At 51.8% G+C, this 115,343-nt stretch carries 108 protein-coding genes (2 of these 108 cut by a window edge); 51 read left to right on the forward strand and 57 right to left on the reverse strand.

The window, feature by feature from the left end; genetic code table 11:
* Positions 1–2, forward strand: a 2-nt sliver of a protein-coding gene (locus tag LZ463_RS12990) for a trans-sulfuration enzyme family protein (RefSeq protein ID WP_241456174.1). Its footprint begins 1,192 nt before the window's first position; only 2 of the gene's 1,194 nt are visible here; the start codon falls outside the window, past its left edge; its stop codon straddles the left edge of the window (only 2 of its three bases are visible, at positions 1–2).
* 47 nt (positions 3–49) lie between these two features.
* On the opposite strand, the gene LZ463_RS12995 is transcribed toward LZ463_RS12990, so the two are convergent.
* The 4 genes from LZ463_RS12995 to LZ463_RS13010 all read right to left on the reverse strand — a co-directional run bounded on the left by LZ463_RS12995 (position 50) and on the right by LZ463_RS13010 (position 6,209).
* Positions 50–943: a hypothetical protein gene (locus LZ463_RS12995; RefSeq protein ID WP_241456176.1), complete on the reverse strand. Its 894-nt coding sequence runs from the start codon at positions 941–943 to the stop codon at positions 50–52.
* A 130-nt stretch (positions 944–1,073) separates the two neighbouring features.
* A complete protein-coding gene (locus tag LZ463_RS13000; protein WP_241456177.1) occupies positions 1,074–2,204 on the reverse strand; it encodes a tryptophan 7-halogenase in 1,131 nt (376 codons plus the stop codon).
* 19 nt (positions 2,205–2,223) lie between these two features.
* Complete coding sequence (locus LZ463_RS13005; RefSeq protein WP_241456179.1) at positions 2,224–5,187, reverse strand: LodA/GoxA family CTQ-dependent oxidase; 2,964 nt, start codon at positions 5,185–5,187, stop codon at positions 2,224–2,226.
* Between the two features lie 275 nt (positions 5,188–5,462).
* Complete coding sequence (locus tag LZ463_RS13010; RefSeq protein ID WP_241456180.1) at positions 5,463–6,209, reverse strand: NUDIX hydrolase; 747 nt, start codon at positions 6,207–6,209, stop codon at positions 5,463–5,465.
* 163 nt (positions 6,210–6,372) lie between these two features.
* Between LZ463_RS13010 and LZ463_RS13015 the strand changes: the two genes are divergently transcribed.
* Complete coding sequence (locus tag LZ463_RS13015) at positions 6,373–6,924, forward strand: 2OG-Fe(II) oxygenase (RefSeq protein WP_241456181.1); 552 nt, start codon at positions 6,373–6,375, stop codon at positions 6,922–6,924.
* 36 nt (positions 6,925–6,960) lie between these two features.
* Here the strand turns inward: LZ463_RS13015 and LZ463_RS13020 are convergent, their stop codons facing one another.
* From LZ463_RS13020 to LZ463_RS13030, 3 genes are all read right to left on the reverse strand, one after another.
* The gene (locus LZ463_RS13020; protein WP_241456182.1) at positions 6,961–7,878 is read right to left on the reverse strand and encodes a hypothetical protein; all 918 of its coding nucleotides are present in this window, start codon (positions 7,876–7,878) and stop codon (positions 6,961–6,963) included.
* 316 nt (positions 7,879–8,194) lie between these two features.
* Positions 8,195–9,019, reverse strand: coding sequence for a sugar phosphate isomerase/epimerase family protein (locus tag LZ463_RS13025; RefSeq protein WP_241456183.1), 825 nt, complete (start codon positions 9,017–9,019; stop codon positions 8,195–8,197).
* Between the two features lie 10 nt (positions 9,020–9,029).
* A complete protein-coding gene (locus tag LZ463_RS13030) occupies positions 9,030–9,869 on the reverse strand; it encodes a phytanoyl-CoA dioxygenase family protein (protein WP_241456184.1) in 840 nt (279 codons plus the stop codon).
* 139 nt (positions 9,870–10,008) lie between these two features.
* Here LZ463_RS13030 and LZ463_RS13035 point away from each other — a divergent pair, with 139 nt between their 5' ends.
* A complete protein-coding gene (locus LZ463_RS13035; protein ID WP_241456185.1) occupies positions 10,009–10,944 on the forward strand; it encodes a LysR family transcriptional regulator in 936 nt (311 codons plus the stop codon).
* On the opposite strand, the gene LZ463_RS13040 is transcribed toward LZ463_RS13035, so the two are convergent.
* Positions 10,941–12,380, reverse strand: coding sequence for an aminotransferase-like domain-containing protein (locus LZ463_RS13040; RefSeq protein WP_241456186.1), 1,440 nt, complete (start codon positions 12,378–12,380; stop codon positions 10,941–10,943). The two genes, LZ463_RS13035 and LZ463_RS13040, sit on opposite strands and share 4 nt — an antisense overlap.
* A gap of 88 nt (positions 12,381–12,468) precedes the next feature.
* On the opposite strand from LZ463_RS13040, the gene LZ463_RS13045 reads away from it, so the two are divergent.
* Positions 12,469–13,725, forward strand: coding sequence for a benzoate/H(+) symporter BenE family transporter (locus tag LZ463_RS13045; protein WP_241456187.1), 1,257 nt, complete (start codon positions 12,469–12,471; stop codon positions 13,723–13,725).
* A 5-nt stretch (positions 13,726–13,730) separates the two neighbouring features.
* Here the strand turns inward: LZ463_RS13045 and LZ463_RS13050 are convergent, their stop codons facing one another.
* The 3 genes from LZ463_RS13050 to LZ463_RS13060 form a co-directional block, all read right to left on the reverse strand.
* Positions 13,731–15,998: a CHASE2 domain-containing protein gene (locus LZ463_RS13050; protein ID WP_347176266.1), complete on the reverse strand. Its 2,268-nt coding sequence runs from the start codon at positions 15,996–15,998 to the stop codon at positions 13,731–13,733.
* 99 nt (positions 15,999–16,097) lie between these two features.
* The gene (locus LZ463_RS13055; protein ID WP_241456188.1) at positions 16,098–17,738 is read right to left on the reverse strand and encodes a GAF and HD-GYP domain-containing protein; all 1,641 of its coding nucleotides are present in this window, start codon (positions 17,736–17,738) and stop codon (positions 16,098–16,100) included.
* A gap of 119 nt (positions 17,739–17,857) precedes the next feature.
* Positions 17,858–18,622 (reverse strand): 3',5'-cyclic-nucleotide phosphodiesterase, encoded by a 765-nt coding sequence (locus LZ463_RS13060; protein ID WP_241456189.1) that lies wholly within the window; start codon positions 18,620–18,622, stop codon positions 17,858–17,860.
* Positions 18,623–19,022: 400 nt separating this feature from the next.
* Between LZ463_RS13060 and LZ463_RS13065 the strand changes: the two genes are divergently transcribed.
* The gene (locus LZ463_RS13065) at positions 19,023–21,395 is read left to right on the forward strand and encodes a GspE/PulE family protein (RefSeq protein ID WP_241456190.1); all 2,373 of its coding nucleotides are present in this window, start codon (positions 19,023–19,025) and stop codon (positions 21,393–21,395) included.
* 206 nt (positions 21,396–21,601) lie between these two features.
* Positions 21,602–22,021, forward strand: a complete 420-nt coding sequence (locus LZ463_RS13070) for a VOC family protein (RefSeq protein ID WP_241456191.1) — start codon at positions 21,602–21,604, stop codon at positions 22,019–22,021.
* 501 nt (positions 22,022–22,522) lie between these two features.
* Here LZ463_RS13070 and pgi read toward each other — a convergent pair.
* Positions 22,523–24,169 carry a glucose-6-phosphate isomerase gene (gene pgi, locus LZ463_RS13075; protein ID WP_241456192.1) on the reverse strand — a complete coding sequence of 549 codons (1,647 nt, stop codon included), beginning with the start codon at positions 24,167–24,169 and terminating at the stop codon, positions 22,523–22,525.
* 364 nt (positions 24,170–24,533) lie between these two features.
* Between pgi and LZ463_RS13080 the strand changes: the two genes are divergently transcribed.
* Positions 24,534–24,971 carry a response regulator gene (locus LZ463_RS13080; RefSeq protein ID WP_241456194.1) on the forward strand — a complete coding sequence of 146 codons (438 nt, stop codon included), beginning with the start codon at positions 24,534–24,536 and terminating at the stop codon, positions 24,969–24,971.
* A gap of 50 nt (positions 24,972–25,021) precedes the next feature.
* Here LZ463_RS13080 and rsmA read toward each other — a convergent pair whose 3' ends face one another.
* From rsmA to LZ463_RS13100, 4 genes are all read right to left on the reverse strand, one after another.
* The gene (gene rsmA / locus LZ463_RS13085) at positions 25,022–25,804 is read right to left on the reverse strand and encodes a 16S rRNA (adenine(1518)-N(6)/adenine(1519)-N(6))-dimethyltransferase RsmA (RefSeq protein ID WP_241456195.1); all 783 of its coding nucleotides are present in this window, start codon (positions 25,802–25,804) and stop codon (positions 25,022–25,024) included.
* Between the two features lie 54 nt (positions 25,805–25,858).
* Positions 25,859–26,896, reverse strand: a complete 1,038-nt coding sequence (pdxA, locus tag LZ463_RS13090; RefSeq protein WP_241456197.1) for a 4-hydroxythreonine-4-phosphate dehydrogenase PdxA — start codon at positions 26,894–26,896, stop codon at positions 25,859–25,861.
* A gap of 1 nt (position 26,897) precedes the next feature.
* Positions 26,898–28,256 carry a peptidylprolyl isomerase gene (locus tag LZ463_RS13095; protein ID WP_241456198.1) on the reverse strand — a complete coding sequence of 453 codons (1,359 nt, stop codon included), beginning with the start codon at positions 28,254–28,256 and terminating at the stop codon, positions 26,898–26,900.
* Between the two features lie 178 nt (positions 28,257–28,434).
* The gene (locus LZ463_RS13100; RefSeq protein ID WP_241456199.1) at positions 28,435–30,705 is read right to left on the reverse strand and encodes an LPS-assembly protein LptD; all 2,271 of its coding nucleotides are present in this window, start codon (positions 30,703–30,705) and stop codon (positions 28,435–28,437) included.
* A gap of 148 nt (positions 30,706–30,853) precedes the next feature.
* Between LZ463_RS13100 and LZ463_RS13105 the strand changes: the two genes are divergently transcribed.
* From LZ463_RS13105 to LZ463_RS13145, 9 genes are all read left to right on the forward strand, one after another.
* Positions 30,854–31,918 (forward strand): aminoglycoside phosphotransferase family protein, encoded by a 1,065-nt coding sequence (locus LZ463_RS13105; protein WP_241456200.1) that lies wholly within the window; start codon positions 30,854–30,856, stop codon positions 31,916–31,918.
* 9 nt (positions 31,919–31,927) lie between these two features.
* On the forward strand, positions 31,928–32,647 hold the full coding sequence (murU, locus tag LZ463_RS13110) for an N-acetylmuramate alpha-1-phosphate uridylyltransferase MurU (protein ID WP_241456201.1): 720 nt from the start codon (positions 31,928–31,930) through the stop codon (positions 32,645–32,647).
* Positions 32,644–34,011 carry an aminopeptidase P N-terminal domain-containing protein gene (locus LZ463_RS13115; protein ID WP_241456203.1) on the forward strand — a complete coding sequence of 456 codons (1,368 nt, stop codon included), beginning with the start codon at positions 32,644–32,646 and terminating at the stop codon, positions 34,009–34,011. Before murU ends, LZ463_RS13115 begins: the two co-directional genes overlap by 4 nt.
* A 6-nt stretch (positions 34,012–34,017) precedes the next feature.
* Positions 34,018–35,181, forward strand: coding sequence for an FAD-dependent monooxygenase (locus tag LZ463_RS13120; protein WP_241456205.1), 1,164 nt, complete (start codon positions 34,018–34,020; stop codon positions 35,179–35,181).
* A 95-nt stretch (positions 35,182–35,276) separates the two neighbouring features.
* On the forward strand, positions 35,277–35,489 hold the full coding sequence (locus tag LZ463_RS13125) for a hypothetical protein (protein ID WP_241456206.1): 213 nt from the start codon (positions 35,277–35,279) through the stop codon (positions 35,487–35,489).
* A gap of 497 nt (positions 35,490–35,986) precedes the next feature.
* Positions 35,987–37,462, forward strand: a complete 1,476-nt coding sequence (locus LZ463_RS13130) for a CehA/McbA family metallohydrolase domain-containing protein (RefSeq protein WP_241456207.1) — start codon at positions 35,987–35,989, stop codon at positions 37,460–37,462.
* A gap of 225 nt (positions 37,463–37,687) precedes the next feature.
* Complete coding sequence (locus LZ463_RS13135; protein ID WP_241456208.1) at positions 37,688–38,305, forward strand: LysE family translocator; 618 nt, start codon at positions 37,688–37,690, stop codon at positions 38,303–38,305.
* Between the two features lie 190 nt (positions 38,306–38,495).
* The gene (locus LZ463_RS13140; RefSeq protein WP_241456209.1) at positions 38,496–39,635 is read left to right on the forward strand and encodes an HD-GYP domain-containing protein; all 1,140 of its coding nucleotides are present in this window, start codon (positions 38,496–38,498) and stop codon (positions 39,633–39,635) included.
* 27 nt (positions 39,636–39,662) lie between these two features.
* Positions 39,663–40,526: a response regulator gene (locus LZ463_RS13145; RefSeq protein ID WP_241456210.1), complete on the forward strand. Its 864-nt coding sequence runs from the start codon at positions 39,663–39,665 to the stop codon at positions 40,524–40,526.
* A gap of 22 nt (positions 40,527–40,548) precedes the next feature.
* Here LZ463_RS13145 and LZ463_RS13150 read toward each other — a convergent pair whose 3' ends face one another.
* On the reverse strand, positions 40,549–41,004 hold the full coding sequence (locus LZ463_RS13150) for an Lrp/AsnC family transcriptional regulator (RefSeq protein WP_241456211.1): 456 nt from the start codon (positions 41,002–41,004) through the stop codon (positions 40,549–40,551).
* A gap of 353 nt (positions 41,005–41,357) precedes the next feature.
* Here LZ463_RS13150 and ocd point away from each other — a divergent pair, with 353 nt between their 5' ends.
* Both ocd and rocF read left to right on the forward strand, forming a co-directional pair.
* Positions 41,358–42,437, forward strand: coding sequence for an ornithine cyclodeaminase (gene ocd / locus LZ463_RS13155; RefSeq protein WP_277624052.1), 1,080 nt, complete (start codon positions 41,358–41,360; stop codon positions 42,435–42,437).
* A gap of 32 nt (positions 42,438–42,469) precedes the next feature.
* Positions 42,470–43,381 carry an arginase gene (gene rocF / locus LZ463_RS13160; protein ID WP_241456212.1) on the forward strand — a complete coding sequence of 304 codons (912 nt, stop codon included), beginning with the start codon at positions 42,470–42,472 and terminating at the stop codon, positions 43,379–43,381.
* Between the two features lie 125 nt (positions 43,382–43,506).
* On the opposite strand, the gene LZ463_RS13165 is transcribed toward rocF, so the two are convergent.
* From LZ463_RS13165 to LZ463_RS13185, 5 genes are all read right to left on the reverse strand, one after another.
* A complete protein-coding gene (locus tag LZ463_RS13165) occupies positions 43,507–44,304 on the reverse strand; it encodes a tetratricopeptide repeat protein (RefSeq protein ID WP_241456213.1) in 798 nt (265 codons plus the stop codon).
* A gap of 155 nt (positions 44,305–44,459) precedes the next feature.
* Positions 44,460–45,893: an NAD(P)(+) transhydrogenase (Re/Si-specific) subunit beta gene (locus LZ463_RS13170; RefSeq protein WP_241456214.1), complete on the reverse strand. Its 1,434-nt coding sequence runs from the start codon at positions 45,891–45,893 to the stop codon at positions 44,460–44,462.
* Positions 45,893–46,216, reverse strand: coding sequence for an NAD(P) transhydrogenase subunit alpha part 2 (locus LZ463_RS13175; RefSeq protein WP_241456215.1), 324 nt, complete (start codon positions 46,214–46,216; stop codon positions 45,893–45,895). The genes LZ463_RS13170 and LZ463_RS13175 overlap by 1 nt, the downstream gene beginning before the upstream one ends.
* Before the next feature lie 83 nt (positions 46,217–46,299).
* Complete coding sequence (gene panD / locus LZ463_RS13180; RefSeq protein WP_241456216.1) at positions 46,300–46,665, reverse strand: aspartate 1-decarboxylase; 366 nt, start codon at positions 46,663–46,665, stop codon at positions 46,300–46,302.
* A 42-nt stretch (positions 46,666–46,707) separates the two neighbouring features.
* Positions 46,708–47,823 (reverse strand): Re/Si-specific NAD(P)(+) transhydrogenase subunit alpha, encoded by a 1,116-nt coding sequence (locus LZ463_RS13185; protein ID WP_241456217.1) that lies wholly within the window; start codon positions 47,821–47,823, stop codon positions 46,708–46,710.
* 473 nt (positions 47,824–48,296) lie between these two features.
* Here LZ463_RS13185 and LZ463_RS13190 point away from each other — a divergent pair, with 473 nt between their 5' ends.
* The 6 genes from LZ463_RS13190 to LZ463_RS13215 all read left to right on the forward strand — a co-directional run bounded on the left by LZ463_RS13190 (position 48,297) and on the right by LZ463_RS13215 (position 53,423).
* Complete coding sequence (locus LZ463_RS13190; protein ID WP_241456218.1) at positions 48,297–48,785, forward strand: NUDIX hydrolase; 489 nt, start codon at positions 48,297–48,299, stop codon at positions 48,783–48,785.
* Positions 48,785–49,882 (forward strand): tRNA 2-thiouridine(34) synthase MnmA, encoded by a 1,098-nt coding sequence (gene mnmA, locus LZ463_RS13195; protein WP_241456219.1) that lies wholly within the window; start codon positions 48,785–48,787, stop codon positions 49,880–49,882. Before LZ463_RS13190 ends, mnmA begins: the two co-directional genes overlap by 1 nt.
* 324 nt (positions 49,883–50,206) lie before the next feature.
* Entirely contained in the window at positions 50,207–51,154 is a 948-nt protein-coding gene (locus tag LZ463_RS13200) for a MurR/RpiR family transcriptional regulator (RefSeq protein ID WP_241456220.1), read from the forward strand.
* Positions 51,155–51,168: 14 nt separating this feature from the next.
* Positions 51,169–52,173, forward strand: coding sequence for an isoaspartyl peptidase/L-asparaginase family protein (locus LZ463_RS13205; protein WP_241456221.1), 1,005 nt, complete (start codon positions 51,169–51,171; stop codon positions 52,171–52,173).
* 80 nt (positions 52,174–52,253) lie between these two features.
* Positions 52,254–53,042, forward strand: a complete 789-nt coding sequence (locus tag LZ463_RS13210; protein WP_241456223.1) for a prohibitin family protein — start codon at positions 52,254–52,256, stop codon at positions 53,040–53,042.
* Between the two features lie 33 nt (positions 53,043–53,075).
* Positions 53,076–53,423 carry a hypothetical protein gene (locus LZ463_RS13215; protein WP_241456224.1) on the forward strand — a complete coding sequence of 116 codons (348 nt, stop codon included), beginning with the start codon at positions 53,076–53,078 and terminating at the stop codon, positions 53,421–53,423.
* 167 nt (positions 53,424–53,590) lie between these two features.
* Here LZ463_RS13215 and LZ463_RS13220 read toward each other — a convergent pair whose 3' ends face one another.
* The 4 genes from LZ463_RS13220 to LZ463_RS13235 form a co-directional block, all read right to left on the reverse strand.
* Complete coding sequence (locus tag LZ463_RS13220; RefSeq protein WP_241456226.1) at positions 53,591–54,109, reverse strand: carboxymuconolactone decarboxylase family protein; 519 nt, start codon at positions 54,107–54,109, stop codon at positions 53,591–53,593.
* Between the two features lie 73 nt (positions 54,110–54,182).
* Positions 54,183–54,731, reverse strand: coding sequence for a peroxiredoxin (locus LZ463_RS13225; protein WP_241456227.1), 549 nt, complete (start codon positions 54,729–54,731; stop codon positions 54,183–54,185).
* A 176-nt stretch (positions 54,732–54,907) separates the two neighbouring features.
* On the reverse strand, positions 54,908–56,827 hold the full coding sequence (locus LZ463_RS13230; protein ID WP_241456228.1) for a PAS domain-containing sensor histidine kinase: 1,920 nt from the start codon (positions 56,825–56,827) through the stop codon (positions 54,908–54,910).
* The gene (locus LZ463_RS13235; RefSeq protein ID WP_277624045.1) at positions 56,824–58,149 is read right to left on the reverse strand and encodes a cyclic di-GMP phosphodiesterase; all 1,326 of its coding nucleotides are present in this window, start codon (positions 58,147–58,149) and stop codon (positions 56,824–56,826) included. Before LZ463_RS13235 ends, LZ463_RS13230 begins: the two co-directional genes overlap by 4 nt.
* Positions 58,150–58,322: 173 nt before the next feature.
* On the opposite strand from LZ463_RS13235, the gene asd reads away from it, so the two are divergent.
* The 6 genes from asd to bfr all read left to right on the forward strand — a co-directional run bounded on the left by asd (position 58,323) and on the right by bfr (position 61,936).
* Positions 58,323–59,171, forward strand: coding sequence for an archaetidylserine decarboxylase (gene asd / locus LZ463_RS13240; RefSeq protein ID WP_241456230.1), 849 nt, complete (start codon positions 58,323–58,325; stop codon positions 59,169–59,171).
* Between the two features lie 322 nt (positions 59,172–59,493).
* Entirely contained in the window at positions 59,494–59,685 is a 192-nt protein-coding gene (gene hemP, locus LZ463_RS13245; RefSeq protein WP_489686113.1) for a hemin uptake protein HemP, read from the forward strand.
* 43 nt (positions 59,686–59,728) lie between these two features.
* The gene (locus LZ463_RS13250; protein ID WP_241456231.1) at positions 59,729–60,064 is read left to right on the forward strand and encodes a hypothetical protein; all 336 of its coding nucleotides are present in this window, start codon (positions 59,729–59,731) and stop codon (positions 60,062–60,064) included.
* A 48-nt stretch (positions 60,065–60,112) separates the two neighbouring features.
* Positions 60,113–60,352: a (2Fe-2S)-binding protein gene (locus LZ463_RS13255; RefSeq protein ID WP_241456232.1), complete on the forward strand. Its 240-nt coding sequence runs from the start codon at positions 60,113–60,115 to the stop codon at positions 60,350–60,352.
* Positions 60,353–60,360: 8 nt separating this feature from the next.
* Positions 60,361–61,050: an energy transducer TonB gene (locus LZ463_RS13260; protein ID WP_241456233.1), complete on the forward strand. Its 690-nt coding sequence runs from the start codon at positions 60,361–60,363 to the stop codon at positions 61,048–61,050.
* A 409-nt stretch (positions 61,051–61,459) separates the two neighbouring features.
* Positions 61,460–61,936 (forward strand): bacterioferritin, encoded by a 477-nt coding sequence (gene bfr, locus LZ463_RS13265; protein ID WP_241456235.1) that lies wholly within the window; start codon positions 61,460–61,462, stop codon positions 61,934–61,936.
* A 33-nt stretch (positions 61,937–61,969) separates the two neighbouring features.
* On the opposite strand, the gene LZ463_RS13270 is transcribed toward bfr, so the two are convergent.
* Positions 61,970–62,932 carry a DMT family transporter gene (locus tag LZ463_RS13270; protein ID WP_241456236.1) on the reverse strand — a complete coding sequence of 321 codons (963 nt, stop codon included), beginning with the start codon at positions 62,930–62,932 and terminating at the stop codon, positions 61,970–61,972.
* Positions 62,933–63,059: 127 nt separating this feature from the next.
* Here LZ463_RS13270 and LZ463_RS13275 point away from each other — a divergent pair, with 127 nt between their 5' ends.
* Positions 63,060–64,019: a LysR family transcriptional regulator gene (locus LZ463_RS13275; RefSeq protein ID WP_241456239.1), complete on the forward strand. Its 960-nt coding sequence runs from the start codon at positions 63,060–63,062 to the stop codon at positions 64,017–64,019.
* 59 nt (positions 64,020–64,078) lie between these two features.
* Here the strand turns inward: LZ463_RS13275 and LZ463_RS13280 are convergent, their stop codons facing one another.
* On the reverse strand, positions 64,079–64,687 hold the full coding sequence (locus LZ463_RS13280) for a glutathione S-transferase C-terminal domain-containing protein (protein WP_241456241.1): 609 nt from the start codon (positions 64,685–64,687) through the stop codon (positions 64,079–64,081).
* Positions 64,688–64,949: 262 nt separating this feature from the next.
* On the opposite strand from LZ463_RS13280, the gene purB reads away from it, so the two are divergent.
* Entirely contained in the window at positions 64,950–66,317 is a 1,368-nt protein-coding gene (gene purB, locus LZ463_RS13285; protein ID WP_241456242.1) for an adenylosuccinate lyase, read from the forward strand.
* A 219-nt stretch (positions 66,318–66,536) separates the two neighbouring features.
* On the opposite strand, the gene LZ463_RS13290 is transcribed toward purB, so the two are convergent.
* Complete coding sequence (locus LZ463_RS13290) at positions 66,537–67,742, reverse strand: sterol desaturase family protein (RefSeq protein ID WP_241456243.1); 1,206 nt, start codon at positions 67,740–67,742, stop codon at positions 66,537–66,539.
* A gap of 251 nt (positions 67,743–67,993) precedes the next feature.
* Between LZ463_RS13290 and LZ463_RS13295 the strand changes: the two genes are divergently transcribed.
* The 4 genes from LZ463_RS13295 (at position 67,994) to LZ463_RS13310 (ending at position 70,522) form a co-directional block, all read left to right on the forward strand.
* Positions 67,994–68,530 (forward strand): cytochrome b, encoded by a 537-nt coding sequence (locus LZ463_RS13295; RefSeq protein WP_241456244.1) that lies wholly within the window; start codon positions 67,994–67,996, stop codon positions 68,528–68,530.
* 49 nt (positions 68,531–68,579) lie between these two features.
* Positions 68,580–69,131 carry a YceI family protein gene (locus tag LZ463_RS13300; RefSeq protein ID WP_489686116.1) on the forward strand — a complete coding sequence of 184 codons (552 nt, stop codon included), beginning with the start codon at positions 68,580–68,582 and terminating at the stop codon, positions 69,129–69,131.
* Between the two features lie 75 nt (positions 69,132–69,206).
* Entirely contained in the window at positions 69,207–69,773 is a 567-nt protein-coding gene (locus LZ463_RS13305; RefSeq protein WP_241456246.1) for a YceI family protein, read from the forward strand.
* A gap of 356 nt (positions 69,774–70,129) precedes the next feature.
* Complete coding sequence (locus LZ463_RS13310; protein WP_241456247.1) at positions 70,130–70,522, forward strand: MarR family winged helix-turn-helix transcriptional regulator; 393 nt, start codon at positions 70,130–70,132, stop codon at positions 70,520–70,522.
* Between the two features lie 81 nt (positions 70,523–70,603).
* Here the strand turns inward: LZ463_RS13310 and LZ463_RS13315 are convergent, their stop codons facing one another.
* The 9 genes from LZ463_RS13315 to queA form a co-directional block, all read right to left on the reverse strand.
* Complete coding sequence (locus tag LZ463_RS13315; protein WP_241456249.1) at positions 70,604–73,690, reverse strand: efflux RND transporter permease subunit; 3,087 nt, start codon at positions 73,688–73,690, stop codon at positions 70,604–70,606.
* Entirely contained in the window at positions 73,687–74,988 is a 1,302-nt protein-coding gene (locus LZ463_RS13320) for an efflux RND transporter periplasmic adaptor subunit (protein WP_241456250.1), read from the reverse strand. Before LZ463_RS13320 ends, LZ463_RS13315 begins: the two co-directional genes overlap by 4 nt.
* 231 nt (positions 74,989–75,219) lie before the next feature.
* Positions 75,220–76,239: a protein translocase subunit SecF gene (secF, locus tag LZ463_RS13325; RefSeq protein ID WP_241456252.1), complete on the reverse strand. Its 1,020-nt coding sequence runs from the start codon at positions 76,237–76,239 to the stop codon at positions 75,220–75,222.
* A 33-nt stretch (positions 76,240–76,272) separates the two neighbouring features.
* Positions 76,273–78,162, reverse strand: coding sequence for a protein translocase subunit SecD (gene secD / locus LZ463_RS13330; RefSeq protein ID WP_241456253.1), 1,890 nt, complete (start codon positions 78,160–78,162; stop codon positions 76,273–76,275).
* A gap of 78 nt (positions 78,163–78,240) precedes the next feature.
* Complete coding sequence (gene yajC, locus LZ463_RS13335; protein WP_241456255.1) at positions 78,241–78,564, reverse strand: preprotein translocase subunit YajC; 324 nt, start codon at positions 78,562–78,564, stop codon at positions 78,241–78,243.
* Positions 78,565–78,886: 322 nt separating this feature from the next.
* On the reverse strand, positions 78,887–80,353 hold the full coding sequence (locus LZ463_RS13340; protein WP_241456256.1) for a YdgA family protein: 1,467 nt from the start codon (positions 80,351–80,353) through the stop codon (positions 78,887–78,889).
* Between the two features lie 254 nt (positions 80,354–80,607).
* Positions 80,608–82,131, reverse strand: a complete 1,524-nt coding sequence (locus LZ463_RS13345) for a flavin monoamine oxidase family protein (protein ID WP_241456257.1) — start codon at positions 82,129–82,131, stop codon at positions 80,608–80,610.
* Positions 82,132–82,255: 124 nt separating this feature from the next.
* Complete coding sequence (gene tgt / locus LZ463_RS13350) at positions 82,256–83,389, reverse strand: tRNA guanosine(34) transglycosylase Tgt (protein WP_241456259.1); 1,134 nt, start codon at positions 83,387–83,389, stop codon at positions 82,256–82,258.
* Positions 83,382–84,431 carry a tRNA preQ1(34) S-adenosylmethionine ribosyltransferase-isomerase QueA gene (gene queA / locus LZ463_RS13355; protein ID WP_241456261.1) on the reverse strand — a complete coding sequence of 350 codons (1,050 nt, stop codon included), beginning with the start codon at positions 84,429–84,431 and terminating at the stop codon, positions 83,382–83,384. Before queA ends, tgt begins: the two co-directional genes overlap by 8 nt.
* Positions 84,432–84,685: 254 nt before the next feature.
* Between queA and recG the strand changes: the two genes are divergently transcribed.
* From recG to LZ463_RS13385, 6 genes are all read left to right on the forward strand, one after another.
* Complete coding sequence (gene recG / locus LZ463_RS13360) at positions 84,686–86,782, forward strand: ATP-dependent DNA helicase RecG (protein WP_489686117.1); 2,097 nt, start codon at positions 84,686–84,688, stop codon at positions 86,780–86,782.
* 6 nt (positions 86,783–86,788) lie between these two features.
* Positions 86,789–87,283, forward strand: a complete 495-nt coding sequence (locus LZ463_RS13365) for a GNAT family N-acetyltransferase (protein WP_241456263.1) — start codon at positions 86,789–86,791, stop codon at positions 87,281–87,283.
* 114 nt (positions 87,284–87,397) lie between these two features.
* A complete protein-coding gene (locus tag LZ463_RS13370; protein ID WP_241456266.1) occupies positions 87,398–88,309 on the forward strand; it encodes an SDR family NAD(P)-dependent oxidoreductase in 912 nt (303 codons plus the stop codon).
* Positions 88,310–88,540: 231 nt separating this feature from the next.
* Positions 88,541–89,485, forward strand: a complete 945-nt coding sequence (locus LZ463_RS13375) for a hydrogen peroxide-inducible genes activator (RefSeq protein WP_241456267.1) — start codon at positions 88,541–88,543, stop codon at positions 89,483–89,485.
* Between the two features lie 13 nt (positions 89,486–89,498).
* On the forward strand, positions 89,499–90,047 hold the full coding sequence (gene rimJ, locus LZ463_RS13380) for a ribosomal protein S5-alanine N-acetyltransferase (protein WP_277624046.1): 549 nt from the start codon (positions 89,499–89,501) through the stop codon (positions 90,045–90,047).
* Between the two features lie 153 nt (positions 90,048–90,200).
* Positions 90,201–92,474 carry a patatin-like phospholipase family protein gene (locus tag LZ463_RS13385; protein ID WP_241456271.1) on the forward strand — a complete coding sequence of 758 codons (2,274 nt, stop codon included), beginning with the start codon at positions 90,201–90,203 and terminating at the stop codon, positions 92,472–92,474.
* Here LZ463_RS13385 and LZ463_RS13390 read toward each other — a convergent pair.
* The gene (locus LZ463_RS13390) at positions 92,447–93,235 is read right to left on the reverse strand and encodes a helix-turn-helix domain-containing protein (protein WP_241456277.1); all 789 of its coding nucleotides are present in this window, start codon (positions 93,233–93,235) and stop codon (positions 92,447–92,449) included. The genes LZ463_RS13385 and LZ463_RS13390 overlap by 28 nt on opposite strands.
* A gap of 229 nt (positions 93,236–93,464) precedes the next feature.
* On the opposite strand from LZ463_RS13390, the gene LZ463_RS13395 reads away from it, so the two are divergent.
* Positions 93,465–93,695 carry a hypothetical protein gene (locus LZ463_RS13395; protein ID WP_241456278.1) on the forward strand — a complete coding sequence of 77 codons (231 nt, stop codon included), beginning with the start codon at positions 93,465–93,467 and terminating at the stop codon, positions 93,693–93,695.
* A 62-nt stretch (positions 93,696–93,757) separates the two neighbouring features.
* Here the strand turns inward: LZ463_RS13395 and LZ463_RS13400 are convergent, their stop codons facing one another.
* The 4 genes from LZ463_RS13400 to ugpB all read right to left on the reverse strand — a co-directional run bounded on the left by LZ463_RS13400 (position 93,758) and on the right by ugpB (position 98,334).
* Positions 93,758–94,834 (reverse strand): sn-glycerol-3-phosphate import ATP-binding protein UgpC, encoded by a 1,077-nt coding sequence (locus LZ463_RS13400; RefSeq protein ID WP_241456279.1) that lies wholly within the window; start codon positions 94,832–94,834, stop codon positions 93,758–93,760.
* A 199-nt stretch (positions 94,835–95,033) separates the two neighbouring features.
* Positions 95,034–95,885 (reverse strand): sn-glycerol-3-phosphate ABC transporter permease UgpE, encoded by an 852-nt coding sequence (gene ugpE / locus LZ463_RS13405; protein WP_241456281.1) that lies wholly within the window; start codon positions 95,883–95,885, stop codon positions 95,034–95,036.
* 1 nt (position 95,886) lies between these two features.
* Positions 95,887–96,768, reverse strand: a complete 882-nt coding sequence (gene ugpA / locus LZ463_RS13410) for a sn-glycerol-3-phosphate ABC transporter permease UgpA (protein WP_241456282.1) — start codon at positions 96,766–96,768, stop codon at positions 95,887–95,889.
* Between the two features lie 252 nt (positions 96,769–97,020).
* The gene (ugpB, locus tag LZ463_RS13415) at positions 97,021–98,334 is read right to left on the reverse strand and encodes a sn-glycerol-3-phosphate ABC transporter substrate-binding protein UgpB (RefSeq protein WP_241456283.1); all 1,314 of its coding nucleotides are present in this window, start codon (positions 98,332–98,334) and stop codon (positions 97,021–97,023) included.
* A gap of 128 nt (positions 98,335–98,462) precedes the next feature.
* Here ugpB and ubiA point away from each other — a divergent pair, with 128 nt between their 5' ends.
* From ubiA to LZ463_RS13435, 4 genes are all read left to right on the forward strand, one after another.
* Positions 98,463–99,329, forward strand: a complete 867-nt coding sequence (gene ubiA / locus LZ463_RS13420) for a 4-hydroxybenzoate octaprenyltransferase (RefSeq protein WP_241456285.1) — start codon at positions 98,463–98,465, stop codon at positions 99,327–99,329.
* Between the two features lie 119 nt (positions 99,330–99,448).
* Positions 99,449–99,760: an ElaB/YgaM/YqjD family protein gene (locus tag LZ463_RS13425; RefSeq protein WP_241456286.1), complete on the forward strand. Its 312-nt coding sequence runs from the start codon at positions 99,449–99,451 to the stop codon at positions 99,758–99,760.
* 16 nt (positions 99,761–99,776) lie between these two features.
* Positions 99,777–100,157, forward strand: coding sequence for a phage holin family protein (locus LZ463_RS13430; RefSeq protein ID WP_241456287.1), 381 nt, complete (start codon positions 99,777–99,779; stop codon positions 100,155–100,157).
* 15 nt (positions 100,158–100,172) lie between these two features.
* Positions 100,173–100,496: a YqjK-like family protein gene (locus LZ463_RS13435; RefSeq protein WP_241456289.1), complete on the forward strand. Its 324-nt coding sequence runs from the start codon at positions 100,173–100,175 to the stop codon at positions 100,494–100,496.
* A 59-nt stretch (positions 100,497–100,555) separates the two neighbouring features.
* Here the strand turns inward: LZ463_RS13435 and proC are convergent, their stop codons facing one another.
* Both proC and LZ463_RS13445 read right to left on the reverse strand, forming a co-directional pair.
* Positions 100,556–101,383, reverse strand: coding sequence for a pyrroline-5-carboxylate reductase (gene proC, locus LZ463_RS13440; RefSeq protein ID WP_241456291.1), 828 nt, complete (start codon positions 101,381–101,383; stop codon positions 100,556–100,558).
* Positions 101,367–102,077, reverse strand: a complete 711-nt coding sequence (locus tag LZ463_RS13445) for a YggS family pyridoxal phosphate-dependent enzyme (RefSeq protein WP_241456292.1) — start codon at positions 102,075–102,077, stop codon at positions 101,367–101,369. Before LZ463_RS13445 ends, proC begins: the two co-directional genes overlap by 17 nt.
* 187 nt (positions 102,078–102,264) lie before the next feature.
* On the opposite strand from LZ463_RS13445, the gene LZ463_RS13450 reads away from it, so the two are divergent.
* The 3 genes from LZ463_RS13450 to LZ463_RS13460 are packed head-to-tail and all read left to right on the forward strand — an operon-like array spanning position 102,265 to position 104,943.
* Positions 102,265–103,308 (forward strand): type IV pilus twitching motility protein PilT, encoded by a 1,044-nt coding sequence (locus LZ463_RS13450; protein ID WP_241456293.1) that lies wholly within the window; start codon positions 102,265–102,267, stop codon positions 103,306–103,308.
* 19 nt (positions 103,309–103,327) lie between these two features.
* On the forward strand, positions 103,328–104,464 hold the full coding sequence (locus tag LZ463_RS13455) for a PilT/PilU family type 4a pilus ATPase (RefSeq protein ID WP_241456294.1): 1,137 nt from the start codon (positions 103,328–103,330) through the stop codon (positions 104,462–104,464).
* The gene (locus LZ463_RS13460) at positions 104,461–104,943 is read left to right on the forward strand and encodes a glutathione peroxidase (RefSeq protein ID WP_241456295.1); all 483 of its coding nucleotides are present in this window, start codon (positions 104,461–104,463) and stop codon (positions 104,941–104,943) included. Before LZ463_RS13455 ends, LZ463_RS13460 begins: the two co-directional genes overlap by 4 nt.
* Before the next feature lie 34 nt (positions 104,944–104,977).
* On the opposite strand, the gene LZ463_RS13465 is transcribed toward LZ463_RS13460, so the two are convergent.
* From LZ463_RS13465 to rplM, 11 genes are all read right to left on the reverse strand, one after another.
* A complete protein-coding gene (locus LZ463_RS13465) occupies positions 104,978–105,508 on the reverse strand; it encodes a DUF2867 domain-containing protein (protein WP_241456296.1) in 531 nt (176 codons plus the stop codon).
* A gap of 37 nt (positions 105,509–105,545) precedes the next feature.
* Complete coding sequence (gene glcF / locus LZ463_RS13470) at positions 105,546–106,826, reverse strand: glycolate oxidase subunit GlcF (RefSeq protein ID WP_241456297.1); 1,281 nt, start codon at positions 106,824–106,826, stop codon at positions 105,546–105,548.
* Between the two features lie 26 nt (positions 106,827–106,852).
* On the reverse strand, positions 106,853–107,905 hold the full coding sequence (gene glcE / locus LZ463_RS13475; protein WP_241456298.1) for a glycolate oxidase subunit GlcE: 1,053 nt from the start codon (positions 107,903–107,905) through the stop codon (positions 106,853–106,855).
* Positions 107,906–107,950: 45 nt separating this feature from the next.
* Entirely contained in the window at positions 107,951–109,432 is a 1,482-nt protein-coding gene (locus LZ463_RS13480; protein ID WP_241456299.1) for an FAD-linked oxidase C-terminal domain-containing protein, read from the reverse strand.
* A gap of 108 nt (positions 109,433–109,540) precedes the next feature.
* Positions 109,541–110,020 carry an ankyrin repeat domain-containing protein gene (locus tag LZ463_RS13485; protein WP_241456300.1) on the reverse strand — a complete coding sequence of 160 codons (480 nt, stop codon included), beginning with the start codon at positions 110,018–110,020 and terminating at the stop codon, positions 109,541–109,543.
* 131 nt (positions 110,021–110,151) lie between these two features.
* Positions 110,152–110,502: an iron-sulfur cluster insertion protein ErpA gene (erpA, locus tag LZ463_RS13490; RefSeq protein WP_241456301.1), complete on the reverse strand. Its 351-nt coding sequence runs from the start codon at positions 110,500–110,502 to the stop codon at positions 110,152–110,154.
* Between the two features lie 49 nt (positions 110,503–110,551).
* Positions 110,552–110,941, reverse strand: a complete 390-nt coding sequence (locus LZ463_RS13495) for a bactofilin family protein (RefSeq protein ID WP_241456302.1) — start codon at positions 110,939–110,941, stop codon at positions 110,552–110,554.
* Positions 110,942–111,048: 107 nt separating this feature from the next.
* Entirely contained in the window at positions 111,049–111,774 is a 726-nt protein-coding gene (locus tag LZ463_RS13500; RefSeq protein WP_241456303.1) for a DUF6776 family protein, read from the reverse strand.
* An 8-nt stretch (positions 111,775–111,782) separates the two neighbouring features.
* Positions 111,783–112,820 carry an N-acetyl-gamma-glutamyl-phosphate reductase gene (gene argC / locus LZ463_RS13505; protein ID WP_241456304.1) on the reverse strand — a complete coding sequence of 346 codons (1,038 nt, stop codon included), beginning with the start codon at positions 112,818–112,820 and terminating at the stop codon, positions 111,783–111,785.
* Positions 112,821–112,967: 147 nt separating this feature from the next.
* Positions 112,968–113,360 (reverse strand): 30S ribosomal protein S9, encoded by a 393-nt coding sequence (gene rpsI, locus LZ463_RS13510; protein ID WP_162039944.1) that lies wholly within the window; start codon positions 113,358–113,360, stop codon positions 112,968–112,970.
* A 9-nt stretch (positions 113,361–113,369) separates the two neighbouring features.
* The gene (gene rplM / locus LZ463_RS13515) at positions 113,370–113,798 is read right to left on the reverse strand and encodes a 50S ribosomal protein L13 (protein WP_241456307.1); all 429 of its coding nucleotides are present in this window, start codon (positions 113,796–113,798) and stop codon (positions 113,370–113,372) included.
* 436 nt (positions 113,799–114,234) lie between these two features.
* Between rplM and LZ463_RS13520 the strand changes: the two genes are divergently transcribed.
* On the forward strand, positions 114,235–114,690 hold the full coding sequence (locus LZ463_RS13520) for an OsmC family protein (protein ID WP_241456308.1): 456 nt from the start codon (positions 114,235–114,237) through the stop codon (positions 114,688–114,690).
* Here LZ463_RS13520 and LZ463_RS13525 read toward each other — a convergent pair.
* Positions 114,675–115,343, reverse strand: partial view of a BPSS1780 family membrane protein gene (locus LZ463_RS13525; protein ID WP_241456310.1) — the 3' portion only. The gene runs 111 nt beyond the window's last position; the window shows 669 of its 780 coding nt (coding positions 112–780); its start codon lies off the right edge, out of view; its stop codon occupies positions 114,675–114,677. The two genes, LZ463_RS13520 and LZ463_RS13525, sit on opposite strands and share 16 nt — an antisense overlap.

Below are 115,343 nucleotides of genomic sequence, written 5' to 3' on the forward strand. Positions count from 1 at the left end.
GATCACAAGCAGTCTGTCAACCCGGTTTTGGAACCGGGTTGACGCAGTCCTATTCACGGTACCAGTCAGGCAAAAAGGTTTTACTACCGCTGATCAATTGATATTTGGCTTTCGCCTCATCATAACGAAAAACCATGCCCGCCTGCTTTGTACCAGGAATGATGTCGTAGATGGTTGAGGTGTCACCACCTTCGTTACTGGCAGCGTCCTCCCCGGCTATCTCATGGTACTCCACCATCCTGGCGCTTGAACTCAATACTATATCGCCTGGCAATGTCTTGCCTGGTTTGATCTGCAGTTTGACTTTAATATCCAGGCAGTTACCGAACTTGCCATCCCTGTCATTCAGACGCAGATGCTCTGGCTTACCCAACCCTTTTTTCATGCGCGCCAGGCAGTCTGCATTATTGAACGCATTTATACTGGATAGAAAATCCTGGTTTTCAGCGAGCATGCTGGTGAGCTGGTGTTGCCCCAGTTTGTACAGCCTCGTCCAATTGCTTTTTTCCTGATGTTCATAACCGCCATATTCCAGCAATAAACCCTGCGTAGTCGTCGCCAGGTCCACAAGTTTTATCTGTTTGATTTCATGTTTGGAAAGCAGGGTATCAATCTCATCCTGCCTGGCTTCGAGCGACCATTTTTTGTCATCACGCTTGAACCAGTAGGCTGCCAGTACATCACGGCTGACCTGATCCACGCTGGTCGGTGTCGCCCTGACCAGCATAATAGCCATGTTTTCGGCGAGTTTGAAGACCTTGAGCGGCGCCAGTTCCATCCCTTTCCCTGAAATGTCTCCATCCCGGATTTTCAGCACAGGCGGCTTGACAATGGAATGTTGTCCCTCCTTCTGCCAGCCTTTGAAAACCAGTTTCATCAGCGCATCAGGTTCCAGAGTATCGGCATATTCTGTTTTGGAGCAGGCAGTGAGCAACAAGAGCATGGACAGCAATACGCATCGCAGGAAATAAGACACCGAGATCATCCCAAGCAAAGAAAGCGACAATTCTAGCCCAGGGGTTTTAATGCCCACAGACGCTTCACGTCTGCTTACAATTTTGCGTCAGAGAAATTCATGCAGTCATTAAGGAAGCGTTACGGCGTTGCCAGAATGGTTGCTCAGCCCAGCGTTGTTCCTGCTGGTACCAGACCTTCAGGTGTTGCAGGTAGGCAGCCTGTATGGATGCCAGCTCGGCTGCATAATCTGCCTGTGCAGCCGCATCATAATGCGACACGGCCTCTGCCGCAGCCAGGCCGGTGTACAGGGCGTTGAATATGCCTTGCGAAGACAGGGGATCAAAACTCAGTGCCGCATCACCGACAGCCAGCCAGTTGGTGCCGGCAACGCTATCAGGCATGGCGCTGTGCGCAGCACAAAAACCATGGTGATTTCCGGGTACAAACCCTTGCTCTTGCAGATAGACCGTCAACGCGATGTTGCTGTTCAGTCGCTGCAATAAGCCAGTCTGATGGCTGCATTGCCCGGCTTGCGGCAAGTCAGCATCGGTATAAAATCCTACGATACGTCCACGCCCTGGCAGTGAGGAGGTATACCACCAGCCGCCCTCTTCCGCACAAATATGGCTGACACCGGCGCTATCACTGTCATCACGATCACAGTCCACCCCTGCAACCCAGCTGCACACCAGTTTGTCCAGCACCTTGCGGGCTATGCCCTGCTGCCTGGTCAGCAGAGACTTTCTGCCGCTGGCATCGATCAGCATTTTTGTTTCAATATGCACGTTTTTTCCCTGCACCTCAAGCAGGACATCCCACCATTCCGGATTTTCTCTTGCAGCTTGAAATGACGCCAGCCTGGCTTGCCTGAGCAGAGCTGCTCCACGGCCTTGCGCCACCTCCTGCAGCCAGGCATCAAAACGCAGGCGGTCAAGATACCAGCCATGACCGTCGAGATTGCGCATGGAGTCCTGTTCGACGGTATTCTCGCCGCCCCAGTTGCTGGTATTGAGTCGTGCAGGCAGATGGCCTTGCTGTACAAATTCTTCGTACAAACCCATGTCAGCCAGGAGTTTCCCTGCTGCCGCAGGCAGCGATTCACCTATGCGAAAACCTGCCCCGGCAAGATGACTGCCTGGCGCCACATCCACCATCAGCACTTTTTGAAATGGTGCCAGGTTCAAGGCAAAAGCAGAGCCCGCCGGCCCTGCCCCCAACACCAGTGCATCAATTTGCAGCTTGCTCATTGCTTGTTCGTTATTTCTTCTAGCGATGCAGGCCACGCGGGAAGCGCCTGACTTTTTCTATCGTCATCAGATCGACAGAATCACCGCTGACCACCATGGCTGCCCCTACCTGCACGTGCTGGCCGTCATGATGCTGAGTCGCATGTGCATCCGGTGCCGGCATATTCGGTATCGGTATGTGCTGGTCTTCGACTTCTACCTCTGCCGGGAAATTTTCATGATCGGCCGGACCAGGATGTACCTCCACCACACCCAGATGATCAAAATGATGAATCATGTTATTGATCTGGTCGGTATAACTGGTGGTGCCCAGCGGGTTGATCCAGGCAGCACGGTTGGCAAAGGCGGCCAGTCTTTCACCCAGGGGCTTTTTACTGTCCATGACCACTTCATAGTTTTGTTTGGTCAGCACCTGGTTAGGTACACGGGCAGGCCAGAAGCTAGGCACATACGGGTCATAGGACTTGTCGTAACCTGAGCGACAGCTTGCCGTATCCGTCTGCCAGGGCACGGCCATCCAGCGCGTGATACCACCTGCCTGTTGACCATACAGGGGGCCATTGGGTATGGTGACGCCATCGCTGGTCAATACCTCACCCAAACCCGGTGCTATCCAGCCATCGAGCGCATGGGCAAAGCGGAACGGCGCCATATACATGGTGCTGGAGCGCACCGGCCAGGTCATTTCACAACCGGGGTGAAAGGCGTCAGCCAGACAGAAATCCAGTGCTGCCTGGGTTAGTGTATCGCCCTGCTGCTCCAGCGGCACTTCGTCTATGCTGCTTGCATGTTGGCGATCCGGATCATAGTCTTCAATAAAATTACCTTCTGCCCACTCCATCAACATGGCCAGTTGTGTTGCTGTCAGCGAAGCATTTTGCCTTGGAGTGTGCGCAGCCGGTATCGCCATGGCATCGCCATACAACCACGGCCAAGGCTTGGGTGACCAGGAATCGACCTCATAATTACGGAACTGGTTGGCGATGGTGCGACGCAATTCCACATAGGCGGTATTGGTACTCGCCAGGTGCGACAAAGCCTGTGCACTGGTCAGATCAACCATACCTTTCCAGCCAAATCCTGCATTGAAGCCAGCATTCACCCATTGCAAGCCGTTGAGACGTTCAAACAGAGGCAGGATATCGAAAGTAAAGCTGGGCCGCGTCGGTTTGGGCAAAGTACCTGCGCTGATGGCGACATCACGCATCAAATCCCACATGGTGCGCACCGACTTTCTTTGCGGTGCATAATTGGGTGGTGCAACGACGACCCAGGCAGGTTCCACCATCAGTTCCAGACCTTCATACACGACCTTGGCATTGATGGGACCGTCGGAGGTGTCATCATGCCAGCCCTCATTATTGGCAAAGGTAATGGCCCGGCTGTTGTCATACGAGGCTGACACACCATGCCCACCGAGCACGATCAGGTGACCTTGTTCATCGGTGAATGCTTCTCCCAGATAAACAGGCTTGTCCATGAATTTGCCATCATCAAAGCGTTGCGGCTTGGACTTTTTGCCGCTGACCTTTCTTGCCTTGGGCGTAATCGCCAACATGGTGCGGTCAGGCACGGCGGCATTGCGCAAGGTCGTTGGCGGTGCGGAAGCCGCCTCCGGAATATCAAGTGCAAGCTGGAAGCCATACCAGGCTGACTTGGTATTGGCCAGTTGTACCTGCCACTCTATCTTGGCATTATCAGCGTTAAGTTCCCTGACGATCTCACCCATGGCATTGACGCCATAGACACGGAAGCGCGCGCCCTGGCGCTTGAGTTTCTTTTGCTTGTCGCGGTAATAGCCGGGCGCTTCCGGTTTGGGATAAGGCACTTCCGGCCCCAGAAACCATTCTTTCTCGCTGGTACCCACACGGGCCACACCAATGGATGGATAGATAACCGCCTTGACGATGCATTGATCTTTTGTTTTTGTCTCCGTTGTCGCCGCAGACTTTGCCGCATTCACCGCATGAAAGGGACAGCCCGATGGCCGTGGTTCAGACGGATCCTGCAAACCCTGGCCATTGGCTTCATGCCGTGCACGGGCGCCCGCGGCATACACCACCTTGCGCGCCTCGGCAATCGAGCCGGCAGGTTTTTGCTCATTCGGTACACGCCAGATATTGAAAGCCAGACCCTGACCATATTCAGACTGACCACGCACACTGACGTCCTGCTGCGGCAGGATCAGGGTGGCGACATGGACGAAGGGGCTTTCTGACTCTGGCCATTCCACCGTTGCTTCATCCAGCGGCATGGTCTTGGGATTGGTGCGCAGTTGCACCATGAAGCGGAACTGGTATTCACGTTTGGCCAGGCGATTGCACATGTCCACGGCCAGGTAGTCATTTTCATCGTTTGGCACATTCTCTGGCGGTGTCACCGGTTCCAGACAGTATTTGACGTAGTTCTTTTCACCGGCATGAAAAGGCAATATGGCCCAGTAGGTCGTCGTCAGCACACTGCCTTCGACCTTTTCCATCTCATCGAGTATTTTTGCCGTTTTCGGATGTTTTTTCAGGTAACCGGGATAATCCTGGGCCACCACACCGGCATAGGTAAATTCCACCATCTCCTGCGCATTATCGACAAAAAAGATGGGGAAATTCTGCATGATGAAGTCAGCCGTATCACCATCGTCGCCAAGCGCCTTGGGGCCAGGCACGCCAAACAGCTTGATACCGACACCCAGAGTTGAATACAGGTCAGGTGACGTCGGCGTAGTATCGCTGGAAAAACGCACCCAGGCATCCAGACTCTCATGCTTGAAGACACCGACCTTGAGCTTGGCCGGGATATTCTTTTCCATCACCAGCTTCGCACTCGCTACACCATGCAATTTGCGAAATACCGCCCGTTCAGCGGGCCTTTGACCTAGTTTGATACGCTTCTCTTGTGCGATGCCGACAAACATTTCCGTCAGCCGCTCAGGCGCCTGGCTGGCCTGGTCAAAACATGGTGGAATGGGGGTTTTATCCTTGCTCATACTCTGTCTCCCTTATCGGTGCCTGATGGTATTGGATGCTGCTGATGGTCCGGGTCTTGTTCTGGAATGGCTGCTTGAAGCCATGCACTACCGGATGATTATTTGATAATATTAAATTTTAGTCAAGATAACAATCTTCACAGATTGTGTCATTTTTTCTACATGGAAAGATAAGAAAAACGCCGGTAGCTGCAAAGCGTGCCGGCGCTTGTAGAGGTATCGGGGAAATACCTCAGGAGTACCTGATACCACTGAAGGGTTATTGACCGATCAATTCAGGCATCATTGCCCGTCATCACCCGGTTAAAATACACAGTGCCCTGCCCTTTACGCAAACCATATAATTGTGCCGGACGGTTGCTGCCCAGACGCCATTTACCCGGCAATTCTTCGAGAAAGTCCCCCTCCCTGATCCGCTTGCGAAAGGCGCTTTTATCCACCAGCCGCCCCAGCAAAATCTGGTAGACCTTCTGCAATTCAGACAGGGTGAATTCTTCCGGCAGCAGATGGGCTGGCAGAGACGTGTATTCCACCTTGTTACGCAGGCGCTGTACGGCCACATCCAGTATCCGTCCATGGTCAAAAGCCAGTTTGGGCAGACTGTCAGCCTCATCAACCGGGCACCAGCGTACCGCATCGGCATTGCCACCATGACTGAGCGTGACCTGGTCAGAAGAGATCAGGGAAAAGTAGGCGAAGGTCGTAGACCAGCCACGCGGGTCACGGTCACGGCTGCCAAAGCCCTGCAACTGCTCCAGATAGGGCGCCTCTACCCCGGTTTTTTCCTTGAGCTTGCGCAGTGCCGCACCGTCAAGATCAATATCATTGTGGATATCGATGAAACCACCGGGCAACGACCATTGTCCTTTACAGGGATGATCGCCGCGCTTGACCAGCAAAACCTGCAATTGCTGATCCCTGATCGTGAAAATAACCAGGTCAACACTGGTCAGCGGCACATCATAGTCATGGATATTGTAGTTGCGCAGAAATTCTTTTTCGCTTTGCTTGGCTGTAGCCATGTCTTTCCCCTCACAGATCAACACTTCAATAACGTCATTGTAAGCGATTGCCACATTTAGTACAAATCCGTCACTAACTTAGTAAATATCATCAACAAACTTAGTTGAAGTTTACAACAAAGTGCTATACATTACCGTTAGAGAATCAAGAAACGAGATCAACATGGAACTCAATAACTACGGTGCAGGTGTATTTGCCATCAAGAATTTCATCACTGAAGAAGAATGCGAGCGCATGATTTTTACCAGTGAACAGATGGGCTATGAAGAAGCCATGATACAAACCAGCACAGGCATGCGCATGTACAAGGATGTCCGTAATAATGACCGCGTCATCTTTGATGACAAAATCCTGGCTACCGCCATCTTTGAAAGGGCTAAACTATTCCTGCCGGCAGAATTGAAGGAGTGGACTTTACTTGGCCTGAATGAACGCTTCCGCTTTTACCGTTATGAAGCTGGTCAGTACTTCAAATGGCACAAGGACGGCAATTATGTCCGCAATGAAGATGAAGTCAGCTTTCTGACACTGCTCATGTATCTCAATGATGACTATACCGGCGGTAGCACATCCTTTCGCTGGGAAACCATACAACCGGAAAAAGGCATGGCATTGGTCTTTCCGCACATGATGCTGCATCAGGGTGCACCAGTGGAAAGTGGCGTCAAATATGTTTTGCGCACAGATGTGATGTACAAAAAACTACAGAGTTGATTTTCCAGCTTTGCATGCAGAATGACCAACGGTCATTCAGTGCTTCTGCATAAACTCATGAATTGTCTGCGTCTGTTCTGTGAGATTGAATTGAAATTTGCCAAACAATCCTTGCCGCACCTTGACCCTGATCACATCCTCTGCCTTTATGCTGCACCAATAGTCCCTGGTCTTGCTGGTATATTCAACTATCGGTAGATTCTTCTCCACGGGGATCAGTTTTTCACAGCTATCATCGCGATGGTATTCAGCAGAAACCAGAGGGCCGCCTGCAAGTTGGTTAAGCCGGATACCAGCAACATAACTCGTGGCAAGAAATGAAAAACCGGCAATCACCACCATCGTCAGACTGATATTCATGGGCAAGCTCCCATCCTTGCCCGCTTTCAATACAACCCAGAACAGCACGACTGTCGCCAGGGAGGCGATAACAAGATGGGGCATCAGATAGTCTTTATTAAAAAATGCCCAGCCCTCATGCTGTATCAAAGTATCAGCGAAGCAATAGACAAGGAGTGCACCGACTCCCATTAATATTTTTCTTGTCAAAGGATGCTTCATCAAATCAAATTCCAGAGCCAGCAGGCGGACATCCTTGGAAGCTGTCTCGAAAATACCCTGCTGGCGCAAGACGTTGAGCAGGTCCATTTCCGCAAATTTTACTGCATCATGCGAAAATTCAACGTTCGATATTGTCCAGTCCTTGAGTCGTATTACCCACGAGCTTGAGTTTGTTTTCGAGCGCAGTTGCAAAACATTAAAGCTGGGCAGATGGGTGGCATTTTGCAGGTCTGCCCATACTATCTTTTTTTGGAGGAACTTTAATCTCGCAAACACTGAATCTGCGGACCATTCCAGGAACATTCCCTTGCTATCAACAACAAGTTTTGCCGAGCGATAGGCCCATTGCATTCCTCCCTGACCAAAAACCAGTACGGCAAAAGGCAGGAGCATGGGTAATATGCGCTGCCAGATATTGGTTGAGCCCAGTACTTTTTTCAGGTCTTCAGGTTTGAGCAATTCCCAGTAAGTCATCCAGAATAGGACTGCCAGAAAAAACAGGCCCAGGACAAGCAGGATCAACTTCTCCCGTTTGGACATCCCGCTCTTGCCATGTATAAAAACATATCTTTGCTGATCCTGCATGCATAGCCTCCTGGTTGGACTTTAGCCGCAGTATAAACAAAGAGCGAATATCTTGTGATAAAAAATTAACTCAAGATCACTCGCCCAATTCAGTCAGCTCTTCAAAGCCAGTAACAAGGTTTCATTAGCTTGCATAGCGTTCACGCAGCAACTGCATCATCGCCACATTCAACTCCCAGGTATCAGCGACGGCCTGATTGGTATATGGCAAAGTCTGGGTATAAGGTGCAGGGCCAAACTCCGGCGTCAGCGTAATCAGCTTTGCACCAGAAGCACGCTGTCTGGCAACTATCGCATCCCACCATGACAGGTGCTGCTGCAAGGCGGCTGCATGCTCAGGCGCACGGAAGTCATTGACCTGTGGCCCCTGGCTATGGCCAACACGGGCATGGATATGGCGCACATGTGGAAAAACCTTTTCCAGCACATGAGCCTGGTCCTCCAACAACGATTCACAGGCGCAGCACCAGTGTGACAGGTCGGCATTGAGTTGCAATTGCGGGCGCTGCTCCAGGTAGGGTAAAAGCAGCATGGGATGGCCGCTGAAACGGCTGCGGTGGATTTCATGGACAATGGCCACGCCGGTTTCTGCACTGATGACATCGGCCAGATCGAGCAGTTCATTGTTTTGCGCCTGGTTGTAAAAATCCTTGCCGGTGTGGGTGTTCACAAACAGCGGCTTGGCGGCGCAGGCATTGCGCAGCAAATCACCCAGTGCTTGCTTGTGTGCGGCAAAGTCGCTGTGAAAAACGGTTTCCCATTGCTGTGCGATGAGTTGCAAGCCTGCATTTGCTATCGCTGTTGTCCATGCATCACGTTCAGATGCATCCATGGGCAGGGACATTTCTATGCCATCAAAACCAGCCTCTTCGACACGGGTGATGAATGCGTCACGGCTCAGGTGGGCACTGCCCCAGTGCGGGGCGAAGATCAATACTTGTGCTGTCATGCCTGCCCTTTCAGAGAAACCCGCGTACAGGGAAACCGGCGTCGCGCTGTATCCAGTTCTGTGGCGAATAACTGGTTGCACCATCGGTTACATGCAGGGTATAGGCGTGGCGTGAGATGGGTGAGCGGTTCGGGGCACTGTAGTGCGGCAGCAGTCCATGGAAGCAGACCAGGCTGCCTGCCTTGACTTCCAGCGGCACGGCTGTGCTGTCATCGGGCCATGGCATGTTGTCGAGTTTTTCCACTCTGACCTGATCGCCTTCACGCACGAAACGTTCACGCATGGGAGTACGATGGCCCCCCGGTTCTGCCCACAGACAACCGTTTTCCAATGTCGCGTCTTCGAGCGCAAACCAGAAGGTCGTGACGCTGACCGGGTCGGTTTCAAAATAAGTCGCATCCTGATGCCAGCGCACTTCACCACCTATGCCAGGCTGCTTGAAGATGTACATGGACTGGTAAATCTGTGGCTGTTGCAAACCCAGCTGCTCTGCCACCCTGGCCAGGGCCGGGCCGCGTGAAAACTCATTGAATACAGGGTCAAGATCGTGCACTGCGTGACCTATCTTGTTGATGGACAGGGCCTTGGCCTGACGCAGATTACCGTGTTCATCAAAAGCTTCTTCTTCAAAGAAACAACTGATGTTGTTGGCAGAATTGAGGAAGTAGTAATCGACTTTCTTTTCCTGTTCTTTGGTAGTGAAGATGCTCCTGGAAGTAGCCGGGTCAAATTCATCAACGATCTTGGCTGCTCGCTCGCGCAGGGTGGCAATCTCGGCGGCTGATTTGAAGTTGGGGATAACAATATAGCCATCCTGTTGAAATTGATTGATCTGTTCCTGGTTCAGCATGAAAACTCCCCGTCATTAAATGTTGACCTGCCCGGCAGGGAAGGCGGCTTGATATGCATCAAGTGTAGCCAAACCAGCTTGTCGCCCACAATACCAGCAATGGTTGACAGATTGTCGTCAATTTGAAGACAATGTCTCCATGGATCAACTAAAAGCAATGGAAATTTTCGTCGAAGTCGCACGTCTGCGCGGCTTCAGTGCTGCCGGGCGTCAGCTTGGTATCAGCCGTGCGCTGGTCAGCAAGCACATCATGCAACTGGAAGCGGAACTGGGTGCACGCCTGCTGCACAGGTCTACCCGTGAAGTCAGCCTGACCGAACTGGGCCAGGCTTACCTTGAGCCCTGCACTGCCAGCGTGGAACAGGCACGCCTGGCCAGACAGATAGTCAGCCAGACAGGCGATGAACTGGTGGGAGGCTTGCGCATACAGGCGCCCAGCAGTTTTGGCAGTGAGTGGCTGGCCGACGCCCTGGCACGCTTTGCCTTGCTGCACCCCCGGCTGCAACCGACCCTGCATGTCGATGACAATTTGCTCGATCCGGTCAAACATGGCTTTGACCTCAGTATACGGGTAGGCGGCATACCTGACAGCCCCGGCCTGCACATGCGCAGGCTGGCCCCTTGTCGGGGCATACTCTGCGCCAGCCCGGCCTATCTGGATGCGCACGGCATGCCCGATCACCCCGAACAGCTAAGACAACACCGCTGTCTGCATTTCAGTCATCTGACACAAGGCAGCACCTGGCACTTTGAACGTGAAAGCCGGCAACTGGCTGTCGATATCACTCCCGCCTTTTCTTCCAACAATGGCAAGGCTCTGCATCAGGCCGCCCTGCGCGGGCTGGGCATCGTCTATGACACGACATTTCTGGCCTGGCGTGATTTGCTGGAAGGGCGGCTCCTGGCCGTGCTTGATGGCTGGTCATTGCCTCTGAATGACTTTACCGCTCTGTACCCGGCGACACACAAGGTGCCGCCCAAGGTCAGGGCGATGATTGATTTTCTGGTGGAAGAATATCAGTCGATACCTGAATGGGATAAGGCACTGGCTGATGCAGGGCTGATCCCAGGCTAGCCGGAAAATTCCCGTGCCAGCTTGCCCAAAACCTTGATGCCCTGTTCCATTTCTCGCCCCCAGGGTCTGCCTATATTCATGCGCAGGTAATTCGCATATTTGCCGGAGCCGGAGAACAGGCTGCCTGGCGTAAAGGCGATGCCTTGCCCTACTGCCCGACGCAGCAATACCAGACTATCCACCTGCTCTGGCAGTTCCAGCCACAGCCACCAGCCGCCGGCCGGGCTGACCACTTGTGTGCCCAGCGGGAAATAGCGTTCTATTGCCGCCTTTGCCAAGGGGATATTGGCTGCCAGCCGTTCGCGCAACTTGCGTATATGTGAAGGCAAGGCGCCGGATTGCATGAACTCTGCCAGCACAGCCTGTTCAAATAGCGGCGTGATCAGCGACGAGGTTAGCTTCAGTGAAGTAATACGTGCCTGATAACGCCCCCCGGCAATCCAGCCTATGCGAAACCCCGGCGCCAGGCTTTTGCTGCATGAGCCACAATAGATGACCCTGCCCTGTCTGTCCCAGGCTTTGACTGGCTGTGGCCTTTCTTGCTGATGGGACAGATCGCCAAAGACATCGTCTTCTATCAGTGCAAGATCATGCTGCTCCACCAATTTCAACAGGCGCCGCTTGTTTTTTTCCGGCATGGCACAACCCAGAGGGTTCTGAAAATTGGGCATGGCAACCACTGCGCGCACACCGCTTTGATGTTCCAGCGCATACTCCAGCGCTTCCAGGCTGATACCTGCACCAGGCACACAGGGTATTTCTATGGCTTTGAGGCCCAGGTTTTCTATAGTTTGCAGCAAGCCAAAATACACAGGGGATTCAACAATAACGGCTTCTCCCGGCTGTGCCACGGCACGCAAGGCAACACTCAGGGCTTCGGTGCTGCCATTGGTGACCAGCAGGTCAGCAGGCGCCAGGTCGACACCGCAAGTCGCCAGCCACTGCACCAGGCTGGTCTTCAATGCCGGCAAGCCTGTGCCCGTCGGGTATTCACCAATCTGTAATGGCTGTTGCCTCAGTTGGCGCTGGGCTATTTTTGACAATGCTTCGCAGGGGTACCATTCGGGTGCAGCGCTGGCCAGGTGCAAGCCCCATTGCAAGGGCTGGGCGGTCAGCGAATACAGTTCCGTCATTCTGTGCTGCAGGGACATCAATTTGTCGTATTCAACGACCGGCGGGTGGTTTTTGGTTTTACTGCCATGATCGGGCTGCTTTGTTCTGCTTTTCCAGTCGGCGACATAGATACCTGACTTGTTGCGGGCCTCTACCAGGCCAAGACTTTCAAGATAGCGATAACAACGTATGGCCGTTGATACACTGACTTGCTGCGCCCCGGCAAATACCCGTACCGAAGGCAGGCGCTCACCTACCTGATAGCTTCCGGCCCTGATTTCTCGTTCCAGCAAATCTGCCTGCTGCCTATAACTGTGCTGCATTACAGATACTCCTTTATATGATCTGTACAGCATAAACGAGCATGGCACTGTATGCAAACACCACCGCAGTCTGTCATAGACTGAGTGCATGAATACACCACACTCTCCCTCTCTCTCCGCGCCGGCCAGCTCCATCAAACCGGTTTTTTCTCATACTGCCAGCGACTTGTTTCCGGCTGTACTGGCTGGCCTGATTGCTGTGTTGATCTCTTATGCCGGGCCCATGCTGATCGTTTTACAGGCAGCACAGTCAGCCAAACTTAGTACAGCACAGACCAGCTCCTGGATATGGGCCATCTCCATAGGCGCTGGCCTGGTGGGTGTCTTCATGAGCTGGCGACACAAGCTGCCGGTGATCTGCGCCTGGAATACGCCAGGCGCCGCCCTGCTGGTGACCGGCCTGGCAACTGTGCCCTACCAGCAGGCCATAGGCGCCTACCTGATCGCTGCAGCTGCGATGACGCTGATCGGCGTCACCGGCATCTTTGAAAAACTGATGGCGAAGATACCGAAAAGTCTGTGTGCGGCCATGCTGGCAGGCATCCTGTTCCGCTTCGGGGTCGATGTCTTTGCCAATGCCCGCAGCGATGTTGCCGGTGCGCCGTGGCTGGTGGCGGCGATGTTTACCGGATACCTGCTCTACAAGCGCCGTACTGCCCGCTATGCCATTGTCCTGACTTTGCTGACTGGTGTTTTGCTGTGGGCAGTATTTGGCTGGGGTGACAGCCATCAGGGTAATGCCCTGGCCCTGCAACTGGGTTTGACTACCCCTGTCTGGACTACACCTGAATTTTCTGTCAGCGCCATCATCAGCCTGGGCTTGCCGCTAGCCCTGCTCTGCCTGACCGGACAACAAGTGCCCGGTGTGGCCGTCATGCGTGCCGCCGGTTACGAAAAGGCACCCACCAGTCAGTTGGTGACGGGTACCGGTTTCATCAGTCTTTTGATGGCTCCGTTTGGTTCACACGGCGTCAACCTGGCGGCAATTACGGCAGCCATCTGTACCGGGCCTGAAGCACACCAGCAGCCGGAAAAGCGCTGGGTAGCCGGTATTGCCTGCGGTGGTTTTTATCTGTTGATAGGCAGTTTTGCCGGTTCCCTGACGGCGCTTTTCCTGCATCTGCCACACGCACTGGTCACCACAGTCGCCGGCCTGGCTCTGCTGGGGGCGATACAGACCGGTCTGGTGAACGCGATGAATGAGGCAACAGAACGTGAGGCAGCCCTGATCACCTTCATCGTCACGGCATCCAATATCAGCCTGCTGGGCCTGGGGTCAGCCTGCTGGGGTATTGTGCTGGGTGTGATCAGTTACTACCTGCTGCGGGTGAAAACAAAAGCTTAAAAAAGTTAATCACTGAACTTGCTGGCAAACGTCGTCACCCCGTCCCATTCCGGTGGCGGCGGTTCTTGCCGGTAATGAGCAATACGCTCCAGAAAGACCTGGCTGGCCAGGTCTTCTTCCCGCACTTGCAGATAAGAGCGAAAGGATTTTTCAGCGGCATCCCATTGTTGCGCGCGAAAATCTTCCAGCGCCTGATGCCAGAGTTCAAGCAAGGCGGATTGCGCATCATCCAGGGCAGATGTGATGTCTATGGGTTCAAAGATGGAAATGGGCTGGGTCTTGCCCTTGACCCTGACCCTGTCCAGTTCCCGGTAGGCAAATTCTGGTGCAGCCTGCATGGTGGCTTCACCGACGATGACGCCCACGCCATAGAGTTTGGTGGTGCCTTCCAGGCGCGAAGACAGGTTGACAGCATCGCCCATGACGGTATACGCCAGCCTGATCTTGGACCCCATGTCACCAACGCGGACTTCACCAGTATTCAAACCCACACCTATCTTCAGCGCAGGCCAGCCGCGCTTGACAAAGTCCTGGCTCAAGCCCCGTGCGAGGGCCTGCATTTTCAGGGCGCTGGCAACTGCCAGTCTGGCATGATCTTCGAGACGCACCGGCGCGCCCCAGAAAGCCATGACGCAATCACCGATGTATTTGTCCAGCGTGCCGCGATTACCGCGTATTTCTTCCGACATCGCGGTCAGGTAGATGTTGATGTATTCACGCAAGTCTGCTGCGCTCAGGGTTTCTGAAATGCTCGTGAAACCGCGCACGTCTGAAAACATCACCGTCAGTTCCCGAATTTCACCTTCCATGGTGTAGCTGTCCGGTTCTTCTGCCATCACGGCAACCAGCTCCGGGGCCACATACTCGCCAAAACGCCTGACCACGCCACGCAGCTTTCTGGATTCAACCAGATAACCCCAGGTGATATTGAATACAAACAGGGCAGAAATCAATAACAATACCGTTGCCAGGGGCTGGACCAGGTTGAAGGACTGGTACATCCAGTAATTGAAGGCAATCACCAGAACCACCATCACCGATGTACATAGCACGGCTGCCAGTGCCTTGAAACGTGCCAGGGCAAAACTCAGCAGCAAGCCAACCAGAGCAACCTGTATAACTTCAAAGCCGCGTGTGCTGTCAGAACGCTGCTTGACATCACCATCCAGTATCGAGGCAATCACATTGGCATGCATTTCCACACCGGGATAATCCAGCCCCAAGGGTGCCGTACGCAAGTCCTTGAGCCCCGCTGCCGTCGTGCCTATCAATATGATTTTCTCTTTCAGCTTATCAACGGTGAGCCGTTTTTTCAGCACGTCCGAAGCTGATACATAGGCAAAGCCACCACCATTTGGCCCGCCCTTGCTTTTGTAGTGGATCAGGGCAGTCAGCAATGGCTCCACCGGGATGCGCTTGTTAGGCGTGGAATTGAGCTTGATCGCTTCTATGGAGCCATAATTATTCAAAAAGCTTTGAGAATTGATGCCATCGGCCTGCAAGAAGACTGGCCTGATCTTGCTGGCATTGAGGGCGACGCGCGCCGTTGCCAGTGACAATGCCTCATAATAACCGCTACCAAATTTTGCCAACAAGGGAATACCACGTATCACACCATCTGCATCTGGCGAGGGATTAAAAAACCCACCTGCTATTGCCGCTTTTTGCAGCTCAGGCAGATTGGCTGTGTACTTGGTGTAAATGGCAGACTCAAAACTGCGCTCTCCCAGGTCAGCGTCAACAAAAGCCGGGGTCGGCAGCAAGCCTTTGGAATGATCATTGGGCGTGTTCGAAAATACATATCCCAAAACGACAGGTCTGCCAGCCAACGTCCTGGCCAGCTTGTCATCAAAATCGAGTTCTTTTCTCAAGGCTGGCATTTGCGCGACAAAACCCGGGTCATCCCTTAGCTCTTTTTGCGCCAGACCTTCCAGTACCTGTATGCCCGTGCTGCTATCCGGCTCAGAAAACACGATGTCCAGGCCGACTGCCCTGACGTGATAATCGTCAGTGAGCTTTTCTATCAGCTCGGCTACAACACCCCGGTTCCATGGCCACTGCCCTATCTCTTGCAGGCTTTTTTCATCGATATTGACGATGACAATGTCTGGATTGAAGGTCGTGGGTTCCCATCGCATGCGCAGGTCATAGATGAAGTAATCGACTTTTTCTATGAGCGTAGTCGGCAAATTGCCATTGGCTTGCAGGGCAGCCATCAGTATCAGCAACACACAGATCGTCCAGCGTGCCAGTTTATTGATATTCTTCCGCAAGCCGCCCTCCGCAAACACAGTTTTACGTATTGCTTACTCTGGAAATTTTTCCTGCCACTTTCTACGTCTTCATGCATGGCAGGATATTCAGGTGAGAAATTAAATGTGGTAACCAGGTATCTGGCCAAGATCCACTTCATCGATCTGCGCCTTGTCCATAAAACGTTCTGCATAGGTCAGATAGACTTTTTTACGCACGAAAATATCAAACAGGTCAGGATCGATATGTCCGTTCAATGAAAAATTACCCAATATACGCAAGGATTCGGTCAGGGTTTTACCATCCTTGTAGGGTCTGTCCTTGGCAGTCAGTGCTTCAAAGATATCTGCAATCGCCATGATCTTGGCTTGCACCGACATTTGCTCACCACGCAAACCACGCGGATAACCTTTGCCATCCATGCGCTCATGATGCCCGCCGGCATATTCGGGTACGTTTTGCAGGTGCTTGGGCCAGGGCAAGGCTTCCAGCATTTTGATGGTGGTTGAGATGTGATTGTTGATAATCGTACGCTCTTCTGCATTGAGAGTGCCGGCACGCACCGACAGGTTTTCAACTTCATCGGCATTCAGGAATGGACGAACCTCGCCATCAACATCAGTCCAATGCCAGGCCGCGATCTCTGTCACTCTTTGCAGGTCTTCGGGACTGGTGCGTTCCGCGCCTATATTCAGTTTTCGCAAGAAGTTTTTGGCATCGTCGATTTTTTCCAGGTCCTTCTTCAAGTCCTGCTCCAGTTCGGCGATCAGGTCTTCATTGTAGACGCTGGAAGAATACAATGCGCACTTGCTTTTCAGGAACTTGATTTCGGCATCGCGCTTCAAGACCTCAAAGCGGGTATCAAGCAGATGTATGCGGTCAAAGATGGTTTCCAGCTTGGTGGATTTTTCGACGACATGGACAGGTGTTGATATCTTGCCGCAATCATGGAGGATACCTGCCATCCATAATTCTTTGCGGTCCTTGTCTGTCATGGAAAAATCTGCCAGCGGCCCCTGATCAGTCTCATGCACGGCATTGGCCAGCAACATGGTCAGTTCCGGCACATGCTGGCAATGCCTGCCGGTATGCGGGGACTTTTCATCGATACCGATATTGATCAAATGCACCAGTGAAACGAACAGGTTTTCCAGTTGCGAGATCAGTTGCTGATTGGTCAGTGCAATGGCGGCCTGCGAAGCCAGGGCTTCGATAAAACGCTGGTCAGTTTCTGAAAATGCACGGTGCTCGCCAGTTTCAGGATCGGTGGCATTGATGAGTTGCAGTACACCGATCAATTCACCTTCGTGATCGTGCATGGGCACGGTCAGCAAAGATTTGGTCTTGTAGTGAAACTGCTGGTCGAAATTGCGGGTACCTGAGAAGTTGAACACCCCGACTGTATAGACGTCCTGGATATTCACCGACAGCTTGTAGTTGGCCGCATAAGCAGCTACAGCATTGAGATTTTTATTGCCATAGCTATCCGTCAATGGGATATTGGGAATATCAACGGTTTGCCCTTTGACGCCGCCCTGGTACATATTAAGCGTGTCATTGAGCGAGATATTGAAGCACAGGCTCTGCTTGTCCTTGCTGGTACGGTATAAGGTGCCGCCATCGGCATAGGTGATGCTTTTTGCCGAACGCAGTATATTTTCCAGCAACAAGGGGGTGTCGTGATTATTGCTCAACTCCAGGCTCAGTTCGGTCAGCTTTTCCAGGCGTTGTGCAATCTCACTACTGCTTAGGCCAGTCATAATCACTTCTCCAGATCAAATCCGTTGTCTTCACCGAGTTGTTCACTTCTTCAGAATAACAGTCAAGCATAAAACATTTTATTTTCACCGGCATAGCTCCCCATGCCATCACTGCCAGCTCAAAGCGTGAAGCAATCACCCGCCTTCAATGGCTTGAAGATACGGTCTTTGTTTTGCTCCAGTTCGGCCATGATCTGTGCCTCTTGTCCGGGCTTGAGATGATAAATAAGAAATTCTACCGTGGCTGGCACGTCCTGTATGTCCTCTATCAATGAAGCCGGACAAAAATGCCTGGAAACAAGAGCCAGCCCGGCCTCAGCATCCGGGAAGGAACAGTCAACGATGACCATGCGTAAATCTGTCTGCAATCCAACTGCCTGCCATAGCTCGGGGGTACTCGCCATATCACCAGTGAACATAAAGCTCGCCTGGTTTGCCCTGACAAAATAGGCGACAGAGCCTGGAACATGATTGACGCTGTGCGGGGTAATGGTTCTGCCGCCTAATTTCAAAGTAGCGCCGGCAGATATTTCCTGGTATTGCATCACCGGGCTTTCTGCACTCGGCAAACCGCTGAAGTCTGGCCAGATCACCCAGTTGAACACATGGGTTTTGAGAGCGTGCAGGACTTCAGCCGTGGCATACACCGTAAGCGGCTTGCTGCGCTTGCCAAATACAGCATCTATCAGCAAAGCCAGTCCGGCAATATGATCAAGATGGGGGTGGCTGATAAACACATGGTCTATCGCCACCAGTTCTTCTATGCTCAGTTGAGACACGCCTGTGCCTGCATCGAGCAGGATATCGTCATCAATCAATAAACTGGTTGTGTACGGCCCCGTACCACCAATACCACCTGCACAGCCGAGAATTTGTACGTTCATAAATACAGAAGTAATGGGACAGAAGTAATGAACTGCTGTTCAGGTACATGAAACCAGAGCAAGTAAGACAAAACTGACTGCAATTACATTTATTGCGATTATCATAATAATATACTTGTCGTGCAGACCATCCTTGCCCGGCACTCTGTTCCTAGCTTAACACTTTCTTCAAGAGCAATATAATCAGTCTGGGATTTCTTCTTCTGAAGATAGGCTAATTTGCATTATTGCGCCACAAACTTTGGTCTTGTATTCAAGGAATGCGCTTCCATGATACATTTTTGTAAAAATTGACTATAGATAATAACAATTTGCACTATCTTGCATTCAAAATCATATTTTGGCTGATAATAAGTGCGTGTTGAACACTAGTGTGATGCGCGCACATCAAGGAAAAACAATGGTGGTAACTGAAAACCTTGCCAATACTCCGAAGGAGGGACTTGACCATCGCCTGCAATTTTTCAAGAAATTACAGACGCTGACCAATAAAATCCATGGCGCGGAAGCATTAGACCAGATCATGCTCGACGTGTCGCCGGACATCTGCAATCTGTTCGAATGTGATCGCCTGACGATTTACGTCGTGGCGCAAGACAAGCTTACCCTGATTTCCAAGATCAAGACTGGTCTGAATTCGTTCAAGGACTTGCGTCTGTCCATTTCAGATCAAAGCATAGCTGGCCATGTAGCGCTGACCAAGACCAAACTCAGCCTGCGCGATGTGTATGACGACAATGAATTGCGTTCGCATTCACCTACCCTGAAATTCCAGCGCGCCGTCGACCAGAAGACTGGCTATCGCACCAAACAGATGCTGGTCGCACCCATCGTTGAAGCAGAAACCAATGAATTGCTCGGTGTCGTACAGTTCATCAACCACAAGTTTGGTGATGCCTTTTCCGCCATTGCATCTGAGGGTGTGCAAGCCCTGTGCGAAACCCTGGCGGTAGCCTTTACCCAGAAAAGCAAGGTCAGGCCAACCAATACGCCGAGAACCAAATTTGATTTCCTGGTATCGGAAGCCATTTTGTCAGCGCAAGAAATGGAGCTGGCCGTCAGGGCAGCCAGGCGCAATCTGCAGGACCTCGAAGAAGTGCTGGCTAATGATTTCAAAATTCCTATTGCCAGCCTGGGACAGGCACTGTCCAAATATTTTCATGTCGTTTATGAACCCTACAAGGCTGATCGCATCATCCCTGTCGATCTTGTCAAAAAGCTCAAACGTCAATATGTGGAACAGAATTCCTGGCTACCCATCATGGAAGACCAGAATGGCCTGACTGTCATGGCGATAGACCCGGAGCACACCAATACCACGCATGTCGTCAACCATGTCTTTGCCACGTCAAAAATCAATTACCGGGTTACAACCAAGAAAGAATTCCGCCTGACCGTCGACCAGTTTTTTGGCACGGTTGCTGATGGCAGTTCAGTTGATGAACTGTTATCCGGCATGGAAGAGGATGACGAAGAAAACGTCGGTCAGGCTGTTGTGGAGGTGTCAGCCGCAGTCGAGAATGAACTGGTCAAGCTGATCAATAAAATCATCGTCGATGCTTACCAGCAAGGTGCATCCGACATCCACATAGAGCCACGTCCGGGCAAGGAAAAAACCCTGATACGCTTTCGCAAGGATGGTTCGCTGTCGCCATATATCGAGATACCGGCCAGCTACCGCAGTGCCTTGCTGGCCCGCATCAAGATCATGTGTGACCTGGATATTTCCGAGCGCCGCAAACCCCAGGATGGCAAGATCAAGTTCAAAAAATATGGCCCCTATGACATAGAGCTGCGGGTAGCAACCATCCCGTCTTCCGGCGGCATGGAAGACGTGGTGATGCGTATCCTGGCGGCGGGCGAACCCATCCCTATCGATAAGCTCGGTGTCCTGCCCTACAATCTTGAACGCCTGAAACAGGTCGTCAGCAAACCCTATGGACTGTTCTTTGTCTGCGGCCCGACCGGCTCAGGCAAGACGACAACACTGCACTCAGTACTGAGCTACCTGAACACGCCGGAAACCAAGATCTGGACTGCCGAAGATCCGGTAGAAATCACCCAGAAAGGCTTGCGTCAGGTCCAGGTCAACCGCAAGGCGGGCATGGACTTTGCGACTGTCATGCGCGCCTTCTTGCGTGCCGACCCTGACATCATCATGGTCGGCGAAATGCGTGACAAAGAGACTGTCTCCATCGGCCTGGAAGCATCGCTGACCGGCCATCTGGTGTTTGCCACTCTGCACACCAACAGCGCGCCCGAATCCATCGTACGCTTGCTTGACATGGGCATGGATCCCTTCAATTTTGCCGATGCCCTGCTGGGCATACTGGCTCAGCGTCTGACCAAGCGCCTGTGCAGCAAATGCAAGATCGCTTACAGTCCTGACATTGAAGAGATCAAAGAGTTGCTTGACGAGTATTGCCAGGAATTGCTCAATACTGAAAGCTTCGTCAAGAACCCTGTGGAGTCCAAGAAAAAAGTACTCATGAACTGGCAAAGCCAGTATGCGGACAAGCAAGGCAAATTTACGCTTTACAAGGCAGTGGGCTGTGATAGCTGTTCCAATGGCTATAAAGGCCGGGTTGGCTTGCATGAACTGATGGTGGCCAATGACATCGTCAAGAAACTGATACAAGACCATGCGCGCGTCTCTGAACTGCTGACGGCGGCTTTAGCCGACGGTATGCTGACACTGAAGATGGATGGTATAGAAAAAGTCTTGTCAGGCCTCACCGACATGAAACAGGTCAGAATAGTCTGTATCAAATGATTCATTTAGGACTTACGCAAAATTGTCCCAGCAAGGCGCTGCGACGAAGACAGTACTTTAGTACGGCTAGGAGCCGCAACGCAGCTGGGGCGATTTTGCGTAAGACCTATTATTGAGAATCGGCTACAATTTCCAGCTTGCTGCTGGCTGATGGCACAAACAAAAAACCGTCAGCCCCATAGCCATCCTTCATACAGAAAGTCATCATGAAATACCTGCACACCATGGTTCGCGTCACCGACCTTGACGCCTCTTTACGTTTTTACCGCGATGCACTGGGCCTGGACCTGGTACATCAAAAAGAGTATCCCAAGGGTCGTTTCACCCTGGTCTATCTGGCAGCACCTGGCGACCATGACGCCCAGGTCGAGCTGACGTATAACTGGGACCCAGAGGTGTACACTGGCGGCCGCAACTTCGGCCACCTTGCCTATCGCGTGGACGACATCTATGCACTCTGCCAGAAGCTGATGGACATGGGTATCGTCATCAACCGCCCGCCACGTGACGGTCACATGGCATTTGTGCGTTCACCCGATAATATTTCCATAGAATTGCTGCAGGCTGGTGAACCGCTGCCACCAGCCGAGCCCTGGGTGTCAATGCAAAACACTGGCAGCTGGTAAGCTTGCCGGGAACCTGATGTACAAATCAATATGCATAAAAAAACGCAGATGTTGATCTGCGTTTTTTATTTACTGATGATAATCAGGACGGCGACTTTCTTTGTTCATGACACGTATTAATACGATAACGGCAAGGAAAACAAGGATACCAATAGCACTGCATATACCTGTCCACATAGAAAGTCCAAGCTTGAATTAAGAGTATTTCTTTATATCAAGTCTAAATATATCAAGTCAATATGACAGCCGTGTTTGTGACGATCTTTATCAATTATTGGTTTTTAGCTTTTTGTGCGAACTGTACATGCAGAGCTAGTGGACTTTAACAGTGAAAAGCGAAGTGCCTGCCATGTGCGCGACGACCAGGGCGGCGTTGCAAATACGCGCGACAGTCCGCTATCGCTGTGCTTATTTGTCAAAACCTTGCCTTGCCCTGATTCGCCGGGCACATGTCCTTCACTTCCGCTTTCACTGTTACAGTCCACTAGTTCCATCACTTCCTCATACGTGTCCATGACGTCTGAAGTAGGCAATCAGGCCACTGGTTGAGGTATCGAGGTGGGAATCATAATCCTGGTTACCAAGAATGGCCGGCAGCAGACGATTCGCCAGCTGCTTGCCCAATTCCACCCCCCATTGATCAAAGGAATTAATCCCCCAGATCACGCCCTGCACAAAAACCTTGTGCTCATACAGCGCCAGCAACATACCTAACTGGAAGGGGTCAAGACTGGGCATCAGGATGGTGGTGGAAGGCTGATTGCCGGCAAATACCTTATGTGGCAAGAGCCTGGCGATCTGCTCGTCGCTCAAACCCGCCTGCGACAGTTCTTCCCTTGCCTGTGCCTCTGTCTTGCCAAAGGCGAGTGCAGCACTTTGCGCCAGGCAATTGGCCAGCAGCGGAGCCTGGTGACCCGGCAAGGGATAATCGCTTGATGCCGCCACCACGAAGTCACAAGGTATCAGCCAGCCCCCCTGATGCAACAACTGGAAGAATGCATGCTGACCATTTACCCCGATTTCACCCCAGACAATGGGGTTGGCGCGACATGTCAGTGCTTCCCCATCACGGCTGACGGTCTTGCCATTCGACTCCATTTCCAGCTGCTGCAAAAACGCCGGTAAATGTCGTATCGATTCGTTATACGGCAAAATGGCTGTGGTTTCCGCACCGAGAAAATTGGTATTCCAGATCGAAATCAGGGCCAGCAGTACCGGCAGGTTTTTTTCCAGCGGGGCCTGGCAAAAATGCTTGTCCATGGTCTCGGCACCTGCCAGCAAACGCTCAAAACCATTCATGCCTATCGCCAGGGCAACGGACAGACCAACTGCCGACCATAGGGAATAACGACCACCCACCCAATCCCATATCTGCACGATGTTGCTGTCCGGGATGCCAAATTCATGCGCCTTTCCAGGGCTGGAAGTAACGGCGATAAAATGCTTGCCGACGGCCCACTCTTCCATCGCTGCAGCCATCAGCCAGGTCCTGGCGGTTTGGGCATTGATGCTGGTTTCTTGCGTGGTAAAAGTCTTGGAAGCGACGATGAACAAGGTCGTGCGCGGATCAAGTTTTTCCAGCAAGGGTGCCAGATGGGCGCTATCCAGATTGGATACATAATAGAAAGTCAGGCCAGGATGCTGGAATGCCGACAGGGCACGTGTTGCCAGCTTGGGGCCCAGGTCAGAGCCACCTATGCCGATATTGACGATGGTTTGTATTGCATCGCCCTTGAAGCCACGCCACAGGCCGCTGCGTACCCGCTCGACAATATCACGCATCTGTTTGCGCACCGCCCGCACTTGCGGCATGACATCTTCAGCCGCGTTCGGGAAAGGCGTAAAGTCACTGTGGCGCAAAGCAGTATGCAAGACTGCGCGGTCTTCACTGATATTGATTTTTTCGCCGGCAAACATGCGGTCACGCCAGCTTTCGACCTTGGACAAGCGGGCCAGCGCCATCAGGCCGTCGAGTGCTGGCTGATCTATGCGCTGTTTGGAATAATCAACGAGCAAGCCATCCAGCTCTACTGAAAAGTGATTGAAGCGCTCAGTATCGCTGTCAAATAATTCGCGCAAGTGTTGCTTTTCCAGCCTTTGTTGATGTGCCAGCAAAGTCTGCCATTCGGGTGTCAGCGTAATATTCATAATAATCCCAGCAATGAATGCCAAAGCAAGTCGTGATTAGAGTTGTGCATAGCTTGTGCAATTATGCATGCATCATCGTCGTTTATTGTTAAAATAAACATTGATTAACGTATTTGTTATTTTCATAAGTCAATGACGGTCTTTGAATGACCACCGCTTAGAACCTGATCACGATCTGTAGCGAGCGGGTGTCAGCGGGGTAAGGGTAACAAATACGCAGCGCAAAAAGCGGAATGTACTTGAGTACATGAGCATGTTGAGCAGCACATGAGCCCCGCTTAAATTCCTATTGCGCCCGCGCAGTAAGATCGTGCACAGGTTCTTACAGAACAGACGTCGATTAGCCTGACAGAAAAGGATGATCATGCTGAACAAACAAGACATAGGCATCTTGATTGTGGATGACAACGACATCAGCCGTTCTATGTTGCGTCATATCCTTACTACAGAGGCATACAATGTTGCTGGTGAAGTATCAAGCGGCGTCGCTGCGCTGGACTGGATAGAAAGAACCATACCCGAGGTGGTTTGCCTTGATGTCATGATGCCTGATATCAGCGGGCTGGAGATACTGGAGCATATCAAGAAAGTGTCCCCAGACACCATTGTGCTGATGGTCACAGGCAGTAACAACAAGGAAACCGTGGTCAAGGCCATCAGGGCCGGGGCGAATGGTTTCATCGTCAAACCCTTCAATCCGGCAACTCTGCTGCAATCGGTCGATTACTCGGTCAACAAATACTACAGACAATTGAAGGTCATGATAGACCGCCGCAAAGCCTGGAAGCAGCGTGGTCTGTAATCTGATCGACTCTGCCGGCCCTGATTTGCCAGAGCCTGATTTATCTGTACTTAAGCCTGGCGGCTACTGAGCAGATTCGCCATGGCGACATAGGCTTCCAGTGAAATCGATTCTGGCCGCAATTGCGGGTCAACACCACAGGCAAGCAGGTCAGCCTCAGTCAATAAACCGGCGACACAATTGCGCACAACCTTGCGTCTCTGTGAAAAAGCCTTGGTGACGACTTCTTCGAGTTTCTTGATATCACAGGGCAAAGCACCTGGTTTGGGTATCATGCGCACGATGGCAGACTCCACCTTGGGTGGCGGGTCAAACGCTTCTGGCGGGACGATGAACATCAATTCCATGTAATAGCGCACCTGCAGCATGACAGACAGACGACCATAAACCTTGCTACCCGGTTCAGCCACCATGCGCTCAACCACTTCTTTTTGCAGCATGAAATGCTGGTCTTCCACCAATGGCGCAATCTCTGCCAGATGAAACAGCAACGGGCTGGAAATGTTGTACGGCAGATTTCCAACCACCCGCAGCTTTTGTCCAGCAGGTACCGGGATGCTGGCGAAATCAAATTGCAGGGCATCTCCCTCATGAATGATGAGTTTGTCTGCCGGGAAATTTTTCTTCAGTCGCGTCACCAGGTCGCGATCAAGTTCGACCACATGCAATTGTGTGAGGCCGTCCAGTAAGAGGCGTGTCATGGCGGCCAGTCCGGGACCGATTTCCACCATGGTTTGTCCCGCCTGTGGATTGATGGAACGGATAATCTGGCTTAATACCATTTCGTCGGTCAGGAAGTTCTGGCCGAATCGTTTACGAGGAATATGTTTCATATAATTTATTGCGCGTTAATTTGACGCATTAATTTGACGCATTAATATGATGCGCTAATAGGATGCGTTAACCATGTCGGCAGCAACCCGGATGGCGACCAGCATACTGCCGACGTCGGCATGACCAAGACCTTGTGCAGCCAGGTCAAGCGCCGTACCATGATCAACAGAGGTACGTATCAGGGGCAAACCCAGGGTGATATTCACACCGAGTCCAAAACTTGCGTGCTTTAATACAGGCAAACCCTGGTCGTGGTACATGGCCAGCACGCAGTCTGCCTGTGCCAGGTATTTTTGCTGGAACAAGGTATCTGCCGGATAGGGCCCCGTCACCTGCATGCCGAGTTCACAAGCCTTGTTGATGACCGGCGTGATCACGTCGATTTCTTCATTGCCAAGGTAACCGTTTTCACCTGCATGCGGGTTCAGACCAGCCACCAGGATGCGCGGCCTGGTGATGCCAAACTTGCTGCGCAAATCAGCATCAATGATGGTCAGTGTCTGCAACAAATCATCAAACCGTATGGCGGCGGCGACCTTGCTCAAAGGCAGGTGGGTGGTTGCCAGCGCAACCCGTAGCGGCTGGGGCAATTGCGCATTGGCTTCACTGGCCAGCATCATGACCACACGGCCAGTCTGCGTTTTTTCAGCAAAGTATTCCGTATGACCGCTGAAAGCGACGCCGGCATCATTGATGGTACTTTTTTGCAAGGGCGCCGTGACGATGGCCTGACACCATTTTTGCTGCACGCTTTCTATGGCGACATCCAGGGTCTGCAAGACTGCCCTGCCGTTCCTGGGGTCAAGCTGACCTGCCACCACATGGGCATGTAGAGGGCAGTCAATCATGGTCAGTCGTTCATTGCCTGAAGCGGGCAAACCCTGATTGCGCAGCGCCTCTTGCGACACCCCCATCATATTGATGGCCGGATCTATATCAGCAGCCAGCATGGACAGGTAGGCTGCATCACCTAACAGTACCGGGCGTATCTCATGACGCAAAGCCCAGGCTGCCCGTAGGGCGATTTCCGGCCCTATGCCAGCCGGCTCGCCTACAGTGATCGCGATGACCGGCAAACCGGGCTGCGGCATTTTATTTATCTTCCAGTCGATAATCGACGTAAGCGCGGTCACGGATTTCACGCAACCAGTCTTGCAGGGCTTCATCCGATTTGCGTTCACGCACTGCCTGACGGGCTGCCACACGCAACCGGTCTTTCGACATTTCATCCGCTTTACGTTCCAATACCTGGATCAGATGCACGCCGTACTGGGATGCAATCGGTTCGCTGATCTGGTTCACCGCCAGCTTGTCCATGGCCTGCTCAAATTCGGCTACGGTCATACCTGGTTCCAGCCAACCCAGGTCCCCGCCCTTGGAGGCAGAACCGTCAGCAGAATAGGTCTTGGCCAGTTCTTCGAAAGTCGCTTCCTTGGCTTCTATCTTCCGTTTGAATTCCAGCAGTTTCTGACGCGCTTCAGCCTCGGTGACGATCTGACTGACCTTGATCAGGATATGCCTGACATGGGTCTGCTGTATGGAAGAGACAGCCTTGGCGTCATTAAGTGCACGCTTGCCATTGACCTTGACAATGTGAAAACCGTTAGGGCTGCGTACGATGTCAGAAATTTCGCCAACCTTGATCTTGGAAATGGCGTCCACAAACAACTGTGGCAGACGATCCTGTTCACGCCAGCCTATGTCGCCCCCCTTGAGGGCTTCGGAGCTGTCTGAATAAGTGACCGCTGTCTTGGCAAAGTCGGCGCCGGAACGTAGTTTCTGCAACACTTCTTCTGCGCGTTGACGACGTGCATTGATCTGTTCGGCAGACGCTTTTTCAGGGATGCTGATCAGGATATGGGCCAGATTCAGTTCCTGCTTGGCTGCCTTGTTGTTGGCTTCTGCCGCCAGGTAGTTATCGATCTCGGTTTCGGACACCTGGATCTTGCTGTCGACTTCACGCTCACGTATGCGCTGTTTTAGGATGTCGTTGCGAATCTCTTCACGAAACTTGGCATAAGACGTGCCTTCACGCTCGATCTGGTTGCGAAACTCCTGCAAGGACATCTTGTTCTGTTCAGCCAGACGCAGCATGGTGCGGTCCAGCATGACATCATCAACCCGCATGCCATTCTCTTTGGCCAATTGCATTTGCGCTTTGTCCGTGATCATGCGTTCCAGCAATTGCTTTTGCAAAACGGCACGATCAGGCAACGGGGTACCGGCTTTTTTCAGGCTCAGTTCTATTTCCGCCATGCGTTCATTCAATTCCTGACGTGTAATCACATCATCATTAACAACCACGACTATGCTATTGATCACTTGCGACTTGCCAGAGGTCTGCGTCTTGGGTGGAGTGATGGGGCTCAGTTTAACTTGTGACCAGGCTGTCGTACTGACGAGCAGGCCAGCAGAAACTGCCAGTGCAGTGAGTAATTTACTTTGTTTCATTTGCAATAAATGTCGCATATTGGTCCAAAATCTTGTTAAACCGTTGCCGTTATAGAGTTGTCCAAGCGGGCAAAAGTTGCAATATACACGTTAGCACCCGTTTCACAAACAATCAGGGCAAAGTACCAACGGGCAAGAGCCTTACTATTAAAACTACAAAACTGTATTCGGTGATGTTTCAACGTTCATTTTCAGGTTGGTAACCTGAAATATTTTTCCGCAGGGCATCAATTGGATTACCGCCAAAACCCAGTCTGGCGAGACCATTCAACTCCAGCTGTATCGAGAAGCCAGAGGTGTTATTGACACTATTGGTGGCAAAGCGCTGTGCCAGGAAGCGCAGTGACCAGCAATCTGCCTTGTATTCAAAGCCGAGCAGACCATCAACCATTTTCTTGTCCATGATGGAATAGTTGCTGCGCCCTACCATATACCAGCGGTCTGCCATGGGCCATTGAGTAGATACGTCAACCTGCTCCAGCGTATTGCGCTGATAACGATAGGCTAGGTTCAAGACCTTCTTGGGCGAAGGCTGCCAGTGTATGCCATAGTTGGCGCGCACAGACTGCCGGTCTGTCTGACTCAGTTGCAGGGCCATATCGCCACTCAGTGTGGTGGATATCTTGCCTGTTGCCGCCAGCAGCAGATCAGAACGGCTGGGGCTGACCGTGTTATCGAGTGTCACCCTTTGTGTATTGAAATAAAAGCGCTGACCTATGGCCAGCTTCAGGCTTTCATCCCCGTTGCCCTCAATGAAGCGCGATACGACGGCGGCGGTGATCTGGTTGGAATCGCCTATCCTGTCCTGGCCGGTAAAACGATTTTCACTGAAAATCTGGGCAAAATTGAAATCAGCAACGGCGCTGTCGAAATTCGGCATCTTCGACTGGTCACGGTAAGGCGTGTTCACATAGAACAGGCGTGGTTCCAGCGTTTGCGTGAGGTCAGTATCAAACAAACGTGTCTTGCGTTCAAACACCAGGCCGCTGTCGACAGAAAAAGTCGGAACGACGCGGTGGAAATCAGCCTCCTGCCCCGGCGTCGGGTTCACCAGATGGTAAGTAGTGGCATGCAAGGACAGCTTGGGAATGACAAAACCGCCCGACTGCACCAGCGGCAACGATATCTGCGGATTAACCACAGTACGGTCACCGCGCACCAGGGTAGGATGCCAGAAACGCGTCACCAGGCTGTCCATGGACCAGTCGAAACCAGCAACATCATGCTGCTCGGCATGCAATTGCAGTTGCGGCAAACGGTCATATGGCCGGTCTATCGGTGCAGTCAAATCCTGCAGGACCTGATAATTGGACGTCCTTAAACCCAGGCTCCAGAATGAGCCGTAATACGTCAGGTTCGCTTCGCGCAAGAGCAGGCGCTGCGCCGTCTTGGTAATCGTGCGTGAAAAATCGGCTGGGTAATTGTCATCCGATGCGCTATTGATATTCCATGATAACTCCAGTTGCGGCAGCAGTTTTTGCTGATGCACGGAAGCCACCGCATAGCGGTTGGTATTGGTGACGCGGTCATTGAGCAGACCCTCTACACTGGTCTCACCAGAGTAAGTCTCGCCAAGATAGCGACCTTCCAGCCCCAGTTGCAGACCACGCCTGGCAATCATCTTGGGATAGACGGTCAAGTCACGGTTAGGAGCGATATTGAAATAATAAGGCAGTGTTACTTCAGGACCGCCCTTGGATGAAGCACCAAGAATGGGCGGCAACAAGCCGGAATGGCGGGCGCCCGACAGGGGAAAAGTCAGTGAAGGTGTCGCCAGTATGGGCACGCCCTTGAAATATACAACCGACTTGCCCGCCACGCCGCGATCAAGACCGGTATCCAGATCCAGAGTATCAGCCTGCAAATACCAGTCCGGATCCAGCCCTTCGCAAGTACTGTAAGTTCCCCTGGTGATGGTGGAACGTTCCTCATCCTTGAAGTCAATGCGGGCGGCATGGCCCTGGGCATTGTTGCGCAACAGCTTGTACACCGGGTTGCTGACATAACCGGCATTCGAATCAAGTTGCATGCGCATGGCGTCACCGGTGTAGCAATCACCATAGCGTTGCACACGTACCTTGCCTGTAGCCTCTACCTCATCCTCCAGATTGCGGTACATGGCTTCGTCAGCATTGACACGGGTACCACCCTTGACTATCTCGACATCATGCTCAAACTTGATGAAACGCTCCGGCCGGCCGTTGAATGCTTCAGAGCGGATAGTCACGGGAGCATTCTTGTCGTCCTGCTTTTGCTTGTCAATCTGCAGTTTTTCTTTGGATGGTTTATCGTCCTGCTGTTTTTTGACCTGTACTTCGTCTGGCGCAACGGTCGGCACAGTCTGAGCCATTACCTGAGAGAAATAGGCAGGCACCAAAACCGACACCAGAATCGCCGGAATAGTAGGAAACAACAGCGGTGAGTGAGATAATACGGGTTTCCTGCGCATGAATTCAGTGGTCAAATAAGCGTTTTGCCAAGTATGCTGGCCGATGTCATACAGACAATACGCCAGAAATCAGTCGCCTATTATAGGTTAAATGCTGGCAAAACCACTTGAAGTATGCAGACAAACTAAACTCTATTAAATTTTATACATGTCTTCTTCTGCAATTCCGGCAAATTCTTCTGCATCTCCCGCGATCTCACCTGAAAAAGAGCAACGTCGTCAGGCCCTGCTCAGCTGGCTTGCCAGCCTCAATCAGCAAGGCCTGAAGCTCGACAGCATGCGTCCGGCTTCTGCCGACGCCAGTTTCCGCCAGTATTATCGTATTGACACGGCAAATGGCGGCAGTCTGATCGCTGTTGATGCGCCACCGGCAACAGAGAACAGCCAAGCCTTCATCAAGATGGCGAATTTACTGAAAGACATCAACCTGACTGTACCGAAAGTACTCGAACATGATCTTGATCAGGGTTTCATGCTGGTGACCGATCTGGGCACGAATACTTATGGCCAGATATTGAACAGTGATAATTCCCACAAGCTGTACATGGACGCCATTGACGCCCTGGTGCTGTTGCAGGTGCAAAGCCAGCCTGATGTCCTGCCAGAATATGACCGTCCTTTTATCTTGCGCGAACTGAACATCTTCAAGGAGTGGTATATAGACAAGCATCTGGCCGTCACACTCAGCGATACCCAGACCACTACCCTGGACAAGGTGTTTGAACATTTGACGGCCAGTGCCCTGGCCCAGCCCCAGGTGTATATGCACCGCGACTATCATTCACGCAACCTGATGTGGATGGACAAGGGCAACCCCGGCATCCTCGACTTCCAGGACGCGGTATATGGCCCTATCACTTATGACCTGGTGTCACTCCTGCGTGACGCCTATGTGCAGTGGGATGAAGAAATCGTGCTCGACTGGGCAATACGCTACTGGGAAAAAGCCAGACGTGCCGGCCTGCCGGTCGCACCGGACATCGACAGTTTCTACCGCGATTTTGAATGGATGGGCCTGCAGCGCCACCTGAAGATACTCGGCATCTTTGCCCGCCTTTCACATCGCGACGGCAAGCATCATTACCTGGGCGACATCCCGACTGTCATGGAATATGTACGCAAGACTTCGCATCGCTACAAGGAACTGGTACCACTGTTGCGCCTGCTTGACGAGCTTGAAGACAATGCGCCTCAAGTCGGCTACACCTTTTAAGGCGCATCAATGAAAGCCATGTTACTTGCCGCCGGTCGCGGCGAACGTATGCGACCATTGACTGACAATTGCCCCAAGCCTTTGCTGAAGGTGCGCGGCCGCCCGCTGATCGTCTGGCATATCCTGAACCTGGTGAAAGCTGGTGTCACCGAACTGGTCATCAATCATGCCCATCTCGGGCATATGATAGAAGAGGCTCTTGGCGATGGGTCACGCTACGGCGCCAGCATACAATACTCGGCCGAAGAGCAGGCGCTTGAAACCGCGGGTGGCATTGCCAAGGCCTTGCACCTGCTCGGTGATGATCCCTTCATCGTGGTGTCTGCCGACATCTACATCCCGCACTTCAATTTCACCGAATGCCTCAATACCCTGGAAGACAATAATCCCTGGGGTAACCCGCTGCCACTTGACGAGCGTGATATCGCCTGGCTGTACATGGTGAAAAACCCATCCTTCCATCCTGGCGGCGATTTTGCCCTGAACCTGATGGGCCTGTCGAATGAAGGTACGCCACGTCACACCTTTGCCAATATTGGCGTCTACCGGCCGGAGATGTTCGCCTCGATACGTCCGGGTGATCATGCCAGATTGGGCCCTTTGCTACGCGAATACATCGATGCTGGCCGCATAGGCGGAGAATTGTATCGCGGTGAGTGGCATAATCTGGGCACCCCTGATCAACTGGAAGCGCTGAATGCGCCCCTAAATTTCAAAGGAACCGCATGAGCATCCCTTCCGTGCCACCCCTGCTGTCTTACCTACGGCGTCGCCAGCAGTTGCAGTCACAGATGCTGGCACAAGGTGGCGGCATCGCCATCATCCCCACGGCAAGTGAATTGATACGCAACAACGACAACACCTTTCCTTTCAGGCACGATAGTCATTTTTATTACCTGTCCGGTTTCAATGAACCGGAAGCCATCATCGTAATCGTCGCCAAAGCTGACCAACAGCAAGCTATTTTGTTTTGCCGTGAAAAAAATCCCGAGCGTGAAATCTGGGATGGATTTCGCTATGGCCCGCAAGCCGCAGAAAAAGAGTTTGGTTTCGATGCTGCCTACCCCATAGACAGTCTTGCAGAAAAACTGCCTGATCTGCTGGCCGACGCCCACAAGCTGTTCTACAGCACAGCCATGGAACCGCATATCGATGAACAGTTGCAGCGGAGCCTGCAAGCCGTACGAGCCAAAAGCCGCAGCGGTATCCGTGCACCAGCCATCACGGTCGATGTACGCGAGCTGATCGATGAAATGCGCCTGTTCAAGGATGAAACCGAGATCGCCCTGATGCAGCGCGCCGCCAGTATTTCTGGCATGGCCCATGCCCGTGCCATGCGCAGCGTGCAACCAGGCAAGTATGAATATGAACTGGAAGCCGAACTGCTGCATGAATTCCGCCGTCAGGGCGCGCAGTCACCGGCCTATGGCTCCATCGTTGCCGCTGGTGGCAACGCCTGCATATTGCATTACCAGAGCAACCAGGCGCAGATACAGGATGGTGATCTCGTGCTGATCGATGCAGGCTGCGAATACGACAGCTATGCATCTGACATCACCCGCACCTTCCCTGCCAATGGCAAGTTCAGCACTCCACAGCAACGCCTTTATGAAATCGTGCTGGCTGCGCAACAGGCAGCCATTGACTGCGCCCACCCCGGTTCACGTTATATGGACGGGCATCATGCCGCCGTGCGCGTACTGACCCAAGGTATGCTCGATACTGGCCTGCTGGATAAAGATAAGGTCGGCGGTCTCGATGATGCGATTACCAGTTCTGCTTACCGTCAGTTTTACATGCATGGCACCGGCCACTGGCTAGGGCTCGACGTGCATGATGTAGGCAATTATCGGGAAAATGAAAAAGTCGGCGACGAAAAACCTTACCGCCAGTTGCAGGCCGGCATGGTCATCACCATAGAACCGGGCATCTATGTACGACCTGCCGAAGGCGTACCGCAGGAATACTGGAACATAGGCATACGCATAGAAGACGATATACTGATCACCGCAGACGGCCACCTGAACCTGAGCCGCGACACACCCAAAACCGTGGCAGAGATAGAAGCAGAAATGCGCAGGCATCAGGCGTAAGAACCTATGGATCAAATCATCAACGATGTGGATATAGCGATTTGCGGTGCCGGCCCGGTAGGCCAGGCATTGGCCCTGCTGCTGCATCAACAAGGATTTCAGGCTGAGCGCATTGTCCTGTTCGATGGCAAAACTGCAGAACAGGCCGAGCAGGATGCACGCTCTATCGCCCTGTCGTATGGCAGTCGGCAAATCCTGGAATCTGCTGGCGCCTGGCCCATTACGGCCACTAGCATCAGCGAAATCCACGTCTCACGCCGTGGCCATTTTGGTCGCAGCCTGATGCGCGCCAGCGACTACGATTTACCAGCGCTGGGTTATGTAGCGCGGTATCGCGACATAATCCGCCCACTGCAACAGGCGATCAAACAATCCGGCATACGCATCACCAGACCACATACCATTACCGCCATTGATGAAATGACCGACCACGTGCGACTGAGTCTGCGCCAGGCAGATACACAGGCTATCAGCCACATCAGCGCCGGCATCGTGATACAGGCCGAAGGCGGCACCTTTGGCGACCAGCAGCAAAGAACACAGCATCACGATTATCAGCAAACCGCCATCATCGCCCATGTGAATACTGACGCCCAGATCGCCGGGCGCGCATTTGAACGCTTTACTGATCAGGGCCCACTGGCCCTGTTGCCACAGGAAGATGGTTATGCCCTGGTGTGGTGTGTCAGGCCAGAACAGGCCAGCCACTTGCTGGCGCTGGACGAAGCCGCTTTCAGGCAAGCCTTGCAGCAGGCATTTGGCAACCGCCTTGGCAATTTCATCAAGACCTCTGCCCGTCTGTCCTACCCGCTGGGCCTGAATGCACAGGCACAAGCCACCGCACGCACAGTCGCTATCGGCAATGCAGCCCAGACCCTGCATCCAGTAGCAGGCCAGGGCCTGAACCTGGGTCTGCGCGACAGCATCGTACTGGCCCGCACCCTGGCCGCCATGACAGATCCTGCTGCTGCCTTGCAAGCCTATCTGGCTGAACGGCAGACCGACAGAAAACTGACGATACGCATCACCGACAGCATGGCCCGCGCCTTTGCCAGCAGCCCTGATGGTTCCTTCAACCAGGCACTGCTTGGACTGGGATTGGGTACACTGGACTTGATTAAACCAGCAAAAAAAATGCTGGCCGATCAGATGATGTATGGCTGGCGCTGAACATTTTCATGTATCCATATTGAAGCAATATGGACAAAAATGAAGCAGATGCGGGGATTACTCTATAATCCGCCCTTCAACTGAAAGGAAACACCATGAAATTGCGCATCAAGAGACGTCACCTGAACTATGGCCGTTTGTACAATCACCAGCTGGCTGTCGTGCTGGAATCTGCATTTGAAGAATTCAAGAGCAACTTTAACGAGCAAGGTGCATCCATTGCCGAATCCATCGATTCACTGAAAGACCTGGGCGCCAGCTACCGCAACTTCAAGAAATTTGCCCTGCGCTTCGCCAAGGCACACTAAGTAGTTAGTACATTTGACGAGTCGTGGCGGATGGCGCACGCCGCCCAGCACGACTCGTATTTCATTGCTGGCCTGATAGCAAATCGCTGCGCCGGCAGCACAAAGTTCAGCCTGCCCTCCCCCTCCCGAAACAAGCCCGCTTTTCCGCAATACCATTGCGTATTTAGTCATACTTCTCACATTCAAACAGCGCGGACACACCAAAGCACGTCCGTATTCAGTGATGCTTATTGCTTAATGCAATCGATTGTAATTCTGTCGTAACAATCGCCTTTTACAATGCACTCATATACCAAAAATATATTTAATTGCCAGTATATGAAAATTAATTGCATTAGAGAAAAGGATTTCCCATGCGCCCCCGTTTTTTGAGTTTGATTGCTCTTTCCTGTGCTGTTCCTTCCGCCGTTTTCTTGCTGCATGGCTGTGGCAGTTCGTCTGACAACCCAAATCTGCCCGTAACATCCCAAGCTGGATGGACGACGGGCGACTTGCACGTGCACACCATACAATCCGACGATGCCCGCACAACGCAAACGCTGGATACCGTGCTGGACAAGGCTTTCACCAGCTATGGTCTGGACTGGACCGCCATCACCAATCACCTGCGCTCGTCAAAATATGACAATAACGGTGCCCTGCTGGCAAACCCGGTACCTTTTGCGTATGGCATGGAATCGTATGAAATCCCCAGAATCAAGGCCTTGCAGGCTTCTGGACGTTATGCAGACAAAACCATCTTCTCTGGCTTTGAATGGGATATGCCCACGCATGACCATTTGGGCGTCAGCATTTTTGATGTGGCCGATGGCAAATTGATTTCATCTACGTCGGCGGCCAAGGAATTTCAATATCTGTTCACTACACTGGAAGACAACAAATTTGATGCGGCGGATGTCAGCAAGTGGAAAGCGAAATATCCGCAACGTTTTAACAGCACGGCAGCAGACGCCTTGCGGGCCATTTCATGGTTGAAGAAAAATTATCCTGACACCAGTTTTGTCACGATCAACCATCCTTCTCGCAATCCCGGCAAGTACACGATTGCCGACTTCCGCACGATGAATGACATGGCGCCCAATATCATGTTCTCGATAGAAGGCATGGTCGGCAACCAGATGGAACCCGATCGCGGCGGGTATACCTCCAGCTATACCGATGCCAACAAACCAAATCGTGTGTATGGTGGGGTGGATGCCGTCGTGGCGCAAGTGGGTGGTGTCTGGGATGCCTTGCTGGGTGAAGGTCGTCGTATCTGGAATATTGCCGATTCTGACTCGCATTTTAAAATCGATGACGCAGGCAATAGCAGCGGCTACTTCCCTGGCGAATACGCTAAGAACTATGTGTGGATGAACGATAAGAAAGCAGGCGTCAATGAACTGATCAAAAGCCTGCAGTCAGGCAGAATGTTCAGCGTCTTTGGCGACCTTATCAATGCCATGGAATTCACCGTAAGCAACGCAAACGATGTAAAAAACATGGGCCAGGAGCTGAAGGTAGCGAACGGCAGCACCGTAGATGTCACCATACGCTTCAAGAGCCCGGTAAAAAATAACTATGAATTTCCGGTTGGCAGCGGCGTATCCGGCAACAAGGCGCCGAAAGTGGATCACGTGGATCTGATCGTAGGTGATGTTGGCAGCAAGGCGGCGCCAGATTCCAGTGCCTACAATGTGGCGACCAACTCCAGCACCAAAGTCTTGAAACGCTTCACCAGCGCCGACTGGAAAACAGATGCTGATGGTTACAACGTCATCAAGTACCAGATGGTCGTGCAAAAAAATCAGTATCTGCGCCTGCGTGGCACCAACCTGGGTATCAACGTCGCAGATATGACGGACAATGGTGAACCTTTGGCAGACGCCAAAATCACGACCGCGGATAACCCCACGCGTCACAACCAGATCAATGATCGCAACTACGCCAGTTTATGGTTTTATTCCAACCCTGTCTTTGTTAGCGTGAATTAGGCCTGATCTCATCCAGGGAAAATAAAGGGCTACATGCAGGATGCAATTGCATGTAGCCTGCCTATCTTTCCCCAAGGCCCAGGAAATTGTCATTGCGATCAATTTCATATGCGTTTAAGTGTCAGCACACCAATCTGTTACCGAAGTGTCGATCAAATCTGTATCCCTGCCATGCAGTTTTTCAGGAGTACAATTTTGGCGATGACATAACAAGGGGCAGCTGCCATGAAACTGTATCCACTATTCCTGTTGATGGCGACCGCCACCGTCTTCAGCCCTGGCCCGGGTGTCGTCATGACACTGACGAATGCCTTGCGCTATGGCCTGCGCGGCACATTTGGCGGCATCTTGGGGATTGCCTTTGGCGCACTGATCGTCGCAGCAATTTCTGCCACCAGTGTTGGTGTCATTCTTGCAGCATCAGCTACCGCCTTCACGATACTGAAATTGCTCGGTGCCGCCTATCTGATATTTCTTGGTGTTAAGCTTTGGCGCGCTCCAGCGTTTCGTTTCACTGAAGGCAACGCTCATGAAGCGAGCTTCAAGAAGCGCTTTCTTGAAGGACTGTCATTACAAATGACCAATCCCAAGGCGATTTTTTTCTTCCTGTCCATCTTCCCGCAGTTCATTGATCCAAGCCTAAGCTATGGCTTGCAGTTCAGCGTCCTGGTCATGACATACAGCAGCCTGATCGTCATCATCCATAGCAGTTATGCCATTTTTGCCGGCCGCGCAAAAAAATGGCTGACGTCAGAAAAAGGCAGTTCGTTCATGAACAAGGTCGGTGCTGCCACCTTTGTATTTTTTGGCTGCGCCCTGGCTGGAGCCAAACGCGCAGGCTAAATCAGCTTGATTGAAAATGCTGTGCAGTGCACCAGTGCAGGCCAGCAACAGTTTCTCTTGCTTCTGGCTCAGTCAAGGGCGTGTTGACATTTCATAACAAGTATCCTCCCAGATTTCTGCTACGATAATCAGGAAGCCTGCACCGTAGACTTCATGCTTGTTTGAAAACAATCCACCATTCGAGGTGTGCATGTCAACAAGACGCATAGGAATGTCAGACATCGTCATCGGGCAAGCCTTGCAATGGGATGTGTATGGTAACGATGGCAGCCTGCTCTTACGCAGAGGCTTTATTGTCACTAATCCAAATCAGGTGTCAGCACTGGCAGAACGGGGTCTATTTGCCGACACCGGCAAAACCGATGGCAGCAACTTGCGTGACGGCAAAGCAGAAAAAGCTACAGAAGCCCCGTCCGTAGTGCGCACGATCATAGGCGTACGTACTGAACTGCGCCGGCTGCTCTACAATATTAATACAGAAACGAATGTCCAGGGGCAGGTCATCAGCCTGGCAAAAAAAATGGGCGCAGCGGTATTCATGGATTCCGACGTTGCTCTCGGCTGCATCCTGCTCAGCCAGGATGAAAACTACGGCGCCCGTCATTCTGTCGATACAGCTATCGTTTCACTGCTGATCGCCCGTGCATTGAAAAAACCACCTGAAGAAATGCTGACACTAGCCGCCGCTGCGATGACGATGAATGTCGCCATGCTCAGGCAACAGGAAAAACTGCAAGACAAGATTGACGCCCTGAGCAGTGCAGAACAGGAACTGATATCGCAGCATCCTCAATCTGGCGTCACCATGTTACGTGCAGCCGGGGTGGACAATGAAGACTGGCTATCCTGGGTACTCAATCATCACGAAAGTGATGATGGCAGTGGTTATCCGACCGGAAAAACCAGTACCGACATACCACAAAATGCCAAGATCATTTCGCTGGCAGACCGCTATTGCGCACGCGTCTGCATACGCAGCTATCGTAAATCCATGCTGCCCAATGCTGCCTTGCGCGATATCCTGGTCGAGGGCAAGACAAGAATAGATCCCATGCTGGTGACTGTATTTATCAAGGAACTTGGCACCTACCCCATTGGCACTTTCGTCAAGCTGGAAAGTGGCGAAACAGCCGTCGTCACTGGCAAGGGCGCTACCACCACTACTCCTTACGTGCATGTGCTGCTAGGCCCTCGTGGTGCTGCCATGTCAGTCCCTGGCAGGCGCGATACACAAAACCCTTTGATGGCCATACGCGAAGTCTTGCACCGTGACCAGGTACCGGTCAAATTTACCATGCGTCATCTGTGGGGCGATATCGCCCGATTATGAAGCACCGGAAACCCAGGTGGCACAATAATGAAGACACACCATTCACTCGAAGCATTGGTCAACATCATGGACAACAACTATCCAACTTATGTATGCGAACACGATACAGAAAGTTTTGAGGAATTGAATCAGGCCGCTTGTTACAGTCTGGTCTACCTGTATTTTTCTGATCTGAATGCAGCTCGGCAATTGGCAGCAACACTGGCTTTGCATCATTATGAGGTGGTTTGTTTTAATGTCGCCACTGAATTGCAGTCTGCGATTTTAGTGCGCGCACCAAGGGCATTGATCATCGATATAGACACTGAGGCTGGTCAGTTAGCCAGGTCCAGGATACGCAACCGCGTCATAACGTCTTTTCCCGTCATTTACGTCTCGGCCATAGACGATTTCTCGCAAAGACTGGCTGCGGTCAGGGAAGGGGCTGAAGGCTATTTCATCAAGCCACTTGATGTCGACGCATTGAGCGCCAGGATAGATGAAAAAATTACCCAGAATGAGGTACGCGCCTATCGCATACTTGTCGTTGATGATGATGAAGTACTGGCAAGCTACTTTGAGGCAATACTCAGTAGTGCAGGCATGCATGTAAAATCCATCAATGATCCGGCGGAAATTCTCGACGTCATGAAGAAGTTCAAGCCAGAACTGGTACTAACAGACTTGAATATGCCCGTCTGCAGCGGCTTGGAGATGGCGCAAATCATACGACAAAACAATCGCTACCTTGACATCCCCATCGTCTTTCTATCGGGTGAAACACAACAAGAAATTGTTGCAATAGAAACAGGTGCCGACGATTTCCTGAGCAAGCCGGTTGATCCGGAAAAACTGATCTCGACCATCGCCAGCCGCGCCGAGCGTTATCGCAATCTGCGCAAGCACAAGTAAGGCGCCAGAACATTACAGTCCATTAGTCTATGGGCAAGCCGCTGACAGGCTTGATTTCTTCCATGCAGATCATGGAACGCAGCGATGCCACGCCTGGGACCTGCATCAGCGTGTCCGTCAGGAATTGCGACAGGCTTTTCAAATCGCTGGCGACCACCTTGAGGATGTAATCAAAGTCGCCGGAAATGGTGTGGCACTCAATAATATTGGGAAAAGCCATCAGCTGGCGTTCCACCTCGCGCACATTACGAAATTGCTCCCTGTCCAGTGACAGGTTGACAAAAGCCATCACCCCCAGACCTATCGCCGCCGGTACCACCTGAGCAGTATATGACCTGATCACCCCCTTTTCTTCCAGGGTACGGACACGTCTCAGTGTCTGCGGAGCAGACAGATGTATGCGCTCAGCCAGACTGAGATTACTCATGCGTCCATCTTGTTGCAAGTGACGCAAGATACTGCGGTCGTAAACATCCATTTTCATTCCCCTGTGCCACCCTGATTTTCAGGATATTTTATCAATTTCATGAAATAAGAAATTTAATCACATAATTTCATATTATATGAAATTTAATTTCTATTTACATGGAATTTACATCATATTTAGCAATCTAATTCTTTCCACCTCTGGCTACAATGGTTAACAGAATACATAGCACAACAGGTGCGCAAGAGCCTGATGCGAAATGGGTCTGGTTGGATTTCCGTACGATGGTTTCACTCTTATCAGCGTGAAATCAGGAAGTCTCGCAACACCAGGAAGAACCAGGGTGATTTCGCAATAGCCTCTGAGTGTGTTCTCGCAAGTCTTTATAACAAACGGAGAACATGATGGTGACCTTCATAGGCACGAAAGAAATGCAAAACCACTTGAAAAAAACCAGGCTGGAAGACGCGATTACGCGCATGGCTGGCATGATCAAGGAAGATTATCTGCGCTGGCAGGCTTTTGACAAATCAGCCCGCGTTGCCAATCATTCAGATGTCGGCGTCATAGAGTTGATGCCAATTTCTGACGGCGCTCAATATTCATTCAAGTATGTCAACGGCCATCCCAAAAACACCCAGGCTGGCTTGCTGACCGTCACCGCCTTTGGTGTACTGGCGGATGTCAATACCGGTTATCCGCGCCTGCTGTCAGAGTTGACACTGACGACTGCCATCCGCACTGCCGCCACATCTGCACTGGCCGCCTCCTATATGGCAAGACCAGACAGCCGCAGCATGGCCCTGATAGGGAATGGTGCACAAAGCGAATTCCAGGCGGTGGCTTTTCACGCCATGCTCGGCATCAAAGAGTTGCGCGTTTATGACATAGACCCGGCAGCGACCGACAAACTGATTCATAATCTGCGTGCTTACCCGGATTTACGTGTAATACGTGCGGCATCCATTCCAGAAGCGGTCAAGGGTGCCGATATAGTCACGACGGTCACGGCCGACAAGACCAATGCCGTGATCCTGACGCCGGACATGATTGAGCCTGGCATGCATATCAATGGTGTAGGCGGGGATTGCCCTGGCAAGACGGAATTGCATGCCGATATTTTGAATAATGCCTATGTCGTTGTTGAATATGAACCTCAGTCCAGGGTGGAGGGCGAATTGCAGCAAATGCCAGCCGACTTCCAGGTGACTGAGTTATGGAAGATTTTGGAAGGAAATGCACCAGGCCGTCATCTTGCCAGTGAAGTCACCGTGTTTGACTCGGTTGGCTTTGCACTGGAGGATTTTTCAGCCATGCGCTATCTGGAAAAATATGTCATGCAGGCGAATTCACCCGTACTGGACCTGATCCCTGAAATGATGAACCCGAAAGACCTGTTTGGCATGGGTATGGCTGCCAACACCACCAGTGCAGGCAGCAGCAACCGGACAGCAACAGATCGTGCAATACCAATAAACGCCTGACCAAGGCATTACAGCGAGAACGAAGTCAACGAATGAAAACCATTTCCTTAATTGGAGCACCTACAGATGTAGGTGCAAGCGTCAGGGGCGCGGGCATGGGGCCCGATGCATTGCGTGTGGCAGGCCTGAACGAGGCTTTGACGGCGCGCGGCCTGAAAGTCATCGACCATGGCAATCTGCATGGTCCGGCCAATCCCTGGGAACAACCAGTGAATGGACTGCGCCATCTCAAAGAGGCAATAGACTGGAACCAGGCTGTGTATGATGCCGTCGACAAGGCCTTGCGTGACGGCCACATGCCCATGATGCTGGGTGGTGATCATTGTCTGGCAATAGGTTCCATCAGTGCGGTGGCAGCACATTGCCGCCGCGTCGGCAAAAAACTGCGTGTTCTGTGGTTTGATGCCCATGCAGACAGCAATCTTTCTACCATCAGCCCTACCGGCAATATCCATGGCATGCCAGTCGCCTGTCTGATGGGTCATGGCCCGAAAGAATTGATCAACTATGCCGGCCATACACCGGCCATACAGCCGACGGACATACGTCTGATAGGCATACGCAGCGTCGACGATGGCGAACGCAAGTTCATCCACGAAATGGGTATGCAGGTATTTGATATGCGCTATATCGATGAATACGGCATGCGCAATGTGATGTCCTCAGTACTGGCCAACCTCGACAGCAATACCCATTTACATGTGAGTTTTGACCTGGACTGCCTGGACCCCGGCATTGCGCCTGGCGTTGGTACGGCTGTGCTCGGCGGCCCCAGTTACCGCGAAGCACAATTGTGCATGGAAATGATCGCCGACACGGGCCTGATGGCCTCACTGGATGTGGTCGAACTCAATCCGGCTCTTGATGTACGCAACCAGACTGCCGTGCTGGCCGTGGACTTGATCGAAAGCCTGTTTGGCAAGTCTACCCTAGTGAGGATGTAGATCAGGGCGGTTGATACCTCCATGTTACCCGTGTGATAAAGTCAATCACATAGACGACAAAAAAGCGCATGAATTACTTTTCATGCGCTTTTATTTATCATCGGCAATGATGAAATCGGCAAGAATTATTTCGACCTTGATGCCTTGATGGCTTCCACGCCGTTAGTGTAACGCTCAAGATCCCTCACGCGATTGGCAGCCATTTCATTTTGCATGCGATCATATTCCAGCTTTTTGCTCTCTGCATCAGCTGTAATGAAGGCCTCTGTCTCTGCTTTCCAGGCCCGCTGTTTTTGATTGATATTGATGGCGATGGTATTGGCTTCATCAGAAATGGCATTGTATTTTTTGTCCATCAAGGCGACAGCCTGCGCCATTTCTGCATCATTCATCAACGCACTGATATTTTGGGGAATGGCGCTTCCTGCCGGTAATGCCGCATTGTAACCGGCAACAAAACGGTTGTAGCAAGCCTGCCAGGCGTTCACACTGGCGGTGACGGCGCTTATTTCCTGCCTGGTTTTTGAAACAGCAGGTATGACGGGCTGGACACAGTTAAATTTGCTCAGCTGTACATCACGGCCATCAAAACCCGTCGTGTAGTAACTGATTTCGGCGGCCTTGATACCGCGCTCTTGTATGATGGCATGGAATTGCTGGGCTTTCTTTTGACCACCATCTGCAGCTTTTTTGAACCATTGCGCCGCCACATTGACATCAACGGCCACACCATCGCCAAACCAGTACATTTCGCCGAGCATTTCTTGCGCATCCGGATTGCCGGTTTGGGCCATTTTTGTATAAATTGCCGCTGCCCTGGCATAGTCCTTGTTAGTGTAATAACGCTGCGCATCATTCAGATCTTCGGCGTATGCGGCACTGAACACACTCATCATCAACATGAATTGCAAAATTCTAGGCATGACTGGTCTCCGGTTATAGTGTTGATTAAAATTTAATCATGCTATCCATGATAGCAACAAACCTTGAATATGCAATATATCAATGACTAAATAAAAAAAGCCTTGTCGATACCGACAAGGCTTTTCAAATGCAAATACCCTTGCTGAGACAAGTTTTACTCTACAGCCTTGACCATGTCTTCGATGACTTTCTTGGCATCACCAAACACCATCATGGTCTTATCCATATAGAACAGCTCATTGTCCAGACCCGCATAGCCAGAAGCCATGGAGCGTTTGTTGACGATAACGGTCTTGGCTTTGTAAGCTTCCAGGATGGGCATACCCGCAATCGGTGATTTGGGGTCTTTTGCCGCAGGGTTGACCACGTCATTTGCACCCAGCACCAGCACCACGTCCGCCTGACCAAATTCGCTGTTGATGTCTTCCATCTCGAACACCTGGTCATACGGCACTTCGGCTTCGGCCAGCAAGACGTTCATGTGACCAGGCATGCGCCCTGCCACAGGGTGAATCGCATACTTGACTGTAATGCCCTTGTGCGTCAGTTTTTCTGTCAGTTCTTTCAGGGCATGCTGGGCACGGGCAACCGCCAGACCATAGCCTGGAACGATGATGACAGTCTCTGCATTACCGAGCAAAAAGGCGACGTCGTCAGCTGAGCCAGATTTGACATTGCGCTGCTGCTGTTCACCACCGCCTGCCGCTGCCGCTTCGCCACCAAAACCACCAAGGATAACGTTGAAGAAGGAACGGTTCATGGCCTTGCACATGATGTAAGACAGGATCGCACCAGACGACCCCACCAGCGAACCAGCAATGATCAGCATGGAGTTGTTCAGTGAAAAACCGATACCTGCTGCAGCCCAGCCGGAATAGCTGTTGAGCATGGAGACTACCACCGGCATGTCGGCACCGCCGATAGGGATGATGATGAGTACACCCAGTACAAAGGCAATCGCCGTCATGATAATGAACGGTGTCCAGCTTTGTGTAACGCAGAAAGCGATACCGCAAGCCAGCATGGCAATTGCCAATACCAGGTTCAACTGGTGCTGGCCGGCAAAACTGACCGGTGCCCCCTGGAACAGGCGGAACTTGTACTTGCCAGACAATTTACCGAAGGCGATGACAGAACCCGAGAAAGTGATTGCACCGACAAAGGTACCGATAAACAATTCCAGACGGTTACCAACAGGAATAGGCAAGTCCTTGCCAACGATATTGAATACCCAGGGCTCAGACACAACTGCAATCGCAATACAGACTGCTGCCAGGCCGATCAATGAGTGCATCGCTGCGACCAGTTCCGGCATCTTGGTCATTTCCACTCGTTTGGCCAGTGTTGCACCTATGCCGCCGCCAACGATAACGCCGATGGCAACCAGGCCATAACCGAGACCGGTGCCGGCGCTTTCATTCTTCAGCTTGACGATCAGGGCTATGGTGGTCGCCACCGCAATGGCCATGCCTATCATGCCAAAGGCATTACCACGCCTGGCAGTGGACGGATGGGACAAGCCTTTGAGGGCCTGGATAAAACAAACCGATGCGATCAAGTAGAGCATCGTCACGAGGTTCATGCTCATTATTTGCCCTCCTTGTCAGCATGGGCAATGGCTTTGGGCTCTTTTTTCTTGAACATTTCGAGCATCCTCTGGGTGACCAGAAAACCACCGAACACATTCACCGCTGCCAGCGCTACGGCTACCGTACCCATGACCTGGGCCAGCAAACCTTCAGTCAGGCCGGCAGCGAGCATGGCGCCGACGATGATGATGGCAGAAATGGCATTGGTCACCGCCATCAAAGGCGTGTGCAATGCCGGTGTTACTGTCCACACCACATGGTAACCGACATAAATTGCCAGCACGAAGATGATGAGATTGGTAAGGGTATGACTAACTTCCATGATGTCCTCTCTGTAATTGGATTGAGACATGCAAATCGCGACATGGGCAAGCAATGGTTTGAACACAACTTGCCACGGCTACGTTATTTATACTCTTTGATACTGGTGATCTGATTCTTTCCATTCACAAACACGACGTTTGGCTTGTAGCCTCTGGCCTCTTCTTCTGTCATGGGCGCATAGGTACAGATGATCATCAAGTCACCGAGTTGCACGCGACGGGCTGCAGCGCCATTGAGTGAGATTTCACCGCTGCCACGTTTGCCCTTGATGGCATAGGTGGAAAAGCGCTCACCGTTGTTGACGTTATACAGCTCTATCTGTTCGTTTTCGATGATGTTGGCAGCGTCGAGCAGATCTTCATCAATACCGCACGATCCTTCGTAGTGCAGGTCACACTGGGTTACAGTTGCGCGATGAATTTTGGCGCGGAGCATATTTCTTTGCATGGTCTTTCTACTTTCTGATACTGATTACTAAAAACTTTTACTCTACTTCTTTAAGACTTCACCACCCGAGCAGACCAGGGTGGCAGCGACGATTTCATCTTCACGGTTGATCGCCAGCGCAGCATCCTTGTCGATGATGAGCTTTAAAAAGTCCAGAATATTACGCGCATACAGTGCCGAGGCATCAGCCGCCACCAGGGTTGCCAGATTGGGCTCGCCTATGATGTGCACGCCATATTTGGTGACTGTCTTGTTGAGTTCAGACAAGGGGCAATTGCCGCCCTGCTCTACCGCCATATCGACGATAACTGAGCCGGGCTTCATGGCTTTTACTGTTTCTTCCGAAATCAGTATTGGTGCCTTGCGGCCTGGGATCAAAGCTGTGGTGATGATGATGTCAGCCTGCTTCGCACGTTCATGCACCAGGGCTGCCTGTCTTTCCATCCACGCTGCTGGCATGGGGCGGGCATAACCACCCACGCCTTTGGCGATCTCGCGTTCTTCATCGGTTTCATAAGGCACGTCGATGAATTTTGCGCCCAGGGATTCAACCTGTTCCTTGACTGGCGGGCGCACGTCCGATGCTTCAATGACGGCACCAAGGCGCTTGGCCGTGGCAATCGCCTGCAAACCGGCCACACCTACACCCATGATCAATACACGTGCAGCCTTGACCGTACCGGCAGCTGTCATCAGCATCGGCATGAAGCGTTGATAGGTATTGGCGGCCAGCATGACAGCCTTGTAACCGGCGATATTTGCTTGCGAAGACAAGACGTCGAGCGACTGCGCACGGGTAATGCGCGGTGCAGCTTCGAGTGCGAATGCCGACAGGCCGTGTGTGGCCATGGCAGCAATATTGTCTGCATCAAAAGGGTTAAGCATGCCGACCAGGACCGTACCTGATTTCATCAGCGTACGCTCCTCGGCATTAGGGGCACGTACTTTCAGGACCAGCTCGGCGCCCAGGGCGTCGGCCGCCGTGCCTATCTGGGCACCAGCAGCCTGATAGGCCTCATCGGTAATGCTTGATGCCACGCCTGCACCAGACTGCACAATGACCTGGTGCTTGGCTGCCACATATTTCTTGATTGTTTCTGGAGTTGCCGCAACACGCGTCTCCCCCGGCCGTGACTCGGCGGGAATGCCGATTTTCATAGATTGCTCCCTCTTAGTGTGAATATTCTTCTGCGTAACTGTTTCTGCATTCTGTACTGGAAATCTCAAGGGTAAGCTCTGATCTCTCCATCAATTCTGTGCGACCGGCCGTACGAGTTTTTTTACCCGAAACTTACCCGAATCTTACATTTGATATTCGACAACGATATTACACGCAAAATGTTTTTTAGCACAACCGTTCGATTTTTTATTATTTAATTAAAATTTCCCAGATCAAAACTAACAAACATCTACTCTCCTCATGTCAGAAAGAATATTTTTTCTATAAAAATCAAATACTTAAAATAATATTGAAAATTTGCATCAGTTTGGTGCGTATTTAAAACCACCGGCAATCCTGCGTAAACCAGGATATAGATAAAATACGCATTAGCTAATTCGCTTTCAAATTTGCTGGTTTGCCACACAAATTTTGACGACAAAGTACAATGTCGGACTCACTGAGGAAAGATATGTCTGTCATTTGGAAACCCTCCGTCACTGTAGCCGCAATCATTGAGCGCGGGCAACGGTTTTTCATGATTGAAGAAGAAACCGCAGACGGTATCCGCATCAACCAGCCGGCCGGCCACCTGGACCCGGACGAATCGCTGGAACAGGCGGTAATACGTGAAACCCTGGAAGAAACTGCCCATGCCTTCACGCCAACGGCGCTGATAGGTACATATATGTCGCGTTTCATCTCCCCCAAGACGGGTGAAGCAGTGACTTACCTGCGTTTTGCCTTTACCGGTGAACTTGGAGCAGCCCAGGACCGCGCCCTGGATACCGGCATTTTGCGTACCTTGTGGATGAGCTACGATGAGCTTGTTGCCTCGCAAGACAGGCATCGCAGCCCCCTGGTCATGCAATGCATAGACGATTATCTGCAGGGAAAACGTGCGCCCTTATCCCTGTTATTTACCCACGCCAGCGCACTTGGCAATCTGGAACATCAATAATGAGCAAGAAAAAAGTAGTAATCGGCATGTCCGGCGGTGTGGATTCATCGGTATCTGCCTGGCTGCTGAAAGAGCAAGGCTATGAAGTCATCGGCCTGTTCATGAAAAACTGGGAAGACGATGACGACTCCGAATATTGTTCCACCCGTGAAGACTGGATAGACGCCATCAGCGTGGCCGATGTGGTCGGCGTTGATATCGAAGCTGTCAACTTTGCCAGTGAATACAAAGACCGGGTGTTTGCCGAATTCCTGCGTGAATACCAGGCTGGCCGTACGCCGAATCCGGACGTGCTGTGCAATGCCGAGATCAAGTTCAAGGCCTTTCTGGACCATGCAATGAAACTGGGTGCAGATTACATCGCCACAGGTCACTATGCCCGCGTGCGTGAAATGAATGGACAGTTTCAATTGATGAAGGCTGTCGACGCCAGCAAGGATCAAAGCTATTTCCTGCACAGGCTGAACCAGAAGCAATTGGCCAATACCTTGTTCCCACTCGGTGAAATCCACAAGACCGAAGTGCGCAAGATTGCCGAGCAACTGCAATTGCCGAACGCCAAGAAGAAGGATTCGACCGGTATCTGCTTCATTGGTGAACGCCCTTTCCGCGAATTCCTGAATCGCTATCTGTCCTACAAACCAGGCAATATCCAGACACCGGAAGGCGAAACCATAGGTCAACACGTTGGCTTGAGTTTTTATACTCTGGGCCAGCGCAAGGGCATAGGCATAGGTGGCATCAAATCGCACCAGAATGCTGACGGCAGCAGCGATGCCTGGTATGTCGCAAAAAAAGACGTGGCAGCCAATACCCTGTATGCAGTACAAGGTCACGATCATCCCTGGTTGCTGTCATCCGCCCTGGAAGCGGGGCAAGTCAGTTGGGTAGCCGGTCGTGCTCCTGAAGCAGGTGCACTATCAGCCAAGACACGTTATCGCCAGCCAGACGTGGCCTGCGATTTCAGCGGCGACAGCGAGCGCTTCAAGCTTGATTTCCCCCAGGCACAATGGGCTGTGACGCCTGGTCAATCGGCCGTGCTGTATGACGGCGATGTCTGCCTGGGCGGTGGCATCATTGATCTGGCCAGTCGGTAATTGACAGTTCCAACCACCAAATTAATCCCAAGCAAGAGCCTGCAAGAAAATGCAGGCTCTTTTATTTTTTGTTGAAAATTTGCTGAAAATTGTGGCACACAAAATGCTTATCATTTTCTTCATGATTAGATAACCTAATCTATATAAATTTCAGAATAAAATTTGATGCATTTTGTTTATCCTGACAAATCTCCAAAATAGATCAATTTATCCAAAAATATGTACGGAGAGAGACATTCATCGATTTGACACGATTCATTTCTTTACAATTTAAATCGGTGAAATTATATTTACATTTCTATTTGTCCGGAAAAGCCAGCCAATATGAATCGTCCCGATACGCAATCCCTGGGGGGTACTGTTAATGCACGCATAGGCAAGGTCTATATGAACTTGTCAAAAGCGCATAGGAAAGCAGCTGACTACGTGTTGTCCAATGTTTTTCGTTCGGCCACCATGTCGATCGATGAACTGGCCAATGCGGTCGGTATTTCTGTAGCGACAGCCAATCGCTTTGCCCGCGCCCTGGGTTTTGAAGGCTACCCGCAATTCCGCGCCGAACTGGTATATGGTTTTGAAGCCATGCTGGCGCCTATCGATAATCTGCGCAGCGAAATCCAGCGCCCGGCAACCAGTACCGAGATCATATCAAGTTCGCTCAATGAAGATATGGCCAACCTGGAAGCCACCCGCCGCGGACTGGCTCCGGATTTATGCAATCAGGCTGTAAAGCAGATTTTGAATGCAGAAAGAATTTATATCGTCGGTTATGGCGCCAGCGCCTTTCTGGCAGGCCTGATGGCGCATAGCCTGGACCCGTTTTGCAATACTGTGCAATCAACACTGGGCTCCGGCGGCCCGTCAAATGTCGCCCGTCAGTTATTCAAATACACGGAACGAGACCTGGTGATAGGTATCTCTTTCCCGCGTTATGCCGAAGACGTGGTTACCATTCTGCAGCAATTACGCGAAAAGGGTGTACCTATCCTGGCACTGACCGATGCGCCGAGCTCACCACTGGCATCGTTGGCCAATATCACGCTGTATGCGCAAACCCGGCGCAATTTCTCGCCCAATTCCGAGGGAGCAGCGCTGTGCCTGATCGAGGCAATCTGCAGCGCCGTCGCCCACCAGGCCAAGGCACCGGTACATGCTGCATCAGAAATGACCAAGTTCATGCTGCCCTGGCTATATCAGGAGCCCAATGCCACCACCCGTAAATCCCAGGCAGCGGCGACAGCCAAGATCATCGACATGGACAGGCCCGCCTGATCGTGGCTGCGATCATGGACGGCAAACCGCGCGCCGGTATCGCCATCCACGGTGGTGCAGGCACCATCTTGCGCACTGCCATCAATAGTGAACAGGAACACGCCTATCTGACAGCCTTGCGTGACATTGTCATTGCGGGCAGTGCCTTGCTGGCTGATGACGGGAGTGCACTCGATGCGGTAACGCTGGCTGTCAGCCTGCTTGAAGACTGTCCTCTGTTCAATGCCGGCAAAGGCTCAGTGTTCACCAGCGCAGCAACGATAGAGATGGATGCCGCCATCATGGATGGCAAGACGCGCCGTGCAGGTGCCGTTGCCTGTGTACGGCAAACACGCAACCCTGTCCGGGCAGCCCGCGCAGTCATGGAACATAGCCCGCATGTCCTGATGGTCGGGCCGGGAGCGGAAGAATTTCTGCGCCAGCAGGGCCTGCCATTTGAAGACAGCAGCTACTTCCATACCGAACACCGTCATGCACAATTGCAACGTGCCAGACAGATGGCAGGCATCATGCTGGATCATGACGCAGCAAATCTGAGCACACAAACACAGGAAATTGCCCCACTGGCCCCGGATCAGAAACTTGGTACAGTTGGCGCAGTTGCACTGGATATGCAGGGCAATCTGGCGGCAGCGACTTCTACCGGCGGCATGACCAATAAATTACCGGGCCGGGTTGGTGACACACCGATGCTGGGCGCCGGCTGCTATGCCGACAACCATACGGCTGCCCTGTCTGCCACCGGTACCGGTGAGGCTTTCATGCGCAGCCTGGCCTTGCATGATATCGCTGCACAAATCCGTTACCTGGGCACCAGCCTGCAAGAGGCTGCACAGCAGGTCGTCATGGAACAACTGCCATTGTTCGATGGCAGTGGTGGCATCATTGCTATCGACAGGCTGGGGAACATCACCATGCCTTTCAATACCGAAGGCATGTACCGCGCCTGGATGCGACCGGGTGAAGCTGCTTTTGCCGCCATATATGCAGACCAGAGCGAAGACCGGAAGCAGCGGTAGTATTCATCACCGATTACCGGAAGAGGTTGTGTAAAACACATCTATACTGCATCTGTCTTCACTCACTGATATCGGACACCATGCAAAATCTTCCCAAAATAATCATGGCAATCATTGTCTTGTTCGCCCTGTTTGCCCTGAACCCTTTTGCCACTATCCCGGCAGGCCATCGCGGCGTGCTGACAACTTTTGGCAAACCCTCCGACGAAGTCTATAGTGAGGGTATACACCTGATCTGGCCCATAGCCCAAAAACTGCACAAGGTGTCTGTCGCCATACAGAAAGGCGAAGGAGACGGCGATGCCGCGTCAAAAGACTTGCAGACTGTACATACCAAGATTGCCATCAACTACCATGTCCGACCCGATGCGGTGGTTTCGGTCTACCGTGATCTTGGCAATGAGCCGGGTGAGCGCATCATCATCCCCAGCGTGCAGGAAGCGGTGAAAGCGGTGACTGCCCGCTTCACGGCAGAGGAATTGATTTCACGCCGTTCACAGGTGCGTGATGAAATCATTCTCGCGCTCAAGGAACGTATGGCCAGGCATGGTTTGATTGTCGATGAATTTTCCATCGTCAACTTCAATTTCAGCAAAACCTTCAATGAAGCCATTGAAGCCAAGACCACGGCAGACCAGTTGAAAATGAAGGCCGAGCGTGACCTGCAGAGGATAGAAGTGGAAGCCAAGCAAAAAGTATCGCGTGCCCGTGCCGAAGCCGAAGCACTGGCTCTGCAAAGACAGCAGGTCACGCCAGAACTGCTACGCTTGCGCGAAACTGAAAACCAGGCCAAGGCCATAGAAAAATGGGATGGACGTTTGCCAACGACGACCGGTGGTGTCATTCCATTCATCAATATCGGCAAGTAAGCACAACACGCCAGTCTGAACAGGAACAGAAAAATGGAATCAAAATCTTCGGCCCGCTTCACCGCCTTCTGCATCCTGTTATTGATTATCTGGTATGTCCTTGACTCCCCCATCGACCTGGGCTGGAGCTGGAGCGGTGACTGGGATGATTTCGATATTTTCTCAGATACCGGCCTGTCCTTCGCCGGTATCGCTGTCGCCATCGCCGCCGTGGTCTTTGCCATGATCATGGCTGGCCTCGTGATTGCAGGCGTATCGTTCCTGCTGATAGGGATAGCAGTGCTGGTCGGTGGCCTGCTGCTCATGATCTTCTCGCCACTGCTCCTGCCTGTGGTTGTCTTGCTGATACTGCTCAGTATTTTCAGGAGAAAATCGCGATGAATGGAGGCATCTCCTGCACATGTCAAGTGACCATTTCAGCCAAGCATGAATAAGTGCTGAACAAGCGTAGCGAGCGGCACGAGTTGCGTCAAGAAGCACAACCGTACTTAAAAGTACGGTGAGCATCCCAGGCTCAAAATCGTGTCGCGCAATAGCTTGATCAGTACTTATTCAGCAGCAATGACCTGTGCGGCTGCATTGACTACTGCAGCTATCCTGCCAACGTCACGCAACTGCGTCACCGACATGCCTTCTTTCTGCAACAATTCATAATGCGATTTCACACAGAAATGGCATTTACCGATGATGGATGCGGCCAAGGCATACATTTCAAAGCGACGCTTGTCGACACCGCCGTTGGTTGCATAGGCGTTCATGCGCAATTGGGCAGCCTGGGTCTTGAGGTCAGCATCATCAGCCATTTCCACATACGGGTACCAGACATTGTTCATACCCATCAGAGCAGAAGCGGTCAGGGCAGCATGGATTTCTTCCGGTGAAAGCGCGCCACTGTTTTTGATGATATCAATGATCTCTTTGCTTTTTGCAGCAAAAGCGGCAGCCAGCGCCACGCCAACGGCATCATTACCTTCCAGGCTGGAGCGGGCAATCGTACCGTCAACATTGAGGCGGATATCCTTGGCATAGTCAGGGATAAGACTTTTAATTGAATTCAAGAATTCCATAGTAATTTCCTATCATAAAGTAATTTTAAAACCCGCCGGAGCGGGTTTATTGTACTGCGAGCTGTTACACCAATTACAGTGTCGCGCCGCCTACAGAACGGTTGCATGGGCACAGTTCATCTGTTTGCAGACCATCCAGGATACGCAGGATTTCTGTCGGGTTACGGCCAACATTGAGGTTATTGACGGAAACGTGCTGAATGACATTGTCAGGATCAACGATGAAAGTTGCGCGCAATGCAACGCCTGCGTTGACATCACGTACGCCCAGCATGTCTACCAAAGAACCTGTCGCATCACCAAACGCATAGTGGTTCAGTTTGTCCAGGTCTTTGTGCTCACGGCGCCATGCCAGTTTGCAGAATTCGTTATCAGTAGAGCCGCCCAGCAGAACAGCGTCGCGGTCAGCAAAATCATTAGCCAGTTTGGCAAATTCAACGATTTCTGTCGGGCAGACAAATGTGAAGTCTTTAGGGTAGAAATAAATGATTTTCCATTTGCCTGGGAAAGAAGCTTCAGTGATATCTTCGAATGCGGACACGCCGTTTTCTTCATGATGGTTAAAACCTGGCTTGGCTGCTGGAACTTTGAATGCGTCGAGTTTTTGACCTACAGTTTTCATTAAATTCTCCTGATTTGACGGGGGAAGATGGACAATTGATCCACAACGGGACGAAGCATATCACTATGAATTTCAAATATCCAATAGATTTTGACTACTAATCATTTAGTTAAAATCTTGCTTGAAAATTATCTGGAATATCCATGGTAACCCCGAGCATGCCTGCCTTTTGTGACTTAATCATTACGCCTGTGCATGGCGCCCATGAGCGTAAACCAGAACGTAGTTCCCTTGCCGTCCTCGGTCTGGAAACCAATCTCGCCCCCCATTTTCTCAACGAAGGTCTTGGTGATATTCAGGCCCAGCCCGGTCCCCCCTTGCTGGCGGGTATTGGTGCCGTCTGCCTGGGCGAATCGCTTGAAAATCTGCTCACGGAAAGCGACGGGGATTCCCTGTCCATGGTCTTGCACTTCAATTTTCAAGGTCCCAGGTATTTCAGTAATCCGTATCTGCACCTCTTCGCCCCTGGGAGAAAATTTGGCGGCATTTGACAATAAATTGGCAAATACCTGCATGACGCGGACACTGTCACCCATGGCCCATGCCTGTTCAGGATGGCAGCTGATACGGTAGCGGACATTGTAAGCCTGGGCATAATGGGCATTGGCTTCGATGGCTTGCCTGGTCACCGCGACAAGATCGAAGCGCTCCATATTGATCACCATCTTACCGGAAGCCAGTTTCTCCATATCCAGAATGTCATTGACCAATATCCCCAGTCTTTGGCAATTCCTGTGAGCGACCTTGATCAATTGCATGGCTTTGGGAGCGATATCCCCGGCGACGCCGCTCTCCAGCAAACCCAGCGCTCCGCGTATGGATGTTAGCGGCGTACGCAACTCATGGCTGACGACGGAGATAAATTCAGACTTGATGCGATCAGCCTTGCGCTGTTCTGTCAGGTCCAGCACAAAGCCCACCCACTCCTCGAGTGACCCTTCGAGTTGTGCAAGACCCACCATCACCGGAATGTGCGTACCGTCTTTACGTATCAGTTCGCCCTCATAGGGCTTGGCTTGCCCGTGAATGCGCAACTCATTGAGTGCATTCTTGTGGGCAGCGTGACTCTCCAGCGATGTACGCTCCAGCCAGCTCATGCCCTGTTCGGAAAATTCCAGCCTCTGTACACCTGCCAATTGCAGCAAGACGTCATTGGCTTCCGTCAATTTGCCATTGGCACCGCCTTGCATGATGCCTATCAGGCTGGAATTGACCAGGCGGCGCAATCTTGATTCACTGACAAACAGCGCTTCGAGCATGCGCGACTTGTCCTTGCTGGCTTTTTCAGCAGCATCACGCGCCGCCATCAGGCTGCGTTCTGCTTCTTTCATTTGTGTGATGTCCCGCACGCTGAATACGCGGCCCACCCGTCTGTCACGCAAGAACTCAGGTTTGGACACACAGACAAAATAGCGCCCGTCATGCAGGGTCAACAAATCTTCCGTTTCCAGATTGGGGTCGTCACGGATTTTTTCCAGGCTGTCAAAGAAGCTCTTGCTGTCCTTTAGCGCAAGCTTAAGGTGGGCAAACATTTGCGCTTCATCCCTGCCTGCCAGCAATTCATCACTGATTTGCCACATTGATGAGAAGCGCTGGTTGATGTTGACCACATTCCCGTCCAAGTCTGTCGACAATATACCCTCAGCTGTCGCATCCAGAGAACTCTGCAACTGTGCCACCAGATGACCCCGACCTTCAGCCAGCTCTCGTCTGTGGGTAATATCTTCAGCGTGGATGATGAAGAATTCTCTGTCTGCATCAACAAAGCTGGACACGCGTTTTTCCACCGGGAAGGAATTGCCATTGCTGCTGATCCATTCACTCTCGGCGATGGCTTTGCCATCAGCCTGGGTATCGGCACGCAGGGCTTCCCAAAAAAATATGTCCTGCAAGGAACACTCTATCTGGGCCAGGGTCAGCCCACACAACTCTTCCTGACTATAGGCAAGCATCTGGCAGGCGACCTGATTGGCGTCAACCACCCGCATTTCGTGAGTATCAACGACCAGGATGGCGTCACGGCTATGGTCTATCAGGTGATGCAATAGGTTTGTGCTTAATGCCGATCTTGGTTGTGATGTGTCGGTAGCAGTCATTTTGTCTGACTCTGCCCTGGTAAAGAGCTGCCCTGCGTGTTTTTCGATTGTGAGTCAACATAATAGTTGACCCGCTTGCGCGGATTCAGGTAATTGAAAATTGCGCGTGGCAGCAAACCTGGCCGGATACTGGCATTGATGGACAATTCCTTGTTCTCTTCAGCGAGATCAAGGATGATGGCATCTTCCTTCGGGATTTCGGCATCATAAACCAGCACGCGCGGCCGCAGGGGTTTGCCGACATTGACATTCATGACCAGGCCTATGGCTTCATTCGACAACCTGACCAAAGTCCCTGGCGGATAAACACCAAGACTCTTGACCAGCGTAGCCATGATGGCAGGATCAAACTGCGCACGCCGGTGCGCATACATGGTGGACAGCGCCTCATGCGGTGTCAGTGATTGCCTGGCATCGTTGTGGTTGCACAGATTGTCGTAGACATTGGCAATGGTCACGATGCGCGCAGGCACACAAATCGCATCTCCTTTAAGTTGATGGGGATACCCGCTGCCATCCATGTATTCATGATGCTGGACAATCACGTTCAAGACCACATTCGGCAAACCGGCCTGCTTGCCAAAGTCCAGACCATAGAGAGGGTGCTGTTCATAAAAATTCTGCTCTGGCTTGGTCAGCGGCTCGTATTTATTCACAATATGCTCAGGCACACCGACTTTGCCCAAGTCATGGAACAGGGCCGCCATCCCGACATCCTTGATTTGTGCATCAGTACATTTCATTTCATTGGCCAGCATCATCGCCAGCACCGAGACATTGAGCGTATGGAAATACTGCTCTTCGCTGCCCGCCGTCTGCTGTATCAGATGCATGACGGTATCACTGCCACTGAGAAAAACTTCGGCCATGCTGTCGATCAGCTTGCCGGCCTCGACCAGGGTTTCTTTCGGACGCGAGAAAATGAGTCGGTTGATATTCTTGACGACAGCCGCGGCCTGAACGAATTTCTCTTCACAGCGGGCAATTTCATCACGCTGTTTTTGCAGTTTTTCAAAGCGCGCCCGTTTGGCTTCGATAATGCTGGAATATACTTTTCCCTTTACTGTCGTCTGGCTGACTGGCTCTGCAGGCTGCACCTCTGGCGATTTGCCGGCAGGCGGCGTAGTCACGAGCGGATCAGACTTGGACGGGATGTAGCGGACATGCCTGAGCTTCAAAGCGACCAGATCATCGATTTGCTGTTGGTTCGTGATCTTGAACGAATTCATCGGGAATGAGTGCTCGAACCAGCTCAGGTCGAGTTTAATGAACATTCCTATGCGGATCTGATCAATCACAATTAACTGGCTATCATCAGACATGTGGGTGAAATAGTGGCTGTTTCTTCTGACGATAGCATAGCACCCCTGCGTTTGCAAAACCTGCCCTCACAGGGAAAATCCAGGAGGTTTTTCTGGATTTCTCACAGAAAATCCAGACTTTGCGGCATGCAACGTTATAATCGCTGTCCTGAACATTTTGAAGGTTGCTCACCGTGTCTGACCGTCTTGCCGTACTCCCTCAATATATATTGCCCAAACAGGCATTGACCGTTTTCGCAGGCAAGGTTGCCAATGCCAGGGCAGGCAAATTCACCACCAGTCTGATACGCTGGTTTGTTGGCCGTTACCAGGTCAATATGAATGAGGCATTGAACCCCGACATCAGCAGCTACGCCAGTTTCAATGAGTTTTTCACCCGCCCTCTGCGGGCAGACGCCCGTCCGCTGGCCAACACCGACCTGATCAGCCCTGTCGACGGCGCCATCAGCCAGTTCGGCGCCATAGAGAAAGACCAGATATTCCAGGCCAAGGGCCATCAATACAGCAGTACCGCACTGGTCGGTGGCGATGCTGTGCTGGCATCCCGCTTCCAGGATGGCAGTTTCGCTACCCTGTACCTGAGCCCGCGCGACTATCACCGCATCCATATGCCCTGCGATGGCCGGCTGACACGCATGATCTACGTACCCGGCGCCCTGTTTTCTGTCAACCCGACTACGGCACGTGGCGTACCAGGCCTGTTTGCACGCAATGAACGGGTGGTCTGTGTGTTTGAATCTGCATTTGGACCCTTCGTACTGACACTGGTGGGCGCCACCATCGTCGGCAGCATGGCCACCAGTTGGCATGGCGTAGTCAATCCGCCACGCAGCAACGAGGTCCGTGAATGGAATTATGAAAACCAGCAGATCAACCTGAAAAAAGGAGAGGAAATGGGTAAATTCCTGCTGGGTTCGACAGTAGTCATGCTTTTCCCAAAAAATGCAGTGAATTTCAATCCCGCGTGGCAGCCGGAAAAGGCTATCTGCATGGGAGAAGCCATGGGCAATCACCCAGCCTGATTCAGTTCAATGCGTTTAAGTAATATCATTTAAACATTAAAACAACAGTTTATCCCGGGTATTTCCCTGAAGACAGGAAAATACCTGCCTGACATCAGGCAGTCTTCGTCGCAATCTGGCGGCGTAGCCAACTGCTCATTCACTCCCCCATTTCCTTGCAAAAAAACGAAGACTAACTGCCAAAGTTTTGGCCTTGGCGGGCATGCCCACATCTATCGCAGATGTAAATCAATATAAATTGCTAAAAAAGACTTGCCAAACAAGTTCGAATATTCAATAATCTAAATAAGAATTGTTATCGTTTAGATTTGCAAGGTAAAATATGACTATCCATCATGCCACTCAACGGCCTGCCGATCTCGCTAACGCGACTACGATGCAGCCACAACAAGAAGTGCCCCGCATAAAAAGCGGTGATTTGATGCAGCAAAAACGTGAACTGGAAATTGATCATGCCGGTCGTATTTATCGACTGCGCATTACGCAATTGAACAAATTGATACTGACTGCCTGATTCAACCTATTTGTGGAGGCCGGACATGCCAGGTGGGGCGTTAATGAATGAAGATTTTCCAGGTTCGGCTGCCACGTCCAGGCAACCAGAGTTGCTGGTTTCAGCAGTCTTGCATCTGATGTCGCATTACACGGTAAGTAGCACACAAAATAATGCGCAGGAAGAAGCTGAGCAGGCTCGTACCAGGCTGGCCTCTGTTATAGAACGGCATCTGCAGGTATTGGCTGACCTGCCCGAGCTGGCACCTGTATTGAAAGCCACTTGCCAGCAATTGTCAGAACAATGGGCGAATCTGATAGAGAAAAAATCTGTGCAAGAGAGCAAGGCGCGCAGACTGGGCTGGTTGCTGACAACCAGACGTAGAAATTTGTCGGTTTGAGCCTGATTTGTAATTCGTAGTAAATTCGCAGTTTAACGGAGCTGTTTCATGATTGTCTGTGTTTGCAATAATGTGTCCGAAAAGAAAATCCAGAGTGCAGTTGCCATGGGCGCCAGCACAATGGCTGATCTGCGCGAGCAATTGGAGGTTGGCACCTGTTGTGGGAAATGTGCAAGCTGCGCACGTAAAGTCATGCGCGATTGCCTCAATGACAGGGCAGAGCAGGCATCCGGCTTCCAGAATTTTGTTCAACAACTCCATTTTCAGCCCGCCCCTATGGCTGCCTGAACTCCATCATGTCCACACATACCCTGCACGCTGAGTCTGGTTCTGTGCGCCCGTTTGGTAGCATGTCCAAAGCCAGAATCACTTCATTTGCTGCTATCGTCATCGCACATCTGGGCATGTTCTATGCGCTTGAACATGGACTGATTTCACACGCAGTACAAATACTGCCGAAAGAAGTAGTCATGACATTCGTAGAGCCGCCTGCGATCAAACCTGAGCCGCCGCCAAAACCGCTTCCCTCCAGGAAACTAGCCAGCCTGCAAATACCGACACCCGTGGTTCCCCATATCGTGCCCGTCGTTGAGATACCTGTCGAACCACATCAGATAACGACCACTGTTGCACCGCCGGCGCCACAAGTAGCGGCTGTCGCGGCCAAGCCTGAAGTCAGCAATACACCGGCGACACCGGCACCGCCAAAACAGGTCAGTGCCGTTGAGTATGTTAAGGCGCCACAGGCAGATTACCCGCCAATGTCGAGGCGCATGGGGGAAGAAGGCAAGGTAATCCTGCGTGTCCTGGTCAATGAAAAAGGGGTTGCAGAAAAAGTGGATGTCCAGAAATCTTCAGGCTCAAATCGCCTTGATGAAGCTGCGAGAGTCGCCATTTTGCGTGCTATTTTCAAACCTTATCTGGAAGATGGCAAAGCCCTGACCGTCATCGCCACAGCCACGATCAGCTTCTCGCTGAGCAGCTAAGAACCTGTCTACGATCTTACTGCGCCTGCACAATTGGCGTTTCTGCGGGTCTCATGCGCTGCTCAACATGCTCATGTACTCAAGTACATTCCGCTTTTTGTGCTGCGTTTTTATTACCCTTACCCTGCTGACGCACGTTCACTACTGATCGTCAACAGGTTATCAGATAAAGTCTCCTCCCCCGGGACAGGCCAGATTGCAGCAATTGTGCCGTTTGGCTTTTTTCTCACCGACTCTTTACAACTGGCCTGTCACTGGCAGTGAGCGACTCCAGGGACTGGAAATCAAGCCACCGGTCCCTGTACCTCAGTTCATCTACATTTTGCAAGCCTCACTGAATGCTCTATGATGTGAGAAAAGCGAATAGTTCCACCAGTACTCATATCATCAACAGAACAGGAAGGAAGCCATGAAAGGCGACGCGAAAGTCATCAAGCTGCTCAATGCACAACTCACCAATGAATTGAGTGCCATCAATCAGTATTTCTTGCATGCACGCATGTACAAGCATTGGGGCTTTGAAAAACTGGGCAAGAAAGAATACGAAGAATCCATCGGCGAAATGAAACATGCCGACAAGCTCATCGACCGTATCCTGATGCTGGGTGGCCTGCCCAACCTGCAAGCCCTGCACAAATTAATGATAGGAGAGGACACACAGGAGATGTTGCGTTGCGACCTGAAGCTGGAAACCGCTGCGCAAAAAACCGTCAAGGAAGGCATAGCCTGCTGCGAATCCACCGGTGACTATGTATCCCGCGACCTGTTCCAGGTCATACTCGAAGACACGGAAGAGCATATAGACTGGCTGGAAACCCAGCTGGAACTGATAGAAAAAATCGGCATCCAGAATTACCTGCAATCGCAAATGTCTGCAGAAGAGTAATTAGCGACCTGCCGCAAAGCAACTGTAGAATTTCTAACGCTCAACCTGTTCAGGTACAGGTTTCAGTGGCCCGGACAAGTCTTTGCGCTTTTCCGGGCCATTTGTTCTTTGCCCCCACCCAACGCCTGCCAATACCAGGAAACCACCGATGGCGTGATAGCCATGTAATTTCTCCCCCAGCAATGTAGCTGCAGCCAGGGCTACAAAAACCGGCAGCAGATTCATGAACAGACTGGCCCGTGCCGCCCCCAGGCGTTTGATACCCGTCATCCAGAAAAATGGAGCACCAATTGAGGCCGGGATCGCCGCGTACAGTATCAATGATGCATTCTGCAAGCTGATTGGCGAGGTCGGTGCAAACCACCAGAATGGCAGCAACAATGCGATACCAAAGCCTATCTGCACATACAATTGCTGCCAGGTCGATAGCGGTATGGCCCAGCGCTTGAGTAATACGCCATAAAGAGCATTGGAACTGACGGCAATCAGCATCAGCAGATCACCGATATGGACTGCACCATGCAGGAGTTCGCCCGGATGTCCATGAGTCGTCAGCAATAACAGCCCGCTCAATGATACGCTCGCAGCGAGCAAACGGGCCAAGCTAAGGATTTCCCCGGCAAACAGGCTGGCCAAAAACGCTGACAGCAAAGGCATCAATGCGACGATTACCCCCATATTGGTGGCAGTCGTTGTTTTGGCTGCTTCATAAGCCAGGCCCTGGTACATACCCATGCCCAGACAGCCAAGCAAAGCCAGCCTGGGCCAGTGTAGCGCAACAATGGCACGCTGCTGCCACACAGCACGCAAAACAAATGGCGTCAACACCAGACCAGCAAATACCCAGCGATATAACGCAATTGCAGCCGGCTCTATGGCCCCGGCTGCGAGCTTGGTGACGATGGTATTACCTGTCCAGACAATGACCGCCAGCAAGGGGTAAAAAGAAAAACTGACTTCCATATCCGCTGTTTCTGTCCGACCTTGCTGGCGCATGCCTGTCTCCTGATGTACTTGACTGACGCTATCGTCGCGCATGCAGATCATTGTGTAAAGTGAGACAATTGCAATCAATTCGTGCATCAAATGCACTGATATCAACATCCGGCACAGGAGGCAGCACATGCATCAGCTCGATTTCAATTTATTGCTGGATCTTGATGCTCTGCTCAGTGAAGGCAGCGTGGCAGGGGCCGCACGTCGCCTGCATCTGAGCGCACCAGCCATGAGCCGGCGCCTGGGACGACTACGTGATGCAATCGGCGACCCCCTGTTCGTGCCAGCCGGTCGCGGCCTGGTGCCCACTGAGCGTGCGCTTGCCCTGCGTGAACGGGTACAGACAGCCATACTCGAAGTCAGAGGCGTATTTACTCCGGAAGAAGTCAATTTCGCCACGCTGGAGCGAACCTTGAGCCTGCGCACCAATGACGGTTTCGCCGGTGTATGGGCGACCCGGCTGGCGGCCAATATCGCTGCTGAGGCTCCAGGTGTGTCGCTGCATTTCATTGCCCGCACAAACAAGGACCTGGCGCCTTTACGTGATGGCCCGGTCGACCTTGATATCGGTGTACTCGGACTGACGGAACTGGAAATCTACGACCAGCCCTTGTTCAAGACCTCGTTTGTCGGCGTGGTCCGTGAAAACCATCCCTTGCTGGAGACAATCAGGGATGGACAGGTCAGCGCCCAGGACTTTGTAGCCTGGTCTCAAGTGTCGGCATCCAAGCGTGGCATGGTCAGCATGCACGGTTACATCGACATGGCACTCAAGGAAATGGGGTTGCGCCGTCGCATCACCGTTGTGGCGCCCGGTTTTCAGGCAGCCATGGTGATGGCGGCGGCATCCGACCTGGTCGCCACCATACCTGAAGCATTTGCCCAATGGGCGCTGAAGCAGCATCGCTTGCAGATATTCCGGCTACCGGTGAAAACACCAGAGATCACTATCTCCCAAAGCTGGCACTTGCGCCACCATCTTGATCCCGTACATCGCTGGTTGCGGGCGCATGTACGGGCGCTTTGCGCAGCAGAATCAGCGGCAGCATCATCAGTCAACGATGACAACAGTGAGGATAAGCCATAAAAACAAAAAACGGGATGTCGCCAACGCGTACATCCCGTTTATCTGTCCAGATAAATGACTTATTGCGGCAAGGTGTCTTTGAAAGAGGCACGTTCCGATAATTTATCAAACAGTTTGGCGAGATTAGGAAAGTCTCCACGCCAGTCGATTTCCGGGAAACGGAAACTTAGCCAGCCTAGCGCGCAGGCAACGCTGACATCTGCCAGCGTCAGATGATTACCTGAACAGAATGGCGCTTCGCCCAAACCGCTGGACAAGGATTTAAGACCTGCATGGACCTTGCTCATTTGCCTGTCCATCCATTCCTGGCTTTGCTGCTCTGCCGGACGCAAGGTTTTTTCCAGGCGCACCAGAATAGCTGCATCCAGGATGCCATCGGCCAGCGCTTCCCAGCATTTGACTTCTGCACGTTCGCGACCATTGGCAGGAATCAGCTTGCCAACCGGTGTCAGTGTATCGAGGTATTCAACAATCACGCGTGAATCGAACATCGCGCCACCATCCTCCATCAACAGGCAGGGAACTTTTCCCAGAGGGTTCGATTGCTGTATGGTGGTCTCAGGTGCCCACACATTTTCCTGGAGGAAAGTGTAGTCAAGTTTCTTTTCCGCCATGACGACGCGGACTTTTCTTACAAAAGGACTAGTGATGGAGCCAATTAGTTTCATAGGAATCTGAAAGTAGGTTTAGCGCGGATTATAGCATTGCAAGCCTGCAAACCGACGTCATACGGGCCTGCGTGCAAGGCAGCAACAAGCTCACGAATATATAGTTTGACCTCATTCAAATGGTAAAATCTCATATTCCGCACAAAAAAACGGTTTTTACACCACAAAAGTAAAATTTTGCTAAATTTTAAATGTTTGCAAAATTTATACTTTTGTTGTTTTTCGCGCAAGGCTTTCTGTCATTCCATCTCTATTGTCCATCATGTCCCTATCCTCACTTTCTGCCCTTTCCCCTCTTGACGGTCGTTACGCAGGCAAAGTTGATGCTTTGCGCGCCACTTTGTCTGAAGCCGGCTTCATGCGTCACCGTGTCAAGGTTGAAGTTTCCTGGTTGCAAGCATTGTCGCAAGCCGGGTTCGATGAAATCAAGGCATTTTCGCCAGCTGCCAATGCCTTGCTCGACAAACTGGTCGCCGATTTTTCGGAAGCCGATGCGCAGCGCATCAAGGAAATTGAAGCTGTCACCAATCATGACGTCAAAGCCGTCGAATACTGGTTGAAGGAGCAGGTCAAGGATATGCCCGAACTGGTTGCCGCCAGTGAATTCATTCATTTTGCCTGTACATCGGAAGACATCAACAATACTTCCCACGGCATGATGCTGAAAACCGCCCGCAACGAAGTCATGTTGCCAGCACTGCGCAAGCTGATTACCAAACTGACAGAACTCGCGCATGCCAATGCCGACATCCCCATGCTGTCCCGCACTCATGGCCAGACCGCCAGCCCGACTACCCTGGGCAAGGAAATGGCCAACGTTGTGGCTCGCCTGCAGCGCGCCATCAAGCGCATAGAGCAGGTAGAAATTCTCGGCAAGATGAACGGCGCCGTCGGCAACTACAATGCTCATCTGTCAGCTTACCCTCAACATGACTGGGAAAGCTTTTCCAAGAATGTCATCGAACAGCGCCTGGGCTTGATCTATAACCCTTACACCATACAAATCGAGCCACATGATTACATGGCAGAAATGTTTGATGCCTTTGCCCGTGCCAACACCATTTTGCTGGACTTGAACCGCGACATCTGGGGTTATATCTCGGTTGGTTATTTCAAGCAAAAACTCAAGGCTGGTGAGATCGGTTCTTCCACCATGCCACATAAAGTCAATCCTATCGACTTTGAAAATTCTGAAGGCAACCTGGGCCTGGCAAACTCGCTGCTGCGTCATCTGTCTGAAAAATTGCCAGTCTCACGCTGGCAGCGTGACCTGACGGATTCCACTGTACTGCGCAATATAGGCGTGGCCTTTGGTTACACCCTGCTGGCCTATGACAGTTGCCTGCGCGGCTTGAACAAGCTGGAAACCAATCCGGAACGCCTGGCAGCTGACCTTGATGCAACCTGGGAAGTCCTGGCAGAACCGGTACAGACCGTGATGCGTCGTTATGCGGTTGAAAACGCTTATGAGCAATTGAAAGAATTGACGCGTGGCAAAGGCATCACCAAAGAAGCCTTGCAGGAATTTGTCGAAGGCCTGGCCATCCCGCGCGATGCCAAGGATTTACTGCTGGCAATGACACCGGCGAACTACACTGGAATTGCAGCGAAACTGGCAAAAGCAATCTAATCGTTAGCGACAATGACCATTAACCACAGAGGCACAGAAACATAGAGGAAAAACGGAGAAAAGCGATACAAAATCACTTTGTTTTGCTTTTCTCTCTTTTGTATTTCTCGGTGTCTCTGTGGTGTAGCAGGAAACTCTTGCTGCATGCCTGCGAAACGAAGACTGCTTGCAAGCAGTCTTTCCTTTCTATGCGATGAGCTTTTTGGTCTTAAAAAATATTTATTTCTGTGAACGGAACGGGAACATCAACTGTTTCAAGAACCCATCCGGCATATAGTCTCCCTGCACTCCATATTTCTCAGGAAATCCCTTTTGTCCCTTGATGGCCGTCCCAAACAGATGATCGAGGAAGGCATAGTGTGCTGCATAATTTCTGTCAATCGCCACATCATCTGATGAGTGATGCCAGTGATGAAAATCTGGTGTGACGATCAGGTACCTGATCGGCCCCCAGGGCAGATGCACATTCGCATGGTTAAATACGGCCTGAAAGCCGACCACAATGATATAGACGTCCATGACAGTCTTTTCAAAACCCAACACATACAAGGCACCCAGGACGCCAACACGGGTGCAGATCAATTCCAGGATGTGCTGGCGAGAACCGGCCAGCCAGTCCATCGTCTTGGCAGAGTGATGAACAGCATGGAAGCGCCACAGGAAAGGAATCTCATGGTAGGCGCGGTGGGTCCAGTATTGCACCATGTCTGCCGTCAATATGCACAGCAGCAATTGCGGGAAGAACCAGATAGACTGCACAAAATCACGCACACTGTCATGTGCCATCCAGCCAAACAGGCGGTGGATGGCGAAATTGACTGTCAACAAGGCCAGACCAACAATGAAGTGATTGACAGCAAAGTGCACCATGTCAGTCTGCCATTCCCGACGGAAAATCAATTGACCTTTGTACAGCGGGAAGATTTTTTCTATGACGACGAAGATGATGGTCGAACCCAGCAAATCAAGAATGAACCAGTCCAGGCCTATATAGGGCGTATGGTCAGGAAAATCCGCTACCGGCACATGCGATCCGCCATAAGCTACGGCGGCAATGACCATGGCAGCAGCGACTGCATTCAAACCACGGCGACGATTGAACAAGACATTCAATAAGCTGATTACCCCAGACAAGACCAGTGCCGCAAACAGGATATGCCGAATGACATCGGGCGAATAGTTTTTGCGCAACTCAGGTGTAGTCAGGTATTGCGGGAAATGAAAAGCGATGACGCCCAGCAGACACAGGAATGCCAGCGTCAAGGCCAGTACACCACTGGCAAGGCCCGTTCCTGGCTTCAAGGGGCCACTCTGATCGAGCAAGCCTGTCGTTTCACTGACTGCGCCTGCGACATTGCCCAGTACGGTTTTGGCAGGATCTACTAATATTTTTCCTAGGGATTTTTCTGGAATTTCTGGTTTCATTATGGATAGGGTAAGTGGCAAGCAGACCAATGATAAATGAATGCCTTGGTGTGGGGGAAAAACCTTTTCAGGGCAAATTGAAAAGAGATTCCGGAAGAAAGTATAGCTGTAAGCCCTGACCAGCGACGCAGCTTGTAGCAGCTGCTTACAATTCGCCTCTCAAAAATCTGGCAGTTTTCTGCAGACTTTCTTTTTTTTTGCTATATTAGTTCTACTTCGAACTAATTATCTCTTTTGTCAGAGGAGCCAGCATGGCAGCCACTCAAAAATATTCCAATGTAAGCATCGCGCTGCACTGGCTGATTGCCGTCCTGATCATTATTGCTTTTATCATGGGCAATATCATGGTCGATATGCGTATGAGCCCGACGAAATTGCAATATTTTTCATACCATAAATGGCTGGGGGTAACGGTACTCGGTTTTGTTGCCATACGACTCATCTCACGCCTCATGAGCAAGGCCCCTCCTTATCCAGAGAATATGGGCAAACTGCCGACTCAACTGGCGAACGGCACCCATATCCTGCTGTATGTATTGATGTTTGCCGTGCCCCTGTCTGGATATTTTTACACGCTGGCAGCAGGCTATCCGGTAGTCTATCTGGGATTATTCGAATTACCAGTATTAATGGCTCCCAACCCGGAAATCAAGGGAACTTTAAAAGAATTGCATGAAATTCTGAACAATGTCATGTTCGTTCTGGTCTTGCTGCATATTGCCGCAGCACTCAAACATCACTTCTATGATAAAGACGGGCTCTTGCACCGCATGCGCCCTGGCCGTTAATCATTTTTTATTAATTTTCAAACAGGTATTTAGTATGAGCACCTATTCCATGAAGAAAATCGCTGCGTCTGCCGCAGCCGTCCTGGTCATCGCCAGCCCCGCCATTGCTGCAGCGTTGAAACTTGACAATGCCAAAAGCACAGTAAACATTACCTTCAAGCAAATGAATGTGCCTGTGGATGCCAAATTCAAGAAATTTTCCGCCAGCATCGACTATGACAGCGCCAAACCAGAAGCATCCAAAGCAACGGTGGATATTGATGTTGCCAGCTTTGATCTTGGTGACGCTGAATACAACAAAGAAGTTCTGAAGAAAGAATGGTTTAATGCCTCAGCCTTCCCTAAAGCCAGCTTTGTCTCCACGTCCATGAAAGCAGGTGCATCAGGCAAACTCGATGTCACGGGTAAGCTCAGCATCAAGGGTAAAACTGTCGATGTCAGTTTTCCTTTAAGTGTCAAGAAAGAAGGCAATAACCAGGTTTTTGATGGCAGCCTGCCTATCAAGCGCCTCACCTTCAACATCGGTGAAGGTGAATGGAAAGACACCGGCATGGTCGCCGATGAAGTGCAAATCAAGTTCCATGTAGTCACCACCCCGTAACACAATAAAGCATCAGTACCCTTTTAATTTTTAAGCGTTTGATTCCCCCTTACTATTTCCTCCCAGGAGTAATACATGAAATTAGCCAAGTTTATCGCAGCAGCCCTGATCGCCAGCTCAGTACCCGCCTTTGCCCAGACTTATAATATTGAATCGAATCACACTTACCCAAGCTTCGAAGCCGACCACATGGGCATCTCCGTATGGCGCGGTAAATTCAACAAGACTTCGGGCAAGATCGTGCTTGATCGCGCCGCCAAGACAGGTACGGTAGACATCACGATTGATGCCAATTCCCTGGATTTCGGCCATGAAAAAATGAATGAACATGCCAAGTCCAAAGACATGTTCAATGTTGCGCAATTCCCTACCGCTACCTATAAGGGTACATCGATCAAGTTTGATGGCGACACTCCGGTTGCCGTCATCGGTGAATTGACTTTGCTGGGCGTCACCAAGCCAGTCACACTGACAATCAACAAGTTCAAATGCATACAGCACCCCATGTTCAAGAAAGAAGCTTGCGGTGCAGATGCCAGTGCAGAATTCAAGCGCACTGATTTTGGCCTGAACTATGGCACACCACGTTTCGCACCGGAAGTGAAACTGGCGATCCAGGTAGAAGCAATCAAGGCTGACTAAGATTTGGCTGGGACCGGTAGTTGATGAGCGGTTGTTGACTCAATGGTCCGGTCCCTAGTGGACTGTAACAGTGAAAAGCGAAGTGCCTGCCACGTGCGCGGCAACCAGGACGGCGTTGCAAATACGTGCGATAGCTCCGCTATCGCTGTGCTTATTTGTCAAAACCTTGTCTTGCCCTGATTCGCCGGGCACATGTCCTTCACTACCGCTTTCACTGTGACAGTCCACTAGTTGCCGAATATTGATACTTTTTGCAGGCTCCGGCTTGGTCTGCTACAGCAGATCAAACCTCCTTCTTTTGAATTAAGTTTATGGGCGAACGCTACTTGCGCAGCATACGGTTACTATCGGAATGCATGCAATTATTTGAACAGGCTTCTGCAAGGAACGTCCGCAAGCTCGGTTTTACACATTCGCAATTCGACATCATCGCCACCCTGGGCAATACACCGGGGATGACTTGCAAGGAACTTGGTGAAAAAACCCTGATTACCAAGGGCACCCTGACCGGCGTGCTGGACAGGCTGGAACAAAAAGGCCTGGTACAACGTGAACGTGGCAACGACGACCGGCGACAACTGTTTGTAAAACTGACGCCCGTGGGTGAAGCCACCTTCGATGATATTTTCCCAAAGATCGTGTCCAGCGGCAAACAGCGTTTTAAATCTTATACAGACCAGGATTACCTTGCGCTGGAAAGCTCCCTGTTCAAACTCAAGCAGCATTTGCTTGAGGACGACTGTCCATAAAAATACATACTGTCCGTTCCGCCGTTTTTCACTATACCTGCATCAACGACAGATGTAGCGCAAAGGTATCAATTCTCAAAGTCAAACCTTGTCTCCGACTATGGGACCGCTGCCACTGTATTTATCGAGTGCAAGATAAATCACGGGCGTAATAAACAGGGTAATTGCCTGGGAGAAAATCAGCCCGCCGACTACCGCCAAACCTAGCGGCTGACGCAACTCGGCACCAGCACCCAGACCGAGCGCAATCGGCAAAGCGCCAACCAGGGCTGCCAGCGTGGTCATCATGATAGGGCGGAAACGCTGTATGCAGGCCTCGCGTATTGCTTCTGGCGGTGTCATGTTATGGTGCCTTTGTGCATCAAGCGCAAAATCGATCATCATGATGGCGTTCTTTTTCACGATACCGATCAGCAGCAAAATACCGATGGTGGCAATCAGGGTCAGGTCTTCACCAAACCATTGCAAGGTCAGCAATGCACCAACCGCAGCAGATGGCAAACCGGCCAGAATGGTGATCGGGTGGATATAGCTTTCATACAGTACGCCGAGCAGCACATAGATCACCAGCAAGGCTGCGACAATCAGGATCACCTGACCGGACTGGGAATCCTTGAACACCGCAGCATCACCACCGTAGCTGGTGATGATGGAGGCTGGCAGTTTGATTTCATCCCGGTATTTCTCTATGCGATTGGTCGCGTCACCAAGCGCCGTTCCCGGCGCCAGGTTGAAAGACACGGTGACTGCCTGTAACTGACCGACGTGATTGATCGCCGTAGGGCCGACAGTACGTTTGACGGTAGCCACGCTGGACAAGGGGACCAGGGTACCGGTATTGCCGCGCACATAAATACCCTTGATGGCGTCTTCATCCTTCTTGGCATCTGGCGTGACTTCCATGATGACCTGATAGCTGTCGACATTGGTGTACATGGTCGATATCTGGCGTTCACCAAATGCGCTATACAATGCCGAACGTATGCTGTCCATGTTGACACCAAGCGCATTGGCACGGTCACGGTCAATGTCGATACTGGCTTGCAGGCCCTTCAACTGGGAATCCGTGGTGACATCCTTGAAACCGGGGTCAGTACGCAATTTCTCTTGCAACTTGATGGCCCAGTCGCTGAGCGATCCGGCTTCCACACTTTGCAGGATATATTGATACTGGCTCTTGCTCGGACGACCACCCAGTTGCAAATTCTGGGTAGGACGCAAGAATACGGCAATACCGGGGACTTCATTGAGCTTCTTGCGCAAACCTTCAACGACTTCCTTCATGGGCTTGCGTTCACCGCGCGGCTTCAGGTTGATGAACATGCGGCCATTATTTTGTGAGCCGCTACCACCATTGAACGAGGTGGCAGTCGCCACGTTGGGATCATCACGAATGATCTTGGCTACCCTGTCCTGCAAAATCACCATGGCAGGGAAAGACGTTTCTTCAGCCGCTTCCGTCGACACATTGATCTGGCCTATGTCCTCCTGTGGGAAGAAACCCTTGGGGATGATATTGAACAGGTAAGCGGTAGCAGCAAAGGTTGCCACGGCAATCAGCAACACTGTTTTACGGTGACGCAAGGCCAGGTCAAGGCCGCGTGTGTAGGAACGCAGCGATGCATTGAAACTGCTTTCAAACACATGCAACATGGCAGCCACTGCTTTTGGTGGCTCTTTGAGCTCATGTTCACTTTTCAAGAAGCGGCTGGCCAGCATGGGCACAAGGGTCAGCGATACAAAGGCAGAAGCCAAAATGGCCAGACTGACGATGACAGCAAATTCATGGAACAACTGCCCGATGACACCAGGCATGAAGAAGATGGGGATGAACACCGCTACCAGGGAAGTGGAAATCGAAATGATGGTAAAACCGACCTCACGTGAACCCTGTAAGGCAGCCTTGAAAGGTTCCTCACCATTTTCCACATGACGCATGATGTTTTCCAGCATCACGATCGCATCATCAACCACCAGGCCCACGGCCAGCGTCAAACCGAGCAGTGACACATTATCCAGGGTATAGCCAAAACCCCACAACAGGGCAATCGCTCCGATCAGCGACACTGGCAAGGACAGGGTAGGAATGACGGTCGCCACCATGCGCCGCAAGAACAGGAAAATAACGACCACGACCAGGAAGATGGTCAACAACAAAGTCAGGTTAACGTCATGCAAGGCGTCACGGATAGACACCGAGCGGTCATTGACCAGGTTCATCTTGACCGAAGCAGGCAATTGCGACTTGAAGCCAGGCAGGGCTGCCTTGATGGAATCGACAACCTTGACCGTGTTGGCATCAGTCTGTCTTTGTATCGCCAGAGTAATGGAACTCTCGCCATTAAAGTTTGCTGCGGTCTTGACTTGCTCATAGCTGTCTTCAACCTGGGCAACATCTTGCAGGCGCACTACCTGCCCCCCCTTATTGCTGACGACCAGGTTGGCAAATTCCGCCGCGCTCTGCAATTGTTTGTTGGCCAGCAGGGTCAGGGTCTGCTTGTCGCCTTCCAGCGTGCCGACGGGTGTATTGGCGTTTGAAGTGCGTATCGCCGCCGCCAATTCATCGAGCGTCAGGTTACGTGCCTGCAAGGCATCTGGCATCACACGTATGCGTACGGCATAACGCTTGATACCAAAAATATTCACCTGCGCAACACCTTCCAGCGTCGACAAACTGGGCGAGATCAGGTGCTCGGCATAACTGGTCAGTTCAGACAGGCTTAGTGATGGCGAAGTCAACGCGATAAACAATACCGGCGCATCAGCGGGATTGACCTTACGGTATGAAGGTGGCGAAGTCATATCCACCGGCAGGGAGCGCTGCGCACGCAACAAGGCTGCCTGGACGTCAACCGCTGCTGCATCCACATTGCGGTTCTGGTCAAACTCCAGTGTCAGCGAAGTCGAACCCAGGGTATTGCTGGAACTGATGATGGACAGACCGGGTATGGTAGCGAACTGTTTTTCGAGCGGCAAGGCGACCGAAGTAGCCATGGTCTCGGGGCTGGCACCAGGCAAGTTGGCGTTCACGCTGATAACAGGCGTGTTATAGCTGGGCAGTGCAGCAATCGGAATATAACGGTAAGCCAGGACACCGGCAACGACGATGGACAGGTTAAGCAATACCGTCATCACCGGACGGCGTATGAATAGTTCAGACAAATTCATGATGCGCTCGCTGCAGAAGCGGAAGTCATGGGTGCGGAAGTTGCCGGCGCAGAAGCTGAAGCGGCTGAGCTTGCAGATGCCTCCTTACCGGCGGCTTTGTTGCCCCTGCCGTCTTTTCCATCTTTTCCTTCTTTTCCATCACCGCCATTACGCTCTTTGACGCTGGCGCCAGGGCGCAGGTTCTGTTTGCCGTCAAGCACGACCTTGGCGCCGGCTTCTATACCTGTGACTACCGCATCGGTGCCAAAACTGTTGGTGACAACTACCGGTTTCATCACTGCCTTGCCTTCTGCATCGACGATATACACCGACTTGCCGCGCGCACCAATGATCACCGCGTCTTGCGGCACAACGATGACGTCCTTGAGGGTTTGCACGCTCAGTTCCAGGTTAGCGTAGGCTCCTGGCCACAGCTTCAACTCCTTGTTATCAAATATCGCCTTGACCTTGATGGTACCGGATGCGGCATCAACTGCATTGTCGACAAACTGCAGTTTGCCCTTGAACCTGGTCGTGGTATCAGGCAAGTTAGCAATGACATAGCTGTCGCTACGCTTAAGACTTTCAAGCGCATCAGGCAAATTACGTTGAGGTAGTGGGAAGGTAATTGTCACCGGGTCCATTTGTGTGATGCTGACCAGGGGAACAGCTGTTGCGTTCGGCTGTACCAGCGAACCGGGGAACACACTGATGATACCGGTACGGCCCGCCGACGGCGCGACGATGCGGTTATAACTGAGGGCAACACGTGCGGCATTGACGGCAGCCTTGTCTGAGGCAATCACGGCCTGCTGCGTATCCGCCAGGGTCTGGCTGGTATCAACTGCACTTTGTGCAACAAATTTTTTGCTGAACAAATCCTTGCTGCGCGCGAGCTGGCGCTGATTATCCGCCAGGGTCGCCAGGTCTTTATCGAGTTGCGCCTGAGCTTTCGCCAGATTGACTTCATCGGCCCGGCTGTCAAGAGAGAACAGCACATCACCGGCTTTGACAAACTGCCCTTCCTTGATATGTACCTTGGCAATCGTGCTGGTCACTTGCGGGCGGATATCCACAGTATTGAGTGCGGAGACCACGCCATTTGCTGTTATCTTGATATCATAATCACGTTTTTGCGCCAGTATGGTGGAAACGCTGACAGGGCGATTTTGCCCTGCACCGGCAAGCGCTGGATTTCCTGATTTAGCAGAGGCCGCACCTTCGGCATTGGCGTTTCCTGAGGCTTGATAGCGCCAGTAAGCTACACCGGACAGGGACGCGATTGCTACTACGATGATCAGGGGTTTGAATTTACTCATCTTGTTTTTATCCAGTGCAGGTTTACAGCCAAAACAGCTTTATCACACGATTGATTGCGAAGTGACGACTTCTTACGTCAATTTGCAATTACTCCTCAGACACAAATTGAACCCAGAAAGTTCAGAACCGAAATGCTAGCAAAGAAAAAGCCAGCACACAGGCTGGCTTTCATTTTAGATACCTTCCGTTACATGGAAGAGACAGAATTGCTGAGTTCTAAACAATCCTGCCTAAACCACTGCGCCGTCAGTATCATCTTTTTCCTTGACTGGCTTGATCAGGTCTTCACGTTTGACACCCAGCCACATGGCAATTGCCGCCGCAACGAATACGGAAGAATATATACCAAAGCAAATACCTATCGTCAGTGCAACTGCAAAATAATGTAAAGTCGGGCCACCAATCAGCAACATGGACAAGACCATCATCTGGGTACAGCCATGTGTGATGATGGTACGCGAGATCGTGCTGGTAATCGCATTGTCGATGACTTCGGTCACGGACATCTTGCGCTGTTTACGGAAATTTTCACGGATACGGTCAAAAATAACTACAGACTCATTGACCGAATAACCAAGCACCGCCAGCACCGCTGCCAATACTGACAGGTTGAATTCCCATTCAAAGAAAGCAAAAAACCCCAGGATGATGATGACGTCATGCAGGTTGGCGACAATCGCAGCAACCGCAAATTTCCATTCAAAGCGTATCGCCAGGTACAGCATCACACCCAGCACCACGAACAGCAGAGCCATCAAGCCGTCATGTGCCAGTTCATCACCGACCTGCGCGCCAACCAGTTCTACACGCTGCAGTTTTACTGGCTCAGCATTTGCCGCGCCCTGGCAAATTACCTTGGACGCTCCATTGCTGCCGACATCACCATCTTTTTTGATCAGACTGCCATGCTCGTTTTTACACAGCGCCTCAAAGACAGTATCAGCTACCGAGACTTTTGCATCTTTTTTGGTAACAGGCAGACGAATCACGACATCCTGCGCCTTACCAAAGGTCTGTACCGGTGCATCATGAAAACCCATGCTCTCCACAGTCTTGCGTATCCCGTCAACATCGGCAGCCTTGGGATAGGTCACTTCCATGACTGTACCACCAGTAAATTCAACCGAGAATTGCAAACCCTTGTGCAGCAGGAAAAACACGGCAGCAACAAAGGTCAATGCAGAAATGACATTGAAAATCAGCGCATGGCGCATGAAAGGAATGTCTTTTTTAATGCGGAATAATTCCATAATGAATCCCTGAATTCTTGATGATCTGGCTGCTTACTTCGCCAGTTTTTCTGCTGGTTTCTCTGCTGGTTTCCAGATCGTGCCGATAGAGATGGATGCCAGCTTTTTCTTTCTTCCGTACCAGAAGTTGACTACGCCACGTGATACAAACACAGAAGAGAAAATCGAAGTCAGAATACCCAGGCAGTGAACCACGGCAAAACCACGAATTGCACCGGAACCGAATACCAGCAGGGCCAGGCCGACGATCAGGGTGGTCACGTTGGAGTCAAGAATTGTCGCCCAGGCATGTCCGAAACCTTCCTCTATAGCCTTTTGTGGCGTCTTGCCGGCACGCAGTTCTTCACGTATGCGCTCATTAATGAGCACGTTGGCGTCAATTGCCATACCCAGCGCCAGCGCAATCGCGGCAATACCTGGCAAGGTCAGGGTTGCCTGCATCAGTGACAGCAAAGCCACCAGCAACAGCAAGTTGAACGACAATGCCAATACACTGAAGAAACCAAACATCAGATAGTACACAATCATGAAAGCGGCAATCGCGGCGAAACCGTACAAAGTGGAGTCGCGACCTTTCTTGATGTTTTCTTCACCAAGTTGCGGACCTATCGTGCGTTCTTCTATGATTTCCATCGGTGCAGCCAGAGAGCCCGCACGCAGCAGCAAGGCCAGATCACCTGCTGCAGAGGATGTGCCCATGCCGGTAATGATGAAACGATTGCGTAATTCATCATTAATGGTCGGTGCAATCAACACTTCGCCCTTGCCTTTTTCAAACAGCACGATAGCCATGCGTTTACCTATACGTGTACTGGTCGCATTGCCCATGCGTTTACCGCCATCGCCATTAAGATCTACGCTGACGGCAGGTTGCTGATGCTGATCAAAACTGGATGTGGCGTTGGTGATATCGTCACCGGTGATGACAGGCTCTTTGGTCAGAATCAGGTACTCACCACGATTTGAAATAAATTTTTCTGATCCATAGGGAACAGGTGTATTGGCATCAACCGTACCAATCACGGTCTCATCAAGCAAACGTACTTCCAGCGTCGCCAGACGGTTGATAATGCTCTTGGCGCGCGCCACATCCTGCACGCCAGGCAATTGCACAACAATACGGTCAGCACCTTGTTGCTGAATGATAGGCTCAGCTACGCCAAGTTCATTCACACGTTTGGACAGGGCAGTAATATTTTGCTTGATACCTTCAGAAATGACATCTTTCAAGGCTTTTTGCTTCAATGTCACCTGCAAGCCAAGTTCACTGCCTTCCGTCGCTGCGGTATCGAGCAAATCGACATCATTCATCTGGGCAGTCAACACAGCCTTGGCTTTGCTGCGTTCTTCTGCATCGCGGAACTTGACCTTGATCAGGTCACCGTCACGGCTGATGCCGGCATGACGGACTTCTTTTTCACGCAAATTGCTGCGCACGCTGGACAACAGACCCTGCATGCGTTTGTTCATGACCGCCTTGGTATCAACCTGCATCAGGAAGTGCACACCACCACGCAAGTCCAGTCCCAGGTACATGGGCAAGGCATGCAGGCTCTGCAACCATTTAGGTGTATTGGACAAGAGGTTGAAAGCTGTGGTGTAGGTAGGATCAGCAGGGTCCGTGTTCAGGGCTTTTTCCAATGCCGCCTTGGCTTTGAACTGAGTGTCAGTATCCTGAAAACGGGCGCGTACCGTACCTTGAGTACCGTTATTTTCGTAGAAGATATCATTGCTTTTCAGGCCAGCCTGTTCAAGCGCCTGGGCAACCCGGTTCGTCATGTCGCTGTCGACTTTGACCGTGGCCTTGGCGCTACTGATTTGCACAGCCGGGGACTCACCAAAGAAATTCGGGGCTGTATACAAGCCGCCGAAAACCAGGGCAATCAGAATCAGTATGTACTTCCAGATTGGATAGCGATTCATAATGGAGAAAATAATTGGAAGCTAAAAAGCACAACGCAGCCCAGTTGTTTTTTGGACTGCGTTGCCGGTATTTGCTGATTAAATTGCTTTAATCGTGCCCTTGGGCAGCATCATGGTAATGGACATTTTTTGCACGATCACTTCCGTGCCATTGGCGATTTCCAGTGTCACATAGGCATCGCTGACCTTGGTTACCTTGCCCAAAATGCCACCGGCAGTCACGACTTCGTCGTTTTTTGCCAATGCTTCCATCATTGTTCTTTGCTCTTTCTGACGCTTCATTTGCGGACGTATCATGAGGAAGTACATGATCAGTATCATCGGCACAAAAATGAATAGCTGGGAGAATTCCCCACCCAGTGGGCCGCCAGCTGCTTGCGCGTAAGCATTAGAAATAAACACGTTCAGACTCCTGTCATTTTAATAATGGATCACCGGTTTTCGACATAAAACCGGATGAAATTTGTTGCATTTTTTGGTATATAACACCAAAAGCCAGTTTTTCAATTGGCAAAGCCACGTATTTTAGCATTGCGGAAGCAAATTACCCGCATTTGTCGGTTTATCTGAAAAGAAGAGCATTTATTACAAAGAAAGAAAAACAGGCTTCCCGCTGCACAGAAGGGGAAACCTGTTAAAAACCTGCTTTTCCGCAATTTGGCCAGACAAAAACGCGACTATTTCATTTTCGTCACAAGCTGGATTATATTAAGAACAACGAACATCAACGACTGAAGGCTTTGCCATTGACAGTCAGCTTACCCTGCCTCCATTCGAGCTTGGAACTCAGTAACTTGTCGTTACGATTGATGTAACCCTGCTCTACAAAAGTTGCGATTTGCCTGTTCATATTCTCCAGGGCAATTTTTTGCATCTCTGGATCTTTTTGCGAACCGCCGCCAAGTTTGGCCACCAAACCTTCAGTCAGTGTGACATCAAGTACAGCCTGTACTTTTGGCAACATCATCATGGGATTGGCCATGTCTGCCGCATTGGCGCCGACCAGTTTTGCTGAACCTGCCAACTTGGCTTCGCCTTCAGACGTGACGACACTCAAACGTTCCAGGGCAATTTCCGGTTCTTTTTGCAGCATTGCCGGGCCAACCTCTTCCCAGGCTGCTTTGACAAGGCTGATCTTTTCAGGATCGCCCCCCATTTTTTTATAGGCATCCATGACTTTGACCAGCGAAGGGCCATGTATGCGCCTGACACCATAATCATAATGAATGTCGCTGAGTTCATCCTTGTCGAACTTGAGCTTGCTGATACCTATTCGCGCCATCACCGCCAGCAGTTCATCCTTGAGATCGGTATCAACAGCAAACTTGATCTGATCTGCAGAGAAGCTTTTCTTGGCCTCAACCGGATCAGCAAAACTCAGGCTGGTGACAGCCATTTCTGTTTTACCAAGAAAGAGATGGGTTCCCGGGTAAGCGCGCGTCAAGTCCCCCTTGAGCGCAACCGCACCCATTTTCAGTGATTGTCCTTCCTTGCCGTCTATCGTCAGTCCTGGCGCACTGGCATTCAATTTGAGCGTCTTGTAGTCTTTCTCAAAATCCATATCCATCTTGAAGCCTTGCCAGCTCACCTTGTCGTTGTCCTTACCTAAGTCGGTGTTCAATGCAGGGCTGGAAATGGCAATGTGACCGCCGCCGGCGTAACCAAGACGGGTGAGGATTTCCAGGGGCTTGGCATTGCCAAACAGCTTGTTAAGCTTTTCCTGGCTTTCTGCATCGAGAACAAGTTCTGTCTGTATCAATGCGGCACCAAAACCAGAGAAGCCCGGCAAAGGACCGTGCTTGATGCGATTGATGATACGTAGCTGTATGGTTTTTTGTACTTTCCCTGTAACAGCTTCGGCCGCCCCGGGATTTGTCGCTGCATCCGCAACTGCACTTTCTGTCGCTGGCGTTTCAGCGGCGCTGCTTGCACTCTCCCCTGCACCTGGCAATTCTGGCGTTGCGGCTACAAGCGCTCCTGCAGGATTGAATTCCAGAAGGACATCCTGAACTGAAGAGAACACGCCACGCTGGTAGTCTTGCTTGAGCACTTTGACATAAGGTGAAGAGATGTCCTGATCTTTGGGGCCAACCAGATTGGTCTCGACACGTTTTCCGGTGAACCAGGATGCAGCAGGGTATGACACTGCCAGGACCACGACAAGGGCGATCAATTTCGTACTTTTACTCACAAGCTTTCTCCATTTTTCCTGCAAATGTCATTCATCAGATGTACGCCGGATGGCGGAACGCGGCCAGTGTAGCAATCTTCACATAGATTGTCATTGTTGCATTCGCAGAGGATACTTTGGTATGTAAGCGACATACTCACCAGTAAGCTCCGTTGCAGAATCATGCAAGAAAAAAGCAGAAGCACATCACTGCGCTTCTGCTTTTTTCATCGCTTACTTTAATGTTGAGCTTGTTGTTCGATCAACAGTATGTTTTAACTGGATTTCATTGTCGCCAGCGCCAGCTCTGAAGTATTCAGAGCACCCTCGACAAAACCCTGATAATCCGAATACGCTTCGCCAACGATATGGATATTCTTGGCGCCGCTGCCAAAGTCGAAGGCCTTGAACACATCCATGACTTTCCATGAACGTACACCCGGTTGCCAGCCATGGTTGGCAGCACCATAAGGCGCCCTGGCCCAGTCGCGTATGCCATAGGTGACGATGGAGTTCTTGATGAAGTCGCGGGTATCTTCCAGTGATTTTTCTTCAAACATGTGCTGAGCCTGGTCGGTCAGTTTCAGGCCGGAACGTTTGATATCGACGAGGCGTTTGACATCACGTGCAACGAACAACGAGAAGGCATCGACAATCTTGACGTTCTGGTCGATCTCGGCGCGGTCGTGCTTGTCAGCTTCCATCACATAATGCTTCCAGAATTCTGTCGATGGGCGATCCATGTACAGCAAGACCATACCGTGACCATCCTTGTCCTGATTTTGCGGGCGACGGAAATAATGGATTTCACGCGTAGGCAGACAGCTCGCATATTGCTGTGGCCTTTGGGCATAATCCCACCATGGCGAATCTGTCACAAAGAACAATTTCAACATCGGGAAACCATTGACGGCATCGAGTTGTGAAGCAACATGTTCAGGCAGACAGGATGCCAGTTTCACCAGTGGCATTCTCGGCAAAGCCAGGATCAGCCTGTCTGTCTGCAACTGTATATTGCCGTTCTTGGTATGCACATCCAGTTCCAGCCTGGGTTGGCCCATGGCGATCTGTTTAAAACTCGTCAATTCATGACCACCGGCTAGGGTGACATTGCTGAGGCCACGCAGTTTGGCCATCAGGCTTTCGGTCAGTTTGGCCGTACCGCCATCGACGCTGGCCAGTTGCTGGCCTACGGTTTTCAGGGCGCGCAGCCACCAGATGATCCATTCAATCGCATTCAGGTTTTCCGGGATCATGTGGTAAAAGGTACCGGTGTCACGCAGCTTGGTCAGTGCCAGATGGCTGAGCACACCTTCGGCAGACATAGCGTTCCAGAAACCCATGCTCCACAACGGCTGGCCATTGAGTTGCGCATGTTTGCGCATGCGCTGGTAGTCAGCCTCGGTCTGGGCATCTATCCAGGCCTGGTCTTCTGGGTCTTGTCCCATGACCAGCATGATGCCGAGCTTCAATAGTTGCAGGGAATTGAGCCCCATTTCCTCTGCAGGCAAATCATAAGTCGGTGCATTGACTTCTTCACCCTCTGGGCCACTGAACTCGGTCAGCTTGACACCCAGGTCACGGCACAATTTATCGAAACGCGGTTGCAGGGTGGGCTCGAAACGCATGGGCCCCCATTCGGCAATAAAGCCGTCCAGGTCTTCGGTTTCTATGCGGCCACCCCAGCGGTCAGATGAGGCTTCGAGTACGACGACTTTTTGTCCGGCCAGCGCCAGACGCCAGGCGCAATACAGACCGGAAATGCCGCCGCCGGCAATAATGACGGGATGATAATTCATATCAGACCTCTAGTATTCATTTGTCCACTCGGACGAGAGCGTCATTTTGCCTGCAAGCGGCCTGAATATAATTCGTATTACTGATCAGTCCGTGAGTATTTACCGTATTAAATAAGACTGCCGTTCAAACGCCACGCGCCCGGTCAGCATGGAACTGCTGGACAAATTCAGGGAAGCGTTCATCGTCGAGCGCCTTGCGAATGTTTTTCATCAAATCCAGGTAGTAATGCAGATTATGGATAGTGTTCAAACGTGCACCCAGGATTTCACCGGTACGGTGCAAATGATGCAGGTACGCGCGTGAGAAATTCTTGCAGGCATAGCATTCGCAAGTTGCATCCAGCGGTTCTTTGTCTTCCTTGTAACGGGCATTCTTGATCTTGATATCGCCAAAGCGGGTGAAGATCCAGCCATTGCGCGCATTGCGGGTAGGCATGACACAGTCAAACATGTCTATGCCATTGGCCACGCCAGCGACCAGGTCTTCTGGCGTACCCACACCCATGAGGTAATGCGGCTTGTTCTCCGGCAGCTTGGGGCCGACATGGGACAGCACGCGCATCATGTCTTCCTTGGGCTCACCCACAGACAAGCCACCGATGGCGATACCGTGGAAATTGAGTTCATTCAAACCAGCCAGGGATTCATCACGCAGGTGCTCAAACATGCCGCCCTGGACGATGCCAAACAAGGCATTCGGGTTCTCACCCTGGTTGAATTCATCGATGGAGCGCTTGGCCCAGCGCAGGGACATGCGCATGGATTTGCCTGCTTCTTCTGTCGTCGCTGGCCTGCCATCGATTTCATACGGCGTGCATTCATCGAACTGCATGACGATGTCTGAGTTCAACGCACGCTGGATTTGCATGGAAATTTCTGGCGACAAAAACAGACGCTCGCCACTGATAGGCGAAGAAAACTTGACGCCCTCCTCAGTGATCTTGCGCATGGCACCCAGTGAAAATACCTGGAAGCCGCCCGAGTCTGTCAGGATAGGTTTATCCCAGCCCATGAAACCATGCAGGCCACCAAATTTGTTGAGCACTTCCGTGCCAGGGCGCAGCCACAGGTGGAAGGTATTACCGAGGATGATGTGGGCATCGATTTCTTTCAACTCCAGCGGCGACATGGCCTTGACTGAACCATAGGTACCGACCGGCATGAAGATAGGCGTTTCGATTTCACCATGGTTGACTTTGACACGGCCACGACGTGCAGCAGTAGTTTTATCTTTTTTGATCAGTGTAAATTCAAGCATGGTCTTCCCCGGAGGAATTGGTCAGCAGCATGGCATCGCCATAACTGAAAAAACGGTATTGATGGGCAATTGCATGTGCATAGGCAGCGCGGACGCGATCATACCCGGCAAAGGCCGATACCAGCATCATCAAAGTGGATTTTGGTAAGTGGAAATTGGTGATAAGCCTGTCCACGGTTTTGAATATGTAGCCGGGTGTGATGAACAGGCGGGTATCATCGCTGCCTGCCTGCAAGGCACCAGTTTGTGAAGCAGATTCGAGTGCGCGCATGCTGGTAGTGCCAACAGCCACCACTTTGCCGCCCGCGGCTTTGGTAGCCTGCACGGCTGACACGGTTTCATCCGGCACGGTATACCATTCGCTATGCATCTGATGATCTGCCAGATTCTCGGTGCGCACGGGCTGGAAAGTACCAGCGCCCACATGCAGGGTTACATAGGCGAGTTTGATGCCCTTGTCCTGGCAACGCTGCAACAACGCCTCGTCAAAATGCAGGCCAGCCGTTGGCGCGGCTACCGCACCCGGCACGCGGTTATACACCGTCTGGTAACGCTGCTCGTCAAAGTCATCGGCATCATGTTCTATATACGGCGGCAAAGGCAGGCGGCCATAGGTTTCCAACAGCGAGAAGATGTCAGACGGAAAATACAGAGTAAAAAATTCACCTACTCGCTCACCGACGATGACATCAAAACTGTCTGCCAGGCGGATTTTACTGCCCGGCAGCGGCGACTTGGAAGCGCGCATCTGCGCCAGCACACTGCGTTCCTGGTCATTATTCGACAGCACGCGTTCCACCAGCATCTGTATCTTGCCGCCGCTTTCCTTGACGCCAAAGAAACGGGCTTTCAAGACGCGGGTATCATTAAATACCAGCAAATCACCGACAGACAGTTGATCAATGACGTCAGCAAAATGTCGGTCTATCAGCTGACCACCATCTACATGCAGGAGGCGCGAAGCGGTACGATCAGGCAAGGGAGTTTGCGCGATCAGGGCTTCAGGCAGTTCAAAATCAAAATCACTTAGGGAGTAAGGCATGCAAAAAATCTACAAAAATCAGGGGTAAAACAGGAAAAACAGACATAAAGCTACTTTACACTGTATAAAATACCAGTAGAATGCACACTAGCGTAGCAAACCCGGGTAAGATCACAGGCAAACAGCCTGCAGCCAGGGTTTTGTGAATTTCCTGAAAAAGTAAGCTGACAGCAAAACCCACCATTTTACACCTCATGGCCGCTGAAGACCAAAGTGCTAGCGTAGAGTTAAAGAATACACAAGCTGACACAGCCATGGCTGGCGGCCATGCTCAGTCAGAGTCCGGCACCAGGAAGACTGCAAAAAAAGCCAAGCCCCCGGTCAATACCGCTGCCAAAGCCAGTGAAAAACTTGCAAAACTGGGCTTGCGCAAGGACATGGATTTTGTCTTGCACCTGCCCATGCGCTATGAAGATGAGACTGAAATCGTCAGCATGCGCGATGCCTCTTTCCGTGGTGGCAGCAGTGTCCAGGTTGAGGGTGTGGTTACAGAATGCGATATCCAGTACCGCCCGCGCCGCCAGCTGGTCGTGACCATCGCTGACGACAGTGGGCAAGTCGTGCTGCGCTTCCTGAATTTTTATGGCAACCAGACCAAGCAAATGGCGGTAGGTGTGAGAGTACGGGCGCGTGGTGAATTACGCCATGGTTTCTTTGGTGCAGAGATGGTGCATCCGCACTACAAAATCGTCAATGAAGGCGCACCCTTGCCGACAGCGCTGACACCTGTTTACCCATCTGGCGAAGGTATACCACAAGCGTTGTTGCGCAAAGCCATTTCCAATGCCATGACACGGGTCAACTGGCGCGACACCTTATCCCCTGCGCGGCTGGCAGACCTGCATTTACAGGATTTTGAAAGCAGCATACGTACCCTGCACAATCCACCGCCAGATGTCGATCAGCATAGCCTTATCGAGCGCGAACACCCAGCCTGGGAGCGCATGAAATTCGATGAACTGCTGGCGCAACAATTGTCGTTGAAGCGCGCGCAACTCACACGTCGCAGCAAGGGTGCGAATGCCTTGCCACTGGTGGGAGAACTCAGCAATGCCTTCCTGCTAAACCTGCCTTTTTCACTGACAAGGGCGCAAGAAAAAGTGCTGGCAGAAATCCGCACTGATTTGCGCGAGGCCTTCCCCATGCAGCGTTTGTTGCAGGGTGATGTGGGCAGTGGCAAAACCATCGTTGCGGCCCTGGCGGCAGCGCAAGCCATAGATAATGGTTACCAGGCTGCGCTGATGGCGCCAACCGAAATTTTGGCCGAACAGCATTTCAGGAAAATTGCCGCCTGGCTGGAGCCACTCGGTGTCAAAACTGCCTGGCTGACGGGCAGCCTGAAGAAAAAAGAAAAAGATGCCGCCAATGCCTTGATCACTTCCGGCGAAGCACAACTGGTGATAGGTACCCACGCATTGATACAGGACAGCGTGCAATTCAAAAAACTGGGCCTGGTCATCGTCGATGAACAGCATCGCTTTGGTGTCAGCCAGCGCCTGACCCTGGCCAACAAAGTGGAAGCGGGCAAGGTGCCGCATCAACTGATGATGTCAGCCACACCGATACCGCGCACCCTGGCAATGACTTATTACGCTGACCTGGAAGTGTCAGTCATTGATGAACTGCCGCCGGGTCGCACACCTATCGTCACCCGTGTCATCGACCAGAACCGTCGCGATGAAGTCATCGCCCGCGTGCAGGCAGCCGCCGGTGAAGGCAAGCAGATCTACTGGGTCTGCCCTTTGATAGAAGAGTCTGAAACCCTGCAACTGCAGACGGCAACAGAAACACACGCCATGCTTGCCGAAGCCTTGCCGGGGCTGAAGGTGGGTCTGGTTCATGGTCGTCTGAAACCGGCAGAAAAACAGGCAACCATGGAAGCCTTCATTCGCAATGACAGCCAGGTACTGGTGGCTACTACGGTGATTGAAGTTGGCGTCGATGTACCGAATGCCAGCCTGATGGTCATAGAACATGCAGAGCGTTTTGGCTTATCACAGTTACACCAGTTACGAGGCCGCGTTGGCCGAGGTGCGGCAGCCAGCATTTGCCTGCTCCTGTATCAAAGCCCTTTAGGCGGTACAGCCAAACAAAGGCTGGCCACCATGCGTGAAAGTAACGACGGCTTTGAAATTGCCCGCAAGGACCTGGAATTGCGCGGCCCCGGTGAATTTCTCGGCGCACGCCAATCCGGCGAAGCCATGTTACGCTTTGCCAATCTGGAAACCGATCAATGGCTGGTCGATAAAGCACGCAATCTGGCCGATGATTTATTAAAGAATGACCCTGTCACCGTTGCAGCTCATCTGGAGCGTTGGCTGGGATATAAAGAAGAATTTTTACGAGTATAAAAACCTATGCTGAATATCGTCGATGTTGATGTCAATAATCCGCAGCATGCCAAAGACCTGGTCAGCATGCTCAATATGTATGCGCTGGACCCCATGGGCGGCGGCGAAGCGCTGTCTGACTATGCACAGGCCAATCTCATTAGCGAACTCAAAAAACGGACCACAGTACGCGCGATCCTTGCCTATGTGGACAACCAGACTGCCGGCTTTGCAATTTGCATAGAGGGTTTCTCCACCTTTGCCTGCAAGTCCCTCTTGAATATCCATGACTTTGCCGTGCATCCTGATTTTCGCGGCCAGGGCATAGGCAACAAGATGATGCAGCACCTGACTGCACTGTCTGAGCAAATGGGCTTTTGCAAGATGACGCTGGAGGTATTGGAAGGGAATACCCGTGCTCAAAATCTGTATCGCACAGAGGGCTTCGCCCCTTATGAACTGAACCCGGAATTTGGCGGGGCCATCATCATGCAAAAGAAAATCGGTACAAAAGCTGTTTAGTCGCCAGCATCTAAAAAACTGCGTCACCTGCCGCTACATCTCCGAAAAAATAGCATACACTCGGCACCTCAGGGCTGAGTTTGCCCACGATTTCAAATTACAACAGGAGAAAAAATGACAATAGACTTCAAAGGCCGTGTCGCCATCGTGACCGGTGCAGGTGGTGGTTTGGGACGTGAACATGCGCTGGCGCTGGCTGCGCGCGGTGCCAAAGTGCTCGTGAATGATCTGGGTGGTGCGCGTGATGGTTCCGGCGGTTCGTCTGCCGCCGCGCTGTCTGTGGTCGAAGAAATCCGTGCAGCTGGTGGTGAAGCAATAGCCAATGGTGCATCGGTCACCGATTTTGAAGCTGTCCAGGCCATGGTCGCTGAAACGATGGCGCATTGGGGTCGGATTGATATCCTGGTCAACAATGCCGGTATCTTGCGCGACAAGAGTTTTGCCAAGATGGATATCGCCGACTTCAAACTGGTGCTGGATGTACATCTGATGGGTGCGGTGCATTGCTGCAAGGCAGTCTGGGCCATCATGACAGAACAAAAATATGGCCGTATTGTAATGACGACCTCCTCATCCGGTCTGTACGGCAATTTTGGCCAGTCTAACTATGGCGCAGCCAAGATGGCTCTGGTCGGCCTGATGCAAACCCTGTCACTGGAAGGGGCCAAGTATGATATCCGCGTCAACAGCCTTGCGCCGACTGCAGCTACGCGCATGACAGAAAGCCTGTTCCCGCAAGAATTCCTGCAAGCCTTGCAAGCTTCCGATGTTGTGCCAGCCATGCTGGTGCTGGCGTCTGAACAGGCCCCTAGCCGAGCCATCCTGTGTGCAGGTGCCGGCAGTTTTGAAGCTGCTAATATTACCCTTACCCAGGGTATATGGGTGGGGCGAGGCGACGATGCCGATGAGCAACTTGCTGCGCGCCTGACAGAAGTCAGGAACCGCGAAGCCGAAGTTGTGCCCGAAAGTGGCACGGCCCAAGGGCATCTGGAGTTGACCAAAGCAATGAGCCAATCCAAGGCTTGAACAAGACTACACGCAGCGCAATTGCCGTCACATTTACAGACGGCAATTGCCTTAGCTGCTCAGGTTACAAATTTTGTACATAACCGAGTATAGGATAAAACAGCCATATTCTGCATATATAGCAAAGGTGTCTGAACATACTCCCCCAATTTTATGGGAAATTCAGAAAAAATCCGGCTTTAGCAACAAGCACTTGCTGACGCTGCCCGCAGTCTGTGCCAAACTAATGGCATGACACTCACAGAATTAAAGTATATTGTTGCCGTCGCGCGGCAAAAACATTTTGGCCATGCGGCAGAAGCCTGTTTTGTCGCCCAGCCAACCCTGTCTGTCGCCATCAAAAAACTCGAAGATGAACTCGGCGTGACCATATTCGAGCGTGGCGGCACTGAAGTATCGACCACGCCACTGGGTGCACAGATAGTTGCCCAGGCTGAGCGTGTGCTGGAACAAACCGCCGCCATCAAGGAAATTGCCAAACAGAACAAGGACCCTCTGGCTGGCCCTTTCCGCCTTGGCGTCATCTATACGATAGGCCCCTACCTGTTGCCTACCCTGGTGAAAACCATGATACAGCAGGTACCGCAAATGCCTCTGGTACTGCAAGAAAATTTCACAGTCAAACTCATGGAATTGCTGCGCCAGGGTGAGCTTGACGCCGCCATCATGGCCTTGCCCCTGCCCGACCAGGGCATGATGATACAGCCCCTGTATGACGAACCTTTTGTGGTAGCCTTGCCCAAGGACCATGCCTGGGCAGACCGCAAGGAAGTATCGGCAGAAGAACTGAAGTCGGAAACCATGCTTCTGCTGGGTAATGGCCATTGCTTCCGCGACCAGGTGCTGGAGGTCTGTCCTGAGATGGCGCGCTTCTCAACCACTGGGGATGGCATTGCCCGCACCTTTGAAGGCTCGTCACTGGAAACCATACGTCACATGGTCGCCTCGGGTATAGGCATTACTGTTCTGCCGATGGCGTCAGTACCTGATCTTGATGCAAAAGATGGCATGCTGCGCTACCTGCCCTTCACCGCACCAGCACCGGACCGCCGTGTTGTTATCGCCTGGCGCAAGAGCTTTACCCGTCAGGCCGCCATAGAGGCGATACGCAAGGCCGTACTGGCTTGCGACCTGCCCGGCGTGACCATGCTTGATGTCGCCGCAACAACCCAATAATTACCGTTCCCGTATGATGAGTCTAGACGTGATAAGTACTGCACGCCTGCAGTTGCGGGTATTGATGCCTGAGCATGCCGCCATGGTGCAGCAATACCTGCTCATCAACCGTGAGCACCTTGCACCGTGGGAGCCTGCCCGCGACGGAGATTTTTTCTCGCTGGAAAAATGCGAAGAGCGTCTGCTGGCCAACGCACGCCTGATGGAAGCGGGCCTGGCTGTGCATCTGGCCGTCTGCAAAGAAGAAGAAATGATAGGTATCTGCAATTTCAGCAATATCGTCCGCGGTGTATTTCATGCCTGCCATCTTGGTTATGCGATTGCTGCGCGGCAACAAGGTCAGGGATATATGTTTGAAGCGGTTCAGGCTGGCATACGGCATATGTTCCAGGACTGCGGGTTGCACCGCGTGATGGCCAACTACATGCCGGAAAACCAGCGTAGTGGTGCGCTGCTCGCACGCCTGGGTTTTGAAAAAGAGGGTTATGCAAAATCCTACCTGAAAATCAACGGTGTCTGGCGCGACCACATATTGACCGCATTGGTCAATCCTGCCGAATAAATCAGCCTCAGACAGCAAGACCGGCAGTTTGCCGAACAAACACAGTGCCGACCTTTGCCATGGCAATGAATGTATACTTCGTTTTTTTGCGAAACCTGATGAAAGATTAGCGGTCTATCATTTTTCATCGCCTTCCTGAAGAAAGCAGCATCCATGTCTCTGCTACGCCTGATAGTCATGTTGACCACACTGACGGCCAGCATTTTTCTTACTGACAGCCTGGCACGTGCAAGTACTGACGTCGTCGCCATTGATACGGACATTACCAGCGTTGTCGCATCCAAAGACAAGGCAACGCGCCCCAAGGTCGCGCTGGTCTTGTCAGGTGGTGGCGCCCGCGGTTTTGCCCATATAGGCGTATTGCGCGCCCTGCGCAAATTGCGTGTACCAGTCGATATGGTGGTCGGTACCAGCATAGGTGCGGTCGTTGGTGGCGCCTATGCAGCCGGTCGCTCTGCCGATGAACTGGAACAAATCGTCCATGATACTAACTGGGATAGTGTACTGGCAGATCGCCCCGCCCGTTATGATCTCGACTACCGCCGCAAGGAAGAAGACCTGCTACTGCCTTCACGCATAGAATTTGCCGTCACCAAGTCCGGTATCTTCCTGCCGCCAGCGGCAGCAGGCAACGGAGCGCTGGAAAATGCGCTGACCCGCCTGATGCCAGAAGGCATGCGCGACCAGCCAGTTGACCAGTTGACGCTGCCATTCCGCTCGGTTGCATCCGACCTGCTGACCGGTGAGATGGTGGAATTGAATGACACGCCGTTACTGATGAGCATGCGTGCCTCACTGGCGCTGCCAGGTGTCTTTGCACCTGTGCGTATCAAGCAAAAACTGGTCGTTGATGGTGGCCTGGTCAGCAACTTACCGGTGGAACTTGCACGCAAGATGGGGGCAGATATTGTCATCGCCGTCAACGTCGGTACGCCGCTGGCAAAAGAGAGTGAACTCAATAGCGCCATTGACGTCACCAAACAGATGCTGCAAATCCTGACCGAGCAAAACGTACAGCGCTCAATCAAGGAATTGCGCAGCACCGACATCCTGATTGCCCCCGAATTGTCAGGTATCAGTTTTCTCGACTTTGCCCAATATGTGGAATCGATCAAGGCCGGTGAAAAAGCCACCCATAAAATGGCCAGCCAGCTGGCCGCCCTGCAGGTGTCAGATGAACAATATGCGGCTTTCGAATACCAGAGATCGAACGGCACCCTGACTGCCAAGGCCCCGTCAGACAAGCTGCCCCTAGCCAAAGTCGAGATAGAAGGTCCGCGCTATATCAACCCCAAGACCCTGATCACCCAGATCGGCCTAAAGGAGGGGCAACTGGTGTCTCAGGAGCAGATCAGGCAGGCCGCCACCCGCCTGTACGGACGTGGTGATATCGACAATGTGGAAACTGTCATTACCGATACTGATGGTCAGCGTAATGTCCTGATACGGCCGACCGAGTCGAGTTCCAGCCGCAACCGGCTGCGCGTAGGTCTGGAATTTTCCAGTGATTTTGCCGATGAGAACCGGTTCGCCCTGAGCCTGATGCATGTGGCTTCTTCGCTCAACAGTTATGGCGGCGAATTGCGTACAGTGGCACGCATAGGCAGTCAGCGCCAGCTAGGGATGCAGTTATGGCAGCCGCTGGCTGCCGGGTCTCCCTGGTTTATCGAACCGTCACTGGAGTACAATGGCAGGAGCCTGGATCTTTACAATGAAGGACGCAAGTCGGCACGGGTCGGTGTACGTTCTACACAAGCCACGCTGGCGTTTGGACGGCAGCTTGACAATTGGGGTGCGATAGAAGCAGGCGTCAGCCGCGGCTTTGGCAAGATAGACCTGTTATTACCGTCCGCCCCCAACCAGGACAGTGTGCGCTTTTTCGACACGACGCAATTTGTCCGTTTTCGCATCGATACCCTCGATTCGCTCGCCTATCCCACACGCGGGCATTTGATCACTTCAGCCTGGGAACGAGCGCCATCGAAAGGCCCGGGTGAACCATCACAGGCACAATCGGAAATTGATGCTCTGACGGCCTTCCAGTTCGGTGACTGGGCTGGTCACCTGTATGGTGAATGGGGCCGCTCCAAGCGTGGCAGCGCCCCAAGTCCACTGGGTGGCTTCTTGCGCCTGTCTGGTACAGCGAATAACTCCCTGTCCGGCAATGCAACGGCTTTTGGCCGCCTGCTGCTGGCGCGCAAGATCGGCGCCTTGCCAAGCACGGTCGGCGGGGCAATACGTCTTGGCTTTTCAGCTGAACTGGGTAATACCTATGATGACACTCACCCTCTGCGCTTCAATACCCTGAAGCAGGCAGCCAGCGCCCACCTGTCAGTCGATACCCGCTTTGGCCCGCTGTTTTTTGGCGCTGGCGCCACCCGGGGTAACGGTTCTTCGCTTTATCTTTTCCTGGGTCCTATCTGGTGAGTCAGCCCTTTGACCGGTGCTGCCGCTTCAGGGCGGCGCAGCGCCGTAAAGGCTGAGAATTCCCAGGAGCGAAAGCCGACCAGCAAGGTAAAACCGTCACGCTCTTCCGGCTTCAGGCGCCTGTCATCCTGATGCAGGCGTGCCAGTTCGGCAGCCAGTTGCTGTATCTTCTGTACCAGTTCCATTGCACTATGCGAAGACACACGTGCCGGAACAAACAGCAGGGTCTCGCCAGTGCCGTCAAAGCTGCCGGCAAAATAATCACCAACAACGACATCACGAAAATATTGCTGTATCGGACCATCAGGGCGCCAGTGAAATGCAGGAGACACCTTCAGGCGGTAGCGGTTCAGGGGGCGCAACTCTATCACTTCCAGTTTATCGAGTGCGATCAGATGCAGCACGCATTCTGATTCAGACAGGGAATAAGTTTCTATGATCTGCTCTATGGTCCAGTGACCGAGACAGCAAATAGCCACCAGCAAAAGCTTGGGGTCGGCCATGAGCGAATGCTCCTGTGCCAGGCTCAGGTTATCTGCCTGCGGTGTCACATCGGCAGCCTGGCGCAGTACATCTTCCATGGCGATACCGGCTGCCTTGCAGATTTCTGCCAGGCGCGACAGGCTCATGTCTTTTTGCCCGAACATGCGTTTCATGCTGGATTCACTCATGCCTATGCGCTCCGCCAGCATTTTGTAGGTTACACCTGCGGCACGCAACTCGGAACGCAAGACTTTCAAAATCAATTCGGGTGAACTCATGGCCGTTTCCAACTGAAAAGTTAAATTCCGCAAATAGTATCGCAATACAGTACTAAAAATACCGAATTCCAGTGCCTGACTTAATTTTCTGGTACGTTTTTTTAATTATTGCGACACTTCGACCTGCAAAATCAAGGCTAAGTTCAAATACAGCAAGAATTCAGACTTTTGCATGGAACGTATTGTTGATACCAGGCTCCCCAAGTATTTGCAGACAAAGGAAACAGGAATGGAAACAAGAAGTGAAATGATCAAAACCTATCTGCTCTGTGCGGCCCTGACCATGGCTGTATTTGGCTTGGGCTATTTTTGTGGTCAGCAGGCTGAGCAGCATGGTCCGGCTTTTGGTACACCGGCCGAAGTGATGAAGACCACCGGCACAACAACACGTCGCGCCAGTGCCCGCCCTGACCGCATACAACAGCAGCGCAATCAGCACAAATCAGCCTTGCTGGTATGAGTAAGTGCTGACGTCAACAGTCTGTACGAACCTGGACAAATAACCGGTAACAGAAACCTGCTTCAGAAACGCTTGCTGGTTTGCGGGTCAAACCAGTGGACAGCATCGGCGGCAAACCCTACGGATGTGACCTGACCGGCTTCGACTACCGTACCTGCCGGCGTACGGATGACCAGAGGCTGATCACCACAGACGCCATGCACCAGCAAATCAGCCCCCAGCGACTCTACCAGCTGTACTTCCATAGGCAGCCCCGGCATGCCTATGAACAGGTGCTCTGGTCGCACACCCAGTATCAGTACACGGTTGGCGACGCGCTCTGCTTCGCTCTGTATCAAAGGCAGTGATATCAGCGAGGCGCCTATCTGCATCTGTCGCCCACTTTCACTGAGTTTGCCGCGCAAGAGATTCATCGGCGGTGATCCGATGAAGCTGGCGACAAACGTGGTCGCCGGTGTTGCATAGACTTCTGCCGGTGTCCCAATTTGTTCGGCTACGCCGGCGTTCATGACGATCATACGCTGCCCCAGAGTCATGGCCTCAACCTGGTCATGCGTCACATATAGGCTGGTAGTGCCGATGGCCTTGTGCATGCGCTGTATCTCAAGGCGCATTTGCACGCGCAGCTTGGCATCCAGATTGGACAGGGGTTCATCAAACAGAAAAACTGCCGGCTCCCTGACGATGGCCCGCCCCATGGCAACGCGCTGGCGCTGGCCGCCGGACAGTTGCCGTGGCGTCCTCTCCAGCAGACTGCCGAGTTCAAGTATCTGCGCTGCCTTCTGTACCCGGCTTTCTATGTCAGCCTTGGAAAAACCGCGTATCTTCAAGCCATAGGCCATGTTCTGATACACACTCATATGCGGGTACAGCGCATAGTTCTGGAACACCATGGCAATATCGCGGTCCTTGGGTTCCAGACCATTGACAACACGGTCGCCAATCACGATATCGCCAGAACTGATTTCTTCCAGTCCTGCCACCATGCGCAACAGCGTCGATTTACCACAACCGGAAGGGCCAACCATGACAATGAATTCACCATGATTGATATCCATGGAAATACCGTGGATCACAGCAACAGCCTTGTCACCCTTGCCGTAAGTTTTCGTAACGTTTTTAAAATGTAGTTGTGCCATAACGTGTTTTTATATACAGGACTTAAGCAAAGTTGCCCCGGCAAGACTATCGCTTTTATGAAACATCTCTTGTAAGAGATGTTCATTTCGCTGGCGGACAACATGTTGTCCGAAACCCCAACTACACCGCAGCGACGAAGACAGTACCTTGGTACGGCTAGTTGCTGCAACACCGCTGGGGCGGTTTTGCATCAATCCTTTATTTTTCTGAATCAACCAGGCCTTTAACAAACCATTTTTGCATGACCACCACCACCAGACCGGGTGGCAACATCGCCAGTAATAGTGTTGCCATCACCATATTCCATTCAACGGCGGCGTCGCCGCCGGCTATCATCCGTTTGATCCCCACTCCTATCGGGTACATGTCCTGGTCAGTCGCCACCAGCAGAGGCCACAGGTACTGGTTCCAGCCATAGATGAACATGATGACGAACAAGGCAATCACATTGGTACGTGACAGCGGCCACAAGATATCGACGAAGAAACGCATCGGTCCTGCGCCATCAATACGCGCAGCTTCTGCCAGCTCGTCCGGCACCGTCAGGAAGAATTGCCTGAACAAAAAAGTCGCTGTGGCCGAAGCAATCAGCGGCACTGTCAGACCGGCATAGGTATTGAGCATGGACAAATCCGACACTACCTTGTAGGTGGGGCTGATGCGTACTTCCACCGGCAGCATCAGCGTGACGAAGATCATCCAGAAAAACAGGGCACGACCAGGAAAGCGAAAATACACCAGGGCAAAAGCGGACAGCATGGAAATCGATATCTTGCCGATTGCGATCATCAATGCGGACACCAGACTCACCCACATCATGCGACCGACCGGACTGCTGGCGACATTGCCAGAAGTCCCGCTGCTGAGCACGGCCTTGAGGTTGATCCATAGCTGGTCACCCGGTATAAGGGACATCGGCGCCAGTGCCGATTGTTCGGCGGTCTGGGTGCTGGCGACAAATGCCACATAGATGGGAAAAGCCACCAGGCTGACGCCCAGCAGCAAAATGAAGTGGCTGAATAAGCCAAGAAAAGGCCGGCGTTCTATCATTTCAGTACTGCACTTTCTTTTCTACATATTTGAATTGCAGCACGGTCAGTACAATCACTATGCTCATCAGTATGACAGACTGGGCTGCCGCGCTGCCAAGATCACCGCCTTTGAAGCCGTCAATAAACACCTTGTAGACGAGTATCTCAGTATCCTTGCCTGGTCCGCCCTGAGTGGTTGCTTCTATGATGGCAAAGGTATCAAAAAAAGCATACACAATATTCACAACCAGCAGGAAAAACGTCGTCGGTGTCAGCAAGGGAAAAACAATGCTGAAGAAACGACGCCATGGCCCGGCGCCATCTATCGCTGCCGCCTCAATCAGGGACTTGGGTATGGATTGCAAACCGGCGAGGAAGAACAGAAAGTTATAACTGATCTGCTTCCACACGGCAGCCAGCACGATCAATATCATGGCATGACGACCATTCAAGAGATTATTCCATTCTATGCCGACATGACGTAAGGCATGCGCGACAATACCCAGGGTAGGATTGAGCAGAAACATCCACAAGACGCCGACCACCACCGGTGACACCGCATAGGGCCAGATCAGCATGGTCTTATAGAAGCTGCTGCCCCTGACTATCCTGTCGGCGAACACCGCCAGTAATAAGGACAGACTCAAGCCAAGCAAGGCCACCAGGCTGGAAAACATGGCCGTGGTCCTGAATGCCGCCAGATAGGTTTCATCGGCAAACAGACTCTTGAAATTATCAAACCAGACGAATTGCGTGGACATGCCAAAGGCGTCCTGCAACAACACGGACTGGTACAAGGCCTGTACCGCCGGCCAGAAAAAAAACAGGATGGTCACGATTATCTGTGGCAGGAGCAACAGATAGGGTAACCAGGCTGAACGAAAACGTGCGCGCTTTTCCAAAAAAACCTCATTGAATAACTTTAAAACCGAAAAGCTCACCACGGAGGAACGGAGACACAGAGGAAGCGTAGAGGAAAAACAAAGACAATGCGCTTCTTTGCTCGCTTTGCCTTTCCCTTGGTTTTCTCTTGCTTTTCTCTGTGGTGCAGCAGGGGTTTCATGTGGCATGCCACATGCCTGCGTAACGGGCCACTCTTGCAAGAGCGGCTTCCCTCCTCTGCGTCTCTGTGTTGAGAGGTCTTGATCTTGACTTTACTTATTCGCTTTTTCGAAACGATCCAGCAGTTCGTTGCCACGTGTCACAGCGGTATCCAGTGCGACTTTGGCAGATTTCTTGCCACTCCAGACGGCTTCCAGCTCTTCATCCATGATGGTGCGTATCTGTACAAAACTGCCCAGGCGTATACCACGTGACTTGTCCGTGGTCTTGACGATCATTTGCTGGACAGCGACACCAGGTCCCGGGGTTTTATCGTAAAAGCCGGAACTCTTGGTCAGTTCATAGGCTGCATTGGTGATAGGCAGGTAACCGGTTTCCTGGTGCCATTTGGCCTGCACCTCTGGCTGTGACAGGAACTTGTAGAATTTGGCAACGCCTTTGTATTCTTCGAGCTTTTTGCCATTCATGGCCCATAGCGAAGCACCACCTATGATGGTGTTTTGTGGCGCACCCTTAACGTCGGAATAGTAAGGCAGAGGCGCAACGGCAAATTTGAACTTGGCATTCTTGGCGACATTGCCGTAGGCAGAACTTGATGAAGTCAGCATACCGCATTCGCCGGAATAGAATTTGGCCTCAGGTTCATTCTTGCGACCCGCATAAGTGAAATAACCTTGCTTGGCCCAGTTTTCCAGGTTTTCTATATGACGAACATGCAGGGGGCTATTGAATTTCAGGCGGGCATCGAGGCCACCAAAACCATTGCCTTTGGAGGCAAATTCAACATTGTGCCAGGCAGAAAAACTTTCCAGGTGCACCCAGGTCTGCCAGCCGGTCGTATAGGCGCATTTTTCACCACCTGCTTTCAGGCGGGCCGCGGCTGCAACCACTTCCTGCCAGGTTGCCGGGGCCTTGTTCGGGTCCATGCCAGCCTTGGCAAACATGTCCTTGTTGTAATAGAACACCGTGGTTGAGCTATTAAAGGGGAAGGACAACATCTCGCCCTTGGGTGAGGTGTAATAACCCGCGACGGCAGCCACATAACCTGATGCATCAAATTTCTCGCCCGCCACTTTCATGACCTCGGTCACGGGCTTGACTGCGCCTTTGGCATACATCATGGTGGCGGTACCGACTTCAAACACTTGCAGTATGTGCGGGGCATTACCTGCGCGGAAGGCGGCTATGCCGGCAGCCAGCGACTCGTCATAACTGCCCTTGTAGACGGCAGTGACCTTGTATTCATTCTGGCTCTTGTTGAATTGATCGGCGAGGGCGGTGACCCTGTCACCCAGTGCGCCCGTCATGGAATGCCACCAGCTGATTTCAGTCACGGCATGGGCAGAGCCTGCAAAGCACAGGAAGACGGCAGCACTTGCCCAGCCTAGTTTGGTATGCAATTTCATAGAATGTCCCGGAAAAACCTGTTATCGTAATTTTTTAATATGACAGCTTCGCTACGATAGCATTCTGGACTACTCCATGTATAGATAGCACTTATAATTCTGCCTATGCGCAACAACAAAGCTCAACCATGAATTTCGTCCTCACACGCCTGACCTGGTATTTTAAATTGGTCAGGTTGCACAAGCCCATAGGTATCATGTTATTGCTGTGGCCTACCCTGGGCGCACTCTGGATGGCGTCCGGCGGTAATCCAGGCTGGCAACTGGTCCTCATCTTCAGCCTGGGGACGGTATTGATGCGCTCTGCCGGCTGCGCCATCAATGACTATGCTGACCGTGATTTTGACAAGCATGTCAAACGCACTGCCGAAAGGCCGCTCACCAGTGGCAAGATCAGCGGCAAAGAAGCGGTTGGAGTGGCGGTGGTGCTGTCCCTGATTTCTTTTGCCCTGATCCTGCCATTGAATACCCTGACCAAGCAGATGTCGGTAGCCGCAGTCGTCGTGGCAGCCAGCTACCCCTACTTCAAACGCTTTTTTGCCATCCCCCAGGCTTACCTGGGCATCGCCTTTGGTTTTGGCATACCGATGGCTTTTGCTGCTGTGCAAAATACTATCCCCATGGCTGCCTGGCTGTTGCTGCTGGCGAATGTATTCTGGGCCGTGGCTTATGATACAGAGTACGCCATGGTCGACCGGGACGATGATCTCAGGATAGGCATCAAGACCTCGGCAATCACCTTTGGCAGCTATGATGTGCTGGCCGTCATGTTGTGTTATGCCCTCAGCTTTGGCCTGCTGCTGCTGGTGGGCTGGCAAATGGGCTTACGTGCCTGGTTCGTGACTGGCATGGCAGTGGCAATCGGCCTGTCCATTTACCACTACACACTGATACGTGGACGCGAGCGCATGCCCTGTTTTGCCGCATTCAACAATAACAACTGGCTGGGAGCTGCAATCTTTGCTGGCATTGCCATCGACTATGCGGTAAAGTAATTTAACAAATTGCCACTTATTTGAACTTGGCCGCATTATCAGCATGCTTGACATGCAACAAACCCGGCCAGTTCTTTTTGCTTACACTGGAAGTCATTCTCTCACCGAAAGGAAACATTATGAGTTATATAGACGAACACAAAGAACAGTTGATGAATGATTTGCATCTGGTTATCCGCGACGCAGAAGAAATGCTGAAAAACACAGAGCAACAAAGCAGCGAAGGCTTCAGAGCCGCCAAGGAAAAGTTCGAAAGAACCCTGAAAAACGCCAAGGCAGAAGTTGAACGTATTGAAGACCTGGTCGTCACCCGTACCAAAGAAGCTGCCAAGGCAACCGACGTCTATGTCAAGGAAAACCCATGGCAGTCAGCCGGCATTGCTGCCGGCATAGGCTTGCTCGTGGGTCTGTTGATTGGCCGCAGCAGATAAGCGCAGCAGTCAAATAATGGCACTCGGCGATTCGCTGGGACAACTTGCTGCCACACTGAGCAATATTGTCCACACCCGGCTGGAACTGGCCTCGGTTGAGCTGGAAGAAGAGCTGGCCCGTTTTTCTTCCGGTCTGTTGTGGTCACTGACGGCCCTGTTTTTTGCCGGTATTGCTGTCTTACTGGCCATACTGACGGTAGTCGCCACCTTTTGGGACACACACCGTTATCAGGTCCTGCTGGGGCTGTTGAGCCTGTTCTCATTCCTGTCCATCGCCATCTTTGTCTGGCTGCGTCAGCGTCTGCGCAAGCGACCCGGCTTTCTCGCCTATTCTCTGGCAGAGCTGAAGAAAGACAGTGAAGCCCTGCGTGGCGGCAGTGATCCGGCAAAAGAGTAAGGGCACCGCACAGATATGGGAAATCACCAGGAAAAACTCGCTCTGCGACGTCAGGCGCTGTTACTGAAAATACAGGCTCAGCGCAGCTTGCTGGGCATGCATTGCAGCGAAGTCAGGGAATCCATGTCCGTTGCACAGAGCATAGTCGGATTTATTGGCAAGGTCGGCAACAACGCCCGTCGTCGCCCCTTGCTGGGCGGTCTCGCTTTGGGTGCGGTATTGATACTTAAACCCAGGCGCGTATTGGCCATGGCGCAAACTGCCCTGATGGGCTGGCAAATCTGGAATACTGTCGCGGATATGCGCAAGCGCATGCAGAAAAGCACAGACCAATCCTGACAGCTTGTATCTCGCGACCTGCTCTGCCTCGACATCACTGTCGAGGCAGATTTAATCAATCAAGCCTGCTGACCAAACTCATCACCAAGCTCTTTGCCGCGTGCAGCAGCAGCCTTGACGGCATCGACAATAGCTTGCCTGACGCCGGCTGCTTCCATACTGGTCAAAGCGGCATAGGTCGTACCACCCTTTGAGGTCACCCTTTCACGCAGGGTGGCCACCGGCTCGGCGGATTGCATGGCCAGTTGGGTGGCGCCGTTGAAGGTAGTCATTGCCAGCTGCAGCCCCTGCTCCGCCGTCAAGCCCAGCTCTGTTGCAGCCTGCTGCATGGCTTCGATGAAATAAAACACATAGGCCGGGCCACTACCCGATACTGCCGTTACAGCATCAATCAGGCTTTCATCAGTCAGCCAGGTGGTGGCGCCAACTGCCTGCATGATTTGTTCTGCCATCTGTTTCTGGCTGTCTGTCACGGCAGGCAGGGCAAACAGGCCTGTCATACCCTGCCCTATCAATGCCGGGGTATTGGGCATGGTGCGCACAATTTTTTCATAGCCGTTCAACCAGCGCGCCATGTCGACCGCACGAATGCCGGCAGCAATGGAAATCAGCAACTGCTGCCCCAGATGCGGTGCCAGGCTGGTGATGACTTCACGCAGTTGCTGGGGTTTGACCGCCAGAATGATGGCATCCATCTCAGCGAGCTTACTGTCAATCGCCAGGGCGGTACTGACACCAAAGTCAGCCCGCAGCTTTTGCAGGGATTGCTGGTTCAGGTCTACCACATGTATATGCTCTGCCGAGGTCAATGATTTGAGCAAACCGCCTATCAACGCGTTCGCCATATTGCCACCACCTATGAAGGCAATATTAAGTTTGTTTTGCATAATTTCTGTTCCCGAAAATGGCTGTTCCTATACGCAGCATGGTGCTGCCCTCCGCTATTGCCGCCTGCATGTCGCCACTCATCCCCATGGACAAGGTATCCATGGGCAGGCCGGCAGCCTGTATGCTTTCACTTAATTGCCGTAACTGCCGAAAAGCCTGTCTTTGCTGTTGTTCATCATGGCTGGCTTCTGGTACAGCCATCAGGCCACGCAGCCTGAGTCCTGGCAAGGCTGCAATTTTTTGCGCCAATGCCAGGGCTTCACCAGGCAGGACGCCACTCTTGCTGGCTTCGGCACTGATGTTAACTTGCAGACAAATGTTCAGGTCCGGCAAATTTTTTGGTCTTTGTTCGGACAGACGCTGTGCAATTTTTTCCCTGTCGACGGAATGGACCCAGGCAAAGTGCTCAGCAACCGGCCGCGTCTTGTTGCTTTGCAAAGGGCCGATAAAATGCCATTCGAGATCAAGTTGCGGCATTTTGTTGCTTACTTCCTGCATTTTCTCCAAAGCTTCCTGCAGGTAATTTTCACCAAAACAGCGCTGGCCGGCTGCTGCCGCTGCGATGACAGCGTCCGCAGGAAAGGTCTTGGAAACAGCCAATAGCTGCAGTTGTTGCGGATCGCGACCATTCGCTATGGCGGTGCGGTGGATATCCGCAGTTACGGCTTGCAAGTTGTCAGAAATTAAGGACATAATCATAGAAGCAAGAATCTATCTAATTCGTTGTGGACTTCTCGTACAAATAGCTTAAAAACAGCTTAAAATCAGCCTAATATGGCTGTTATCCTGCCAGGAAAAATGAGCAGATAGTAAGCAAATAAATAAGCAGCCAAACAGCTTAACAATTCAATCAGCAACGATTTCATTACCGGAATTATAAATGGACATTTCAGAACTGCTGGCGTTCTCAGTCAAGAACAATGCCTCCGACTTACACTTATCCTCTGGCTTGCCACCCATGATACGTGTACATGGCGACGTCAGGCGCATCAATTTACCGCCGCTGGAGCATAAAGATGTTCATGAGCTGATCTATGACATCATGAATGACTCGCAGCGCAAGGCTTATGAAGAAACCCTGGAATGTGACTTTTCTTTTTCCATCCCTGGCCTGGCCCGCTTTCGTGTCAATGCCTTCAACCAGGAACGTGGTGCAGCTGCAGTCATGCGTACCATTCCATCCAAGATTTTGTCGCTGGAGCAATTGAATGCCCCCAAGATCTTTGCTGAACTGGCCCTGAAACCACGCGGCCTGGTACTGGTCACAGGCCCTACCGGTTCAGGCAAATCAACGACACTGGCAGGCATGGTGAACCATCTCAATGAAAATGAATATGGCCACATCCTGACTGTCGAAGACCCGATAGAATTTGTGCACGAATCAAAAAAATGCCTGATCAACCAGCGTGAGGTCGGCCCGCATACCATGTCCTTCAATAACGCGCTGCGTTCGGCATTGCGTGAAGATCCTGACGCCATCCTGGTTGGTGAGTTGCGTGACCTGGAAACCATACGCCTGGCATTGACCGCTGCAGAGACCGGTCACTTGGTATTCGGTACCCTGCATACCTCTTCTGCCGCAAAAACCATAGATCGTATTGTCGACGTCTTCCCCGCAGAAGAAAAAGAAATGGTGCGTTCGATGTTGTCCGAATCACTGCAAGCTGTTATCTCGCAAACCCTGTTGAAAAACAAGGATGGCTCCGGCCGTGTCGCCGCGCATGAGATCATGATAGGTACACCGGCGATCCGCAACCTGATACGTGAAGCCAAGGTCGCGCAGATGTACTCGGCCATTCAGACTGGCAGCAACATAGGCATGCAGACTCTGGACCAGAATCTGACCGACCTGGTTCGCCGCAACGTCATTTCTGTCGGCGCTGCACGTGCTGCCGCCAAAACTCCGGATAATTTCCCCGGCTAATTGATCAAAGGAAGAAAACATGGAACGCGATCAGGCCACCAAATTCATGAACGATTTGTTGAGACTCATGCTCAGCAAAAACGGATCAGACTTGTTTATCACCGCTGATTTCCCGCCTGCCTTCAAAATTGACGGACGGGTAACACCAGTCTCGAATCAACCTTTGACGCCAGCCCATACTGTCGATCTGGCCCGGTCCATCATGAACGACAAACAGTCGTCAGAATTTGAATCCACCAAGGAATGTAATTTTGCGATCAGCCCGGCGGGCCTGGGGCGCTTCCGCGTGTCGGCTTTCATGCAACAAGGGCGTGTCGGCCTGGTCTTGCGGACGATTACGACCGCCATTCCAAAACTCGAAGACTTGGGTCTGCCAGAAAACCTCAAGGACATCGTCATGACCAAGCGCGGCCTGGTCATCATGGTGGGTGCAACCGGCTCCGGCAAGTCAACCTCGCTGGCCGCCATGCTGGGCTACAGAAATGCGAACAGCTATGGTCACATCATCACGATCGAGGATCCGATAGAATATGTGCATCCGCACATGAACTGCATCATCACACAGCGTGAAGTTGGTATTGATACCGAAGACTGGGGCGCTGCCCTGAAAAACTCCCTGCGCCAGGCGCCTGATGTTATCCAGATTGGTGAGATTCGTGACCGCGAAACCATGGACTTTGCCGTCGCCTTTGCAGAGACTGGCCATCTTTGCCTGGCCACCCTGCATGCGAACAGTTCCAACCAGGCGCTTGACCGTATCATCAACTTCTTCCCGGAAGAACGTCGCCCTCAATTGCTGATGGATTTGTCGCTGAACCTGAAGGCGGTTATCTCCCAGCGCCTGGTGCCGCTGAAAGGCCGCAAAGGCCGTGCTGCCGCAGTAGAAATCATGCTTAATACACCGTTAGTTGCTGACCTGATCTTCAAGGGTGCAGTGCATGAAATCAAGGAAATCATGAAAAAATCCCGCGAACTGGGCATGCAAACCTTTGATCAGTCACTCTTTGATTTGCATGAAGCGGACCAGATCACCTATGAAGATGCATTGCGCAATGCAGACTCGGTCAATGAATTGCGTCTGGCCATCATGTTGAAAGGCAAGGACGCCAAAGACCGTGACCTCAGTGCAGGCACCAAACATCTGGGTATCGTATGAGCGCACTCGATTTTCAGGCCAATGACCTGCAAGGTTCCCCGGTCGATCTCAAGCAATACGCTGGGAAAGTATTACTGATCGTCAATACTGCCAGCAATTGCGGTTTCACGCCGCAATACAAGGGGCTGGAGGCGATATACCAGCAATTCAAGGACAAGGGCGTGGCTGTACTGGGTTTCCCCTGCAACCAGTTCGGTCATCAGGAACCAGGTTCTGCCGGTGAAATTGGGGCTTTCTGCGAAAAGAATTACGGTGTCACCTTCCCCATGTTTGACAAGATAGACGTCAACGGAGACAAAGCACACCCTCTGTTCAAGCACTTGAAGAACAAGGCGCCAGGCTTGCTGGGCAGTGAAATGATCAAATGGAATTTCACCAAGTTCCTGGTCAAAAAAGATGGTTCTGTCTTCAAGCGATATGCACCGGCAACTGCACCGGCTGAATTACTCGATGATATAGAAAAACTGCTGGCAGAATAACACCGGCTGACACCGGCAATTTCCACCATATGAGTCACAGGCGTCCATCAAGAACTGCCCGCTTGATCAAAAAGCGTACCCCCCATCGATGAAATGGCCGTATAAGCTTGAGATAAAACCGGCCAAACCCATTATGGACATGGCAAACTGTAGAAATAACGACAGTTTGCCCGTCGTTCTCCCGAAAAATGGATAACCGGAAATCCAGATGACTGTTGTCCCGTCCGGCAACCAGTTCATTGGGTGTGATGAAAAAAATGGGCCAGGCGCCAATTTTATCACCGACAGCATAGTGCTCTTTCACCTTTGGATGCATGATTTCAGTGACAGATGGCGCTGCAATACCGAACAGGGAAACCAGCCCATTGCGGGTGATCATGATGAGTTTCATCCACCCTGGCCTGTGCATGAAGATATTGTGAAAGATGTCCTGGACTGCAAGCCCAGGCTGACTCAGTACAGTTCTGTAGGCATCCCTGAAATACGCCGCCTGCACAAAATCCGGCGTCAATACGCTCTGAGCCGGGTGTTCACATTCTTCAACAACTGGAGTGATGGCTGGCATGGGCGTGGACCACCTTATGGTTTCAAAATTCTCATTTTCAGGAATTTACATTGATCGCAGCTACCACAGCTTCCGGCCCTGATTCTAGCCTCGCCTGCTGCAAGCCCATGTCAATCAATTCTACCCAGTGCAAGACAGAAACCTGTGTGCCCGACTGCAAATGCGTAAGACAGCCTATATTTGCCGAAAGAATGACTTCAGGCTCAGTCGCCAACAGGTTTTGCAACTTATTATCACGCAACTGGTAAGATAAGGCAGGTTGCAAGACTGAGTAAGTACCTGCTGATCCGCAGCACAAATGACTGTCCGCACACAGCTTTACGTCTATCCCGATGGCAGTCAGCAAACCTTCTACCTTCCCGCGTATCTGCTGGCCATGTTGCAAAGTACAGGGAGGATGCCAGGCGATACGCTTCCTGATTTTACCGGCAAGTTGAGTGACCAGTTGAGCCTCAAACTCTGGCAGAATCTCACTGAGGTCACGGGTCAATGCCGAGATTTTTTTTGCCTTGTCTGCATAGTCCGCATCATGCTCCAGCAGATGCCCGTAGTCCTTGACGGTCGCACCGCAGCCCGAAGCTGTCATGACGATGGCTTCCACACCGGCCTCTACATAGGGCCACCAGGCATCGATATTGCGGCGCATGTCGTTCAAACCATCTGCCTGCTCATTCAAATGATAACGGATTGCACCACAACATCCGGCCTTGGGCGCAATCTGCAACTCCACACCCATGGCGTCAAGTACCCTGGCTGTGGCTGCATTGATATTCGGCGACATCGCCGGCTGCACACAACCGTCAAGCAAGAGCATTTTGCGCGCATGTACCGTCTGCGGCCACAAACCGGCATCCTGTGCTGGCGGTACCTTGTTTTGCAAAGCCCTGGGCAACATGGGCCGCAGGCTCTGACCTAGCTTCATGGCCGGATTGAACAGCCATTTGCGCGACAACAGATTCTTGAGCGCTGCGCGCTTCATACCTTGCAGAAATGGTCTGCCAACCTGCTGGTCGACGACCTGACGACCGATATCAACCAGACGCCCGTATTGCACACCTGAAGGGCAAGTGGTTTCACAATTCCGGCAAGTCAGGCAACGATCAAGATGCTGCTGTGTCTTGGCCGTGGCCGGCTTGCCTTCCAGTACCTGTTTGATCAGGTAAATGCGTCCACGCGGGCCATCGAGTTCATCGCCGAGCAATTGATAGGTAGGGCAAGTGGCTGTGCAAAAACCGCAATGGACACACTTGCGCAAAATGTCTTCTGCTTCCTTGCCCTCATGCGTGTCTTTGATGAAATCAGCGAGATTGGTTTGCATGATTGTTCAGAACCTTTTTGTATGCATTACATGCGGCCAGGATTAAAGATGCCGGCAGGATCAAATGCCTGCTTAAGTCGCTTGTGGATTTTTTCCACAGGTGCGGAAAGTGGGGCAAATACCCCCGCGCTCTTGTCACCGCCACGGAACAGACAGGCGTGACCACCGGCAGCCAGGGCGGAGAGCCTTATCAGTTCCGGCTTTTCATTGCTGAACAGCCAGCGTTGTGAACCGCCCCATTCAATCAGGGATTTGCCCGTCAGGCGCAGCGCAGGGCTGGTCGATGGCAGCGACAGTCGCCACAAGCCATGCTCTTTATCCTGATTGAAAAAATCATGTGTCTGCTCACGCAGGCTGATCCAGAATGCTGAGGCGTCCCGCATTTCCTCACCACCCAGTCTTGCTCTGGCAGCACGCACGGCGGCTTCAGCACCTGACAGGCGCAGCATGAGCCGACCAACATGCCAGCAACTGGCTGAAACCGGCAGAGCTTGTCCGGCCCATTGATTAAGACGCAGCAAAGCATCCGCTTCGGACAGGGCAAATACCAGGGTAGTCTCGGCAAAAGGTTGCGGCAAGACCTTGATGGAAACATCGAGTATCAGCCCCAGGCTGCCCATGGAGCCTGTCAACAAGCGCGAAACATCATAGCCGGCGACATTCTTCATGACCTGGCCGCCAAATTCCAGTACCTGGCCCTGGCCATTCATCAAACTGGTGCCAAGGACAAAATCACGCACGGCGCCAACCGCCGGACGCCTGGGACCGGACAAACCTGCCGCCACCACACCTCCGATGGTGGCATGTTCACTCCAGTGCGGTGGTTCAAAAGCCAGCATCTGGTCGTGTGCAGCCAGTGCCGCCTCGATCTCCAGCAGGGATGTGCCACTGCGGGCCGTCAGCACCAGTTCGGTGGGGTCATAAGCAAGTATGCCGCTATAGGCACGGGTTTCCAGCAATTCACCGACAGGTTCATTGCCATACCAGTGCTTGCTGCCACCGCCCTGTATCTGCAAAGCAGTCTGCGTACTGCTTGCTGCCAGTATGCGTTCACGAAAATTATCTACAATGCTTTGCATGCTGCGATCTCAAAAATAAGCAAAATTTGTGCTGCTCGTTTATCATCAAAAACGTGGCAGTTCAGGGAACTTCAGACTGCCGTTTTTCACATGCATGCGCCCATATTCTGCACAGCGATGCAAGGTAGGTATGGCCTTGTCGGGATTGAGCAAACCCGCTGGATCAAAGGCTCGCTTCACTGCGTGGAAAGCCGTGATCTCTTCACTGGAAAACTGCACGCACATGGAATTGATTTTTTCTATGCCCACGCCATGTTCACCAGTGATGGTGCCGCCGACCTTGACACACAATTCAAGTATCTCTGCCCCGAATTCTTCAGCCCGGTGAAATTCACCTTCCTTGTTGGCATCAAATAAAATTAACGGATGCAGATTGCCGTCCCCGGCGTGGAAGACATTGGCGCAACGCAGGCCGTATTTTTTTTCCATCTCGCTGATGCCAATCAAAACCTGGGCCAGGTGCTTGCGCGGTATGGTGCCGTCCATGCAGTAATAATCGGGCGATATGCGCCCCGCAGCAGGGAAGGCATTCTTGCGACCGGACCAGAAACGCAGGCGTTCAGCTTCGTTCTTTGATACGGCGATGGCAGTAGCGCCGGCCTGTTCAAGCACAGCACTCATACGGGCAATTTCTTCCTCAACTTCTTCTGGCGTACCATCTGACTCACAAAGGAGTATCGCTTCAGCCTCTGTGTCGTAACCGGCGTTGACAAAGGGTTCGACCATGCGTGAAGAGGTCTTGTCCATCATCTCCAGTCCAGCGGGGATAATGCCCGCAGCAATCACACTGGCAACCGCATCGCCGCCTTTGACGACATCATCGAACGAAGCCATGATGACGCGTGCCGTTTGTGGCTTGGGGATAAGTTTGACAGTCACTTCGGTCACTACCCCCAGCATGCCCTCTGAACCGATGAAGACAGCCAGCAGGTCCAGCCCCGGTGCATCAAGCGCCGCACCGCCCAGTTCAATGACTTCGCCATCCATGGTGATGGCACGTACTGCCAGTACGTTGTGTACGGTCAGGCCATATTTGAGGCAATGCACGCCTCCGGAATTCTCGGCAACATTGCCGCCTATGCTGCAGGCGATCTGTGAAGACGGGTCAGGCGCATAGTACAGACCATGCATGGTGGCTGCTTCTGAAATCGCCAGGTTGCGCACACCAGGCTGCACGACGGCAGTCCTGGCATAGGCGTCAAGCTTGATGATCTTGTTGAGTTTGGCGGTCGATAAAACCAGGCCATCGGCAATCGGCATGGCGCCACCAGACAAACCGGTGCCAGCGCCACGTGGCACGATGGCGACCTGCATTTCGCGGCAGACATTGATGACAGCGATTACCTGGCTTTCGTTTTCCGGCAGGGTCACCACCATGGGCAACTGGCGGTAGGCGGCCAGACCGTCACATTCATAGGGACGGGTATCTTCTTCCTGGTATAAGATGCAGTGCGCAGGGATGACCCTGCGCAGGGCGCGTACCAGATCTTGCTGCTTTGACGATATCGCGGGTGTGGCTGTTTCCATCACGGGCTCCTGATTATTCGATGAGTGTAATCAGCTTTGCCGGTCTTGTGATGAATTGTTCAGGGAATTTGCCGCAAATACTTTTCATTGTTGCTTGCCTGCGCAGGCTCAGCTCCTGGCTCCTGCCTTCAATAGCATTTGCACGATTTGTGCATCGGGTTTGGACGCCTCCCTTGCCAAAGACAGCGGCGTGTCTGCGTGATAACTGACGGCATTGACATCGGCTTTTTTACTGATCAGAAGGCGCACGGTTTCTGTCTTACCCATCAAGACTGCGCACATCAGTGGTGTGAAGCCATCACCATTCATTGACTCTATATCGGCGCCGGCATTGAGCAGGGTCAGGACAATGTCCGTTCGCCCTGCCATGGCTGCATGGGTAATAAAGGTCGGCGCTGCGCGGCTGTCTTCTTGCAAACCAAGCCTGATTTTGTTTTTCAACAATTGCTCAACCGCCTGCATATTGTTGTCATCAATGGCTTTCAGCATGGCCTTGTATTGCTGCCGTTCAGCCTTGCTCATGACGTCGGCAAAGCTTGCTGTGGCAGCAGCAAACAAAAACAGGGCAACTAAGAAATTTTTGAACATATTACTTCTGTTGAGGCAGTGAAATTATAAAAAAAGAAATTAAAACCCGAGCTTCATGACAGGCCGAAACAAAAGAAATTCAAAACAATAAAAAAGGACGCCGCAGCGTCCTTTTAGCGGCCTGAGGTGTATCAGGCAGAGAAAGAAGAACCGCAACCACAGGTGGTTGTCGCATTCGGGTTCTTGATCACGAACTGGGCGCCTTCGAGGTCGTCCTTGTAATCAATTTCTGCACCAACCAGGTATTGATAGCTCATGGAATCGATGAGCAACTGAACACCGTTCTTGGTCATGGTGGTGTCGTCTTCATTGGTGATTTCATCAAAAGTGAAACCATATTGAAAACCAGAGCAACCACCACCTTGCACGAAAACGCGCAATTTCAGGTCTGGATTACCCTCTTCTTCGATAAGCTGTGCCACTTTGGCAGCAGCGCTATCAGTGAAAACTATGGGTGCGGGCATTTCGGCAACAGCGTTCATAAATTACTCCTTCAAACTATTTACCATCATTATAGACCCGCACTGAAATCTATGCATTGTTGGCTGCAAGTTTCAATACCGGTTCTTGCGCCTGATCATGCGAGAGTTTGCCGGAAACCACGGCACCACTCAGCATTTCCAGGGTTTTGTAGTGTACATCGCCATAGATTTGGGCTTTTGGCTGCAATTCAAGCAATTCAGAAGAGAAAACCGGGCCATTGATGATGCCATTGACAATCACATGGGCAGCACGCACTTCACCGTCGATTTTTGCCTGCTCAGAAATGATCAGCATGCTGGAAGATTCCAGGTCAGCAACTACATTGCCACAGATGTGACCATCTATACGCAAACCTCCCTTGAAATGCAGATCGCCCTGTATGACTGTGGTCGCACCGATCAGACTGTCTATGGTGTTTTTGGTTTTTCGATTAAACATTCTTGCTTCCTCATCAAGAAATGAGCCAGAACCCGCAGCATGAGAAAAACGCTATTGGTCGCTATCAGCAGCATTCATAGCAGTGTGCAGCAGTTTCTTTGCGAGATTTATAAATTGACCGACTGCTGAGCCCGGATCTGGCCGTTCATCAAAACCCTGGCCTGGACTGCTTTAACCGTAGCTCCCTCTGGCAAGGAAATTGTTCCTTCCAGTCTTTGATAATGGCGGAAAGATAATTTTAACTTGCCGGCATCCCCCGTTTTAGGATCGGGAAACAGCATCGTAGCAGGTTTACCAGCTTGTACCAAGTTCAAGTTAAATTGCATTTCCCCAGTGAAATCACGCCCGGCCTTGCCACCCTGCATCACCAGGGCGCGATAGCGCAACTGACCGGGAGCAAGCATCTCCACCTTGAAATTTTGCAGTGATATACCATCAGCACCAGCAGCTGAAGGTGTCATGCTTTCAAAAAAAGCAAGATCATCTTTAAGCTTGATGTTTTCCGTCGTCAAAGCCTTGACCTGATCGGTCAATTGCTTTTGCGTGGACTTGTCAATATTGACTGTACTCTCTATGGTATTGGCAGCAAGAGCCAACTTGTCTCGCTCAGCTGTCAATTCGGCTATTTTTTTGTTGAGGGACTCAACCTGTTCGACACTGACCTTACTGCCAAAAGCAAAGGTCTTGCCCAGATCGTAAGTCCACCAGGCAATCCCCGCAGCAACCGCCATGACCACCATGGCAATGCCTGCTTTCACATACCAGGGTTTCTCCTGTGAAATTGTGAGCTTGCTTGCCAGGTAGCGCTTATGCACCGAACGAGATTTAGGCATGACCAGGCTTAAGGCATGACAGGTACATGCATCAGCCCGGTACCCTCATTAAGGCCGAACATCAGATTCATGCATTGTACGGCCTGACCGGAAGCGCCTTTGACCAGATTGTCCTGTACTACCAGAACAATGACCGTATTGCCATTATTTGGCCTGTGCAAAGCCAGACGCAACATATTGGATGCACGAGTGGAACGGGTCTCAGGATGTGAACCAAATGGCAGCACGTCGACAAAAGGTTCGTCTTTATAGGCCGTTTCAAACAAGGCTTGCAAGTCTTCGTTGGACATATCCTTGTTCAGGCGCGCATACAGTGTCGAATGCATACCACGTATCATGGGCACCAGATGCGGCGTGAACAGCAGGCCAATCGGGTCTTTGCTCATGCGCTGCAATTGTTCTATGGTCTCTGGCGTATGCCTGTGACCAGACACACCGTAAGCCTTGAAGGTGTCGCTGGTTTCAGAGAACAGCAGGCCCATCTCGGCTTTTCTGCCAGCACCGGATACGCCGGACTTGCAGTCAGCAATCAGGTTGGTGGCATCAATCACGCCAGCCTTGAGCAAAGGATAGAAACCCAGTTGCATCGTGGTCGGGTAACAGCCAGGATTGCCAACCACCCTGGCTGCCTTGATGGCGTCACGGTTCAACTCTGGCAAGCCATAGACCGCTTCTTCCAGCACATTGGTGCAGGAGTGGGGAATGCCATACCATTTTTCAAATTCAGCCACATTCTTCATACGGAAATCGGCCGCCAGGTCGATGACCTTGACGCCTGCAGCCAGCAATTCTGGTGTCTGTGCCATGGCCACGCCATGCGGAGTCGCGAAAAAAACGACATCACATTCCTTGAGGTTAGCCTTGTCAGGTGAAGAAAATGCAATATCCACCCTGCCGCGCAGAGACGGGTACATGTCCGATACCGGCAAACCATCTTCTTTACGTGAAGTGATGGCAGTGATTTGCGCCTGTGGGTGGGTGGCCAGTATGCGCAACAGCTCGACACCTGTATAACCAGTGCCACCAACGATGCCAATTTTAACCATATGCTTTCCTTGCAAGAAATTTTGACGCTATTCTAACAGCAGAAGGCTGCGACCTGATGCAGCTGAAAAAACTCGTTACATGCTTCAAAGCAAGAAAGCCGCCCTTCCAGGCGGCTTTCTTGTACCAATTGGTAACAGCGATAAAGATTAACGCTTGGAGAATTGTTTTGCGCGACGTGCTTTGCGCAGACCAACTTTTTTACGTTCAACTTCACGTGCGTCACGAGTAACGAAGCCAGCTTTGGACAGTTCAGATTTCAAAGTTGCATCGTAGTCGATCAGGGCACGAGTGATACCGTGACGAACAGCACCGGATTGGCCGGATTCGCCGCCGCCGTGAACGTTAACCATAATGTCGAATGTTTCGAGATTATTAGTCAGTTCCAGAGGTTGACGGATGACCATCAGGCCAGTTTCACGAGAGAAGTACTCGTTAGCTGGTTTGCCGTTGACAACGATTTTGCCGCTGCCGGATTTCAGGAATACGCGAGCAACTGCGCTCTTGCGACGGCCAGTTCCGTAGTTGTAATTACCGATCATGGCTAATCCTTAGATGTCGAGTACTTGTGGTTGCTGAGCTGCGTGCGGATGCGTTGCATCTGCATACACTTTCAGCTTCTTGATCATTGCATAGCCGAGTGGGCCTTTAGGCAACATGCCTTTAACAGCTTTCTCGAGTGCACGACCTGGAAAACGCTCTTGCATTTTCTGGAAATTTGTTTCATAGATACCGCCTGGATAACCAGTGTGACGGTAGTATGTTTTGTTCAGGGATTTAGTACCTGTCACGCGCAGTTTGCCTGCATTAACAACAACGATAAAATCGCCTGTGTCTACGTGTGGTGTAAATTCTGGTTTATGTTTGCCGCGCAAACGGAGTGCCACTTCGCTGGCAACACGTCCGAGTACTTTGTCTGTCGCGTCAATCACGAACCAGTCGCGCTGAACCTCATGGCCCTTAGCGGAAAAGGTTTTCATGTTGAATCCTAATAAAAGTTGAAAACGCCCTCAAATATTCTGTGTTTTTGGTGGTTCTGCCATTAAATTCAGCAGACTCGTCCTTATCACTTCCCCCTTGGGCGATCAGGGAGTCGGAAATTATAGTATTTTCAAAGACTTAGTGCAAGAACTGTTTAATTTTTGTGCAGATCTTAAGAGGAATTGTGGAAATACGGGCAAAAAAAACCCGAAGACTGGCTTCGGGTTGAATCCACCAAAGGTGTAGGTGGAGGAGACAAATGCGAGGCAGTCAACTGTGTCAGGTACAAAAAGCACAACTAACTAACCGATGGGTCAATAATAGGACAAGAAATTGTGCAGTGCAAGGTAATTTACAGTTTGTTGCGCAAAATTTCACGTTTCTGCGCAATAGGCTACAATCTGAGGCAAATCTATCTTTGCTAAAGAGGAAACTATGGAAACTACAGTGCGCTGGACAGGAACATCAGGTATGTCTTTTTTGGCCGAAACCGGTTCTGGCCATGCCGTTTTAATGGATGGTGCACCGGACGGGGGTGGCCGCAACCTGGCGCCACGCCCTATGGAGATGGTTTTGCTGGGCACGGGTGGCTGCACTGCCTATGATGTGGTCTTGATTTTAAAAAAAGGCAAACAGGACGTACGTGGCTGTGACGTCAAGCTGACAGCTGAACGTGCCGACACGGAACCCAAGGTCTTCACCAAGATCAATTTCCACTTTACCGTACGCGGCCGTCAATTGAAGCCCAACCTGGTCGAACGTGCCATCAAGCTGTCACATGAAAAATACTGCTCAGCATCAATCATGCTGGAAAAAACGGCAGAGATGACACATAGCTTTGAAATTATCGAAGACCTGGAGGTCCCCTCAGAGCATCAGGCAGCTGATTGATCGTTTTCATCCGGCTTACCGAAGACATCCGTGTAGGTCGGATAAAAAGAGCAGTACATCGCCACAGAAAGAATGATCGATACAGGCATCATCGCAAACACAATTGCGTAAGCCTTGCCTACGATCACGGCAATCAGAATACTGATCATCGCCGGCACCAGGATGCCGACAGCGACCCAGCCCAGTCCATAAACCATGAAAGCCATCCCAGCCCTGTGGACGGCAAAAAAACTGAAGAAAATTGCCTTGGCAACTGACATGTTTTTCCAGGCAATCAGCACCGCTGCATACCAAAAAGCCATCATGGCCGGAATATAGGCAATAGCAGATGTCATCATCCCCAGAAACAAGCCGGTTTCAGACATGGTTTTGGGATCAAGCGGCTTTTGGCTGGTAATGAATTCCCAGAATACGCCGTCATCTGTCAGGTTGGAAGCAAATACAGCAAGACTGATGGCAACGACATACAGCACGCCCAGTAAAAGCAGGCGCGGCAAGGCCGGTGAACGAAATCCGGACAAAAACAGGCCAGGCAATACGCGCTGCCCACATTCTATACGGCGACAAGCCTCCATAAAACTGAGGCTGAACACAGGTATCAGTACGAATGGCAGGAACTGACCTATCACGGGAATGAATCCCAGCACCATATT

The organism is Undibacterium paludis (assembly GCF_022568815.1).
In the GTDB taxonomy this organism is placed as follows: domain Bacteria; phylum Pseudomonadota; class Gammaproteobacteria; order Burkholderiales; family Burkholderiaceae_D; genus Undibacterium.

Excerpts from the sequence above, each read along its gene's own strand:
- LZ463_RS12995 (WP_241456176.1), bottom strand. The coding sequence starts at position 943 with ATGCTCTTGTTGCTCACTGCCTGCTCCAAAACAGAATATGCCGATACT.
- LZ463_RS13000 (WP_241456177.1), bottom strand. The coding sequence starts at position 2,204 with ATGAGCAAGCTGCAAATTGATGCACTGGTGTTGGGGGCAGGGCCGGCG.
- LZ463_RS13005 (WP_241456179.1), bottom strand. The coding sequence starts at position 5,187 with ATGAGCAAGGATAAAACCCCCATTCCACCATGTTTTGACCAGGCCAGC.
- LZ463_RS13010 (WP_241456180.1), bottom strand. The coding sequence starts at position 6,209 with ATGGCTACAGCCAAGCAAAGCGAAAAAGAATTTCTGCGCAACTACAAT.
- LZ463_RS13015 (WP_241456181.1), top strand. The coding sequence starts at position 6,373 with ATGGAACTCAATAACTACGGTGCAGGTGTATTTGCCATCAAGAATTTC.
- LZ463_RS13020 (WP_241456182.1), bottom strand. The coding sequence starts at position 7,878 with ATGCTCCTGCCTTTTGCCGTACTGGTTTTTGGTCAGGGAGGAATGCAA.
- LZ463_RS13025 (WP_241456183.1), bottom strand. The coding sequence starts at position 9,019 with ATGACAGCACAAGTATTGATCTTCGCCCCGCACTGGGGCAGTGCCCAC.
- LZ463_RS13030 (WP_241456184.1), bottom strand. The coding sequence starts at position 9,869 with ATGCTGAACCAGGAACAGATCAATCAATTTCAACAGGATGGCTATATT.
- LZ463_RS13035 (WP_241456185.1), top strand. The coding sequence starts at position 10,009 with ATGGATCAACTAAAAGCAATGGAAATTTTCGTCGAAGTCGCACGTCTG.
- LZ463_RS13040 (WP_241456186.1), bottom strand. The coding sequence starts at position 12,380 with ATGCAGCACAGTTATAGGCAGCAGGCAGATTTGCTGGAACGAGAAATC.
- LZ463_RS13045 (WP_241456187.1), top strand. The coding sequence starts at position 12,469 with ATGAATACACCACACTCTCCCTCTCTCTCCGCGCCGGCCAGCTCCATC.
- LZ463_RS13055 (WP_241456188.1), bottom strand. The coding sequence starts at position 17,738 with ATGACTGGCCTAAGCAGTAGTGAGATTGCACAACGCCTGGAAAAGCTG.
- LZ463_RS13060 (WP_241456189.1), bottom strand. The coding sequence starts at position 18,622 with ATGAACGTACAAATTCTCGGCTGTGCAGGTGGTATTGGTGGTACGGGG.
- LZ463_RS13065 (WP_241456190.1), top strand. The coding sequence starts at position 19,023 with ATGGTGGTAACTGAAAACCTTGCCAATACTCCGAAGGAGGGACTTGAC.
- LZ463_RS13070 (WP_241456191.1), top strand. The coding sequence starts at position 21,602 with ATGAAATACCTGCACACCATGGTTCGCGTCACCGACCTTGACGCCTCT.
- pgi (WP_241456192.1), bottom strand. The coding sequence starts at position 24,169 with ATGAATATTACGCTGACACCCGAATGGCAGACTTTGCTGGCACATCAA.
- LZ463_RS13080 (WP_241456194.1), top strand. The coding sequence starts at position 24,534 with ATGCTGAACAAACAAGACATAGGCATCTTGATTGTGGATGACAACGAC.
- rsmA (WP_241456195.1), bottom strand. The coding sequence starts at position 25,804 with ATGAAACATATTCCTCGTAAACGATTCGGCCAGAACTTCCTGACCGAC.
- pdxA (WP_241456197.1), bottom strand. The coding sequence starts at position 26,896 with ATGCCGCAGCCCGGTTTGCCGGTCATCGCGATCACTGTAGGCGAGCCG.
- LZ463_RS13095 (WP_241456198.1), bottom strand. The coding sequence starts at position 28,256 with ATGAAACAAAGTAAATTACTCACTGCACTGGCAGTTTCTGCTGGCCTG.
- LZ463_RS13100 (WP_241456199.1), bottom strand. The coding sequence starts at position 30,705 with ATGCGCAGGAAACCCGTATTATCTCACTCACCGCTGTTGTTTCCTACT.
- LZ463_RS13105 (WP_241456200.1), top strand. The coding sequence starts at position 30,854 with ATGTCTTCTTCTGCAATTCCGGCAAATTCTTCTGCATCTCCCGCGATC.
- murU (WP_241456201.1), top strand. The coding sequence starts at position 31,928 with ATGAAAGCCATGTTACTTGCCGCCGGTCGCGGCGAACGTATGCGACCA.
- LZ463_RS13115 (WP_241456203.1), top strand. The coding sequence starts at position 32,644 with ATGAGCATCCCTTCCGTGCCACCCCTGCTGTCTTACCTACGGCGTCGC.
- LZ463_RS13120 (WP_241456205.1), top strand. The coding sequence starts at position 34,018 with ATGGATCAAATCATCAACGATGTGGATATAGCGATTTGCGGTGCCGGC.
- LZ463_RS13125 (WP_241456206.1), top strand. The coding sequence starts at position 35,277 with ATGAAATTGCGCATCAAGAGACGTCACCTGAACTATGGCCGTTTGTAC.
- LZ463_RS13135 (WP_241456208.1), top strand. The coding sequence starts at position 37,688 with ATGAAACTGTATCCACTATTCCTGTTGATGGCGACCGCCACCGTCTTC.
- LZ463_RS13140 (WP_241456209.1), top strand. The coding sequence starts at position 38,496 with ATGTCAACAAGACGCATAGGAATGTCAGACATCGTCATCGGGCAAGCC.
- LZ463_RS13145 (WP_241456210.1), top strand. The coding sequence starts at position 39,663 with ATGAAGACACACCATTCACTCGAAGCATTGGTCAACATCATGGACAAC.
- LZ463_RS13150 (WP_241456211.1), bottom strand. The coding sequence starts at position 41,004 with ATGGATGTTTACGACCGCAGTATCTTGCGTCACTTGCAACAAGATGGA.
- ocd (WP_277624052.1), top strand. The coding sequence starts at position 41,358 with ATGGTGACCTTCATAGGCACGAAAGAAATGCAAAACCACTTGAAAAAA.
- rocF (WP_241456212.1), top strand. The coding sequence starts at position 42,470 with ATGAAAACCATTTCCTTAATTGGAGCACCTACAGATGTAGGTGCAAGC.
- LZ463_RS13165 (WP_241456213.1), bottom strand. The coding sequence starts at position 44,304 with ATGCCTAGAATTTTGCAATTCATGTTGATGATGAGTGTGTTCAGTGCC.
- LZ463_RS13170 (WP_241456214.1), bottom strand. The coding sequence starts at position 45,893 with ATGAGCATGAACCTCGTGACGATGCTCTACTTGATCGCATCGGTTTGT.
- LZ463_RS13175 (WP_241456215.1), bottom strand. The coding sequence starts at position 46,216 with ATGGAAGTTAGTCATACCCTTACCAATCTCATCATCTTCGTGCTGGCA.
- panD (WP_241456216.1), bottom strand. The coding sequence starts at position 46,665 with ATGCAAAGAAATATGCTCCGCGCCAAAATTCATCGCGCAACTGTAACC.
- LZ463_RS13185 (WP_241456217.1), bottom strand. The coding sequence starts at position 47,823 with ATGAAAATCGGCATTCCCGCCGAGTCACGGCCGGGGGAGACGCGTGTT.
- LZ463_RS13190 (WP_241456218.1), top strand. The coding sequence starts at position 48,297 with ATGTCTGTCATTTGGAAACCCTCCGTCACTGTAGCCGCAATCATTGAG.
- mnmA (WP_241456219.1), top strand. The coding sequence starts at position 48,785 with ATGAGCAAGAAAAAAGTAGTAATCGGCATGTCCGGCGGTGTGGATTCA.
- LZ463_RS13200 (WP_241456220.1), top strand. The coding sequence starts at position 50,207 with ATGAATCGTCCCGATACGCAATCCCTGGGGGGTACTGTTAATGCACGC.
- LZ463_RS13205 (WP_241456221.1), top strand. The coding sequence starts at position 51,169 with ATGGACGGCAAACCGCGCGCCGGTATCGCCATCCACGGTGGTGCAGGC.
- LZ463_RS13210 (WP_241456223.1), top strand. The coding sequence starts at position 52,254 with ATGCAAAATCTTCCCAAAATAATCATGGCAATCATTGTCTTGTTCGCC.
- LZ463_RS13215 (WP_241456224.1), top strand. The coding sequence starts at position 53,076 with ATGGAATCAAAATCTTCGGCCCGCTTCACCGCCTTCTGCATCCTGTTA.
- LZ463_RS13220 (WP_241456226.1), bottom strand. The coding sequence starts at position 54,109 with ATGGAATTCTTGAATTCAATTAAAAGTCTTATCCCTGACTATGCCAAG.
- LZ463_RS13225 (WP_241456227.1), bottom strand. The coding sequence starts at position 54,731 with ATGAAAACTGTAGGTCAAAAACTCGACGCATTCAAAGTTCCAGCAGCC.
- LZ463_RS13230 (WP_241456228.1), bottom strand. The coding sequence starts at position 56,827 with ATGACTGCTACCGACACATCACAACCAAGATCGGCATTAAGCACAAAC.
- LZ463_RS13235 (WP_277624045.1), bottom strand. The coding sequence starts at position 58,149 with ATGTCTGATGATAGCCAGTTAATTGTGATTGATCAGATCCGCATAGGA.
- hemP (WP_489686113.1), top strand. The coding sequence starts at position 59,494 with ATGACTATCCATCATGCCACTCAACGGCCTGCCGATCTCGCTAACGCG.
- LZ463_RS13250 (WP_241456231.1), top strand. The coding sequence starts at position 59,729 with ATGAATGAAGATTTTCCAGGTTCGGCTGCCACGTCCAGGCAACCAGAG.
- LZ463_RS13255 (WP_241456232.1), top strand. The coding sequence starts at position 60,113 with ATGATTGTCTGTGTTTGCAATAATGTGTCCGAAAAGAAAATCCAGAGT.
- LZ463_RS13260 (WP_241456233.1), top strand. The coding sequence starts at position 60,361 with ATGTCCACACATACCCTGCACGCTGAGTCTGGTTCTGTGCGCCCGTTT.
- bfr (WP_241456235.1), top strand. The coding sequence starts at position 61,460 with ATGAAAGGCGACGCGAAAGTCATCAAGCTGCTCAATGCACAACTCACC.
- LZ463_RS13270 (WP_241456236.1), bottom strand. The coding sequence starts at position 62,932 with ATGCGCCAGCAAGGTCGGACAGAAACAGCGGATATGGAAGTCAGTTTT.
- LZ463_RS13275 (WP_241456239.1), top strand. The coding sequence starts at position 63,060 with ATGCATCAGCTCGATTTCAATTTATTGCTGGATCTTGATGCTCTGCTC.
- LZ463_RS13280 (WP_241456241.1), bottom strand. The coding sequence starts at position 64,687 with ATGAAACTAATTGGCTCCATCACTAGTCCTTTTGTAAGAAAAGTCCGC.
- purB (WP_241456242.1), top strand. The coding sequence starts at position 64,950 with ATGTCCCTATCCTCACTTTCTGCCCTTTCCCCTCTTGACGGTCGTTAC.
- LZ463_RS13290 (WP_241456243.1), bottom strand. The coding sequence starts at position 67,742 with ATGAAACCAGAAATTCCAGAAAAATCCCTAGGAAAAATATTAGTAGAT.
- LZ463_RS13295 (WP_241456244.1), top strand. The coding sequence starts at position 67,994 with ATGGCAGCCACTCAAAAATATTCCAATGTAAGCATCGCGCTGCACTGG.
- LZ463_RS13300 (WP_489686116.1), top strand. The coding sequence starts at position 68,580 with ATGAAGAAAATCGCTGCGTCTGCCGCAGCCGTCCTGGTCATCGCCAGC.
- LZ463_RS13305 (WP_241456246.1), top strand. The coding sequence starts at position 69,207 with ATGAAATTAGCCAAGTTTATCGCAGCAGCCCTGATCGCCAGCTCAGTA.
- LZ463_RS13310 (WP_241456247.1), top strand. The coding sequence starts at position 70,130 with ATGCAATTATTTGAACAGGCTTCTGCAAGGAACGTCCGCAAGCTCGGT.
- LZ463_RS13315 (WP_241456249.1), bottom strand. The coding sequence starts at position 73,690 with ATGAATTTGTCTGAACTATTCATACGCCGTCCGGTGATGACGGTATTG.
- LZ463_RS13320 (WP_241456250.1), bottom strand. The coding sequence starts at position 74,988 with ATGAGTAAATTCAAACCCCTGATCATCGTAGTAGCAATCGCGTCCCTG.
- secF (WP_241456252.1), bottom strand. The coding sequence starts at position 76,239 with ATGGAATTATTCCGCATTAAAAAAGACATTCCTTTCATGCGCCATGCG.
- secD (WP_241456253.1), bottom strand. The coding sequence starts at position 78,162 with ATGAATCGCTATCCAATCTGGAAGTACATACTGATTCTGATTGCCCTG.
- LZ463_RS13345 (WP_241456257.1), bottom strand. The coding sequence starts at position 82,131 with ATGAATTATCATCCCGTCATTATTGCCGGCGGCGGCATTTCCGGTCTG.
- tgt (WP_241456259.1), bottom strand. The coding sequence starts at position 83,389 with ATGCTTGAATTTACACTGATCAAAAAAGATAAAACTACTGCTGCACGT.
- queA (WP_241456261.1), bottom strand. The coding sequence starts at position 84,431 with ATGCCTTACTCCCTAAGTGATTTTGATTTTGAACTGCCTGAAGCCCTG.
- recG (WP_489686117.1), top strand. The coding sequence starts at position 84,686 with ATGGCTGGCGGCCATGCTCAGTCAGAGTCCGGCACCAGGAAGACTGCA.
- LZ463_RS13365 (WP_241456263.1), top strand. The coding sequence starts at position 86,789 with ATGCTGAATATCGTCGATGTTGATGTCAATAATCCGCAGCATGCCAAA.
- LZ463_RS13370 (WP_241456266.1), top strand. The coding sequence starts at position 87,398 with ATGACAATAGACTTCAAAGGCCGTGTCGCCATCGTGACCGGTGCAGGT.
- LZ463_RS13375 (WP_241456267.1), top strand. The coding sequence starts at position 88,541 with ATGACACTCACAGAATTAAAGTATATTGTTGCCGTCGCGCGGCAAAAA.
- rimJ (WP_277624046.1), top strand. The coding sequence starts at position 89,499 with ATGATGAGTCTAGACGTGATAAGTACTGCACGCCTGCAGTTGCGGGTA.
- LZ463_RS13385 (WP_241456271.1), top strand. The coding sequence starts at position 90,201 with ATGTCTCTGCTACGCCTGATAGTCATGTTGACCACACTGACGGCCAGC.
- LZ463_RS13390 (WP_241456277.1), bottom strand. The coding sequence starts at position 93,235 with ATGAGTTCACCCGAATTGATTTTGAAAGTCTTGCGTTCCGAGTTGCGT.
- LZ463_RS13395 (WP_241456278.1), top strand. The coding sequence starts at position 93,465 with ATGGAAACAAGAAGTGAAATGATCAAAACCTATCTGCTCTGTGCGGCC.
- LZ463_RS13400 (WP_241456279.1), bottom strand. The coding sequence starts at position 94,834 with ATGGCACAACTACATTTTAAAAACGTTACGAAAACTTACGGCAAGGGT.
- ugpE (WP_241456281.1), bottom strand. The coding sequence starts at position 95,885 with ATGATAGAACGCCGGCCTTTTCTTGGCTTATTCAGCCACTTCATTTTG.
- ugpB (WP_241456283.1), bottom strand. The coding sequence starts at position 98,334 with ATGAAATTGCATACCAAACTAGGCTGGGCAAGTGCTGCCGTCTTCCTG.
- ubiA (WP_241456285.1), top strand. The coding sequence starts at position 98,463 with ATGAATTTCGTCCTCACACGCCTGACCTGGTATTTTAAATTGGTCAGG.
- LZ463_RS13425 (WP_241456286.1), top strand. The coding sequence starts at position 99,449 with ATGAGTTATATAGACGAACACAAAGAACAGTTGATGAATGATTTGCAT.
- LZ463_RS13430 (WP_241456287.1), top strand. The coding sequence starts at position 99,777 with ATGGCACTCGGCGATTCGCTGGGACAACTTGCTGCCACACTGAGCAAT.
- LZ463_RS13435 (WP_241456289.1), top strand. The coding sequence starts at position 100,173 with ATGGGAAATCACCAGGAAAAACTCGCTCTGCGACGTCAGGCGCTGTTA.
- proC (WP_241456291.1), bottom strand. The coding sequence starts at position 101,383 with ATGCAAAACAAACTTAATATTGCCTTCATAGGTGGTGGCAATATGGCG.
- LZ463_RS13445 (WP_241456292.1), bottom strand. The coding sequence starts at position 102,077 with ATGTCCTTAATTTCTGACAACTTGCAAGCCGTAACTGCGGATATCCAC.
- LZ463_RS13450 (WP_241456293.1), top strand. The coding sequence starts at position 102,265 with ATGGACATTTCAGAACTGCTGGCGTTCTCAGTCAAGAACAATGCCTCC.
- LZ463_RS13455 (WP_241456294.1), top strand. The coding sequence starts at position 103,328 with ATGGAACGCGATCAGGCCACCAAATTCATGAACGATTTGTTGAGACTC.
- LZ463_RS13460 (WP_241456295.1), top strand. The coding sequence starts at position 104,461 with ATGAGCGCACTCGATTTTCAGGCCAATGACCTGCAAGGTTCCCCGGTC.
- LZ463_RS13465 (WP_241456296.1), bottom strand. The coding sequence starts at position 105,508 with ATGCCAGCCATCACTCCAGTTGTTGAAGAATGTGAACACCCGGCTCAG.
- glcF (WP_241456297.1), bottom strand. The coding sequence starts at position 106,826 with ATGCAAACCAATCTCGCTGATTTCATCAAAGACACGCATGAGGGCAAG.
- glcE (WP_241456298.1), bottom strand. The coding sequence starts at position 107,905 with ATGCAAAGCATTGTAGATAATTTTCGTGAACGCATACTGGCAGCAAGC.
- LZ463_RS13480 (WP_241456299.1), bottom strand. The coding sequence starts at position 109,432 with ATGGAAACAGCCACACCCGCGATATCGTCAAAGCAGCAAGATCTGGTA.
- LZ463_RS13485 (WP_241456300.1), bottom strand. The coding sequence starts at position 110,020 with ATGTTCAAAAATTTCTTAGTTGCCCTGTTTTTGTTTGCTGCTGCCACA.
- erpA (WP_241456301.1), bottom strand. The coding sequence starts at position 110,502 with ATGAACGCTGTTGCCGAAATGCCCGCACCCATAGTTTTCACTGATAGC.
- LZ463_RS13495 (WP_241456302.1), bottom strand. The coding sequence starts at position 110,941 with ATGTTTAATCGAAAAACCAAAAACACCATAGACAGTCTGATCGGTGCG.
- LZ463_RS13500 (WP_241456303.1), bottom strand. The coding sequence starts at position 111,774 with ATGCCTAAATCTCGTTCGGTGCATAAGCGCTACCTGGCAAGCAAGCTC.
- argC (WP_241456304.1), bottom strand. The coding sequence starts at position 112,820 with ATGGTTAAAATTGGCATCGTTGGTGGCACTGGTTATACAGGTGTCGAG.
- rpsI (WP_162039944.1), bottom strand. The coding sequence starts at position 113,360 with ATGATCGGTAATTACAACTACGGAACTGGCCGTCGCAAGAGCGCAGTT.
- rplM (WP_241456307.1), bottom strand. The coding sequence starts at position 113,798 with ATGAAAACCTTTTCCGCTAAGGGCCATGAGGTTCAGCGCGACTGGTTC.
- LZ463_RS13520 (WP_241456308.1), top strand. The coding sequence starts at position 114,235 with ATGGAAACTACAGTGCGCTGGACAGGAACATCAGGTATGTCTTTTTTG.